The sequence below is a fragment of the Hyphomicrobium sp. genome (assembly GCF_041659645.1).
Lineage (GTDB): Bacteria > Pseudomonadota > Alphaproteobacteria > Rhizobiales > Hyphomicrobiaceae > Hyphomicrobium_B.
In genome coordinates this window covers 690665-806007 of the sequence record NZ_JBAZXX010000002.1, presented here as the reverse complement: position 1 = coordinate 806007, position 115343 = coordinate 690665, and the positions used below count along the sequence as shown (strand labels likewise).

Below are 115343 nucleotides of genomic sequence, written 5' to 3'. Positions count from 1 at the left end.
TCTACGAAAAGTTGCGCTCGCAGTCGAAAGGCCGCGTGAAGTTCACGCTGCACGACGGGCCGCCCTATGCCAATGGCAACATCCACATCGGTCACGCGCTCAATAAGATCCTGAAGGATCTGGTCGTCAAATCCCACCAGATGCTCGGTAACGATTCCAATTACGTTCCGGGCTGGGACTGCCACGGCCTGCCGATCGAATGGAAAATCGAGGAGCAATATCGCGCCAAGGGTAAGGAAAAGCCGAACTTCTCCGATCCCATCGCGATCAACGCTTTCCGTGACGAATGCCGGAAGTTCGCGGAGCATTGGCTCGGAATCCAGCGCGAAGAGTTCAAACGGCTCGGCGTCATCGGCGATTGGGAACGCCCCTATTTGACGATGGACTATCGCGCCGAAAGCATCATCGCCCGCGAGCTGATGAAGTTCGCCGCGACCGGCCAGCTTTATCGCGGCTCAAAGCCCGTGATGTGGTCGGTCGTCGAGAAAACGGCGCTTGCCGAAGCCGAGGTCGAATACCAGGACCACCAGTCGGACATGATCTGGGTGAAATTCCCGGTGAAGCCGCTGCCGGTGAACGAGGAACCGGCCGAGCAGGATATCCCGCCGGAGATCCATCCCGAGCTGACACCCGAAAATCTGCTCGGCGCCTCGGTCGTCATCTGGACGACGACGCCGTGGACGATCCCAGGCAACCGGGCGATCAGCTACTCATCGCGCATCGTATATGGCCTTTACGAGGTCACAGCGGCACCCGATGGCAATTGGGCGAAGACCGGCGATCGCTACATCCTGGCCGATAAGCTCGCCACCGACGTGATGAAGGCCGGAAAGGTCGAGGCTTACGAGCGGCGCGAGACCGTCAGCGCCTTCGAACTTCGCCATCTGGTGTGCGAACATCCGCTCCGCGATCTTGGTTACGCGTTCGATGTGCCGCTGCTCGACGGCGATCACGTCACCGACGATACCGGTACGGGCTTCGTCCATACCGCGCCCGGCCACGGTGCCGACGACTACATCATCTGGACCAAGAACCAGAAAGCGTTGCGCGATCGCGATATCGACACGACGGTTCCCTTCACCGTCGATGCCGATGGCGCGTTGACGACTGCCGCGCCGGGCTTTGAAGGCAAGCGGGTGCTGAAGGAAAACGGCGACAAGGGTGACGCCAACGACGCCGTCATCAAGGCGCTGGCCGAAGCCGGCAATATCATCGCGCGCGGCCGCTTGAAGCATCAGTACCCGCACTCCTGGCGTTCGAAGAAACCGGTCATCTTCCGCAACACGCCGCAGTGGTTCATTGCGATGGACAAACCCCTGTCCGCGCTCGGCGGGCTCCCCGAAGCGGAGTCGCCGAGCACGAACAAAAGAGGCAGCAACGCTCCAACTCTTCGCCAACTTGCGCTCGACGAGATCAAGCGCGTCGCCTGGGTGCCGAGCGCGGGCGAAAACCGCATCACCGGCATGATCGACAATCGCCCCGATTGGGTCGTCTCGCGCCAGCGCGCCTGGGGCGTGCCGATCACCGTGTTCCGCAATGTCGAAACCGACGAAGTCATCCCGGGCCCAACTTTTGATAAATCGGACGAACTGATCGCCCGCATCGAGAAGGCGTTCGCCGAGAAGGGCGCCGACGTCTGGTTTGAGGAGGGCGCCAAGGATCGCTTCCTTAAGGGCTTCGTGTCGCCGAAGGACAAGAACAAGTGGGAGCAGGTGAAGGACGTGCTCGACGTCTGGTTCGATTCAGGCTCGACGCACGCCTTCACGCTCGAAGATCCGACGGCCTTCCCGGGCTTCAAGGGATTGAAGCGCAAGCGTGAAGGCGGCCAAGACCGCGTCATGTACCTTGAAGGCTCCGATCAGCATCGCGGCTGGTTCCATTCCTCGCTTCTCGAAAGCTGCGGTACGCGCGGCGACGCACCCTACGACATCGTGCTGACCCACGGCTTCGTCCTCGACGAGAAGGGACAGAAGATGTCGAAGTCCGTCGGCAACGTCGTCGCCCCGCAAGACGTGATGGCGAAGTCCGGCGCGGATATTCTCCGCCTCTGGGTTTCCGCGTCCGATCATTCCGACGATCTGCGCATCGGACCTGAAATCCTGAAGACGTTCTCGGAAACCTATCGCAAGCTGCGCAATACGATGCGTTGGATGCTTGGCGCGCTCGCCCACTTCAAGCCGGAAGACGCTGTGCCGGTGAAAGCGATGAAGCCGTTCGAGCTTGAGCGTCTCATGCTGCACCGTCTCGCGGAACTCGATCACGAGATCCGCAAAGCCTACGAGCATTACGATTATCGCAAGATCGTCGGCTTGCTCGCGCAGTTCATGAACACCGAGCTGTCGGCCTTCTATTTCGATATCCGCAAAGACACACTCTATTGCGAAGCCCCGTCCAGCTTGAAGCGCAAGGCGGCGCTGACGGTCATCGACAAGATTTGCGACGCGCTGATCCGCTGGCTCGCGCCGATCATCTCGTTCACCGCGGAGGAGGCGTGGTTGCTCTATCGGCCGGATGAAGCCGAAAGTGTGCACCTTTTGCCATTCCCGAAAATTCCGCGTGAATGGCGCGACGACAATCTCGCCGCCAAGTGGGACCGGGTGAAGGAAGTCCGCAGCGTCGTCACGGGCGCGCTCGAAATCGCGCGAGCCGAAAAGAAGATCGGTTCTTCGCTCGAAGCAGCGCCGGATGTCTACGTCGCCGATGCCGATCTGATGTCGGGTCTCGAAGGTCTCGACATGGCGGAGGTGTGCATCACGTCGGATATTTCAATCTCGTCCGAGCCGCCGCCGAGCGGAGCTTTCACGCTTCCGAACGAACCGGGTGTCGGCGTCGTCGTCAAACGCGCCGAAGGCCAGAAGTGCGCGCGCTCGTGGCGCATCACCAAGGATGTCGGCTCCGATCCAGCCTATCCGGACCTGTCGGCACGAGATGCCGCCGCCATGAGCGAGATCGATGCCGCCGGAGCGGTCGTGGCATGACGGACCTCGCACCATCACGGAGCGTCCTCTGGGGCCGATCGGCGCCGCTCGCTCTCGCCGTCGTGCTCGCGACGATGATCATCGACCAATTGCACAAATGGTGGATGCTGTCGGTCTTCGATATCGAAACCAAGGGCCGCGTCGTGGTCGCGCCGTTCCTGGATCTCGTCTACGTGAAGAACATCGGCATCAGCTATTCGCTCTTCAATCAGGAGAGCATGAGCGGCCAATATCTTCTCGTCGCTTTCGCCGTCGTCGCCAGCCTGGGTCTTTGGCTCTGGCTCAACTGGAGCCGGGGCAGCCGCCTGATGGCGCTGAGCCTTGGGTTGATCATCGGCGGCGCTCTGGGCAACGCCATCGACCGGCTGCGCTTGGGCGGCGTTGCGGACTTCTTCTCGTTTCACGCCTATGGCTTCCATTGGTATGTCTTCAACATCGCAGATGTGGCCATCGTTGCCGGTGTTCTTGGCCTGTTGTATGAGTCCTTCAGGGGCGAGTCGCATTAGCGCCGCAAAGGCGGCTTAACTGGACTCCGGGGGCGTGTCTGGTCGGGACACTGGCAAAGCGCATGTCGTTGAAAAACGGTCGAAAATTTGGTCTTTCCGCGGTGGCGCTGGGCTTGCTCTTAGGCGGTTGCGGCTACGACGGCGTGCAGTTGAACGGCAAGGTTTTTGACGCCGTCGGCTTGAACGGCCCGTCGACGCCCAAAGGCGATCCGAAAATGGCGGTCCGTCAGCCCCTGACCCTGCCGCCCGGCACGGAAGCGCTCCCTCCTCCGGGAAGCGGTAAGGCCGAGCAACCGACGCTCGCCGACATTCAGGATCCGGATAAAAAGAAGGTTGTTGATCAGGCCGCGCTTGAAAAGCAGCAGGCGGACTATTGCGAAAAGAACTACACGGAGGCGATGCAACGGGGTGATTCTTCCGCCGACTCCGCAGCGGGTCCGCTGGGTCCCTGCCATCCTTCGATCTTTAGCGCGGTCCAAAAATGGACGACGGGCTCGACCAACAAAGACGATTCGGACGACGATTCGTCGACGCAGTAATCGCTACCACGCGCGCGATAAAAGACATGCTCCGGCCGTATTTTATCCGGTCCGAGATGAACGCCTTGTCATTTGACTTTCATTGCCCATCTGCCGCTCACTGACGCGGCTTCCCGCATGCTGGCGTCCGAGCCTTCTCGTGAAAGTAATCCCCGGAACTTCGGCCCGGGGTAGGATTAAAAACGCCAGGGAGCAAACCTACTGTATTCGGTTCAAAGGATCGCCATAATGCGTCTTGCGACGTGCTCCCGTATTAGCCTCTTAACCGTAATGGCCACCCTGATGCTTGCAGTTGCCCCACATGCCCACGCCGCGGACGACGCCACCCGCGCCTCCGAATTCAAGCTGTCGAACGGCATGGACGTCGTCGTCATCCCCGATCACCGGTCGCCGGTCGTGACGCACATGGTTTGGTACCGCGTCGGCGCCGCCGACGAAGTGCTCGGCAAATCCGGCATCGCGCATTTTCTCGAACATCTGATGTTCAAGTCGACCGACAAGATTCCCGTTGGCGAATTCTCGAAGATCGTCGGCCGCCTCGGTGGCCAGGACAACGCCTTCACCGGCAATGACGCCACCGCTTATTTCCAGCGCGTCGCCAAGGACCGTCTCGGCAAGATGATGGAGATGGAAGCGGACCGCATGGTCAACCTCCGTCTCGACGAGAAGGAAGTTCTGACCGAGCGCGACGTCATTCTCGAAGAGCGTCGCTCGCGCATCGATAACAACCCTTCGGCGCTGCTCGATGAGCAGATGAACGCCACGCTTTATCTGAACCATCCCTACCACAAGCCGGTGATCGGCTGGTATCGCGAGATGGCGCAGCTGTCGCGTCAGGACGCGCTTGATTTCTACAAGCACTATTACGCGCCGAACAACGCCATCCTCGTCGTCTCCGGTGACGTGACCGACGAAGAGGTGAAGAAGCTCGCCGAAGCGACTTACGGCAAGATTCCCGCCAACCCGAATGTTCCCGCGGCCCGTCATCGTCCGGGTGAGCCGCCGCCGCTCGTCGCACGCCGCTTGACGCTGAAGGATCCGCGCGCCGGCAATTATATGATGCAGCGCTACTATCAGGCGCCGAGCTACGTCACGGCGAAGCCCGGCGAAGCCGAAGCGCTGGACCTTCTGATGAAGATCGCGGGTTCCGGCTCCACCAGCCGCATCTACAAGAAGCTCGTCGTCGAGCAGAAGATCGCGTCGAGCGCTGGCGGTGACTACTCGGGCTATGGCCTCGATGGCGGAACGATCTCGCTCTATGGCATCGCCGCCGATGGCGTGCCGCTCGAAAAGGTCGAGTCGGCGATCGACGACGTTCTGGCCGACATCGTGAAGAACGGTGTCACCGAGGCGGAATTGACCCGCGCCAAGAGCGGCTATCTCGCCGACTACGTCTACGACAGCGACAATCAGGCGACGCTTGCGCGCCGCTACGGCTGGAATCTCGCTGTTGGCCGGACGGTCGCCGACGTCGAAGCGTGGCCCGCGAATATCTCCAAGGTCACGACCGGCGACGTCAAGAAGGCAGCTGCCGAATACCTCGACATGAAGGATTCTGTAACGGGCTATCTCGTTCCCGATCAGTCGGGTGTCGCGCAGGCCGTCGATGATCTTCCGCCCCCGTCCACATCCGGCGTATTGAGGTGATATCGATGACAGGATTTTCCCGTGCGGCTGCTCTCGCCGTTCGCCGAGCAGCCCGTCTCGGCATCGCCTCGGCAGTCCCCGCTTTGGCCATGTTGTTCACCGCATCCGTCAGTCATCCAGCAGCCGCAATGAACATCCAGAAAATCAAATCACCCGGTGGAATTGAAGCTTGGCTCGTCGAGGAGCACAGCGTTCCGCTCATTTCGCTCCGCTATGCCTTCGACGGTGGCAACAGCCAGGACCCGCCGGGCAAGGACGGCCTCGCCAACTTCATCACCGCGATGATGGATGAGGGCGCGGGCGACATCAAATCCGAAGACTATCAAGAGCGCATGGAAGATATCGCCATGCGTATGAGCTACGACGACAGCAAGGATTCGCTTTACGGTTCATTCGAGACGCTGTCGAAGAACCGCGACAAGGCGGTTGAACTGTTAAAGCTCTCAGTGCAGAAGCCGCGCTTCGACCAGGACGCCGTCGATCGAATTCGCCAGCAGCTCTTGGCCAACCTCGCCTACGCCGACAAAGATCCGGACAAAGTCGCGAGCCGTGAGTGGTACGCGCAGGCGTTCCCCAATCACCCTTATGGTCGCCCGTCCAACGGCACTGCAGAGACGGTTTCCAAGATCACGCGCGACGATCTCGTCGATTTTCATAAGCGTACATTCGCACGCGATAACCTGAAGGTCGTCGTTGTCGGCGATATCACCGCCACCGATCTCGGCAAGGTCCTCGACGACGTCTTCGGCAGCTTACCGGCCAAGGCCGATCTGATTCCGGTGACCAATACCGAGCCCCCGCAAGGAGGAAGCCAAAAGATCGTCGAGATGAACGTGCCGCAGTCGGTTGCCGTGTTCGGCGTCGGCGCCATGCCGCGCAAAGACCCCGATTTCATCGCTGGCTTTGTCGTCAATCATATCCTCGGCGGCGGCGGCTTTTCCGCCAAGCTGATGGAAGAAGTTCGCGAGAAGCGCGGCCTTGCCTATTCCGTTTACACCTACCTGCAGCCCTATCAGCACGCGTCCATCCTGGTCGGCAGCGTCGCGACCAAGAACGCATCGATGGCCGAAAGCCTCGGCATCATTCGGGGCGAAATGAAGAAGATGGCAGAGAACGGTCCGACCGCTGACGACCTTCAGGCCGCCAAAGACTACCTGACGGGCTCCTACGCGCTGCGCTTCGATACCAACTCGAAAATCGCGTCGCAGCTCTTGGGGCTGATGCAGGAGGGCTTCGGTCCCGACTACGTCGAGACCCGCAACGCGATGATCAATGCGGTTACGCCTGCAGATGCCAAGCGTGTCGCCGCCCGTCTGCTGAAGCCGGATAATCTCGTTGTCACAATCGTCGGTAAGCCGGTTGGCATGAATTCCGCGGCAACGCCGCCGGTGCTTCAACCGGCCCTCGCAGTGCCGGGACGCGGCTGAAGGCTCTGCCTTATAAGGCAATGTCATCCTCGGGCTCGTCCCGAGGATCCGTTCAGCAGCGATTACGTCATGGCCGCGTAGGCGGCTATCCACATCGGTTCACGCGTGTATCCCGGCCTCCGCCCGAATGAAATCCAGTCCGAAAGGTAACGGTGTATCCGTCGGATAACGCCCTATCGGAGAAGCGCACTTGGCCGCACATCCGAAATCGGCTAGGCCGGAACGGATTTTAGCAGGGAGCGTTGAAACGGCCATGCAAGACGGGCACCGCCACGATGGAAATATGTTTCAGCAAAGCATTGACGGCTGCCTGGAGAGCGCAATCGGCCAGCAGGGTCTGACGCCTTCGACCTACGCGTCCTGGCTCGACAGCATCGGGCCGCATGTTGAAACCCTGAAAGACGATTATCGCAAAAGCAGGCTGGCGCTCCTGCGCATCGCCGACGACGAGCAGGACATCGCCGACGCTGAAGCGGCGCTCGCAAAGTTGAGCGAAGGCGCCAAGACCCTCGTGTTTTTCGGCACCGGCGGATCGAGCCTCGGCGGCGAAACCTTCGCGCAGTTGGCAGGCTGGAACATCGCGGGTGTTTCGCTACCTGGGCAACGCAACCGGCCGCGCACGCGGTTTTATGCCAACCTGGACGGCGGCACGCTGCAAGCCGTTCTAGACTCGCTCGATCTCGCGACGACCCGCTTCATCGTCACGTCGAAGTCGGGCGGTACGGCGGAAACATTGGCACAAGCCATCGCCGCGCTGACGGCCGTCAAGGCCGCCGGCCTCGAAGTCCAAATTCCGAAAATGTTCCTCGGTATCACCGAGCCCGACAAACCCGGCAAGGCCAACGGCCTCCGCACGCTGTTCTCGACTTTCTCCATCCCCCTGCTTGAACATCACACTGGCATCGGCGGCCGTTTTTCGTGTCTGACGAACGTCGGCCTGATACCCGCCATCGCCCGTGGCTTCGATGCTCGCGCCATTCGCGCCGGCGCCAAGAGCGTGATCAACGCGCTTCTGGCGGCGAAATCCGCGGCGGACTTTGCGCCCGCAGTCGGCGCCGCAACGGCCGTCGCGCTGTCGAAGGAAAAGGGCATCCGCACTCTCGTCATGATGCCTTACGCCGATAGGCTCGGACGCTTCTCCGCGTGGTTCGTGCAGCTTTGGGCCGAAAGCCTCGGCAAAGGCGGCGAGGGGACGACGCCCATCGGTGCACTCGGCCCCCTCGACCAGCATAGCCAGTTGCAATTGTTCATGGACGGCCCGCACGACCATTACCTCACGATCCTCCGCGTCGCGAGCGAAGGCGTCGGCCCGCGAATCGATCCCGAACTCGCCCGAATCGCAGGAGCCGATATGATCGGCGGCCGCACCATCGGCGATATCGTCTCCGCCCAGTCGCATGCTCTTCCTGAGGCTTTGGGCCGTGCCGGGCGTCCGGTGCGAACAATCGACGTTGCAAAACTCGACGAAAAAACCATCGGTGCGCTGCTGATGCACTTTATGATCGAAACGATTCTCGCAGGCTATCTGCTGGGTCTCGATCCGTTCGATCAGCCGGGTGTCGAGCTTGCGAAAGTCCTGACAAAAGAGCGCCTCGCGAAAGGCGCTTAGGCGCTTTTGAACGGGGGACGTTGAGGGTGGCGATCCGCCAGTTATCGCCGGAGACGGTCAACCGCATCGCCGCGGGCGAGGTGATCGAGCGCCCGGCGAGCGTCGTCAAGGAACTCGTCGAGAACGCCATCGACGCCGGCGCGGCCCATATTGAGGTCGTCGTCTCGGGCGGCGGGCTATCGCTTATCCGCGTGACGGACGACGGCTCGGGCATGAGCCCCGACGATCTTGCGCTCGCGGTCGAACGTCACGCTACGTCGAAGCTCGACGAGGAAGACCTGTTCGATATTCGCTCGCTCGGGTTTCGCGGCGAGGCGTTGCCCTCCATCGGCTCCATCGCCCGATTGGAAATTCGTTCTCGCGGGGCCGATGCTACGCAAGGTTCCGCCGTTGTCGTCACACGCGGGTCCAAAGCTCCGGTCGCGCCCGCCGCCGTTAATCGCGGCACGATCGTCGAAGTCCGCGATCTCTTTTCCGCGACGCCCGCCCGTCTCAAGTTTTTGAAATCCGAACGCGCCGAGGCGATGGCCGTATCCGATGTCGTCCGCCGCTTGGCGATGGGGCACCCTGACATCGGCTTTACGCTTCAGACCGGCGAAAAGCGGCCGTCCGTTTTTGCGCAGGGGGACCGGTCGTCGGCGGCGTGGCTCGAACGCATCGGCGCCATCATGGGCCGCGAGTTCATGATCGACGCGCTGGAAGTTTCCGGCGCGGCGAGCGGCGCTTCCGCACCAATGCGCGTCTTCGGCTTCGCGGGCCTGCCGACGCTGCACCGGCCCGACAGCACGCAGCAGTTCTTGTTCGTCAACGGCCGCACCGTGAAGGACAAGCTCCTGATCGGTGCCGTGCGGGCAGCCTACGGCGATCTTATCCCGCGCGGCCGCTCACCGCTTCTGGCGTTGTTCCTCGACGTCGCGCCATCCGACGTTGACGTCAATGTTCATCCTGCGAAAGCCGAAGTCCGCTTTCGTGACGCGGGGCGCGTGCGCGCGATGCTTGTTCGCGCACTGGCTGAAGCTTTGGCGACGGCCGGCCATCGATCTTCCGCTCAAGGCGGCGTGCTGACGGTCGAAAGCTTCGAAGCGGGAATTTTGCCGAACGCATCTATGTCGTCTTCGCCTGCGCAAGATCGCGCGGATTACGGCTGGACGTCGCCGTCTGGCCGCTATCCATCTTTTGCCGAAGCCATTCCATCGCCGTTCGCTGTGTTCGATGCTCCGAGCGCCGACGCCCCCATTGTGAATGCCATCGCCGCCGAGCAGACAATCGATAAGCCGCTCGGTGCCGTCCGTGCTCAGGTGCATGAGAATTACATCGTGGCGCAGACGCGCGACGGCCTCGTCATCGTTGATCAGCACGCTGCGCACGAGCGTCTCGTCTACGAGAAATTGAAAACAGCGCTGGCGAACGGCGGCGTCGCCACCCAGGGACTTCTCATTCCGGCGATTGTCGAACTGGATGATGACGGCGCCGAACTTCTCGCCGCGCGTTCGGAAGAACTCAGCGAACTCGGCCTCGTTCTCGAAAGCTTCGGCGAAGGCGCCGTTGCCGTGCGCGAAACCCCGGCGCTCCTCGGAGAGACGGACGTCGAAGGGTTGGTAAAAGATCTCGCCGCCGAGCTTCGCGCCGATGGCACCGCTCGTGCGTTGAAGGACAAGCTTGATTCCGTCGCTTCGCGCATGGCCTGCCACGGCAGCGTACGCTCCGGACGGAGGCTGACCGTCGATGAGATGAACGCGCTTCTACGTCAGATGGAAGCGACGCCTTATTCCGGCCAATGCAACCACGGTCGCCCGACGTACGTCGCGCTCAAGCTCACCGACATCGAGCGCCTGTTCGGACGGCGGTAAGGCTTCGTCATCCTCGGCCGGACGCGCGTGGATGGCCGGGGATCCGGCGAAAAACGCGCCGAAGGCACGGCAATAATGGCTCTTCGACGATTCTAACGCTGGATCCCCAGGCGGCATCGCAGGCTCAGCCGCTTGAGGATGACGAAGTAATCGATCAGTGATCGTCGGAGTCGTTGGCGCTCTCGGCGTTGAGCTGGCCGTAATTCTCGACGCCGATTTTGCTCAGAAGATCGAGCTGCGTTTCGAGGAAATCGATGTGGCCTTCCTCGTCCTTGAGAAGGTCCTCGAACAGCAGCATCGTCACGTAGTCGCCGACGTCGCGGCAGATCTCGCGCGACTTCTTGTAATGATCGCGGGCGATGTTCTCACCCTTGAGATCGCACTCGAGCACCTCTTTCAGGTTCTCGCCGATCATCAACGGTGCGACGTGCTGCAGGTTGGGATGGCCATCGAGGAAGATGATGCGGTCGATCAGGCGATCCGCGTGTTCCATTTCCTCGATCGATTCCTTGCGCTCTTTCTTGGCGAGCTTCTTGAATCCCCAGTTGTCAAGAAGACGGTAGTGCAACCAGTACTGGTTGATGGCGCCCAGTTCGAGCTTCAATGCCTCGTTGAGACGGGTGATGACGTCTTTGTTGCCCTTCATGGCGCCGCTCCAAACCGAATGATTGTCTTTGAATGCATCCGGCCTGAAATCCAGAAGCATTCTAAAGTAGACAACTAGCGGATTAGAACGACTTTAACCAGAGGCTTGCGAGAAAACTCGCATCCTTTCATAGATTATAGTGGTTTCAATAAGTTAGGCTACAGCCTGACGTCTCTGGGCGCGGCGCTCGGCTATTTCCGCGTCGATCCTGCGCTGACGGCGCTCGCGACGTTCTTCGATGCGAACAAGGCGGGCGCGGGCGTCTGCCAGCGCGAACGGACACACCCGCGTGGTCTGCTCCAAGCGGTCCATGGCGGCATAAATCGCCGAGACTGCGACTGGGGAGCAGCGGCAGCAGTTCATTCGCTTATTGAGATGACGGAAAACCACGCCCGGCGTCGGCAGGATGCCAGGACCCGTGCTCATGATTTCTGAAACCGCAACGTCAATGTCGCGATCGGTGATGACGGCACACGAGCAAACGATCAATTCCGGCTCCAATCAAACGGGGTTCAAGGCCCCGGCATCGGATACCCAAACGGGTTATCGAGCATTAGTTTTCCGAAAAAGTATACTTTCGTCAAGTCTCCTTTTTCGTCCAATCGACATAGTACGAGAACGTGGAAAAATCAAAAGCTTCAAAGCCCAAATACGTGCATTTCAGACACATTATGTGGTGCGGCGACGCGTCGCTTCTCCTAGTATCGGGGGAGCCGAGTCGGGGAAATTCTGAACGCGAACTTGGCCTTACCGGCGTTTTCCTGTGAACGTCGTCGTCCCCGAAAATGGGGCTCACATGGGGCGGACGATTTGAGCAACGCGCCGACGACATCCGCCGACCGGGGAACCCAGATCCTTACCATCGGCGTGCTGTTCTTCATTTTTGGCTTCGTGACGTGGTTGAACGGCCCGCTGATCACCTTCGTGAAGCTCGCCTTCAACCTTGATGACGTGAATGCCTTCCTCGTGCCGATGGCGTTTTATCTCTCGTATTTCTTCCTGGCTCTGCCAGCGTCGGCCATTCTGCGGCGCACGGGCATGAAGCAGGGCATGGCCATAGGCCTGCTCGTAATGGCGATCGGCTCGGTTCTGTTTGGCCAGTTCACTACGATGCGCGAATATTCCGGCACCCTCGCCGGATTGTTCGTGACCGGCGCGGGACTGTCGCTGCTGCAGACGGCATCCAATCCTTACGTCTGCATTCTAGGCCCTCATGAAAGCGCCGCGCGGCGCATCGCCGTCATGGGCATCTGTCACAAGTTCGCTGGCGTCCTCGCGCCGTTCGTCTTCGCGGCGCTCGTGCTGAAGGGCGTTGATATGTTCGACGCCGACGTCGCCAGCGCGCCGACGCATGAAGCGCGCGAGGCCCTGCTCGACGCCTTCGCCGCGCGCGTACATTGGCCTTACATGCTGATGGCGTTGCTGCTTGCGTTGCTCGGGCTATGGATCGCCCGTTCCAACTTGCCCGACATTCGCGCCGAGCCGATCGCCGCCGATAACGCGACGCTTGCTGAGGAAACGCCGAGCATCTTCGCGTTTCCGCATCTATGGCTTGGAGTCGTGTGCCTCTTCCTCTACGTCGGCGTCGAAGTGATGGCGGGCGACGCCATCGGCCTTTACGGCGCGGGCTTCGGTTTACCGGTCTCCGCGACGAGACTTTTCACGTCCTACACCCTCGCTGCGATGCTCGTTGGCTATGTGGTGGGCTTGCTCGCTATTCCGCGTCTCGTATCGCAGCAGAGTTACCTCGCGCTCTCCGCCGCCCTGGGGATTGTTCTTGCTGTCGGCGCGTACCTCTCGACCGGATATGCTTCGGTCGCCTTCATCGCCAGCCTCGGCTTCGCCAACGCGATGATGTGGCCCGCGATCTTCCCGCTCGCGATCCGTGACCTCGGACGCCAAACCGAAATCGGTTCGGCGTTGTTGATCATGGCGATCTGCGGCGGCGCGCTGATGCCGTATGCGTTCGGAATTCTGAAACAGCACATCGATTTTCAGCTCGCCTACTTGCTCCTCGCTGTGCCGAGCTACCTCTACATCCTGTTCTATGGAGTGGCCGGATGGAAAACCCAATCGAATGCCCGGTTCGTTCGACCCGTATAATTTTATCCGGGTATATTGACGGCGGATTTAATCCGGGTAATATCCGTCTCGGTTGAGACCGAGGTAATCGAAAATGACCGACTCTTTTAGCGCCTTCGATGGCAGCCGCCGCTTCGCTTCTGGCGCTCGCGCGTGTGTCGTCAAAGCCATCAAAAAACACCTCGACCGGCAACCGGATGCGTCGCTGCTGATCTTCGAGGATGCCACCGGCAGCCAGATCGATTTCGATCTGCGCGAGATCGCTGATGAGGCTGCAGCGTCTCTCTCGACGCCGCCACCGGAAAATGCAGACGCCGCACGCGGCCCAGGGCGGCCGAAACTCGGCGTCGTTCCTCGCGAAGTGACGTTGCTTCCGCGTCATTGGGATTGGCTGGCGAAGCAGCCGGGTGGTGCATCTGTCACGCTCCGCAAACTGGTCGATGACGCACGCCGTAACACGGCAGGTGTGGAAAGTGCGCGTGTGGCACGGGAGCGGGCCTATCGGTTCATGTCGGCGATCGCCGGAAACCTCTCGGGCTTCGAAGAAGCCAGTCGTGCGCTTTTTGCTGGCGATTCTGCCAGGTTCGGAGGGTTCATCGGAGATTGGCCGGACGACATCCGCGACTATGCGCGGCTCCTGGCCGAAGGAGCCTTCGAGCAACCGGCGGACAGTGCGCTCGCTTAAGCGCTCACGGCCGAAACTTCAGAAAACGCACGTCCGTGTCGCCGTATGTCCGCGTGTCGAGCAATTCGAACGCTGCTGGAATGTCGACTGCCGTTCCGGCGCGTTCCTCGAACAAGCAAATCGCGCCGGGCGTCAGCCATTTGCCTTCCGCCAGCACCGAAAGCGCCTTCACTCCGAGGCCCTTGCCATAGGGCGGATCAAGAAACGCCAACCCGTATGGCCCCATGTTTCCGGCGGGGCCGAGGTCGGTGGCATCGCGGCGGAAGATGCGCGTTTCGCCGGTAAGACCCAACGTTTCGACGTTCTTTCGGATCAGGGCGCGCGCTTCCGGTGCCTCTTCGACAAACAGGCAATACGCCGCCCCGCGCGAAACCGCTTCGATGCCGAGCGCGCCGGTCCCGGCGAACAGATCAATCACACGCGTGCCGTCGAGCGAAAAATCCTCGATGCCGTGCGCCAGAATGTTGAACACGCTTTCGCGCACGCGATCAGACGTCGGGCGAATACTCATATCGTCCGGCGCCTGCAAAGCTCGGCCGCGAAATCGTCCGGCGACGACCCTCATTCGTCGTCGTCTCGATTGCTCGCCGCGTTACCGCGTGCATGCCGCTCTTTGCGTTGCACCTGGCTTTCCGAAAGCCCGAGCGCTTCCGAAGCACGCGGACCGAGCTGCGCCACAAGCACCTTCCGCCGCACGGCCTCAACCGCACCCGGTACGAGGTCCAGAAGCTGAAACGGCCCGAACGAAACGCGGATCAGGCGATTGACCGTCAGCCCAAGGTGCGAAAGCACATTACGAACTTCGCGGTTTTTTCCTTCGCGGATCGCGATCGTCAGCCACGTATTTGCGCCCTGCACGGTATCGACGGCGGCTTCGATAGGGCCGTAGTTCACGCCATCGATGGTGATGCCGTCCTTGAGCGTTGCAAGTTCGTCGGGCGATACGCGGCCCTTGGCGCGGACACGATAGCGCCGCGCCCAGCCGTTGATCGGCAATTCCATATGCCGGGCGAGCTCTCCGTCGTTGGTTAAGAGCAGCAGGCCTTCGGTGTTGAAATCGAGCCGGCCGATTGAAATCACGCGCGGCATCTCGGGCGGCAGCTTGTCGAACACCGTCGGGCGGCCTTCAGGATCGGAATGCGTCGTGACGATGCCCTTCGGCTTGTGGTAACGCCAGAGCTGCGGAGGCTCGGCCGACGGTAGTGGTTTGCCGTCGACGATCACCTTATCGCTGGGCTTGACCTCGACGGCGGGTGTTTTCAGCAGCTTGCCGTTGACGCTGACGCGGCCATCGGCGATCCAGCGTTCGGCTTCGCGGCGCGAGCAGAGCCCGGCGCGAGCCATCGCTTTCGCGATGCGCATGGGGCCGTCGCGGCTCGCGGGCGGTGTCGCGGTCGTCTCAGGCGTCTTGGAGCGGCGCGGCCCAGACTTCTGTGACGTCGACCTCTGTGCGGCCGACCGCGGTGTGTTGGATCGTTGTGGCTTTTGCATCGTTGGGTTCGTGCTGTGAGGAGTGAAGCGCGCTTATGACATCGACGGACGCCATAAGCCATATGGCACGCGCGCTTTCCGAAGCGAAAGCCGCTGGCGCCCGGGGCGAGGTGCCGGTCGGAGCGGTTATCGTATCGGCGGACGGCCGCCTTCTGGCGAGCGCAGGCAATCGCACCCGCGAGCTGAACGATCCGACCGCCCACGCCGAAATGCTGGCCATTCGCGCCGCCTGTACCGAGCTGGCGGACGAGCGCCTCGTCGGCTGCAGCCTCTATGTCACGCTCGAACCGTGCCCGATGTGCGCGACGGCGATCTCTTTCGCCCGCCTGAAGCGGCTGTACTATGCCGCCAGCGACCCGAAAGGCGGCGGCATCGAGCAGGGCGCCCGCATCTTCAGCCAGCCGACCTGTCATCATGTTCCCGAGATCTATCCGGGGATTGCCGAGGAAGAGGCGAGAGCGCTTTTAAAAGACTTCTTTTCCGAGCGACGCGAAGCTTGAAAAGGTTTCTTTATCGACCCTTTCTCCACATACCCGTGACGACGGGGCCGTCGCCTGGCGCCTGAAAAGAGGCGATAGGCACGAATCCAACCGATTCATATTTGTCATTGTTGCCCGGATTGCTTGATTCCAAATACGCCGGCATGTGCTCGGCATCAATGCGAGCGAGGTTCTCCTTGAGGAGCGCCATGCCGAGTCCGCGCCCTCGATGCGCCGCGCACGTGCCCAGGAGGCTGAGGTAGTAGTGAGGTTCGTCACTCGGATGCGCTTGCTCAAAACGGTGCAGGAGTTCCATGACCTCCGTTGCCCGAGCTTCCGCGAGATCCGTTAGCTTCCCAGGAATGCCCTGTGCGCCCTCGTTTGAAAATTCAGCGCACGACGGTGGGATCCACACAGATGCGGTCTCGAAGCCTTCGCTTCGAAACGTCCAAGGGTAGCGAAGCGCTTCAGTGATGCAGAATGTCCACCACTGACGTCGGGCTGCAGGATCGGGAAATGCCCAAGACCAAGTTGGATCGCCGAGAAACGCTTCGGCGATGAGATCAATAAGGGCAGGCGCGTCGTTTGCGTTCGCCGTGATGACGCCTATCCGCCGGGGGCTATCCGGTGCAACAGTCGCCATGATTTTCGCGGCTCCGGGTGAGGCCAGGAATTTCGCAGGGATTGTCTGCTCCGTCTACCGCTCATTGAGCGACCTCGGAAGCAACCGGCGCTTCTTTCGCTTCGGCGCCGCGATGACAGGTTGCGCTTTCGGCTCTTCGATCACCGGCAGCGTTTCGACTGACAAAATACGCAAAAGCTGCTGCTTCAAACGATCTTTCGCGGGTTCGGCAGCGGCCAGGATGTCATCGTACTTCAAGAAATCGAGCACCTGAAACTGGCTCGTCCCTGAATAGATCAGGATATCCGGTTGCCGGGCCTTGAGCTTTTCCTTGATGATCGTCCGCTCAAAGAGAAACGCGCTCGAAAACAGTGCCGAGAATGCCGTCGGGCCAACGCGCTTCGGATCAGGCACCGGCGCGCCCGAGACGTCGACAGCGACGACAATATCCGTTTCGGGCAGCAGCAGGTCGAACGGCAGCGGATTCGTCAGGCCGCCATCGATCAGCGCGTGGCCTTCGAAGATCACGGGCTGAAAGATCACTGGCAGTGCCATGCTGGCGGCGACGGCGGGCCGTAGCAGACCTTCAGTGAAAACCTTTGGCTCCTGATCGTAAAAATCCGAAGCCACGATCTTCAGCGGAATTTCGCAGTCAGCGAATGTTTCCTTCGTATTTGCAGGCAAAATCATGTCGAGCATGGCAAGCGGATCGAGAAGCGCATTGCGCGCGCCGAAGAGGCCGAACAGCCGCGAAAACGGCTGCGCGGTCTTGGCAAAGAGATCGCGGATCAATCCGAGCCGCTGCGAAAGAATATAGCGCGTATGCTCGCGCAGATCGCGCCCCGAGATCCCCGAAGCGTAAGCGGCGCCGAAAATCGCGCCAATTGACGTTCCCGCGATGACGTTCGGTTTGATGCCAAGCTCATCGAACGCTTCGAGCATCGCGATATGAGCGAGGCCGCGCGCGCCGCCGCCCCCAAGCGCCAAACCGATCGTCGGCTTTCGTGCCGGGAGTTTACCGTTCGCCGAAGGGATTTCGGGTCTCTGTTCCGCCATGCGCTCCGCTGTCCGATGACCCTGCCTAACTTTCGGCGCGCTCGAGCGCGCGCCAGCCGATGTCTTTCCGGTAAAATCCGCCGGGCCAGTCGATCTTGGCGATGGCCGTATAGGCCGCGTCCCGCGCCTCGCGCACTGTTCTACCGCGTCCCGTGACGTTCAACACTCGGCCACCATCGGAAATGATGCGATCCCCCTCGCGCCGCGTCCCGGCATGGAAAATCTCGACATTCGGGACCGCCTTTGCAAGGTCGAGACCTTTGATTTCGGTGCCCTTCTCCGGCGTTCCGGGATAGCCGTTCGCCGCCATGACGACCGTCAGCGCGGCATCCTCCCTCCAGCGTATGTCGAAGTTGGCAAGCACACCGTCCGTCGTCGCGAGCAACGCCGCGAGCAAATCCGACTTGAGGCGCATCATCAGCACCTGCGTTTCCGGATCGCCAAAGCGCACATTGTACTCAATCAGCTTCGGCCCCGTCGCGGTGATCATCAGCCCCGCAAACAGCACACCCTTGAACGGCGTGCCGCGCGCCGCCATTTCCTTGACCGTCGGAAGAATGATTTCCGTCATGACGCGCTCCGTCATCTCGGCGGTCATGATCGGGGCAGGTGAATAGGCACCCATGCCGCCGGTGTTCGGTCCGGTGTCGCCATCGCCGACGCGCTTGTGGTCCTGCGCGGACGCGAGCGCCAGCGCCGTGACGCCATCGCAGAGCGCGAAGAAACTTGCTTCTTCGCCGACGAGAAATTCCTCGATGACGATTTCGGCTCCAGCCGATCCGAAGGCGCCCGAGAGACACGCTTCGACCGCCGCGTCGGCATCCGCCCGCGTCTCCGCGATGATGACGCCTTTGCCCGCAGCCAGTCCATCCGCCTTGACGACGATGGGGACGCTCTGCGACGCGAGATACGTTTTCGCGGCGGCGAGATCCATGAAACGGCCATAAGCCGCTGTCGGTATGTTGGCCGTCCGGCAAAGATCTTTGGTGAAGCCCTTTGAACCTTCAAGCTTCGCCGCATTTTTTGTCGGGCCGAAAGCGCGGATGCCCGAGTCTTCAAGCGCGTCGCTCAGTCCAGCGACGAGGGGCGCTTCCGGTCCGATCACGACAAGCGCGATGCGCTCGTCGCGGCAGAATTGGATGATGCTATCGTGATCAGCAAGATCGAGAGGAATGCATTGAGCAACCTCGGCAATACCTGCGTTGCCCGGTGCGCAGAAAAGCCTCGTCAACAGAGGGCTCGCGCTCAAAGCCCAGGCGAGCGCATGCTCGCGGCCGCCGGAGCCGAGGAGTAAGACATTCATAAGGTCGCCTGTTGCAATCCGGTTCTCAGTGTAGCATCCCCGTGTAGCATCGACCGCCAAACAAGCAAGACCACGCACGAGAACAGTAAACTCTTGAATTCCATTCCAAACACCCGCGACGACCGTCCCGGCGCAAATGCCCCGGAATTCTCGGTGTCCGAGCTTTCGGGCGCCATCAAGCGCGCGCTTGAGGAGGGTTTCGGTTACGTCCGCCTGAAGGGCGAGATATCCGGCTATCGTGGTCCGCACGCCTCCGGCCATTGCTATTTCGCCCTGAAAGACGACAAGGCGAAGATCGAGGCGGTGGTCTGGAAGGGCACGTTCGGCCGGCTGCGCTTCAAGCCCGAAGAGGGCATGGAAGTGATCGCTCAGGGAAAAATTACGACCTTTCCCGGCTCATCGAAATACCAGATCGTTATCGAAGCCCTGGAGCCCGCCGGCGCGGGCGCGTTGATGGCGCTGCTCGAAGAACGCAAACGCAAGTTCGCGGCCGAGGGCTTGTTCGACGACGAACGAAAGAAGCCGCGCCCGTTCCTGCCGAAAGTCGTCGGCATTATCACGTCGCCGACCGGCGCCGTTATCCGCGACATGCTCCACGGCTTCAACGAACGCTATCCGACGCGCGTCCTGCTTTGGCCGGTGCGTGTGCAAGGCGAGGGAAGCGCCGCCGAAGTCGCGGCTGCGATCCGTGGTTTCAACGCGCTCGAAGCTGGCGGCAAAATTCCGCGCCCTGACATTCTCATCGTCGCCCGTGGCGGCGGCAGCCTTGAAGACCTCTGGGGTTTCAACGAGGAGATCGTGGTCCGCGCCGCCGCTGAGAGCGCCATTCCGTTGATCTCCGCCGTCGGCCATGAAACCGATTGGACGTTGATCGATCTCGTCGCCGACGCCCGCGCTCCCACACCGACAAAAGCCGCCGAATGGGCGGTCCCGAAATATTCCGAGCTGATCGAGTCCGTTGAAAAGCTAATGCTGCGCAAGCGAACGGCCGTTCGTCGTGCGCTCGAAAGCGCCCGCACGCATCTCAAGGCCTCGGCGCGCGGATTGCCGAAGCTGCAGGATCTCGTTGCCCTGCCTCGCCAGCGTTTCGATGCGGCCGACCGCCGCCTGTCGCGTGCGCTTCTTGCCAATACGCGCGTCCATGCAACCCGTCTCGCGCGCGTCAGCGGACGCCTCACTCCGGCTCCTATACTTCAGAAGCATTCCAGATCCGCCGAGCGGCTTCAGGTCCTGGAGCGCCGCGCCGGCCGCGCGTTGCTCAATCGTATCGCTGTCAGCCGCCGCGTTCTCGACGGCAAGGCCGACTTGCTCAAGTCATTGGGTTATCAAAGCGTTCTTTCGCGCGGTTTTGCTTTGGTCCGTGGCGAAACCGGGCAAACGATCCGCCATGCGGCTTCTGTTGTCGCGGGCGACGTGATGAACATCGAATTCTCGGACGGCAGGATCGCGGCGACTGCGAATGGCCCCGATAGCTCAGGCGGCAAGTCGGATGTGCCAAAACCGGAACAACGCGCGGATAAGACGCCGCGACAAAAGTCTCGTGGGCGAGGCGGACAAGGCTCACTATTTTAAACAGCTTGAGGTAGATTATAAGTTCGCGTCCGGCCGTATCGTCAGATCACCGATGATCAGGGTTGGTAAAAGTGTAGAGTTCGGCTCGGAAACTGATGAATCGCATCGAGAAATTTTTTGGCCTGCGCAACGAAGCCCGAATTCGCTATCTGGACGGCGAATTCGAAGTCCTGTCGCCCGGCGATTTTGTCCGTTGCGCCGTTACTGGCCAGCCGATCACGCTGCCGGATCTGCGTTACTGGAGCGTCGACGCGCAAGAAGCCTATTCGTCGGCGGAAATTTCAGCACAGCGCTACCTTGAGCTGAAAGCCAAGGAACAGAACGAAGCCCAACGGAGCTAGTTCTCTGTTGCGGAAGCACTAACGCGAAAGCACGCGACGGAGCGCCGATCGCAGCGCGTCGAGGCCGTCACCTTCGATTATCGTCTCGATCGCCAGCGTTTCCGAACGCTTTTTGAGATCGGCGCAAAAGCCGGATCGTCCCGAAAGCCGCGCGATGTCCTTTTCCGTCGTCACCAGCGTCGCGCCCAATCGATTCGCCCGTTCCAAAAGCTCACGTGCTTCCGCCTCGCTGAACGGGTGATGGTCCGCGAACGCTTCACACCGAAGGATGTTCGCGCCAGCCTCCGCAAGCGTCGCAAAAAACCGATCCGGATTGGCGATCCCGGCAAAAGCCAACACCCTCTTGCCCCGAAAGCGCGATCCGTCCATCGCCCGTGTACTGGCCAATACGACGGGAGCATCCGTCAGCTGACGGATCGTCTTGGCCGCGAGCGTCTCACGTAGCTGTTGCCGGTTGGTAATGACGATTAATTGCGCGAGCCTCATCTGCACCTCGATCGGTGCCCGCAACGGCCCAGCAGGAATGACATGCCCGTTGCCCAATCCACGCATCGCATCGACGACCGCGATAGAAAGATCTTTCGCAAGCGCTGGATTTTGCAGCCCGTCGTCCATGATGATGACGGCGCTCTTCGGCGCCCAGGCTTCGATCGCTTCGGCCCCCTTGCGCCGATCGCGTGCGATGACGGTCGGAAAGGCGCGCGCAAGCAGCAAGGGTTCGTCGCCGACATCGCTTGCTTCGTGGCGGGCGAGATCGACGCGCGCCGGCCCTTCGAGCTTGCCGCCATAGCCGCGCGAAAGAAACCACGGTTCCCGCCCATCTTCGGCGACGAGCTTTCCGAGCAGCAGCGCCAGCGGCGTTTTCCCCGAGCCGCCCGCCGTGAAATTACCGACGCAGATCACCGGCAACGTCGAGCGATAAGGCTTGGCATTCAAAATGCGCCGGCTCGCAATCACCCCGAACAGCGCCGCGACGGGCGAAAGAAGTACCGCTTGCCAAGCCCCCCTCCGCCCATACCACCAACTGGGTTCGGATACGGGCACGGCTCAAGCTCGCTGCTTTTCGAGAAGCGGCAGGATGGCCCCGAGGGTCGTCTGGAGAGCGCCGCCGAGTGATTGCAACGCCGTATCGGCGCCCTGACGCATGTGCTCCGCCGCTTGCCGATCTTGAAGCAGTCGCGTCACCTGCCGGGCAATGTCGTCCGACGAACGGACTTCGATCGCGCCGCCTTCGCGGAAAAGCGCGCCGTAGGCGTCGCGAAAATTGTGGATGAACGGACCGGTCAGAACGCAGGAACCGAGCCGCACCGCTTCGATTGGATTTTGCCCGCCATGCTCGACCAGAGATCCGCCGATGAGAGCGACCGGCGCGAGAGAATAGAAAGTGCCAAGTTCCCCAATCGTATCGGCGACGTAGATTTCGGTATCGGTTTCGGGCGCCGACGATTTGGTCCGGAGCTGCGTTTTCAATCCCAGTCCGCCGAGCGTCGCCGCGAGCCCGCTGCCGCGTTCGGGATGCCGTGGCACAATGATCGTCAGTAGGCCCTCGACTTCGCGCCGCATAAGCGAATGCGCCGCCGCGATAACCGTATCTTCGCCCGGATGCGTGCTCGCCGCGAGGAATACCGGGCGCTGGCCAACGGCGGTCCGCAGCAACGCCAGAGTATCCGCATCAACGGGCGGCGGAGGTGCATCGATCTTGAGATTCCCTGCCGTGATGACATTCGGCGCGCCGAGCCATTTGATCGCGCGCGCGATCTGCTGATTCTGCGCCAGCACGGCGGCGAATCGGGAAAACAGCGGCCGCCCTATGCCCGCGTATTTCCGCCAGCGGCGGATGCTACGTGGCGACATGCGCGCGTTGACGAGCACGAGCGGAATGCGCCGCTCCGCCGTCCCGAGAATGAGATTGGGCCAGATATCGGATTCGGTGAAGATCGCGAGCGAAGGCTGCCAATGGTCGAGAAAACGCTTCACATACTGCGGGACATCGAGCGGCACGTACTGATGCACCGCTTGCGGCGGCAGCCGTTGAGCCGCGATCTCCGCCGATGTTTTCGTGCCCGTTGTCAGAAGAATATGCACATAGGGGTTCGCTCTGAGGATACTTCCGATCAGAGGCAGGATGGCATTGGTTTCGCCGACGCTGGCGGCGTGCATCCAAACGACCTGGCCCTCCGGTCGTGGCCTGCCCGCGAAACCGAGGCGCTCACCGCGACGGCTCGGATCTTCCTTGCCCTGATGTCCACGCATATTGAGCAGCACCGGCACCGCCGGTCGGAGAGCGGCGGTGGCAAGGCGATAGGTCTTGAGGGCAAACCCCGGCGCTGGGGGCGTCTCTGCTGCAAGGACGTCGAGCGGCGTTGCTCGTGACATATCGGCCCCGGCGAGTTCGTAGGCTCGGATGGTTGCGGCGTTGAGCACAGTCTCAAGTTCAAGCCGCTTGGATTCCAACACGTCCTCGCTCGCCTCGCGCGGAACGAAGATGGGGTCGCCGGCGACGGCCGCGAACCGCGAATACGGCAAGTTGATCGTCAGCCTGCTCCACGTATCGAAGGATACGAAGCGGCTCGTCGCGAGTGCGACGGGCACAATCGGCCGCCCCGACATGCGTGCGATCGCGATGATGCCGGAGCCCGCGACGCGCGCCGGTCCGGGCGGCACGTCGGCGGTCATCACCAGCGACGATCCCTTGGCGAGGGCCTGCAGCGACGATCTGAGCGCCGATGCGCCGCCTCGGTCGCGCTTGCGCCAACCGGCTCCGGCCCCGCGGATCAGTTCGACGTCGATCGCCCGCATGGTTTCGCTGATCAGTTCCGCGTCGTCGTGCTTTGCGACCATTGCGGCAATTTTGGCGTTTTCCGGCCGCAGCGTGGCGACCATCATGAACTGGCCGTGCCAGCAAGCCGCGATGCAGGGGTGGGCGTCGCGCAGCCGGTCCATAAGGTCCGGCGGCTCATGGATCACTTTCGAGGAATCAGCTACCAGCCGGATGATACGCGCGGCGGTTTGTCCGCTCACACGCATAAGCTTGTTCTTGAATGTGGCCATGCGAACGGAAGATGCCTTAAACTGTGAGTATGCAGAAGGCCGAACGCCCGTGCGCTTCGACCCCCTTGCGGCACTTTGCTATAGCGAATAACTAGCAAGTTCAATCACGACGCGGCGCGGTGCTTTATGAACGAACATGAACGCCAAAGCCGCTATCAATGAGGCCGTTAGCAGAAGGGCTACCCGCTATTCGGGAGCATCGAGACAACTCCTGATGGCAAGCCTCCTCAAGCAGGCAAAACGCGGACTGCGGCGCACGAGCGGCGCACTTTTGCACAACGCAGTGCATGCGTCTCCGCCCTGGATGCGTTCGCGATTCGCGCCGGGCCTCTGTTACGCCGAGATGCTGTTCATCGATTACGGCATCGTCCGCACCGTTTATAACAACCGCCACCGCGTTTCCAAGGACGTCTGGCGCTCCGCTCAACCGGCGCCCCACCAGATCACCTGGGCAGCGAAGCACGGCATCAGAACGGTCGTGAACCTGCGCGGCGCCGAGCAGACGTTCGGAACGCGCTGGCTTGAGCAGCAGGCCTGCGACCGGCATGGAATTGTCCTCGCAGACCTCAGGTTACGGTCGCGCGCCGCGCCGACCCGTGCCGAATTTCAGTCGATCAAAGACCTTCTTGAAAAGGTCGAATTCCCCATTCTCGTCCACTGCAAGTCGGGCGCCGATCGTGCCGGTCTGATGAGCGTCATGGTCCGCCATCTGCATGACGGAGTGCCGATCCGCGAGGCGATCGATCAGCTGTCGCTTCGTTATGGGCATGTCCGGAGCGCCGATACCGGAGTGATTGATGCGGTCTTCGATCGTTACCTCGAAGCCGAAGCGCAGACGGGCATCGGCTTCTGGGAATGGGTCCAGACCGTCTACGATCCGCGCGAAGTGAGCAAAACCTTCAAGGCCCGCGGCTGGGCCAACCGGCTGGTCAACGGCATCCTCCACAGAGAATAGAAAAGTCCGGGACGTCGCGCCCTCAGTTGATGACCGTCGCCTGCGGTCCGTGCGCTGACCGGCTGAGCCGAGCATAAGAGCCGTTGCGCGTAATCAGATCCGAATGGCTGCCGCGCTCGACGATGCGCCCGCTCTCCATCACGCAAATGATGTCGGCGTTTTGTACCGTCGAAAGCCGGTGCGCGATGACGAGCGTCGTCCGCGTCTGCGTGAACTTCGCCAGCGCCTCCTGAACGAGCTGCTCGCTTTCATTGTCGAGAGCGCTGGTGGCTTCGTCGAGCAACAGGATCGGCGCATTCTTCAGGATGGCCCGTGCGAGTGCGACGCGCTGACGTTGCCCTCCCGAAAGCCGGCTGCCGCGATCTCCGATGACGGTCTTGTAGCCGTCGGGAAGGGCCAGGATGAAGTCGTGCGCGGCCGCGGCCTTCGCCGCTTCGATGATATCGGCATCGCTGGCGCCGAGCCGGCCGAGCGCGATGTTGCCTTCGATGCTGTCGTCGAAAAGCGTGATGTCCTGACTGACAATCGCAATCTGATCGCGTAGCGACTTGAGACTGACGTCCCTGATGTCCTGGCCGTCGATCAGGATTTGCCCCTCGGTCGCATCGAATAGCCTCGGCACGAGATTGATGATCGTCGATTTTCCGGCGCCCGAACGTCCGACGAGCGCGACGGTCGATCCGCCCGGAACGTCGAGCGTGAATTCATGCACCGCGCGCTCTTCCGACGTCTTGTCGTAGGCGAACGATACGCTGCGAAACGTGATTTTCCCGTCTGAAATCGTGAGTTTCTCCGCGCCCGGCTTGTCGGTGATCGCCGGCAGTTCGTCGATCAGACCGTAGAAGCTTTCCGCCGCCGCGAGCCCTTCCTGCAGCCGGCCCGCGAGATTTCCGAGCGCGCGAATGGGCTGCGACGCCATCAGCAGCGCGGTCACAAACCCCATGAAGTCGCCGACCGTCGAAATGCCATGCGAAATGCGCAGATACGCGAACCCGACGACGCCTGCGATGGCAATTCCGCCGAGCACTTCCAGGATCGGGTCCATCCGCGCGCGCGTCGTGACCGACTTCATCCGTAGCGTGTAAATTTGCTCGAAGCTCTTATCGAGGCGGTCGGCAGCGTAGTTCTCGAGCTGAAACGATTTGATCAGCCGGGCTCCCGAAAGCTTCTCCGCGAGCAGCGAGGTCATGTCGCCGAGACCGCTTTGCGTCTGCTTAGCGACGCGGCGAAGGCGTTGGCTGATCGATGCGACGGGAATGGCCGCAAGCGGATAGACGCCGAGAACGATGAGCGTCATCGCCCAGTCGAGATAGAGCATCGCAATCACGAGCGCGATGACCGAGAACGTATCGCGGAAGATCGAGTTGAGCGCCGCCGTCATGGCCGCTTGCACGAAGCCGATATCGTTCGTGAGCCGCGACATCAGCCGCCCGGGCGTCTCGCGCGAAAGCCGCGCAAAGTCAGCGTTGATGAGGTGCCGGAAAGCAACCTTCTGCATGTCCGACGTCATGCGGAGAATGAAGCGGTTCGTGGCGACGGCTTGCAGAAAGAGCAGCACGGCGCGCGCTAGAGTGATCCCGATGATCGCCATGAGGACATATGGCAGCGCTCCAGGCTTTCCGCCCATGAGCAGGTCGAACGATTTCTTGATGACGCCGGGATAGCCGCCCGTTACGGCCGCGAGACATGTCGTGAGAAAAAGGGTCCAGCCTAGCTGCGTTCGCCGCGGCAACACCCAATCGCGGAAGAACCGGACCAGCATCGCCCGCGAGGCAGCATCAAGCCGGAGCCGTGGCTTCTTGTCTTTCTTCGGAAGATCCGTCACGTCGCGGATGTTGTCTGCGCAGGTTTGAGGGCGCCGGGTTCGAGCAGCCTGTGCAAATGCACTACGAAATAGCGCACCATGGCGTTGTCGACGGAGCGCTGGGCGGCGTTTTTCCAGGCGGCGTACGCGGACTGATAGTCCGGGAAGATGCCCACGATATCCAGGCTGTCGGAATCTCGGAATTCGTGGCTGTCGAGCGATTTCAGTTCGCCACCAAACACGAGATGCAGGAGCTGAGGTGCGGACTCAGGCGAAGATGCGGACTTGGACATGGACGGTTGTCGGCTCCCGAAAGGTGGCTACGCGCGATACCCCAAAAGACCGCCTCGGCCGGTAGCCGTCAACGGCTCAAACCGTCCTCTCGGCACCGATGATGCCATGCGGTCAAGATAAGCATTTGTTTACGCTATTTTTTAAGCCGATCGGAAGAAAATTCTGTCACCATCACAATCAAAGCCCGTCCAAAAAGGCCCGAAAAGTCAACAGTGAGACCGAATAGCGCGGCGCGAGATGTCCCTCTCGCGCCGTTCTATTGTCCGGGATGGCTCAGCTTAGTCCCGCGAACCACGACAGTGCCATATCCGCGACCAGTCCCGCAAGAAGTGCGAGTCCTACGTCGCGGTTCGATTTGAAGCGCCAGAGGCAATTCGCCGAGTCTTTCGTGTCGAGCGTCGAGACCTGCCAGGACATCTGCAGGAAGACCAGCACCACCGCCAGGAAATAGACGAGGTGCGCGCCCGCGAGCGCCCCTGCGATCAGCCACATGACACCGGCGAGGCCGTACATCCCGCCGACGAAGGAAACCGTGTCATCGCCGAATTTCAGGGCCGTCGAACCGAGCCCGAGCAGGGCGTCGTCTTCCTTGTCCTGGTGCGCGTAAATCGTGTCGTAGCCGACCGTCCAGAAGACGCAGCCCGCGTAGAGCGCGAGCGCCGGTAGGCCGATCGATCCCTGGATCGCCGCCCATCCGACGAGGGCGCCCCAATTGAATGCCAGTCCGAGAACTACCTGCGGGTAGGAGGTCACGCGTTTCGCGAACGGATAAATGGCGACAATCAAAAGTGATGCAATCGCCAGCCAGATCGTGAAGCTGTTGAAATTGAGAAGAACGGCAAGGCCGACGAGCGCCATTGCCACGACGAACCCGATGGCGGCCCGCGGCGAAATTTGTCCCGACGGCAGCGGCCGGCCCGCCGTGCGCTGAACGCGCGCGTCGATATCCCGGTCGACGTAATCGTTATAGGCGCAGCCCGAAGCCCGCATGGCCAATGCGCCGATAGCGAAGAGCGCCATGGTGAAGAGGTCGGGATAGTGATCGCCGGTGTTTACCTGCGCGAGCGCCTGCGACCACCAGCACGGGAAAAGCAACAGCCACGTGCCGATAGGACGATCGAAGCGGCCGAGCCTGAGATACGGCTGCCACGACGCCGGTGCCCACCGGTCGACCCAATTCGACGGCGATGCATCGACAACAGTTGCTAAGGGCTTGGGCGAAATCTCGGCACCCATCGACAAAGTACGTTTCTCCATGCGCTGCCACAAAGACCTATCCGGGCCGCCTGTTCGACGCAACCAGGGCGTCCCAATGGGATGAATTTGGGGGATGAATTCTAGTGATGAATTTGACTGTCGGCGCGGCTTCGATAAGACCGGACGATGGCCATTCGAGATTTGACCTCTGAGCGACTGTTTATCGACGACCAGCTCGATGCCGGGCGGCGCGTCCAGCTGACGCCGCCGCAGGCCCACTACTTGACCGCCGTTCTGCGGCTGAAGCCCGGAGCCGGGCTTCTGGTCTTCAACGGCCGCGATGGCGAATGGGTTGCGACGCTGGCCGAGACGCATAAGCGCGGCGCCGCCCTGACGATCGACTCCCAAGCGCGGCCCCAGGCAACGGGCCCCGACCTCGACTATCTGTTCGCCCCCCTGAAGCGGTCGCGGCTCGACTACATGGTCCAGAAGGCGACCGAAATGGGCGTCGCCCGGCTGCGTCCCGTCATCACCGAGCGGACAATTGCCGAGAGGGTTAACAGCGAGCGTATGCGCGCCAATGTCATCGAGGCAGCCGAGCAGTGCGGCGTTCTCCGCGTGCCCGCCGTCGAGCCGCCCGTCAAACTTGATGACGCCCTGGACCGCTGGGACCCGCTGCGCCGCATCATCTATTGTGACGAAGAGGATCAGGGAACCGATCCCATTGCCGTGTTGGAAAAGCTTTCTCCAGGGCCGCTGGCGGTCCTCGTTGGACCGGAAGGTGGCTTTTCGCCACGCGAGCGCGGGCGTCTCGTCGGCAAGACATTCGTGGTCCCCCTGTCGCTCGGCCCCAGAATCATGCGCGCCGACACCGCGGCGGTCGCCGTTCTGGCCCTTGTCAACGCGACGCTCGGCGATTGGCGCCGCAACTGATGCCGCCGCGCGCGGGCCTATTGCCGTTCCCGTCGCGCCTCGCCATAAGGCTGAGGCCGCGGGCACTGTCTCGCGCCGGGAATATGGAAGGCTAGGCGCTCGGGCATGTCGACACGGGAACAAGGTGCTGCAAGCGCGACCATCGAGACGCGCGAGGATCTCGTGCGCTGGATCGCGGCGGGCGAGAAGCCGAAAGCCGATTGGCGCATCGGCACTGAGCACGAGAAATTCGTCTTCCGCACCGTAACTCTGGAGCCCGTGCCCTATGGCGGCACGGACGGCATCCGCGCCCTGATGGAAGAATTGATTCGCCGCTATGGTTGGGTCGCCATCACGGAAGGCGATAACGTCATCGCCCTGAAACGTCCCGAGGGCGAGAAGGGTGGCAACATCAGCCTCGAGCCCGGTGGCCAGTTCGAGCTTTCGGGCGAGCCGCTCGAAACCCTCCATGAAACGGCCGCCGAAACGGACGAGCATCTCCGCGAAGTTCTCGACGTCGGCGAAGATCTCGCGATCGGCTTTCTCGGAGTCGGGTTCTCGCCGAAATGGCGTCTCGACCAGATCCCGCAGATGCCGAAGAAACGCTATCAGGTGATGACACACTACATGCCGACGGTCGGTAGCCACGGCCTCGACATGATGTACCGCACCGCGACGATCCAGGTGAATCTCGACTTCTCCTCCGAAGCCGACATGGTCAAGAAGCTTCGCGTATCGCTGGCCCTTCAGCCTATCGCCACCGCGTTGTTTGCATCGTCCCCCTTTACCGAAGGCAAGCCAAACGGCTTTCAATCGATGCGCAGCGCCGTCTGGCTCGATACCGACAAGCGCCGCACTGGGATGCTCCCCTTCGCCTTCGAGGATGGCATGGGATATGAGCGCTACGTCGATTATGCGCTCGATGTGCCGATGTACTTCGTCTATCGCGACGGCAACTACATCGACGTCGCCGGATCGTCGTTCCGCGATTTCATGATGGGCCGGCTTAAGGGTTTCGAAGGACAGCTCCCGACGATCGATGACTGGGCCGATCATCTCACCACCCTTTTTCCGGAAGTCCGCCTCAAGCGCTTTCTGGAAATGCGTGGCGCCGACGGCGGGCGCTGGGGCACGATCACCGCTCTACCCGCCTTCTGGACTGGCATTCTTTACGACGAAGATGCGCTCGATCAGGCCTGGAATTTGGTCCGCGACTGGACCGAGGAAGAACGCGAGGGCCTGCGCGCCGTCGTCCCGAAGTCCGCGCTCGCAACGCCGTTTCGTTCCGAGACCGTAAGGACGCTCGCTCGTCGGGTGCTGCGCATTTCGCGCCAGGGCCTCAAGAACCGGCACCGCATCAACGCGAAGAATCAGGACGAAACGATATATCTCGCCTCGCTCGAGAAAATCGCCGGCAATGGCCGGACGATTTCCGACGAATTGCTCCGGCATTATTTGGGGGGGTGGCAAAGCAATATTGATCATATTTTCGAGGAGTTTGCGTTCTGACGGCCACCCCGTTCCGGACGCGCTTTCGCCCTTGGTTCAGCCCATGTTCATGGTCTCATCACTAGCCTCCCCCGTTTGCTTAGGCTCAACCGCCCAGCACGAAGTCCGGGAATGAGGAGGCGGTACGTGTCTCAGGCCGCATTGGCATCGATGAAGTCGGGATGGGTGGTCGTCCTGGCCGCGCTGATCCTCTTCGCCTCTCCGACCGGCCCGGCCAAAGCCGATCCCTGCGCCGACGCCTGCCGTGGCCAGCACAACGCCTGTCGCATGGCCGCCAAACTCTTGTATCCCGCACGCTGCGACGCCCAATTGCAGGGCTGCATCAGCCAGTGTTTTGCTGCCGCCCGGTTTAATCGGGGTGCGCGGGAAGACCGCGAGCCGCGCGAGTTCCGTGACCGCGACCATCGCGGCCCTCCTTTGGAAGGGCGTGGTCCACCCGACATGCGCGGGCCGCCTGAGCGAGGCCCCCCACGCGATTTCCGCGATTTCCGCAACCAGGGAGGTCCGCGTTGGCTCGGCGGCCCTCCGCGTTGGCGGCGCTACTGAAGAAAAAGCACCCTGCGGTCTCGATCGCGCGCTCATATTGCCCGGCGCGGTCGCGCGTGCGAGGATGCTTAACGCCATCGAGCGGCAGCGTATCGACTTCGGACAAGATCGTCGCTTACGCCTAGGACTCCGGAATCGAAACAGCCGACATGATTTTTGGTTTGGAGACAAAAGACGATGCCGCATATCGAGCTGCCTGAGCCCGATGCCGGCGTCATCCGGCGGCTACCGATCTTGATTGAAGGCCTGAAGGCCCGCGTCGGCAAGGATCTCCTAATTCTCGACGAGGAGGGCCGGCGCGCCTACGAAACCGATGCCTTCACGTCATACCGGCGCGTGCCGATGCTCGTCGTGCTGCCCCGCACGACGGACGAAGTTTCGAAGATCCTGAAATTCTGCCACGAGAACGACGTCAAGGTCATCCCGCGCGGCGCCGGCACCTCACTTTGCGGCGGCTCGCTGCCGACCGAAGACTCGATTGTTCTCTGCGTCTCGAAGATGAATCGCGTCATCGAGATCGACTACACAAACCGAATTGCGCGGGTCGAAGCTGGTATCACAAACCTGCAGATTACGGCCCAGGTATCGAAGGCAGGTTTCTTCTACGCGCCCGATCCCTCGTCCCAGCTCGCGTGCTCGCTCGCGGGCAATATCGCGATGAATTCGGGCGGCGCTCATTGTCTCAAATACGGCGTCACGACGCACAACGTGCTTGGCGTCAAAATGGTTCTGATTGACGGCACCATCACCGAAATCGGCGGTTCCTCGCTGGAGCGCAACGGCTACGATCTGTTAAGTTATGTCATAGGCTCGGAAGGCCAGCTCGGCGTCATCACCGAAGCGACGGTGAAGCTCGTGCCGTCGCCGGAAGGCGCGCGCCCGATGATGATCGGCTTCCGCTCGCCCGAAGCGGCGGGGAGCTGTGTTTCCGCGATCATAGCAGCGGGCATCATTCCCGTCGCCATCGAGTACATGGACCACGCGGCCATCGAGGTCTGCGAGGCCTTCGCCGGTGCGGGCTATCCGCTCGATGTCGAGGCCCTGCTCATCGTCGAGGTCGAAGGCTCCGAGAGCGAAATCGGCATTCTGCTCGGCCGCGTTGCCGAAATCGCCGCCCGCTTCGATCCGAAAACGGTGAAGATCAGCGCCGACCCCGATCAGAGCGCGCGCATCTGGGCCGGTCGCAAAGCTGCGTTCGGCGCCATCGGCCGTATTTCCGATTACCTCTGCATGGACGGCACGATCCCGTTGGCGCAGCTTCCGCACGCCCTGACGAGAATCAGCCAGCTCTGCGCCGAGCATGATCTGAAGGTCGCGAATATCTTCCACGCAGGCGACGGCAATCTCCATCCCTTGATCTTGTACGACGCCAACAGCCCCGAAGAGGCCGAACGTGCCGAGATTGTCGGCGAAGCGATCCTTCGGCTTTGCGTCGAACTCGGCGGCTGTCTAACGGGCGAGCACGGCGTCGGCATCGAAAAGCGCGAGTTGATGTCGACGCAATTCTCCGACACCGATCTGATGGTCCAGATGCGCATCAAATCCGTCTTCGATCCGACGTGGCGCCTCAATCAGGCGAAGGTCTTCCCGCTCGCCATCACGCACGTCATGCGCGCCGGAAACGCCGCGAGCACGCCCGAGGCCGCCTAGGAGATATCAGCCCGTGAGCGAACTTTGGCGTCCCGCCGCCGAGTGGGAATTGCAGTCGATGATCGCCAAGCTCGTGCGCGAGAAGCGCGGCATCGAGGTCGTGGGCCACGGCGCCTTGCGCAACACCGGACGCGTCGCGAAATCCGACGTCGTACTGACGACGTCCGGCCTCAAGGGCATCACGCTCTATGAGCCGACGGAGCTGGTGATGTCGGCGCGTGCGGGCACGCCGCTTTACGAAATCGAAGCCGTCCTCGCCGCACGCGGGCAGATGCTGGCATTCGAGCCGGTCGATCTCGGACCCGCGACAGGCGCGCCCGGCGGCGCACTGTCCATCGGCGGCGTCTTCGCGACGAACTTTTCCGGTTCCCGCCGCATCTCGGCCGGTAGCGCGCGCGACAATCTCCTCGGTGTTCGCGCCATCAACGGCCGCGCCGAGCTTTTCAAGTCCGGCGGCCGCGTGATGAAGAACGTCACCGGCATCGATGTCGCGCGTGGCCTGACCGGAAGCTGGGGCACGCTCGCGATCATGACGGAGGTGACGTTCAAGGTCGCGCCGATTCCGCAAACCACGCAAACGCTAGCCTTCACCGGCCTGCCAGACGATCTCGCCATCGAAGCACTCAACGTCGCGATGAATACGCCGCTGGAAGTTTCGGGCGCGGTCCATGTACCGCGCAATTGCGCCGTCCGCTTGCGAACACCGAAATTCAAAGGCATCGATCAGTCGCTGACGCTTCTGCGGCTCGAAACCTTCTCGGCCGCCATAGATGAGCGCAAGGCGAAGCTGAAAGCGGCGCTGAAGGTCTATGGCAAGCCGATCGAACTCGATTCCGAAGAGAGTTTCGGCCTCTGGAGCGAGTTCCGCTCGCTGTCTATCATGCCGTTCTCGACCGATACGAGCCTGTGGCGCATCTCGACCTTGCCCACAAAAGCCGCCGAGATTGTTTTGGCCATCCAGAAATTCATGCCATCCGTCGCCTTCTACGATTGGTCGGGCGGCATGATATGGCTCGAAGTTCCCGCTGCCGCGGATGCTGGCGCCGCCGACGTGCGCCGCGCGGTCGCCGTTCGCGGCGGTCACGCGACATTGATCCGGGCCGAACCCGAAGTGCGGAGCAACGTCGACGTGTTTGAACCTTTGAAGCCCGAGATCGAACGATTGACACGCGGCATCAAGTCAGCGTTCGATCCCTCCGGGCTTTTCAATCGTGGGCGCATGTACGCCAATTTCTAGACACGCGAGCCCGGCAGTCAGGCGCAATGCAAACCAATTTCACGGCAGAACAGCTCAACGATCCGGACGTGAAGGAAGCCGAGCGCATCCTTCGCCGCTGCGTCCACTGCGGCTTCTGCACCGCGACCTGTCCGACCTACGTCGTTCTGGGCGATGAGCGCGACAGCCCGCGTGGGCGCATCTACGCGATCAAGGACATGCTTGAGAAAGGCCTCGATGCGAAGCCCGAGGTCTCGACCCACATCGATCGTTGTCTTTCGTGTTTTTCGTGCATGACGACATGCCCGTCGGGCGTCGACTACATGCATCTCGTCGAGATCGCGAGAAAGCACATCGAGAAGACCGGTCATCGCAGCCTGAAGGATCGCCTCATCCGCCGGGCACTCACGCAAATCGTGCCGTATCCCCGCCGCTTCCGGTTGGCGTTGAAAGCCGCCCCCCTCGGCCGCCGCATGGCGCCGACGTTGCGCGCGCTGAATTTTCCCGAACTCGCCGCGATGCTCGAACTCGCGCCACGACAGAAGCCGAACAGCGGCCGCTTCAAAGGTCCCGGCACGGCGTCCCCCACCGGTGTCCGCACCGGACGCGTGATCATGCTCGCAGGCTGCGCTCAGCAGGTGTTGCGGCCGGAAATCAACGACGCGACGATCCGTATTTTCGCGCGCGGCGGCATCGATGTGATCGTCTCGGCGGGGGCCGCGTGCTGCGGCGCCCTGAGCCAGCATATCGGGCATGAGGCGCAGGCGATCGCGGCCGCTAAGGTCAACGTCGATGCTTGGAGCAAGGAAATCGACAAAGGTGGCGTCGATGCCATCATCATCAACACGTCCGGGTGCGGCACGACCGTCAAGGATTACGGCCATCTCCTGAAGCACGAACCCGACTACGCCAAGCGCGCGAAAGACATTTCCGCGATGGCGAAGGACGTCACCGAATTCCTCGACCAGTACGACATTGGTGCCCCGAAGCGCTGGTCGAGCCTCAAAGTCGCCTATCACTCCGCCTGCTCGCTGCAGCACGGCCAGCGCGTAACGTCGCAACCAAAATCGCTTTTGAAAAAGGCCGGATTTACCGTACTCGACGTACCCGAAGCGCATCTTTGTTGCGGTTCGGCCGGCATCTACAATATTGTGCAGCCCGAGATCGCGGGCGCCCTGAGAGATCGCAAGGCCGGTCACATCAAGTCGCTCAAGCCCGACGTTGTTGCCGCCGGCAATATCGGTTGCATCACGCAGCTCGGAACCGCGCTTGAAGTCCCGGTGGTGCACACGATCGAACTTCTCGATTGGGCGCACGGTGGCCCGGTTCCGCCGGGCCTCGAAACGCTCGAACAGTATTCCACCGACGTCCCGCAGCCGAAGAACAGTGTTGAGGATTATATCGGCGCATGATCACCGTACCCGAAGTGACCAAATCCCGCGCGTTGCTGAGCGATCAGCTCAAAGCACGTATCCGCGGCAAGGCGAAGCCCATCGGATCGCTCGGGCGGCTTGAGGATCTGGCCGTCCAGATCGGCTTGATCGCCGGATCCACCAATCCCGATCTCGGGCAGGCAAAAATCGTCGTCTTTACCGGCGATCACGGCATCACGGCCGAAGGCGTGACGGCCTACCCGTCCGTCGTGTCGCGCGAGATCGCGAAGTTTGTTCTGGCGGGTTCCGCAGGCGTCAACGTCCTCGCACGCGCGGCCGGCGTCGGCGTCGAGCTTGTCGATGCCGGACTGCTCGAACCGTTGCCGCCGCATGAAGCGCTGACCGAGCGCCGCATCGGCAACGGCACCAAAAACGCGCGCCGCGAGCCTGCGATGTCGGCGGAAGAATGCGCTGCAGCGCTCGACGCGGGCCGCATCCTCGATGCTCGCCTCGGCTCCGAGAACATCGGTATCGTCGGCTACGGCGAAATCGGCATCGGCAACACAAGTTCGGCATCATTGATTGCGCACGCGCTGACGGGCCTCGACCTCAAAACGCTCGTCGGTCCCGGTGCCGGAGCGCCTGCCCTCGGCCTCGATCATAAATACGAGGTGCTGAAGGAAACGCTGGCCCGCGCCGCCATCGCGCCTTCGACCGAAGCCGGACGCACGTTCGAAGTTCTCCGCCAGTTCGGCGGCTTCGAAATTGTGATGATGGCAGGTGCGATGACGGCCGCCGCCGCCGCAGGCCGCGTGATTCTGGTCGACGGCTTCATCTCGACGGCTGGCGCGATTGCCGCTGAAGCCCTCTATCCCGGCACGCTCGATAACTGCGTCTTCGCCCATTGCTCGGCCGAGCCGGGCCACGCCGCCCTGCTGCACCACTTGCGCGTGAAGCCGCTGCTCGAACTTGAGATGCGATTGGGCGAGGGAACGGGCGCCGCGCTCGCAGTCCCCATTGTCCGCGCCGCCGAGTTGATGCTGCGCGAGATGGCGGATCTCCCGGGTGAACATCCCGTATGATCGCGCATGAGGTGCGATACTTCCTCATCGCACTGCAATTCCTGACGCGTGTCGGGATCAAGCCGATCGATCCTTTCCCCGACGATTGGCTACCGCGTTCGGCGAAATACATGCCGCTCGTCGGCGCGCTGATCGGTGCGGCGGTCGGCTTTGTCTTACTCATCTCGTCGGCAGTCTTTCCGGCGCCCGTGGCGATCGTCATTAGCCTGACCGTGTCGATCCTGCTCACTGGCGCGCTGCATGAGGACGGCCTGGCCGATACCGCCGATGCGTTCGGCGGCGGCGCGAGCCCCGAGCGCCGTCTCGAAATCATGAAGGACAGCCGTATCGGCACCTATGGTGCGCTGGCGCTCATCGCTGTCCTCGCGCTGAAGGCAACCTCACTCGCCGCGATCGGGCCCGTGTCCGTCGTCGGAGTGTTGATCGCAGCCTATGCTGGAGCCCGCCTCGCGGCCGTCTTGACTCTCGCGTTTCTCCCATATGCGGGTGGCGACAACGTCAAAGTCAGCCGCGCGCCGTCGCGCATGACGATGGTTGAACTCACCGTCGCCATTGCCACGAGTTTGGTCGTCGGATTTTGCGTTATGGACACCGCCGTCTTCATTGCCGCGACCATCGTCGCCGTCGTTGCGGCCGCCATCGTCGCACTGATCGCGCGGAGAAAGATCGGCGGCTATACCGGCGACGTGCTGGGTGCCATCGAGCAGGTCTACGAGGCGGCCTTTCTCGCATTCGCCGCCGCGATGATCGCCGGAGCAGGCTGAAATTAGCGCCAGCCAGACGCAGAACTGCCGAGCAAAATCAGCACGATGCAATCCGGCCTCATCAGTTTAAATGAATGTCGTTCAGAGCGGCGCAATCTCGCCGCGATGCAGGCAGACAGTTTGTTTGCAACGCCAAGAGTGTATCGTGTATGGCGACGGCGGAAACGGGGACCGGTGCTCATTTGGGCGCCGAAGAGAAAAAAGCGCGGACGGCACCGTCTCGCGGCACCCGCTTCATTACCGAAATCTTCGACGGCGCCGATGAAGCGTTGGCGGCACTCGACGTCATTCAAAAAGACGTCGTCTCGACCGGCTTCCAGACACCCGATTGGCTGACCGTCCTTTACGAGGAATTGGCCTCCTCACATAACGCTTTTCCGCGCCTCGTCGTCGTGACGGACGGCGAAAGCGGCGAGGTCGTCCTGGCGCTTCCGCTTGCCGTCACGAAAGAGGGCTCGCTGCGGATCGCAAGCTTCGCCGATTGCGGCGTCTCCGATTACGGGGCGCCTGTCCTCGGACGCGAGCCGATGACGGACAATCGGCGCATTCGCGGCGTCTGGCGATCCGTGCGAACCGCAATGCGCGACATCGATCTGATCCGTTTCGAGCGTATGCCCGTCGAGATCGGCGGCCGACCAAATCCTCTGTTGCACCTTTTTGGCAGCACACCGTCTCGCGCAACCGGCCATCGGCTGACGTTGCCCGGCAGCTTTGAAGAGTATTTGCAGAGCCTCGGCAAGAAATACCGCAAGGACCTCGAACGCTGCCACCGGCTCTGGGAAAAGGAGGAAAATCCGCGCCTCTACCGTGCCACGACGATGGACGAGATCGCCCACGTTTTTGCAACTTTGGAAGAGCAGCAGGCCGTTTGGCACGCATCCCGCGGAACCAAGGACATCCTCGCGCATCCGCCCAGCCGCGCATTTTATGAGCGGATGGCGATTGACGGCGCGGACGCCGGATTGACCGAGCTATTCGCGCTTGAAGCCAGCGGGGAGATCGTCGCCGCGCTTTTCGGCCTCGTCCACGACGGCACGTTTACGCTGCTGCGCATCTCGACCGGCGGCGAGAAATGGAGCAACCTTTCTCCAGGGCGTCTCGCCGTGATCGAGGTTATGAAACACCTTGCTACGCGGGGAATCCGCTGCTTCGATATGGGCGTTAACTTCAATCCGCTGAAGCACGGATTTGGAACGGAAGAGATCCCTCTCTACGATCTCGTGGCCTCCCGTGATATCGCGGCGCTGCCCGCCATTCTGGTTCACGAACTCGTCGCTCAACTTCGTGCCAGCCGCCGCCTCCGCTCGGTCTTCAAAAAGGCGATGCCCGGTCTCGGCTGAACCGGGCGGCTGATTTTGGCGGGTTTTCGCCCGCCTTTCCTCATGCCGGGCGATCCGATATAAGGCGGGCTCGCGCGCCGGACGCCCGAAAGGTGTCTCGGCAACTTTTTTATTTACGCCCTGGTTCTCCGATCACCCGCATGTCCAAAGCAAACACCAATTCGCGCCCCGAAGCGCGCCTCGCGAAGGGCTTTCGCGACATCGAGGCGCCCGAGCTGAAGGCGCTCAACGACATGACCGGGAAGATCCGGGAAGTTTACGAGCGATACGGCTTCGAGGCGCTCGAAACGCCTGCGATCGAATATACGGATGCGCTCGGCAAATTCCTGCCGGACCAGGACCGGCCCAACGAAGGCGTCTTCTCGTTCCAGGATGAGGACGAGCAATGGATGAGCCTGCGCTACGATCTCACTGCGCCGCTCGCCCGCTACGTCGCGCAAAATTTCCAAAACCTGCCGAAGCCGTTCCGCCGCTACGCGTTCGGCAACGTCTACCGCAACGAGAAGCCCGGACCCGGCCGCTTCCGTCAGTTCATGCAGTTCGACGCCGATACCGTCGGCGCGGAAGGCATCACGGCCGACGCCGAGATGTGCATGCTCGCCGCCGACACGCTCGAAGCGCTCGGCGTGAAGCGCGGCGATTACCGGATTAAGGTCAGCAGTCGCAAGCTTCTTGATGGGCTTCTGAGCGCCGTCGGCCTCGACGGCGAAGACAATGCCGGCCGCCGTCTCACCATTCTTCGCGCAGTCGACAAGCTTGACCGCTTGGGGATTGAAGGCGTCGCGGCTTTGCTCGGCAAGGGGCGCAAGGACGAGAGCGGCGATTTCACCAAAGGCGCCGATTTGACCCCTGCGCAGACGATGGAAGTCATCGGTTTTCTCGAAAAGCCCATGGCGCAGAATGCCGACAATCCTGGCTTCAAATCCGGTGTCGATGATCTCCTGCTGCTCCAGAAAATCTGCGCCGCGGCCGGTTACGAGGAAGACCGCATCCGCCTCGACCAGACCGTCGTGCGCGGCCTCGAATACTACACCGGCCCGGTTTTCGAAGCCGAGCTGACGTTCGAAGTCAAAGGCGACGACGGCAAGCCCGTGCGCTTCGGGTCCGTCGGCGGCGGCGGACGATATGATGATCTCGTCGCCCGCTTCACCGGCGAGAAGGTGCCCGCGACCGGCTTCTCCATCGGCGTCTCGCGCCTGCAGGCCGCGCTCTCGCTGATCGGCGAAAAGAAAAGCCACGCTCTCGGCCCGGTCGTCGTTCTCGTCATGGATAAGTCCGAGATCGCCACCTATCAGAAAATGACGCAAGCGCTTCGCAACGCCGGCATCCGCGCCGAAATGTATCTCGGCTCGTCCGGCATGAAGGCGCAGATGAAATACGCCGACAAGCGCAACAGCCCCTGCGTCATCATCCAGGGTTCCGACGAGCGCGCGAAGGGCGAAGTCACGATCAAGGACCTGATCGAAGGCGCGAAAGCCGCCGCCGCAATCAAGGACAACAGGGAATGGAAGGAGGCGCGCCCGGCGCAGTTTGCCGTTTCGGAAGCGCACCTTATTCAAGAAGTTCACAACCTCATCAAGCGGCATCAGGAATAGCCATGACCGCTGAAACGACGCGGAGTCTCGAAGCGCTGGCGTCTCAGGCGCAGACGGTGATGTCGGTTTTCACCAAAGCCGGCTACGACGCCGTCGCGCCTGCGATCATCCAGCCCGCCGACGTCTTCCTCGACGTCATCGGCGAGAGTCTGCGCGCTCGAACCTATGTCTTCACCGATCAGGACGGCGCCGAGCTTTGCCTCCGTCCCGACATCACCGTGCCGACCTGCCGCCTGCACCTCGAACGCCACGCCGATCCGATGACACCCGCTCGCTATTGCTACAATGGACCGGCCTTTCGCTTTCAGCCGCAGGGCGCCGACGCCAGACATCCGCGCGAATTCCGCCAGACCGGCATCGAGCGTTTCGGCGACAAGTCGCGCGAAGTCGCCGAGGCAGAGACGGTCGCGATCATCATCAAGGCCATTGAAAAAACGGGCTTTAGAAGTTGGACGCTGCGTCTTGGCGACCTCGGCCTGTTTTCGAGTGTTCTCGATGCCGCGGGCATTTCGCCGAATTGGAAGAAGCGCCTCGACGATGCGTTCCTCCGTCCGCTTTCGTTTCGCGACGCCTTGAAAGGCTTCGCGACCGGCGTGCGTCCGGCGTCTTCGAACATTCCCGCAGAGGTTTTGTCGTCCGTCCGGCGCGATGACATGGAGGCGAGCGAAGCCGCCGTCGCGGTTTATCTCGAAGAGGAAGCCATCGAACTCATCGGCACCCGCACTCTTGCCGATATCACCGGGCACCTCATTGATATCGCCGAGGATCGCAACGAGGAGCCGCTCGACGGCCGCGCCATCGAACTGATCGAACGCTATATCAGCGTCTCGGGTCCGGCGATCACGGCAGGCGAGAAAATTTCGGCCCTCATCAAAAGCGCGCCGAACGGTTCCGGCTACGCTCTCGAAACCTACGATCGTCGGTTAGCGCTGCTCGCCAACGCCGGCATCGATCTCGACCGCGTGACGTTCTCCGCCGAGTTTGGCCGCACGCTCGCCTATTACACCGGGCTCGTGTTTGAAGTGAACGCGGCGGCGCTCGGCATGAAAAGTCCGATTGCAGGCGGCGGCCGTTACGACGGCTTGATGCGTGCCGCCGGGTCGGAGATGGACATTCCTGCCGTCGGCGCCGCCATTCACTCTGAACGTCTTCTCGCGGCATTGGCAGGCAAAGCGCCATGAGCAAGCTCACCCTCGCCATTCCCTCGAAGGGCCGTCTGATGGAACAGACGACGGACATGTTCGCGCGCGCGGGCCTTGTGGTCCGAAAAGTCGGGCACGTCCGCGGCTATCGCGGCGAGATCGACGGCTTACCCGGCGTCGACGTCGCGTATGTTTCGTCGAGCGAAATCGCAGAAGCCTTGAAGTCCGGCAGCGTCCACCTTGGGATTACCGGCGAAGATCTGATCCGCGAAAACATTTCCGACGCCGCCACGCGCATTCGTTTTCTGCAGAAGCTTGGCTTTGGATTTGCTGACGTCGTCGTCGCTGTGCCGACATGCTGGATCGACGTCTCTACCATTGCGGACCTCGAAGAGATCGCCCTTCCGTTTCGCCGCATTCACGGCCGTTGGCCGCGCGTCGCGACGAAATACGTCAATCAGACCCGGCGCTTCTTCGGAGAGAAAGGCTTCGGCGATTATCGCATCATCGAGAGCGCCGGCGCGACCGAAGGCGCTCCGTCATCCGGCATGGCCGAGTTGATCGTCGACATCACGACGACGGGAGAAACGCTGCGCGCCAACGGCTTGAAGATTCTCGACGACGGCGTGATCCTGAAATCGCAGGCCAACCTGTTCGCGACCAACGCCGCAACCTGGACGCCGGAGCACGAAGCGCTCTGCGCCCAACTCGCCAGCAAGTTGTCGAACTCTCTGCCGGCGAAAGCGTCGGCGCGATAGAATTTATCAGAGACTATCCGCAAGCTGGCATTTCAGGATGCCGTAATCGTAGCGCCCTTCGAGCGCCGCGAATGCCGGTCCGAGCTTTCCCGTGTCGCGCGTCTCGCACCGCTCGAACGCAGCTTCGATCTCGTCACGCTCCGTAGCGTCGAGCTTTAAGGCGTCGTCCGCTGTGATGAGCCCCGCTTCGATGGCGTCCGCGAGGTGACCATAAACCGTCGAAACCTCGATCCCGCGTTCCGCCGCGATCGCCTCAGCGTCTAGCCCGCGCAGGTGCGCCGCGAGAGTCACATTGACGGTTGCGGAAAGTCGATTGCTCAGCGCCGGATGCTTCTTGAACTGCGAGATGACATCGATGAACGCGGCGCCGTAACGCGCGATCTTGCTGGCGCCGAGACCCATGATGTCATGCAGTGCGCTTTCGGTCGTCGGCCGCTTTTCGGAAAGCTCGATAAGCGTCTTATCCTGCGCGACGACGTAGGGCGGCAGCTTCGCGCTCGCTGCGAGCTTCTGGCGCATCGCGCGCAGCGCATCGAACAGCGGCTGATTTTCTCGCGCAACCTTAGGAGCCGTCGACGCTGAGCGCTTCGACGCCTTCGCTGTCTGCCGCGTGACGCGCAGCAGGAAGCGATCTTCGCCGCGCAGCAGCGGCCGCGCCCGCTCAGTGAGCACGAGCGACCCCATACCTTCGTCGTCGATGGAAAGATAGCCGAGCGCGGTCAGTTGCCGGAATAGCCCCTTCCACGTCGTTTGCGGCACATCCTTGCCGATGCCGTACACCGACAGACGGTCATGCCCGTTGCGAATGATCCGCTCGTCGACGCCGCCGGTCAGCACGTCGGTCAGATACGTGACGCCGAAGCGCTGGTCGGTACGATAGACGGCCGACAGCGCCTTCTGGGCGAGGACGGTGCCGTCTTCGGTGTGAGGCGGATTGAGACAGTTATCGCAGTTGCCGCACGGTTCGGGGCGCGTCTCGCCGAAGTACGCGAGCAGCGCCTGGCGCCGGCAACCCGGCATCTCCGCAAGTCCGATCAGGGCATCGAGCTTCTGGCGCTGCACCTTCTTGAAAGCGTCCGAGCCGTCGGATTGATTGATCCATTGCCGAAGCTGCACGATGTCCTGGAAGCCATAGGCCATCCAGGCATTCGCGGGTTCGCCGTCGCGCCCGGCGCGGCCGGTCTCTTGATAGTAGGACTCGATCGACTTCGGCAGATTGAGATGCGCGACGAACCGCACGTCCGGCTTGTCGATGCCCATGCCGAACGCAATCGTCGCGACGATGATGAGGCCGTCTTCGCTCAGGAACTTCGATTGCGCCGCCGCCCGCAATGGCGCGTCGAGCCCGGCATGATAGGCAAGAGCTTTGCGGCCTTTCGACGAAAGCCACGCCGCCGTCTCATCGACCGATTTTCGCGACAGGCAATAAACGATCCCCGCGTCGGTGGGATGCTCGGTCTCGATGAATTGCCAAAGCCGTTCGCGCGAACTGACGCTGCCAAGCTCGGCGATGGTATAGCGGATGTTCGGCCGGTCGAAGCTCGCGATGTAGGTCGCTGCGTTTTCGAGCGACAATTCCGAGATGATATCCTGGCGCGTGCGCTCATCTGCCGTTGCCGTCAGCGCCACGCGCGGAACGTTCGGAAAGCGTTGCGCCAGAATCTTGAGCTGCCGGTATTCCGGCCGGAAGTCGTGGCCCCACTGCGAAACGCAATGCGCTTCGTCGATGGCGAAAATCGCGATGTCGCTGCGCGCGATCAGGTTGAGGGTGCGCTCCTGCACGAGGCGCTCGGGCGCGACGTACAGCAAGTCGAGGGCACCAGCCGCGAATTCTCGCTCGATCTTGTCTTGCGTCGCCCGGTCCTGCGTTGAATTCAGGAACTCCGCCTTGACGCCGAGATCGCGCAAAGCGTCGACCTGATCTTGCATCAATGCGATGAGCGGCGACACCACGATGCCCGTGCCGTGACGGACCAGCGCCGGGATTTGATAGCAAAGCGACTTGCCGCCGCCAGTCGGCATCAGCGCCAGGCAGTCGCCACCGCCGAGCAGAGTCCGAATGATGTCGCTCTGAAGAGATCGAAAGCCCTTGTAGCCGAAGACGTTTTCAAGCGTCGCGCGCGCGGCCTCCATCTGGCTGTCCGCGGCAGGCGCAAGTGGAAGAAGGAGCGGCGCGGCGCGGGCCGGCATTGCGGGGACCTATACACTGACGATCAAAGACGGGACGCTAATCTGATTCGATGGTCCGGTCCCCGATCAAGGCCGTGCAACTCGAAAAAGCCGTTGATTTCATTGAGAGCTTCGACAAAAGCCCTAATGTTGCGACTTTTTAACATCACGTTCAGAATGAGTTCATCTTTTCCCCAGTAGTGTGCATCTCAAGCTGGTGATGACACCTCCCCCCGTGCGCACCAGATGCTGCTGAGCCCGACCAAGCCCCAAGACATCCCCCCGTCTTCCCCGCTTGGTCGGGCCGCGGCTCCTCTACAAAAAGCCGATTGATTTACACCGTCGTCGCTAAGCCGACGGCGCTGCTGTCGTATCAGCTTTGCCGAGGGCGACTTCGATGATCGTGAGTGCGGCCGCGACTGTTTCTTCGCGTCCGAGCGGCGGTCCGGAAAGATCTGCCGGAATATGGACGAACCCAACCGCGCATCGCCCGTCCGCGCTCGCAAGCGACTTATAGAGCACGGCGTTGCAAAGGTAGCCGCCCGCATCGTTCGAGATCGAGCAGGGCCAGCCACCGGCCTCCAAAGCTTCCGCAAGCGCTGAAATATCGAGGGTCACGTGGCGTTTGGCCGGGCCGTCTGGGCAAAGCGACGCCTCCGTCGGCAGCATCCCCGCGGCGTCAGGCGACGCCCGGCAGACATTCTCCGCTTGCGTCTCAAGCCGGATGCTTCGCGTCTCCGATGCGACGCCGAAATGCAGCGCGAGTACCGGCCGATAGCGCTCATGCAGCGCCGCGACGAGGCGTGGCGCTCGCCGCCACTCCGTCGGCAGCACCGCCGCAACGAAGCGAAGCTCGGGAAATGTACGCCGGGCACGACGGACGACACGTCTGACGACCTCGGCCGAAGCATTCGCAGGCACGCCCGGAAACGGGCCAAAGCCAGTCAGCAACACCGTCGGACGCGTATCGGTCTTCTTCAGCATCATCCGAATATAGAGCGCGGACGCAATTCGTCGAATGCCTGGGATCGCTCCCACGTCGCTATCGGACGCTCAGGAAGCCTTAGGCGGCTCGTCATCGAACACGAGGCGGCCTTCCTCGGCCTTGTTGAAGTACTGGCTGGCGACGAGCCACCCCTTCAGCGGCCTGATCGGAGGAATGCAAGTGAGAAGGATGATCGGCAAGCTTGTGACCAGGTGCACCCAGAATGGCGGCGAATGCGCCACTTCGAGCCAGACGGCGAAAGCGGCGCTCGGAATGCAGGCAAAGCACATGACGAAGAACGCCGGTCCGTCCGCAGGATCGGCAAACGACAAATCAAGGCCGCAAACCGGACACGCTTTCTTGAGCTTCAGGAAGCCGTCGAAAATCTTTCCCTTCCCGCAGCGCGGGCAAAGACCCCACAGCCCGGTCTTATAGGGAGGAAGTTCCGGCCATTGATGTTCCGCACACATGAGAGATGTCCTTGTTCTCGTCGTTTTCGCTCGTGCCACCAACGATGTACGCTAAATGTATGGCAACAGATGCATACAATAGCAGCATTGTATGGGTGACGCGTCATTTGGTCATAAATGCCATCAAGCCATTGAGATTTTCCAGTAAATCGGTACTTTGATCCGGTTTTAGAGTCAACGGAAACAAGCCGAAATGAATTGCGCTTCCATGCACGATGCATACATGATATATAAGTGTATGGCTATTGTATTTAAGGATGGCGGCGGATGTCTTCGTGGAAGCCTTGGTTGGTCGAAAGTAGCCACCTCAAATATCGCGGCATCGTCGAAGCCATCGAGGCGGACCTGAAGGAGGGTCGCATACAACCGGGAGATCGGCTGCCGCCTCAGCGGACGATTGCCGAGGTCCTGGGCGTCGATCTGACGACGGTGACGCGGGCGTTCAACGAGGCGCGGCGGCGGGGCTTGGTCGAGGCCAGCGCCGGACGTGGCACCTTCATTCGCCGCCGCATCGACGACGGTCGTATCTTGGGTCTTGGCGCGCCGCCCGCCGTCGACCTCAGCATGAATATTCCTCCGCAGCCGGCGAGCGCCAACCTCAAGCGCTTGATTCCCGAGACCATCGCCAACCTCCTCTCCGAGGAGCACGGCATGCTGCACCTTCATTATCAGGAAAGCACCGGCAGCGACGCCGACCGCGCAGCAGCCGCAGCCTGGCTTGCGCGGCGCATCGATCAGGTCAGGCCGTCGTCGATCGTTCTTGCCAGCGGCGCCCAGAGTGCGCTTTACGCAATTTGCTCCTGCCTTCTCACGAAGGGCGATGCGATCGCCGCGGGCTGCGTAACCTATCCCGGTCTGAAAGCCGTCGCGCAGCAACAGGGGTTGGCGTTGCGTCCGCTGGCGATGGACGACAAAGGCATTATTCCGCAGGCGTTCGAAGCCTGCTGCGCAAAAGCGCTGCCCAAGGCGCTCTATGTTATTCCGGCAATCGACAATCCGACGACCGCGACGCTTTCGGATGAGCGCCGTCGCGAGATCGTGGCGATCGCCCGCCGCTATGGTGTCGCGATCATTGAGGACGATCCGTATTCGGTCCTGCAATTCGATGCGCTGACGCCTCTCGCGGCTTTGGCACCGGATCTGACTTGGCACATTGCGACGCTGTCGAAGTGCGCGACGCCCGCGCTACGTATCGCCTATGTCGTCGCTCCCGGCGCGGCACAGGCGATGAGGCTCGCAGGCGCAATTCGGGCCATCAACCTCATGGTGCCGCCGATCAACGCGGCGGTGGCCTCGCGTTGGATTTCGACAGGCATCGTCGACGACCTGACCGCCGCCATTCGCGATGAAAACATCGCCCGCCAAAGGCTCGCGAAGACGGTTCTCGGCGACACGAACATCGCGGCCGACCGCTGCGGCCATCATATCTGGCTCAAGATGCCGGCACATTGGCGAGCGGCCGATTTCGTCGATCATGCCGGCCGGTCCGGGATCTCCGTCGTCCCGAGTTCCGCGTTTGCGATCGGTGCCGAGGAGCCCGATGCCCTGCGTCTTTCGCTTGGCGTCGCGCCGGATCGCGAGGCTCTGGTCGACGCGCTCAAGCAAGTCGCCAACCTGCTTATTCGGCCGTCAGTCGCCGTAAAGGCCATCGTATAGAAGCGGAATTCCGACATGGATAAGCCAGTCGTCAGGGCCGCCGTGATTCAAGCGGCCCCGGTTCTATTCGATACCGTCGCGACTCTGTCAAAGCTCGAAGATCTCGTGCGTGAAGCCGCCGACCAGAAAGCGGACATTGCAGTATTTCCCGAGGCGTTCGTCGGCGGCTATCCGAAAGGGCTAGATTTTGGCGCTCGGCTCGGAACGCGCAGCGCCGAAGGCCGCGACGCATTCCGCCGGTATTTTCAAAGCGCGATTGCCGTGCCGGGTCCCGAATGCGCCCGGATCGGCGAGATCGCAAGAAATTTCGGCATCCATCTCGTGGTCGGAATCATCGAGCGCGACGGCGCGACGCTTTACTGCACGGCGCTGATGTACGGCCCCGACGGCCGCCTTCTCGGAAAGCATCGAAAGCTCGTGCCGACAGCCCTCGAGCGCATCGTCTGGGGACAAGGCGACGGCTCGACGCTCGCAGTCGTGGACAGCGATATCGGAAAAATCGGCAGTGTCATTTGCTGGGAAAACTACATGCCGCTCCTGCGCATGGCGATGTATGCTCAGGGAATTGAAATCTATTGCGCGCCCACGGTCGATGATCGCGATACTTGGTTGCCGACAATGCGCACGATAGCGCTCGAAGGACGCTGCTTCGTCGTCTCAGCCAGTCAATATCTGACGCGCGAGGATTGTCCGCCTGAATACAGCGAACTGCTCCAGAGCGAACCTCCGGCGGTCCTGATTCGCGGCGGATCCTGCATTGTCGATCCGCTCGGCAACGTCTTGCTGGCGCCGGAGTTCGGCGCTTCCTCGGTGCGCGTCGCCGAATTGGACCGGCGGAAGATCACACGGGGAAAATACGACCTCGACATCGTCGGTCATTACGCGCGACCGGCCGTTTTGACCTTGAACGTCAATACGTCGGCGCAAGCTTCGGTAACATTCTCGCCTATTCCGGCGATTTGAAAGCAAGGTTCGGGGTGTGCCGCGATCGGATGCGCGCTACGTTACCCGGATCATGGCACCCCCAACCACAATGTCCCGCAAACCAAGAAACGACGATAAGCGATCGTCGGGCGCCGCGTTGGACGCGCAGCGCTGGGACGCCGTCGTCGCACGCGATAAATCCGCCGACGGCGCGTTCTTTTTCTCCGTCAGTTCGACCGGGGTCTATTGCCGCCCCTCGTGCCCGTCACGCCGGGCGAAACGCGAGAACGTTGCCTTCCACGCGACGTCTACAGAAGCCGAAGCGGCGGGCTTTCGTCCATGCCGACGCTGTCGCCCGGACGAGATCCCGCTTGAAGCGCGTCGCGCTCAAATCGTCGCCGGCGCCTGCCGCAGATTGGAAAATGAAGGCGACGTCCCGAACCTCGACGAGCTGGCCAAGGCGAGCGGTCTTAGCCGCTTCCACTTCCACCGGATATTCAAGGATATCGTCGGCGTGACGCCGAAAGATTACGCCCTGGCGCACCGTCGAAAGAACGTCCGCCGTGAATTACAAAGGAGCGCTTCCGTGACCGACGCGATCTATGACGCGGGCTTCAACTCAAGCTCGCGCTTTTATGCCAGCGCCTCGGAGTTCCTTGGCATGACGCCGAAAAAGTTTCGCGACGGAGGCAAGCACGAAGTGCTGATGTTCGCATTCGGTCAATGCATGCTGGGCGATATCCTCGTGGCCGCGAGCGCCAAGGGGATCGCCGCAATCCTGATCGGCGACGATCGCGATCGGCTCATAGCTGACCTCAGGAAGATCTTTCCGAACGCTGAACTCGCCACTGGCGATCGCCAGTTCGAAAAGACCGTCGCGCGCGTCGTCGGACTTGTCGATCGCCCGGAAAGACCCGCTGATTTACCGCTCGACATTCGCGGCACGGCCTTTCAACAGCGCGTTTGGAAAGCCCTTCAGGAGATCCCTCTCGGCACGACCGAAACGTACACTGATGTTGCCAATCGCCTCGGCAATCCGAAGGCGGTGAGGGCGGTCGCGCGGGCCTGCGCCACGAACCCCTTGGCTATCGTTGTTCCCTGCCACCGCGTTGTGCGGGTCGACGGGAGCATGGCGGGTTTTCGGTGGGGCATAGAGCGCAAGCGCATGCTGATAGAGCGCGAGGCTGCCAACGGTAAAAAGCCCGCACGGCGCGGCTGAGGCGATACGCGTTTCCGCTTCCGTGAAAGCGGACGCGGGGCGCCAGTCGTCGCTAAAGTGTCAACTTTACGAAAGTTTTTTCCGCTTCCAAACGACCGGTTGCAAACGCCGACGGCCTAGATATCCTTGCGACTATATCGCCATTAACTAGCAAGGTGGGTCCGTAATGCTCGCGGCATCAATTCTTTCCCGTCTGTCTCTGCGTATAGCTCTGGCCGGTCTGATGCTGGTCTCGGCGCTTCAACTCGAAGCCCAGGCGCAGAAGACTGATACGACAACGATCACGATTTTCGCGGCAGCCAGCCTCAAGAACGCGCTCGATAGCGCCGCCGCCGCTTATGACAAGAGCACCGGCGATAAGGTGGTGATCTCGTATGCCGGATCGTCGGCGCTCGCGAAGCAGATCGAGCAGGCCGCCCCCGCCGACATCTTCATTTCGGCCGATCTCGACTGGATGGATTACGTCGATAAGAAAAAACTCATCAAGGACGACACCCGCTTCAACCTGCTAGGTAACCGCCTTGTCCTGATCGCGCCGAATGCAAGCACCCTGTCGCTGAAGATCGGCAAGGATTTTCCGCTCGCCGCCGCGCTCGGCGACAACCACATCGCGATGGCGAACGTCAAGTCGGTCCCGGCCGGAAAATACGGTCTGGCGGCACTGACAAAACTCGGCGTATGGAGCGCCGTAGAGCCCAAAGTCGCGCAGGCCGACAACGTCCGCGCCGCCCTGGCACTGGTTGCCCAAGGCGAGGCGCCACTCGGCATCGTTTACGAAACCGACGCCGCCGCCGAGCCCAAGGTCAAGATCGTCGACGTATTCCCCGCCGACACCCATCCCCCCATCATTTATCCAATCGCCATTCTGGCCGAGACGAAGAACGGCGATGCGGCGAAAGCCTTCATCACCTACCTGAAAACGCCGGATGCACAGGCGTTCTTCACGAAGCAGGGCTTCACCATCCTCAAATAGCAATCCGGAGGGCGGCGGATCGGCGAACGGAAAGGCACGAGCGTGTTTGGATTTTCTCCCGACGAATGGACAGCGATTATGCTTAGTCTCCGCGTCGCGACCGTCGGGACGCTCGTCGGCCTTCCCGTGGCTCTTTTCCTTGCTTATGTCTTGGCGCGGTGGCGGTTCCCCGGAAAGGTCATCCTCGACGGGCTCCTCCACCTGCCGCTCGTCCTGCCGCCCGTCGTGACCGGATACATCCTGCTGCTGACGTTCGGCCGTCAGGGCGCCATCGGCAAAGCGCTCTACGAATTGTTGGGCATCACGTTCTCTTTCCGGTGGACGGGCGCCGCGCTGGCGTGCGGCATCATGGGATTCCCGCTGATGCTGCGCGCCATAAGGCTGTCCTTCGAAGCGATTGACCGGCGGCTTGAAACGGCCGCATCGACGCTCGGCGCCAATGCCTGGTGGACGTTCCTGCTCGTGACGCTACCGCTCGCGCTCCCCGGAATTCTCGTCGGCGCCATTCTGTGCTTTGCAAAGGCCCTCGGCGAATTCGGCGCGACGATCACGTTCGTCTCGAATATCCCCGGCGAAACGGAGACGATCCCAACCGCGATCTATACCTACACGCAGGTTCCTGGCGGAGATTATCAGGCCTTCCGGCTGGCATGCGTTTCGGTCGCCATCGCGATGATTGCGCTGGTGGTGTCCGAGATTCTGAACCGCCGCATCCAGAAGCGGATCGCCGTATTCGAATGACGAGCGTGGAACCGGCGCTGAGCGTCTCGGCATTTCAAAAGCGAAACGGCTTTACCCTCGATATCGCCTTCGACAGCGACAGTCCGCTGACGGCGCTCTTCGGATCGTCCGGCTCCGGAAAGACAACTGTTTTGAACATGATCGCCGGCGTTATTCGCCCCGACAAGGGCCGCATCGTCGTCGCCGGCAACGTCCTGACCGACACAGAGGCGCGGATTTTCGTGCTGCCGCATCGCCGCCGCGTCGGCTTCGTCTTTCAGGATGCCCAGCTCTTCCCGCATCTGACAGTCGACCAGAACATCAAATTCGGACAGTGGTTCACGCGCGGTGAAAAGAACGCATTGCCCCTGGACGTCATTGTCGGCGTCCTCGGCATCGGCGATCTATTGAAACGCCGTCCGGCAACGCTGTCGGGCGGCGAGAAGCATCGCGTCGCATTGGCGCGCGCCCTGCTGTCCTCGCCGCGTATTCTCTTGATGGACGAACCGCTTGCGGGGCTCGACGATCCGCGCCGTATGGAGATCATGAGTTTGATCGAGCGTGTTCGCGACGAGTTCTCGGTTCCGATCGTGTTCGTTACGCACAATCTCGAAGAGGTGAGGCGCCTTGCGACGCGCGTCATCCGGATCGAGGCAGGCCGCGTGATTGCCGTTGGCCCGCCTGCCGAAGTGTTGAAGCCGTAGCAGTCCTTCAGGTCCGCGCCGACTGCCCGGCCTTCTTCGCGGGCTTCGGATTGACCGCTTCCTTCGGCGCGAGGTGCTTCTCGACCGCGGCCAGCGGCTTTGCGAAAACACTGAGGGCCTTGGCCTCCATGTCTCGGTACTGACGAACGAGATCGGCCCCGAATGGCGTCAGCTTCGCCGCTCCGCCACCCTTCCCGCCATGCTGGCGCTCGATCAGAGGATCGGCAAACATCGAATTGAATTCATCCATCAGGTACCAGGCGCGCTTGTACGACATGTCCATGGCTTTCGCCGCCTTCGCGATAGAGCCGTGCTGGCCGATCAGTTCGAGCAGCTGGATGCGGCCGTGGCCGATGTAGCGGTCGCCGTCGAAGTCGATGCGGATTTTTATGACTGCCATTTCATACCGCGCTGCATTTCAAGAACGTTCTCAAAACCGAAGCCTCGTCTGCCATCCAACAAACAGGATCGGCCTCCATCCACCGGCGTTGGTAAATCTTACGCGATAACCAATCGCGACCACAGGCCCAATTGGCAATAGCCTGCGAAATTAGCCGGCAATCCCGCGCCGGAACGGGCCGCCGAAAGATTTTGCACTCCGCCATTCGTTTGCGCTTCCAACCCACGCCCCGTGAGCGAATAGCATCACGCCTCTCTGGCGTGTCCGAAATTCCTGAATTAACATCGCGGCGGTAGACCCCGTGGGCGAGGTTCGGGTGGATGACTCGACGCCCACCGCCCTCGTCGCGGCGCGCAATCGAAGGAGTAAGCATACATGACGCCCACTCGAAAGACACTTGTAGCATCGGCAGCAATTCTTGTGATGGGCAGCTTCTCCGCGTGGGGCGAGCCGCCGCAATCGGTTGGGGCGGGAGAAGGCGAGGTCGATATCGTCGCCTGGCCCGGATACATCGAGCGCGGCGAATCCGATAAGAATTATGACTGGGTGACGAGCTTCGAAAAGGAGACGAGCTGCAAGGTCAACGTCAAGACCGCGGCAACCTCCGACGAAATGGTGACCCTGATGAACCAGGGCGGCTTCGATCTCGTGACCGCGTCCGGCGACGCTTCGCTTCGCCTGATTGCCGGCAAGAAAGTCCAGCCGGTCAACATTGACCTGATCCCGAGCTGGAAGACGATCGACCCGCGCCTGCAGGACGCGCCGTGGCACACGGTCGATGGCGTTCACTACGGCGTCCCCTATCAGTGGGGTCCGAACGTGCTCGCCTACAACACGACGGTCTTCAAGGAGCCGCCAAAGAGTTGGTCGGTCGTATTCGAAGAACAGACTCTGCCCGACGGCAAGAGCAACAAAGGCCGCGTGCAGGCCTATGACGGCCCGATCTATATTGCCGACGCCGCGCTTTATCTCAGCAAGAAGAAGCCCGAACTTGGCATCAAAAACCCGTATGAACTCAATAAAGAGCAGTACGCCGCCGTCGTCGCGCTGCTGCAGTCGCAGCGCGCGCTGATCGGCCGCTATTGGCACGACGCGACCGTTCAGGTCGATGACTTCAAGAACGAAGGCGTCGTTGCGTCGTCGTCATGGCCCTATCAGGTAAACCTGCTGGAAGCCGACAAGAAGCCTATCGCCTCGACCATTCCGGAAGAGGGTGCGACAGGCTGGGCCGACACCACGATGATGCATGTGAACGCCAAGCATCCCAACTGCGCCTACAAGTGGATGGAGCATTCGCTGAACTCGAAACTCCAGGGCGATCTCGCCTCCTGGTTCGGTTCGGTCCCGACAGTGCCCGCTGCCTGTAAAGGCAACGCGTTGCTGACGGACGCGGGCTGCGCGACGAACGGATCGGAGAATTTCGAAAAGATCTGGTTCTGGCGCACGCCGACGGCAAAGTGCGAGAAGGAAAGCTCTTGCGTTCCCTATTCGCAGTGGGCGAAAGACTTCATCGCCATTCTCGGTAAGTAAAGCTTAAATGTCTTGCGGTCGGCCGCTTCGCCGGCCGCGAGACCCAAAAGAAGTTTCATGTCACCAGCAGTCCGCTTTCAGAATGTATCGCGTCGTTTCGGCTCGGTGCGCGCCGTTGACGGCGTGTCGCTTGATATCGAGCCGGGCGAATTCTTCGCGCTTCTCGGTCCGTCCGGTTCCGGCAAGACGACATGCCTTCGCCTGATCGCCGGTTTCGAGCAGCCCGACGAGGGCCACATCGAAATTTTCGGCGAAACCGCTGAGGGACTTCCGCCTTACCGGCGCAACGTCAACACCGTCTTCCAGGACTACGCCCTCTTTCCCCATATGACCGTCGGCGAGAATGTCGCCTATGGTTTGATGATCAAGGGCGTCGCCAAATCCGAGCGTGAGGCGAAAGCCAAAGACGCCCTCGCGATGGTCAAGCTCGGCGGCTACGAGACGCGGCGCACGGCCCAGCTTTCGGGCGGCCAGCGCCAGCGCGTCGCGCTTGCCCGCGCGCTCGTGAACGGTCCCAAGGTCCTCCTTCTCGATGAACCGCTCGGCGCACTCGATCTGAAGCTGCGCGAGCAGATGCAGGAAGAATTGCGATCGCTGCAGACCAGCCTCGGCATCACCTTCGTGTTCGTGACGCACGACCAGAGCGAAGCGCTCTCGATGGCGAACCGCGTCGCGATTTTCAACGACGGCAAGATCGTCCAGATCGGCACGCCTTCCGACGTCTACGAGCGTCCGAAGTCGCGCTTTGTCGCTGATTTTGTCGGCTCGTCGAACGTGCTGCCGCCGGAATTTGCCGCCTCTCATGGCGGGATGGCGGCGTGGACAAGTCTGCGCCCGGAACGCATCAGGATCGTGCCTGAAACCGCTATCGTTCCGTCCGATTATGGCCATGCCAAAGGCGTCGTGACAGCCGTTAGCTATCAAGGCGCCGCGACGCGGATTACCGTCGCGACCGACAAATTGCCTGTCGTCGCCACGATCCCGGCTGGCACATCTCTCAACAAAGACGATCGCGTCGTGCTCATGTGGCCGAAATCCGCGATGGTCGCGATGGGAGACGGCGCGTGACGGCGGCCATTCACGAAACGCGGCGGGGGATTGCGGGCACGATCTCCGACGTCTTCTTTACGCGTCCGCAACTCCTGACGGTCCTGCTATTGACGCCGCCGCTTCTCTGGATCGGCATCGTCTATGTCGGTTCCCTGTTCGCGCTGCTGATGCAGAGCTTCTATTCTCTCGACGACTTTTCGGGTGTCGTCGTCCACGAATTCACACTCTCGACCTACGCGCAGCTGTTCGAGGGTTCGAACGTCCAAATCATTCTGCGCACCGTCACCATGGCGGCGCTGGTCACGGTTGCGAGCGCAATCATCGCATTTCCAATCGCCTATTACGCGGCTCGCTATGCGCGCGGCTGGACCAAGGCTCTCTTCTACCTCGCGGTGATGATGCCGCTGTGGTCGAGCTATCTTGTCAAAGTGTATGCGTGGAAATTGATCCTCGCGAAGGAAGGTGTCCTCACCTGGTTCGCCAATTTCCTGCATCTTGGATGGCTGCTTGACGGCATCTTGGCGTTGCCGGTCGTCGGCGGACCGTCGCTGTCGTTCAGCTATGTCGGAACGTTCCTGGTCTTCGTGTATATCTGGCTGCCCTACATGATCCTGCCGACCCAGGCGGCGCTGGAGCGCGTTCCCGCGAACTTCATCGAGGCATCGGCCGATCTCGGCGCCGAACCCGGTCAAACCTTCAGGACGGTAATTTTCCCGCTGGCGCTGCCGGGCATCGTCGCGGGCTCGATCTTCACGTTCTCGTTGACACTTGGCGATTACATCATTCCCCAGATCGTCGGCAATTCGCGTCTGATGATTGGTCAGGCCGTATACACGCTGCAGGGCACGGCCGGAAACATTCCGCTGGCGGCGGCCTTCACCGTCGTCCCGATGGTCATCATGGCCGCATACCTCTGGATGGCGAAACGCATGGGGGCTTTCGATGTCCTCTAACGGAAAAAATTCGTCCCCGCTTGGCCTGCGTATTTCGGCGGTCGCGGGGCTGCTGTTCCTGCATCTACCGCTGGCCTTCATTTTCCTCTACGCGTTTACTACCGAGGAGAAGAGCTTCGAGTTCCCGCCGCCGGGTCTGACCACGAAGTGGTTCGGCGTCGCCTGGAATTCGCGCCCGGACATTTGGCCGCCGCTCTATTTATCGCTTCAGGTCGCAGCCATCGCGACGATTCTCGCGTTGATCTTCGGCACGCTCGCGGCGGCGGCGCTGTCGCGGACGAAGTTCTTTGGCCGCGAAACGATTTCGCTGCTGTTCGTGCTGCCAATTGCGTTGCCCGGCATCATCACGGGCATCGCGCTCCGCTCCGCCTTCGACATCATGAGCATCCCGTTCTCGGTCTGGACGATCATCCTCGGCCACGCGACATTCTGCATCGTCGTCGTGTACAATAACGCGGTGGCCCGGTTCCGGCGGCTTCCGGGAAATCTTGTCGAAGCGTCGATGGATCTCGGCGCCGACTCGTTCCAGACCTTCCGCCACATTATCCTGCCGCAAATCGGCACGGCTCTGTTGGCGGGCGGCATGCTGTCGTTTGCGCTGTCGTTCGACGAAGTGATCGTCACGACGTTCACGGCCGGACAACAGACAACCTTGCCGATCTGGATGCTGTCCGAATTGATCCGCCCTCGGCAGCGACCGGTGACGAACGTCGTTGCCGTCTTCGTTTTCATCGTGACGCTTTTACCCATTCTCGCGGCCTACTATCTGACGCGAGAAGGCGAACATACCGGCGGCTCCTCGAAATAGCGAAGAGCCCGAGCGACCATTGGAGGAAAACATGCTCGAAACCAACATGCTGATCGGTTCGGACTTCGTCGCCGGAACCGACGCGCCCGAACCTATCGTCAACCCGAAGACGGAAGACGTCATCACCAATCTGCCCGACGCGTCCGTCGCTCAGGTCGATGCCGCCGTCAACGCCGCTGAAAAAGCCTTCAAGACATGGTCGCAGACGACCCCCGCCGAACGCTCGACGCTGCTCCTGAAACTTGCCGACGCGATCGAGAAGGACGCAGAAGCTTTCGCGGCGCTTGAAGCGCTGAACACCGGTAAGCCGCGCATCCGCGTGCTGCAAGACGAGATGCCGGCGATCGTCGATTGCTTCCGCTACTTCGCTGCCGCCGTGCGCAACATGCACGGTCCCGTCGCGGGCGAATACCTCGCCGGTCACACCTCGATGATCCGCCGTGATCCGGTCGGCGTCATCGGCTCGATCGCACCGTGGAACTATCCGCTCATGATGGCGGCCTGGAAGCTCGGTCCGGCGCTTGCGGGCGGCAACACCATCGTCCTGAAGCCGTCGGAGCAAACACCGCTGACGCTTCTCAAACTCGGCAAGATCATCGCCGATATCTTCCCCGAAGGCGTCGTCAACATCGTCGTCGGCAAGGGTGCGACCACGGGTTCCGCGCTGATCAATCATCCGAAGGTCGCGATGGTCTCGCTGACGGGCAGCATCGGCACCGGCCAGAAGGTGCTTCAGGCTGCGGTCTCGACGATCAAGCGCACGCACCTTGAACTCGGCGGCAAGGCCCCGGTCATCGTTTTCGACGATGCCGACATCGCGTCCGTCGTCGAAGGCGTGAAAGTTTTCGGCTTCTACAACGCTGGGCAAGATTGCACCGCCGCTTGCCGTATCTACGCCGGCAAGAAGGTCTACGACAATCTCGTTGCCGATCTCTCGAGCGCCGTTAAGAGCCTGAAGTTCAATCAGCCCAACGACGACGACAACGACCTCGGACCGCTGATCTCATCCGCCCAGAAAGGCCGCGTTGCGGGCTTCGTCGATCGCGCAAGGCAGCTGAACCACATCAATGTCGCCGCCGGCGGCAAGGCCAGTGAGGGCAAGGGCTTCTTCTTCGAACCGACGCTCATCGCCGGCGCGACGCAGGAAGACGAGATCGTGCGCAAGGAAGTGTTCGGCCCGGTCGTCTCGGTCACGCCGTTCGATGACGCCGAGGAGGCGATCGCCTGGGCGAACGACAGCGAGTATGGCCTCGCGTCGTCGGTTTGGACGTCCGACATCGGCAAGGGCATGAAGGTCGCGTCGCGCCTGCAGTACGGCTGCACATGGGTCAACACACACTTCATGCTTTGCAGCGAGATGCCCCACGGTGGCTACAAGATGTCGGGCTACGGCAAGGACCTTTCGATGTACGCGCTCGAAGATTACACTGTGGCGCGTCACGTGATGGTGAAGCTCTAAGTCGCACATATTGCAGGGCAGCACGCCGTGCTTGCTGCCCTGTCAACTGCGGTAGCAGCGAGGTCAAGTTCGCCTCGTCGCCCCTTCTTAGGGTAGCGTGAACAAAAGAGGCGACCGCAGTGTCGTCTCGCGCGGGCGCAGACACGGGATCTCAAGGCGCTGATGACGGGCACCGACGAACTCAGCCATGAAGAACTGCTACGACGCCTGCAGGCTTTGGCCGAGCGCGCGATAAAGCGCTTCGGTCTGCCCGATGGCGCACCCGTCAAGCTCATCAACGTTTCCGAGAACGCGACGTATAAGGTCGAGGATGGCACCGGCCGCAAATGGGCTCTCCGCGTCCATCGCGAAGGCTACCACTCGCGAACGGCCATCGCCTCCGAGCTTGCGTGGCTCGCAGCTTTGCGTGAAAGCGGCGGCGTCGCGACGCCGACGGCCGTCCGGGGCCTCGACGGCGAATACATCCAGGCGGTGGCGGGCGAAGGCCTTCCAAATCCGCGCAACGTCGTCCTTTTCGATTGGGAAGACGGCGCCGAGCCGGAGCAAACCAACGTCGCAGGTTTTGAACTTCTTGGCGAAACCGCCGCGCACATGCACGCCCATGTTCGCAAGTGGCAACGGCCGGTCTGGTTTGAACGCCATTCGTGGGACTTCGAAACGAGCCTCGGCAATCGCCCGCATTGGGGCTACTGGAAGGACGGCATGGGCATGACGGCGGAGGCCCTTGAGGCGTTCTCCGAAACCGTCGCCCTCATCGCGCAGCGCCTCGAAGCCTTCGGCAAATCGCCCGATCGCTTCAACCTGGTGCACGGCGATATGCGCCTTGCCAATCTCCTCATGGACGGCAGCACGGTCAAAGTCATCGACTTCGACGACAGCGGCTTCTCCTGGCTCCTCTATGATTGCGCGACGACGGTCTCGTTTTTCGAGCATACGCCCGAAGTGCCCGAGCTTCTGAACGCCTGGGTCCGCGGTTACCGCCGCATCGGCACGCTGAGCCCGGAAGAAGAGAACGAAATCGCGACGTTCGTGATGCTGCGCCGCCTCCTCTTGGTCGCGTGGATCGGATCGCACTCGGAAACCGAACTCGCCCAATCGATGGGCGTTTCCTACACGCAGGGCTCGATCCCGCTCTGCGAAACCTACCTTTCCCGGTATGGCCGCCCAACCAGCTCCTCGATCGCCGTATCCTCACCGAAAAAGGGCATTTTGAGCCGACTGTTCGGCTGAATATTGCAGCGCAATTGTGCAAATGCGGCAAGTGAATGCCGAATAATTAATCGTGCTTGATAGTTGACCCGCCGGGCGCTTCTGCTAGCCTTTTTCTTTGGAATATTGGCTCCTGCCTAGCAGGAAACGATGGGTGTTGGCATCGGCGAGACCCTGACGATAAGCGCCGGCAACTCGACCGGCAGAGACGCCGATCCTTCGGTCATGGCTTCCGCTGCCACCGGCGTCGTCAAATTTATCGAGCGCCAGAGGGGCGACGTCGATCGCATTTTCGGCAACGCCGGAATGTCGCCGGAAATGGCCGGCTTACCCACACTGCAACTTAGCCTCAGTTCCTATTGTCGGCTCTTCGAAGAAAGCGCCCGCATCACGCGTAACGACAACTTCGGCTTGTGGTTCGGAAATTCATTCGATACGCGCGATCTTGGTCTCGTGGGCTACGCGGCGCTGTCGGCTTCAACGCTCGGCGATGCGCTCAACACGCTGATCGACCTGTTCCCGCTTCATCAGCAATCGTCCTCGATCTCCCTCGTCAAATCGCCCGATGGTCTCGTTCGGCTGGAATACAGGATCGTCGCGCCCCAGATCATAGAGCGGCGCCAGGATGCCGAGCTTTCCCTCGGCATGCGCCTCAACCTCATTCGCGAGGCGATGGGTCCGAGTTGGGCGCCGGAGGAAGTGCATTTCGAACATCCCAAGCCCGAAGCTTGGCGCGAGCACGAGCGCGCATTCGGATCGCCTGTGTTTTTCTCGCAACCCGCGAACGCCATTATTTTTCGCCAGCAAATCCTGAAGCAAATGATGCCGGCGGCCGACTCGCGGTTGATGTCGGCGATGAAGCTTTGCCTCGAACGGCTATCCGAGCGGCGGGACGTTCGCTCCAGCATCACCGATCGCATCCGCAGCGCCGTAAGAGCCAGACTCCCCGAAGGCTTCCCCGCCATCGAAGGGATCGCCGCCGAACTGCGCCTCCCGCTCAGCACTGTCCAGCGCGAGCTTCACTATGATGGCCTGAACTACAGCACGCTCGTCGAGAATACGCGCCGCGATCTGGCGCTCTCCTACGTGCGCCAGCGCCAGCTATCCTTCTCGGAAATCGCGTTTTTAGTAGGCTATTCGGAGCTTTCGGCCTTCAGCCGCGCCGTGCGCCGATGGACCGGTCTCTCTCCGCGAGCGCTTCGTGCCGAGGTTTTGCGTAGCCAAGGCTGATTGAATCTCTCTCAAACGAAGCGCTCGCCGCTTTTTTTGTCTAAGCTTGCGCCAGCGCGTCCATGCTCTCCGGCAAAATCTGGCCGCCATCGACGATGATCGTTTGCCCGGTGATGTAGCCGGCTTCTTTCGACGCCAGGAACAACGCCGCATAGCCGATGTCGTCCACCGTTCCGAGCTTATTCAGCGGGATCGACGCCGCCATCGACTTCTCATACTCCGGACCGAGCGCAGCCAAGCCTTCCGTCGCGATATTTCCCGGCAGGACGGCATTGACCGTGATGCCGTACTTCGCGAATTCGATGCAGGCTGTGCGCATGAATCCAAGTTGCCCGGCCTTCGTCGCGCCGTAGTGCGCCCAACCCGGGAAGCCCGTGACGGGACCTGTGATCGACGACGTAATGACGATGCGCCCCTGGTCCGATTTTTTCAGATAGGGCAGGCAGGCCTTGATCGGCAGGAACGTGCCCTTGAGGTTCGTCGCCGAGATGAAATCCCAATCTTCGGGTGACAGGTCCTCGATCTTGGTCTGAGGAAAGATGCCGGCATTGGCGCAAAGAATGTCGACGCCGCCATAAGCGCTGGCCGTCGCATCCGCGAGAACCTGCATGTCGCCCATGCTGGTAATATCGGCAGCGATGCCTTTCGCCGTACCGCCATCCCTGCGGAATTCTTCGGCCGTCGCTTCGGCTTCGTCGAGATGACGCGACACGACCATGACCTTGCCGCCATTCTTGGCGAACACCCGTGCGATCCCCTTGCCGATGCCTTTGCTTCCACCTGTCACGATGACGGACCGGCCTGCGATAGACGTGAGCATTGCGTTGCCCCCTTGTTCGTGCGGTTTCCCTATGAAAAGGCGGACGCCTGCTTAGGCGCCCGCCCCATTGTTTTGGCCGATGCGAGACGGATGTCTAGTCGTTCAAGACCATCCGGCCGATGCGAGCGTGCGCGGCAGGCGCAATCACCCGCAACGCCAAGCCCCAGGCGAGACCGATGCCGAGGATGACGAACGCGATCAGCGGGATGCGGCCGCCGAAGCCACCGGTTCCGCCGAACGTTTCGAGATTCTCGACCAGGAGATAGACGAGGTAGACCTGCGAAACGAAGGCGATGACCGGGGCGATCAGCCCGGCGAAGATGTTGACCTCGCCCGGATGATTGGCGCGGAAGTAGACGATAATCGCGATAGAAACGACGGCCTGCAGAATGAGCAGGAGCATCGTGCCGAGAACGGCGAGCATCGTGTACACACCGAGATACGCTTGGGCGTTGGGATCGTTCGTACCGAAGAAGTAGGCGAACAGGCAGATCCAGAGCGCGGCAAACAACGTCTGGACGACCGAAGCCACATGCGGGCTCTTATGGGTCGGATGCGTTTTGCCCAGGGCGCCAGGGAGAACACCTTCACGACCCAGCGAGTACATGTAGCGAGCAGCCACGTTGTGAAAGGCCATGCTGCAGGCAAAAGAACTCGTCAGAATGAGCACGGCCATCGCTTCGTTTGCCCACTGTCCTACGAACTGGGTCAATGGAGAGAGGAAGAAGTTGCCCGAGTCGCCGACAGCCTTCGCCAGCATGTCGCTTTCCGACGGATAGGCGGCAATCGCGCACCAGCTCGTGATGATATAGAAGATGCCGAGGCCTATGACGGAATAATACAGCGAGCGCGGGATGATATGCTTCGGATCAACGGATTCCTCGGCATAGTTCGGAGCCATCTCGAAGCCGACCCACGACCAGAAGGCCATGAACACGCCAACTGCCGCCGCACCGGCCGCGATGTCGGTCGTTCCGACCTTTTGCGCGGCCACCGGAGTCATGACGTGCAGGACGTTCAGCGATTCAAGGCTGAAGGCACCGGGACCCTTTGCGAGAAACACGCCGGCGTCGAAGATCAGAAGCATGATCACTTCCAGTACCAGCGCAACGCCGAGAACCTTCACCGAAAGCTTCACGTCCTGATAGGAGAGGATCGAGCTCAGTACGACAACGAAGAGAGCGAGATAGATCCACGGAACATTGATTCCGAAATGCGATTGAAGCCACGAGTTGCCGAAAAACGCGAACAAACCGGTGAGCGAGGCTTCGAACACGCTGTAGGACGCCAGCGAAGCGATGCCGGCCGCCATGCCGACATCGCGGCCGAGACCAAGACTGATGAAGGAGTAGAAGCCTCCGACCGAGGAGACCTTGCTCGCCATCGCAGCATAGCCGACGGAAAAGATCGTCAACACGATCGTGGCGAGTAGAAAGGCAGCCGGTACATAGGTGCCGTTGCCGAAACCAGCGGCGAACGGCACGTTGCCGAGCATCGCCGATTCCGGCGCTGCTCCTGTAACCGTCAGAAACAACACGCCGATCAAGCCGATTGCCTTGGCATGCAACTTATCGACTGAAGCGTCCTTACTTATGTCGAAGCTCTCTTGGGCTTCGAGCGCACTGGCATTTGGTGAGGTCACGTTGGCTACTCCCCCTGGGTTGCAGTCATCCGAACATCCAGGATCTGTTCGGCGCCATATGTAAACGTACACATACTATCTTGTGGTGATCTGCGGCTCATCGCCTTACGGCTTAGCTCGCCGGACGGATTTGTACTGTTCGGAGCGTATATGTGCGGCGCGAAGCAAGGTTTGACATTGCGCTGTCAAAACTTGACCTAACTCAGCCAAGCGCCATGATCTGCCGGAGTTCTGTGCTCGACATGACGTGGCAGTAGATCATGTTCATGACCTCAAGCTCCTTATGGTGAAGCTCGTCCGAGCCGGCCGCGCAGCAGTCCTCGACCACCACAACGGCAAAACTTTCGTCGGCCAGGCTCCGGACCGTCGATGCGACACACTGGTCGGTAAAGATCCCGCAGCAGACGACGGTTTTGATCCCGAGGTTGGTCAGGATCAGCCGCAGGTTCGTTCCCGTCAGCGCGCTATCCGTTGTCTTCGTGACGACGATTTCGTCTCCGACCGGCGCCAGCTCCGGAACGATCTGCGACGGCAGTTCGTCTTTGGGCAGCAGCAGGTTGTTCCAGCCCGGCATCTTCTGCGATAGCGACCGGTCGCGGCCGTCCTTGGTATGGCAGGCGATGCGCGCGAAAAGGCATTCGATGCCGTTATTGCGGAAGGTTTCGAGCAGGTCCTTGGTTCGTGGCAAAACCGTTTGATGCATGCGGTCGTGGAACGGGGTCCAGGCGTCGTACCGGCGCTGGTCCTCGGCCGAAAGCGAGGCGCGATCCGGCCGTTCGAGGTAGGTATTCTGCACGTCGATGACGAGGAGGGCGGTATGAGCTTTGGAAAGATCCGGGTCCGCCGGTTCCGGGGCGCCGTCGTAGTAAAAGGATCGATAGGCAGTCTTCCAGCTCATACGTGACCTTTCAATATCGCTTCTTGTAGAGAGAACGACGTTCGTAAACGTCGGCGGCTTCCTCGATGAAAACGGCGACCCCGGTGGCACCGTAAACGTCGCGAAGCTCCGTGGCTGCCGCGAGCAACTCTTTCTTCGAACCGGCCCGACCCGGGCGCAAAAGCTCGTAGACCCGCATAATGACGTCTTGCGGCACATCGACGAGTTCGGCGCCCCGCCCGAAGTTGGCCCCGAGCGTCGGCCGTCCAGCCGCCTGCGCGATTTCGGCCTGCTGGCGCAGCGCTCGGCCGGTAATGCGAAGATCTTCGAGGCCGACACGATCCGACAGAACGGCATCCAGCGTGATGTCGTCGAGCGTTTTTCCGGCCTTGGTTTCGACGACGTCCGGGCGCTTCTCCGCGAGCGGGTAGTCGGCAACCGATAGAGGCTTCTCGGTCATGCGGCCGCTCCGAGGAATTTGATATCGATCTCTTCCGGCTCGGCGCCTTCCGAGGTCATTTCGGTTTCGATGGCATAGATCATGGAAACGCGGGCATGGTAGCGCGACCCCATGGCTTCGCCGCGCGTCGGCACGATCACCGGTTCGGGCATTTCGCCGAGCGCATAGGCCGCGGCGTTGAGGCCCATCCGCTTGTAATGTTCGAGCTTCGTGATCGGCGAGTTCGAGAAGAGTTCAAGGTTGTTGTGCGGCAGCCGGTCCTTCTGGTGGATGACGGCCGTGCCTTTGGCCTGAATGCCGATCCCGACGCCCGAACCCGCAAGCCGCGCCGCGCTGAGACCCAGAAAAGATGTGTCGGCGGTATGGAGCATGCGCACGACCCGCGCCGTGCAGCCGCCTTCGGTGATCCCGGCGATGAGCACGCGCAGGATGGCCGACAGCGGATGGCCTGCGACGGTCTGGAACAGCTTCACCCCGAATGCCGGACTGATGCCGATGACGACTTCGCGCGGATTATGCGTGGCCGCCGCCGGTCCGGCCGGGCGGTAGGAGATGCGCGTGATCTCGGCCGGTCGGAAGGTGGCTTCGCCGCGCAGCACTTCCTGGCGTGTCAGCACGTCCCGGATCGCCACGATCTCTTCGCGCCGCTCTGCGCTGAGGCGGTAACCCGTACCAGGCCCCGTATATTCATTGGGATTGTTGACGGCGCTGACGATCTTTCCGTCGCGGACGACCGCGGATGTTTGCAGATAGTCGCCCGAGACGCGCAGCCGGACGAGCTTTAAAAGGTTTTCCGCCTCATCGCCGAAGCCCCGCGCCGCCAGCGCCTTGATGACGTCAATGACCGTGATAGAGCGCGCGAAGATCCCTTCGCTGATCTGACCGACTTCTCTGCCGGAGAAAGTACGGGTCTCATCCGAGCCCGACGCCGCGATCACGCTCTGCTTCATGTCGGCGGTCGGCTTCGCGAGCCCAAGTTCTTCGAGTACGGCGCTGATGGCATCTACGGCCCGCGCGCGAAGCTCCATGATGCGGCTTTCGCCGACTGGCGTCAGCCCGCCGTCAGCCTCGAAATCGCGCTGTAGAACCAGGTAATCCTCAAGCTCCTCGCCGTTGAGCAGCGAAGGATTGAAGGAGTTGTCGTACTTCAGGATCGAGCCGAAGCCCGAGCAGATGAGGTCCGATCCGGCAATGAGGTAAGGCAGGATTTTCGCACCGACGCGGATTTCGGATTCGGTCGCGCGCGCGTCATTGCCGGACGCGCATTCGAGATCGAGCCAGACCGCGATCAGGTTCTCCGCCATCAACTCGCGCATACCGCCCGGAACGGTGCAGGTGACGGGCGCACCATCGACGCCGCCGTTCTGCGTGCCCTGCACGCCCATCGCGCGTTGCAGGCAGAGGCATCGCGCTTCGAGGTAAAGCAGCGATTTCTTCTCGTGAAATCCCATCAGCAACTCGGACCCGGCGCCCGACGTGCAGCGCATCTTGATACCGCGCGAAGCGTAGGCGGCGGCCAGAAACGCCTTCGACCATGGTGTGTCGTCGCCGTCGATGAAGCTCTTTTCCGTGCCGTAGACCGAAAGCGTTTCGGCGTAGGATGTGAACCCAGCCATGCCGATCTTCAGCTCCTCCGCTTCTTCGCTCGAACATTGAAACAACGTGCCCCACCGGCCGACCGAAGCCCCGACCGCGCAGGCAACCGCGTTCGACCACGAATTGCGCGCGACCCGCATCGTCGTCTCGATCTCGTCGAAGCCGAAAGCAACCGCTGTCGCCGCATCGGCCGCCATCTGCAGCGGATCATCCTTGGCGTTCGTGACGTGCGCCTGATTGCCCGGCGTCTGCCGTGCCCGCATCTTGCTATAGGCAAAGGCGATTTCCAGCGACGATAGGTGCGCGACGACATCGGCAAGCTTGGCGGGAGTCATGCCGTGTGCCAGGCGAACGAGTGTCGTGCGCGGCACGTTCATGTCGACGAGCATGCGCGCCACTTCGATCGATGGCATCGCCATCGCTTCCGGCGCGATCTTCGGGTCCAGATGATATTTCGCTATGAAAATATCGATCATGTCGAAGTCGCGAACGGCGATGCCGTCCATCGACTCGACGACTCCAGTCCCCATCGACAGGCCGGGTTTCGGATCATAGGGGCTGTTAAAAGCCGCGAAGCCGCTCGATGCATCCTCGATGGCAAACTTGTCGAGGCGAAGCGGTCGCTCGTCCCAGTCGGAAAACCGCTTCCAGCGATTGGCGCGTACGTGCGACTCTTCCGTCATGGTATGTGTTCTCGGTAAAGAAGCGTCCGATTGAAGCGGGCACACGATAGCCCTTGGCGCGCGTCGCGATTTGACCTGAGCCCCCTCGAAGTTGACGGGCCCAATTCAAGTATGGCTCAAGGCTAGTGCAACGCCAGTGATCGAACTGAACAGACGCCGCGAGGGTCGGTCAAGCTGCAACATCCGTCACAGCCTATATTGAGCCGAAAAGACGTGCGGAAGGGTACCGCCTCGAACAGGGAAATCACCCGAGGGCCGAATGGAAGCACCACGAAAGATACTTGAGCTGAACGCCTTCGATATGAACGCGGCCGAGGGGCTTTCCCCCGACACGGCGAGCCTCGTCAAGCGCCGGAAAGCGACCTTCGGTCCGACCTCCATGCTCTTTTACGAGCGACCGCTCAACCTCGTTCGGGGCGAAGGCGCGTGGCTTCATGATGCCGACGGCACGCGATATTTGGATGCTTACAACAATGTGCCCTCCGTCGGACATTGCCACCCGCGCGTGGTCGAAGCCGTATCGCGCCAGATCGGGACGCTCAATACGCATACCCGCTACCTTTACTCGAACATCTACACCTATGCCGAACGGCTGCTGGGCACGATGCCGGATCCGGTGTCGAATATCGTCTTCACCTGTACAGGCAGTGAAAGCGCCGACTTCGCCCTTCGCGTCGCACGCGCGGTAACGGGGGGCACGGGGTTCATCGTCACGGACAATGCCTATCACGGCAACACGTCCGCCGTGACCGAAATCTCGCCGTCGTCCGCGAGCGCCGAACCGCGGCCGCCTTACGTGTTTCTTGTTCCCGCTCCGGACACGTATCGCGAAGCCCACGCAAACGTTGGAACGCGACTTGCGAACGATGTGAAGTCCGCCATCGCGAGGATGGAAGCCTCGGGAATTCGCTTCGCCGGATTCATCGCCGACAGCATCTTCTCGAGCGACGGCGTATTTCCAGGCGAGCCAGGATTCCTCACTGCTGCCGTCGCCGCGGTTCGCGAAGCAGGCGGCGTCTATATCGCTGACGAGGTACAGCCGGGTTTCGGGCGCACCGGCGAAAAGATGTGGGGCTTCGATCGCCACGAACTCGTGCCCGATATGGTCGTCATGGGAAAGCCGATGGGCAATGGTTTTCCGATAGGCGGCGTCGCCATTAAACCCGCGCTACTCGAAGCCTTCGGCACCAAGTCCGGTTACTTCAACACCTTCGGCGGCAACCCTGTCGCTGCCGCGGCGGGGCTCGCGGTGTTGGACGTGCTGGAGACTGAAGGATTACAGCAGAACAGCTTCGAGACCGGCGCCTATCTGCGTTCCGAGCTTCGTATTGCGGGCTCGGACACCGGTTACGTCGGCGACGTTCGCGGTTCCGGCCTTTATATCGGTGTCGACATCGTCAAGGACCGGCAGTCGCGCGAACCCGACAGCGAAGCCGCCGAGAAAATCGTCAACGGCATGCGCGACAGGAACATTCTTATCGGCATAGCCGGTCGACATGGCAACGTCTTGAAAATCCGGCCACCGCTCTGCTTTACTCGCGAGCATGCCGATATCTTCCTCGACGGGTTCAAGGCTGCCGTGGTCGCGGCATCCTGAGAATCAAAACGCACATCTTTCAGCAGGAACGACGATGGAATCGAAGCTGTTCATAGACGGCAAATGGTGCGCCCCCCACGACGGCGGAACGCTTGAGGTCATCAATCCGGCCGATGAGCGCGTATTCCATCGGTGTGCCGCCGGAACCGCCGAAGATATCGACGCAGCGGTCGCTGCCGCCAAGGCCGCGCTTGCCGGACCTTGGTCGCGCACATCTGGACACGACCGCGCCAAATACCTGCGCGCGATTGCCGCTAAAATCGAAGAGCAAAAGCAGGCGCTCGCCGAGATCGAGGTGCGGGACAACGGCAAACCGCTGCCGGAAGCCCTGTGGGACGTCGGCGACACCGCCTACTGCTTCAACCTTTACGCGACTTACGCTGAGGAACTCGACGGCCGCCAAGGCGAGACGATCAGCCTGCCGGACGATCGTTTCCAGACGCACATGAAATACATGCCGGCTGGCGTGGCGGGCCTGATCGTGCCGTGGAACTACCCGCTTTTGATGGCTGCCTGGAAAGTAGCGCCAGCCCTCGCTGCGGGCTGCGCGGTTGTTTTGAAGCCGTCGGAATTTACGCCGCTGTCGGCACTTGAACTGGCGCGCATCGCGGCCGAGGTCGGCTTGCCGGGTGGAGTCCTGAATGTCGTGACCGGTTACGGCGCGACAGCGGGCGCACGCCTCGCGGCGCATCCCGACGTCCGCAAGCTCGCTTTTACGGGCTCCGTCCCGACTGGCATCGCCGTTGCCTCCGCCGCCGCGCGCGATGTTAAGAGCGTCAGCCTGGAACTTGGCGGCAAATCTCCGATCGTGGTCTTTAATGATGCAGACATCGAACAGACCGTCGAATGGGTCATGTTCGGCATCTTCTGGAACCAGGGCCAGGTCTGCAGCGCCACGTCTCGCATGATCGTAGAGAAGGGGATCGCTCCAAAGCTCATCGATCGGCTCTCGGAGGAAGCGAAAAAGATCACGATCGGTGACGGTATGGCGCCGGGTATTCTGCTCGGGCCGCTCGTCAGCAAAAACCAGTATGAGAAAGTCCTGGGCTACATCGACGTCGGCAAAAGCGAAGCGACGTTGGTGACTGGCGGTGCGAGACCGTCGCATCTCAATGAAGGCTATTTCCTGGAGCCGACGATCTTTGCCGATGTCTCGCCCAATGCGCGGATATGGAAAGAAGAAATTTTTGGCCCCGTGCTCGCAGTTTCGACATTCCAAACGGAGGCTGAAGCGGTCGCGCTAGCCAATGACAGCGAATTCGGCTTGGCGGCCGCCGTCATGTCAGGCGACCCGGCGCGTGCTGCGCGTGTCGCCGACGCGTTCGAAGCCGGCGTCGTCTGGATCAACTGTTCGCAGCCGACCTTCCTCGAAGCACCCTGGGGTGGCATCAAGAAGAGCGGCATCGGGCGCGAGCTTGGAAAGTGGGGCCTCAACAATTTCCTCGAACCCAAGCAGATCACGAAATATGCGAGCAGCGATCCTTGGGGCTGGTACTTAAAGGGATGATCGCTGGCGTCACGTCTTCAGCCGATATCCCGTCTTGAATATCCACCAGACGATGCTCATGAAAATCGCGAGAAATACGAAAATCATGAGCAGGCTGATGCCGACGTTCACATCCGAAATCTCGTAGAAGCTCCAGCGAAAGCCGCTGATGAGATAGACGACAGGATTGAAGAGTGTCACCGTCTGCCACGCGGGGGGTAACATCTTTAAAGAATAGAACGTGCCGCCGAGGAACGTCAGCGGCGTGATGATGAGAAGCGGCACCACTTGCAGCTTCTCGAAGCCATCGGCCCACACGCCGATCACAAACCCGAGCATGCTGAACGTCACCGCCGTCAGCACCAGAAATGCCAGCATCCAGAACGGATGCAGGATGTGGATCGGCACGAACAAGCTAGCTGTGCCGAGAATGATGAGGCCCAGGAGCACCGACTTCGTCGTTGCCGCCCCGACGTAGCCGAGCACGATTTCGAATGGCGAGATGGGTGCCGACAAGTGTTCGTAGATTGTTCCTGTAAATCGCGGGAAATAGATGCCGAACGAGGCGTTCGACGTGCTCTCCGTCAACAAGGAAAGCATGATCAACCCGGGCACGATGAACGCGCCGTAGCTGACGCCTTCGATGTCTGAAATGCGTGAACCGATCGCGGCGCCAAAAACAATGAAATAGAGGGATGTCGATAGCACCGGGGATACGATGCTCTGCATGAGCGTGCGGCCCCACCGCGACATCTCGAAAGTATAGATGGCCCGGACGGCTTCGATGTTCATCGCTTTTCCCTTACGAGGTCGACGAAAATATCTTCGAGCGAACTTTGCGTCGTCGAGAGATCCTTGAACGATATCCCGGCGGCGCGCATGTCGTTCAGAAGTGCCGTGATGCCCGTTCGCTCGGCCCGCGTATCGTAGGTGTAAATCAACTCGTTCTGATCGGCACCGTACTGCAAGCCGTATTGGGCCAGCGCCTCTGGGACGGCGTCGAGCGGCGCGGAGAGCTGCAAGAGAAGTTGCTTCTTTCCGAGCTTGCGCATCAGCTCGTCTTTTTCCTCGACGAGAATGATCCGGCCTTTAGCGATGACGCCGACACGGTCGGCCATCTCCTCCGCTTCCTCGATGTAATGCGTCGTCAGGATGATGGTGACGCCTTTTGCGCGCATCTCTCGCACGACATTCCACATCTCACGGCGAAGCTCGACATCGACTCCCGCTGTCGGCTCATCGAGAAACAGGATGCGCGGTTCGTGCGCCAAAGCCTTCGCGATCAGGAGTCGACGCTTCATGCCGCCCGATAGCGTCATGATGCGGTCGTCTTTTTTCTCCCACAGCGAAAGATCGCGCAGCACCTTCTCGACAAGCGCCGGATTGCGCGGCTTGCCGAACAGCCCACGGCTGAAATTAACCGTCGCCCATGGCGTCTCGAACATGTCGGTCGAAAGCTCTTGCGGCACGAGGCCGATCATCGCGCGCACCGAGCGATATTCTGCGGCGATATCCTTTCCGTCGACGGTAATCGTGCCTGTCGTCGGATTGGCGATGCCGCAAATGGTGCTGATCAGCGTCGTCTTGCCCGCACCGTTGGGCCCGAGCAGGGCGAAGATCTCGCCCTGCTTGATCTCAAGGTTGATATCTTGGAGAGCCGTAAAACCCGAAGCATAGGTTTTCGACAGATTGGCGACGCGAATGATCGTGGTCATCTTCGGACTCTTACGCGATGGCGAATTGCCGACAGGGCATCGCAGCCCCGCCGCACAGTTGTCAATGGTATCCGCCAGCAACTCGGAGAGTTTCGCCGGAGACCCAACCAGATTCATCAGAAGCAAGGAAATCAGCGGCTTTCGCGACGTCACCTTTGACGGCGATCGATTTGCCGCCTTTGCCGATGATGTCGGCGACAACGCGATCTGCGCCGTCCTTGCTCGACGCGTAGTCGACCGCGACCGAGGCTCCTGCTTCCGCGAATGCTCTCGAAATTTCAGCGCCGATGCCCTTCGACGCGCCGGTCACGATGGCGACCTTGCCCTTTAAGCTACTCATGCTCTTTTCCTTTTGTTGAATTGTCTTTAGCGAGCGGCGAGCAACATCGCCGCTTTCACGGTTACTCTGCAGGCGCGGGCGCCGCGTGGCCGTGCGCTGCGTGTGAAGCGGCAACCGGTACCGTGGCCTCTCCCGTGTGCTTCAGCGGTTTGTTGCCGCTGAGTTTACGCAGGATCACGTAGAAAACCGGGGTCAGGAAAATGCCGAACATCGTGACGCCGATCATTCCCGAGAAAACCGCTACCCCCATCGCATGCCGCATCTCCGCGCCCGCCCCGACCGACGTGACAAGCGGCACGACGCCCATGATGAACGCCATCGACGTCATCAGGATCGGCCGCAGCCGCAGGCGGGTAGCTTCGATTGCGGCCTGCACCGGATTTCGTCCCGCCAATTCCAGCTCGCGCGCGAACTCGACGATGAGAATGGCGTTCTTCGCCGACAAGCCGACGAGAACGATCAGGCCGATCTGCGTAAAGACGTTGTTGTCGCCGTGTGAGAGGTAGACGCCGGTGATCGCGGCGAGGAGACCCATCGGCACGATCAGGATGATCGACAAGGGTAAGACGAGGCTTTCGTATTGCGCGGCGAGCACCAGGAAGACGAGGAACACGGAAAGCGGAAATACCCAGATTCCCGAATTACCCGCGATGATCTCCTGATAGGTGAGATCGGTCCATTCGAAGCCGATGCCTTTGGGAAGGGTCTGTTCGGCAATACGTTCGACCGCCGCCTTTGCTTGGCCCGACGAATACCCCGGCGCCGCGCCGCCGTTGACGTCGGCCGTCAGGAAGCCGTTGTACCGCATCGCGCGCTCCGGCCCCGCGATCTGCTTGACGTCAAGCAGAGCCGAAAGCTGGATCATCGCGCCGGTGTTGGAGCGGACCTTCAACAAGCCGATGTCTTCCGGTCGCGCGCGAAACTTGGCGTCCGCCTGCACGCGCACCGAATAGGTCCGGCCGAATTTGTTGAAGTCGTTGACGTAGAGCGATCCGAGATAGACCTGCATCGTGTCGAAGACGTCTTGCACGGCGACGCCGAGCTGACGCGCCTTCGTCCGGTCGATGGCCGCGTAAAGTTGCGGCACGTTCACCTGATACGATGTAAAGACGCCCGCGAGTTCCGGCGCTTTATACATGGCCCCGGTGAATGCGGTCATCGCCTCCGTCAGCGCGTCGTAGCCAAGGCCCGCTCGATCTTCGACCTGCAGCTTGAAGCCGCCGATCGTCCCGAGCCCCTGCACTGGCGGCGGCGGGAACATGACGATGAACGCGTCCTTGATGACCGAGTATTCCTGGTTGAGCTTGCCCGCGATCGCTTGACCGCTGAGGTCAGGCGACCGCCGCTCGTCAAAAGGCTTCAGCGTCGCGAACACGATGCCCGAGTTCGAGCTGTTCGTGAAACCATTGATCGACAGGCCCGGAAACGCGACGGCGCTCTCGACGCCCGGCGTCTTCAGCGTGATGTCGCTCATGCGCCGGATAACGTCTTCCGTGCGGTCGAGCGTCGCGCCATCGGGAAGCTGGGCGAAACCGACGAGATACTGTTTGTCCTGCCCCGGCACGAAACCTCCCGGAACCGCCTTGAACAACCCGACGGTCACGCCGATGAGGATCAGATAGATCAGGAACGCGATGGCTTTGTGCCCGAGGATGCGCTTGACGCCGCCGCTATAGGCGTCGGAGCCCCATGTAAAAGCCCGGTTGAAGCGCCGGAAGAACCAGCCGAGCGAAAAGTCCATCGCCCGCGTCAACCGATCCTTCGGCTGGTCATGGCCTTTGAGCAAAATGGCCGCGAGGGCAGGGGAGAGCGTCAGCGAATTCACGGCCGAAATCACGGTCGAGATCGCGATCGTCAATGCGAACTGCTTATAGAATTGCCCAGTCAAGCCGGTGATGAGCGCGAGCGGCACGAACACCGCGACGAGAACAAGCGCGATGGCGATGATCGGGCCTGAAACTTCTCGCATGGCCTGGATCGTCGCCTCGCGAGCAGGCAAGCCGTTCTCGATGTTCCGCTCGACGTTCTCGACGACGACGATCGCGTCGTCAACCACGATGCCGATTGCGAGCACGAGGCCGAACAGCGTCAGTGCGTTGATCGAAAATCCGAAGACATGCATCACCGCAAACGTGCCGATGATCGATACCGGCACCGCAATCAGCGGAATGATCGAAGCGCGCCACGTCTGCAGGAATATAATGACGACCAGCACGACGAGCGCGACGGCTTCGAGCAGCGTATGAATGACGGCCTCGATGGACGCGCGCACAAATTGCGTCGGGTCGTAGACGATACGATAATCGACGCCTTCCGGCATATATTGCTTCAGCTCCGCCATCGTTTTGCGGACGTTGTCAGAGATCTCGATGGCGTTCGAGCCTGGCGACTGGAAAATCGGAATGGCGACGGCTTGCTTGTTGTCCAGTAGAGAGCGCAGCGAATAGTCGGCCGCGCCAAGCTCGATGCGCGCCACGTCGCGAAGTCTCGTCACCTGATTGTTCGCGCCCGCCTTGACGACGATGTCGCCGAATTCCTCTTCCGACGCGAGGCGGCCTTGCGCATTCACCGAAAGCTGGAAATCGAGGTTGGGCAAGGACGGCGACGAGCCGATGACGCCGACGGCCGCCTGCACGTTCTCGGCGCGCACCGCGTTGGCGATGTCCATGGCGGAAAGCCCGAGCTCGGCGGCCTTTGCGGGATCGACCCAGACGCGCATCGAATAGTCGCCGGAACCGAAAAGCTGCACGTCGCCGACGCCGTCGATGCGCGCCAACCGGTCCTTGACGTTGATAACCGCGTAATTACGCAGGTACGTCATGTCGTAACGATTGTTCGGCGACAGCAAATGCACGACCATCGTCAGGTCGGGCGAGCTTTTGATCGTCGTGATGCCAAGGGCGCGCACATCTTCGGGCAGGCGCGGCTCGGCTTGCGAAACACGGTTCTGGACAAGCTGCTGCGCCTTGTCTGGGTCGGTGCCGAGACGGAACGTGACCGTCAGCGTCATCAAGCCATCGGTCGTCGCCTGGCTGCTCATATAGAGCATGCCTTCTACGCCGTTGATTTGCTCCTCGATCGGCGTCGCAACGGTTTCCGCGATGACTTTCGGATTGGCGCCCGGATAGTTGGCCCGAACGACGACCTGCGGCGGCACGACTTCCGGATATTCCGAGATCGGCATCGCGGGCAGAGAGATCAATCCGCCAAGGAAGATAAGTGTCGACAGCACGCCCGCGAAGATTGGACGGTCGATAAAGAACTTTGAGATATTCATGACGGGCGTGCCTGATTGGTTGGTCGCGAAGTTGCTATTGCTGCGGCCAATTACTGTGGAATGTCTGCGGAGGCGTGTTCTTCCGAAAGCGGTCGCCCGTTCATCGCCACCGGTTCGGGAGCCACTTCCTCTCCCGGCTTCACGTGCTGCAGACCGGCAACGATGACGCGATCGCCGGCAGCGAGACCCTGCGTGATGATGCGGAGATCATCCGTCATCGCCCCGAGCTTCACTTCGCGATAGGATGTCTTGTTATCCTTGCTGACGACCATGACGTACTTCTTGTCTTGATCCGTGCCGATCGCGCGCTCCGTGATCGCAACAACGGGAGCCGTCTGCGGCTGTGCCAAGCGAACACGTACGAATTGTCCCGAGATGAGGCGGCCGTCGGCGTTATCGAATGTCGCGCGAAGACGAACCGTGCCGCTAGCGACGTCGACCTTGTTGTCGACGAACTGCATCACGCCGCGCCGCCAGACGCCTTCGTTCGGCGCCGTCGACATCTCGACGGGAATCTTTTCGACATGTGCCGTCGCGTTGGCTTCGGGAGACAGCGTCGCAAGCGCCTTGCCGACGATATTCTCATCAGCATTAAAGCTCGCAAAAATCGGATTAACCGAGACGAGCGTCGTCAGCAGCGGCGCATTAGAACCGCCCTCAACCAGGTTGCCGACCGTAATCTCGCGGCGTCCGGCGCGTCCCGAGACTGGTGCGCGCACTTCGGTCCATTCGAGATTGAGCTTCGCCGTTCGGAGAGCAGCCTGCGCGCTTTTGAGGTTCGCGACGGCGGCATCATAGGCGTTTGCTCGCGTATCGAGTTCTCGCTCCGAAAGCGCGTCGCCAATGATTTGACGCGCGCGGGCGACGTCAGCTTTGGTGAACACGACTTGCGCTTGCGCCGCCGCAACCGCACCGTTCAACCGCTCGACGTCCGCCGCATAAGGTTCGGGATCGATCGTCACGAGCGAGTCGCCGGCTTTCACAAGCGCGCCTTCACGGAAATGAATGGCGACGATCTGCCCGGCGACCCGCGGGCGGAGGTCAACGCGTTCGATCGCTTCGAGACGGCCCGAGAATTCGTCCCAGGTGCTCGCCTCACGGAGCTCGACCGTCGCAACCGAGACGGCGACCGGCGCATGCCCGTCTTGTGCGAAAGGTGCGTCGAGCGAAACGGTCATGAACGCTACGGCGGCAGCCGACGCCATCAGCGCATTCGAAAATCTGGATCTCGTTTTCATACTCATAGTCATTCCTCGACGGTTTTGCCGGCCGCGTGTCTCAAGCTGGGGTATCTTGATTTCGCCTGGCGCACGGCTAGCCCGAAGCTCCGAAGCGCGCCGGGGCTTGCCGCTGCGGAGGCAAGTTCAGGAAAAATTGTCGACGCTTAGCCCGGGGTGCCAACGGTCGTGGCGTTCCCCGAATTCTGCCGCGTCTTGGTCCTCCGGCACGCGATACCCGCAAGCGGAGACGACGAACGGAATGTGATCCACGTCAGAAGAAGCGTCATCGGCGCGGCCGGAAAACCATCCTGCAAATCCACGCAGGGCCACTGCAGTCGTGTACGTAAGAGAGCTTTTCATGACAGGCTCCTTCCCCTATATATGTACTGAGCGGTACGGATATAGGGCAGCTTAAGGGGCTGTCAACTACTATTTGTACTGATGAGTACGGAAATGTATAGTGCTTCGACAAGAAAATGAAATCCGGGAGAGAAGCCGTGCAAAAAGAGGCGGTGCATAAGGGGCGCCCACGAGAGTTCGACGCCGATAAAGCGCTCGACAAAGCGCTGCACGTCTTCTGGCAACGCGGATACGAAGGAACTTCGCTATCCGACCTGACAGAGGCGATGGGCATCAGTCGGCCAAGCCTTTATGCAGCCTTCGGAAACAAGGAAGAGCTCTTTCGCCGCACCCTCGATCGTTACACCGAAAAAGGCCCTGGCTCCGTCCATGCTGAGGCGCTCGCCGAATCCACCGCCAGGAAGGTGGTCGAGCATCTCCTGCGCTCGGTGGCGATGTCTCTCACCGATCCCTGCAATCCGGTGGGATGCCTCGCGGTCCAGGGCGCTCTGACGTGCAGCGATGCGGCAGAATCGATCAAACAAGAGCTTTGTAAACGCCGCTACGAGGGCGAGCAAAACCTTCGACAGCGCTTCGAGAGGGCCAAGACCGAAGGCGATCTCGGAGCCGATGTCGATCCTGAGGGCCTCGCGCGGTATGTCATCACGGTGACGCAAGGCATGTCCGTGCAGGCCTCCGGCGGCGCGTCGCGCCGCGATCTTCTCGCTGTCGCCGAGATGGCCCTGAAGGCGTGGCCCGGCTAGGCCGCGGACCCGTCTTGTCGGCGGTTGTCAAGTCTTGTAGCTCGCGCGGTTGACGGCCACGTCTTCGCTGTGGCTGGGATAAATTCGCGGAGAGCGTACGTATGACCCAAGACGTCAAACTCGGTGTCGTCAGAAATACTTTGCGCGCGCCTGTCCGCTACGCCAGCGCTGTTCTCCTGGCAATCCTGTCATTGTCTCTGGTGGCGGTCGCGGATCGCGCGTCCGCCGATGAAGCGCCCTGCCCAAATGGAAACGCCGGATTGACCCTGCCGAAGGGTTTCTGCGCAACCGTCTTCGCCGATGACTTGGGCGCGCCGCGCCATCTCGCCGTGGCACCTGACGGCACTCTGTACGCCAACAATCGGCGTCGCGGCGGCGGGCCGTCGTTGCTCGCGCTGAAGGACACCAAGGGCGAAGGCCGCGCTGATGTCATGGAGACGTTCGGGCCGCCCGGAGGCGGGGGCACCGGCATTGGAATCTATAAGAATTGGCTATTCGTCGAGATCGGCGACGAAATCGTCCGCTATGAACTGAAGCCGGGTGACGTGACGCCGAAGGGACAGCCGCAAGCGGTGGTGTCGAAGCTACCAATCGACGGCGATCACAGTTCACGCCCATTTGCGATCAATGCCAAAGGCGATCTCTTCGTCGATCTGGGCTCCGCAACGAACTCCTGCCAGCAGGACAATCGCGCCAAGGAATCGCCCGGGATCAATCCGTGCGTTGAACTCGAAACCCGCGCCGGCATCTGGCGCTTCGACGCCAATAAAACGGGGCAGGTTTTCTCGGCCGCCGAGCGTTTCGCCACCGGCCTCCGCAATGCCGAAGGCATCGACTTCGATGTCGAAGGACGTGTTTTTGCGACTCAGCATGGCCGCGATCAGCTCTATGAAAATTGGACGAAGCTATATTCGTCGGAGCAGGGCTCGGAATTACCTGCGGAAGTCCTGGTCGAAGCCCGCGAGGGTGGCGATTACGGCTGGCCCTACTGCTATTATGACGGTTTTCAACAGAAGCTTGTTTTGGCCCCCGAATACGGCGGAGATGGCGGCAAGACTGTCGGTCGCTGCGCCGATAAACTGCCCCCCGTCGCGGCGTTTCCCGGGCACTGGGCGCCGAATGATCTCAAGATCTATAACGCTAAGCAATTTCCGGAAACCTATCAGGGCGGCGCTTTTATAGCCTTTCATGGTTCCTGGAATCGTTCGTCCGGAGGGCAGCAAGGCTATAACGTGGTGTTCCAGCCACTAAAGGACGGTAAAGCCTCCGGCCCATATATCGTTTTCGCCGATGGCTTCCGGAACGGAGACGGAACGAGCGCTGAGCATCGTCCGACGGGGCTTGCGGTCGGACCCGATGGTGCGCTTTACGTTGCCGACGACGCCGCCGGTCGCATCTGGCGGATCGTCTATAAGGGGTGACGTTTCAAATCTCGGACGCGAACGGGGCGCGGCGACTTGGCAGCAAAAGACATCGCGTTCCTAACCGGCGCTTCGGGTTTTGTCGGCTCGGCCGTCGCACGGAAGCTTCTCGACGAGGGATTTTCCGTCCGCGCTCTGGTCCGCAAAAACAGCAATCGTACCAATCTTGGGGGCATAGACGTCGACGTCGTCGAAGGCGACATTCGCGACGCGAGCCTTGTTGAAAATGCCATGCTAGGCGCGCGCTACGCGTTTCACGTCGCCGCCGACTATCGGTTGTGGGCGCCCGATCCCCGCGAGATCATCGCGACCAACACCGACGGCACACGCGCCGTTATGCGCGCGGCTCTGAAGGCGGGTGTTGAACGGGTCGTGTATACCTCGAGCGTCGCCACGCTTCGCTTGAGCGACGACGGCACGCCCTCCGACGAAACGATGCCGCTCACCGAAGAAAACGCCATCGGCGCCTACAAGAAAAGCAAGGTTCTGGCCGAGCGGTTGGTCGAACGCATGATCGCCGACGAAAAGCTCCCCGCCGTCATCGTTAATCCGTCGACGCCGATCGGCCCTCGCGATGTCCGTCCCACGCCAACCGGGCGCATCGTGGTCGAGGCTGCGTCGGGCCGAATGCCAGCCTACGTCGAGACGGGTCTGAACCTCGTGCACGTCGACGATGTCGCGGACGGCCACGTTGTCGCCTTGAAGAGCGGGCGAATTGGCGAGCGATATATTCTGGGGGGCCAGGACATGACACTCGGGCAAATGCTCTCCGAGATCGCGCGTCTTGCCGGGAGGCGGCCGCTGACGATCAAATTGCCGCGTTCGCTGATTTATCCGATTGCCTATGGCGCCGAAGCTGCCGCGCGCATCACCGGCCGCGAACCATTCGCGACTGTCGACGGCCTGCGTATGGCGAAATACAAAATGTTCTTTTCGTCCGCCAAGGCCGAACGCGAGTTCGGATACCGTGCGCGTCCCGCAAGCGAAGCGTTGGCTGAGGCGTTTCGCTGGTTCCGGGATGCGGGGTATCTCAAGTGACCGTGCTCGATCTGGTCGCTGGGATCGGCCTCGTCGCGTGGCTTTATCTTCTGCTCTTCAACGGCGGATTTTGGTTGAGCAGCGAGCGCGAGGAATCCGAGCAGAATAAATACGCCGCGCCGAAAACCTGGCCACGCGTGACGGCGGTCATTCCTGCGCGCAACGAAGCCGATATGCTCCCGGGCTCGCTATCCTCGCTCGTGCGGCAGAACTATCCCGGAGAGTTTTCGATTCTGCTCGTCGACGACCAGAGCACGGACGGCACCGCCGACGTCGCCCGCGCGATTGCCGCCAGTTCAAATCGAGATGTCTCGATCGTGAGCGGCGAACCCCTTCCGCCTCGCTGGACGGGAAAGGTCTGGGCGATGCATCAGGGCATCGCTGCCGCATCGTCATTGCAAACGCCACCAGAATATCTGCTGCTCACCGATGCCGACATCGGTTACAGCCCGGATGTTCTCACATCGCTGGTCGCCAGCGCGACGGCGAACGGTCGCGCGATGACGTCTGTCATGGCCAAGCTGAGATGCGAAAGCCTCGCGGAGCGATGGCTGGTTCCGGCCTTCATCTTCTTTTTCGAAATGCTCTACCCGTTCGCCAAGGTCAATCGCCCGACGGATCGCACGGCCGCGGCGGCCGGTGGCTGTATGCTGGTCGAGCGCGCCTCGCTTGAGCGTGCTGGCGGCATCGCCGCGATCAGGGGCGCTCTCATCGATGATTGCGCGCTCGGAAAGCTGTTGAAAACGCAGGGTCCCATTTGGCTTGGGCTTTCGGATCGGGTGACCAGCCTCCGCGCCTACGAGACGTTCGAGGATATTCGCCGGATGGTTGCGCGATCCGCATACGCCCAATTGCGCTATTCGCCGATTTTGCTGGCCGGAACGGTGATCGCGATGCTCATCATCTATGTTGCGCCGCCCGCTCTGGCTGTACTCTCGGGTTATCCGGCCAATGTGCTCGCACTTGCAGCATACCTATTGATGTCACTCGCATATCAGCCGACGTTGCGCTTTTACAACCGTTCGCCACTTTGGGGCTTTGCGCTACCACTTATCGCGATCGCTTACGTGGGTTTCACGCTAGATTCAGCGTATCAGCATGGACGCGGTCGGGGCGGTCTTTGGAAAGGCCGCGTTCAGGCCGAAGTAGGACGGCAATGACGCTCGATACGACATACAAATCCGGCAAGTCGGAGGGTGACGAGAACTTTCCCGTCGCCTCGCGTATCGTCTCCTCGCGCCATCGCGCGCCCATCCTGGCGTTCTATCGCTTCGCGCGCGCTGCGGACGATGCTGCTGACCATCCGACGCTCGACGCCCATTCGAAGCTCGCGACCCTCGCGGCTCTGGAGGAAACGCTTCTCGGCCGCTCGGACGCGGCAGCCGATGCTATCCCGCTCCGCGAGCAACTGAAGCTCCGCGATTTAAGCGCACAGCACGCGCTCGATCTGCTGAAGGCGTTCCGTCAGGACGTGACGAAGCACCGTTATGAAACCTGGGAAGAGCTTCTCGACTACTGCCGCTATTCGGCGATGCCGGTCGGCCGCTTCGTGCTCGACGTCCATGGCGAGGCCAAATCGACCTGGGCGCATTCCGATGCACTCTGCGCGGCTCTGCAGATCATCAATCACCTGCAAGATTGCGCGAAAGACTATCGCGACATCGATCGCGTCTATATTCCGCTGAACGATCTCTCGGCGCATGGTCTCGGCGTCGAAGTTTTAGCCGAACGGAAAGCTTCTCCAGCGCTCCTCGCGTGCTTGCATGCGCTGGCTGCGCGAACCGGTGGACTCATGCCGGAAGCAGCGCTATTGCCACCGAGCGTTGCTGATCTGCGGCTCGCGGCCGAGACATCGGTGATCATCGAACTCGCGCGCAAGCTGATAGATCTATTGACGGCTCGCGACCCGCTGTCGGAACGTGTTCATCTGACGAAACTACAAGCAGGGATGCACGCTGCACGCGCAGCCGCCGCTACTGTCGCGGGCCGGGCATTCGCGCGTTTCGCGTTTACGAAGTCGACGAGGATGATGCCGCATGAGCGCTGATGTCGAGACCTTAAGTGCCGAAGACGTCCCGGCCGCGGCAAGCAGCTCGTTCTACGCCGCGATGCGGGTTCTGCCGCGTTCGCAGCGCGATGCGATGTATCACGTCTATGCCTTTTGCCGTGCCGTAGACGATGTCGCCGACGGCGGCGGATCGCGCGAGGTTCGTCACGCGGACCTCGAACGCTACCGCACCGATATCGAGCAGCTCTATTCTACCGGCCGCGTGACGTCGCGGACGCGCGATCTCGTCGGCCCCGTGAATCAGTACGGCCTCCTGCAAGACGACTTCATTGCCGTCATCGACGGTATGGAAATGGATATCGTCCGCGATCTCCGTGCGCCCGAGTGGAAAGTGCTCGATCTTTATTGCGATCGCGCTGCATCGGCCGTTGGGCGCTTGTCGGTTCGCATCTTCGGGATGGAAGAGGAGGCGGGCATCGAGCTTTCCTACAACCTCGGCCGTGCCCTGCAATTGACGAATATCCTTCGCGATATCGACGAAGACGCGGCGATGGGCCGTCTCTATCTTCCCAAGGAAGCTCTGCGCGATGCCGGCATCACCGAGACATCGGTAGATGCCATTCTCGCCAATCCGGCTCTTGATCGCGTCTGCCGCGGCATCGCCGGGACAACCAGGAAATACTACGATCGCTCCGAGGCGATCATGGCGCGTACTTCGCGCCGTACCGTCAGATCGCCGCGCATGATGGCGACGGTCTATCGCGGCATTCTCGAAAAGCTTATCGCTCGCGGCTGGAACGCGCCGCGTGTCGATGTGCGCCGCTCAAAGCGCACCGTCATCTGGGCCCTTCTGCGTGACGGCATCTTCTAAATGTCCGGTGGCACCGTTCACATCGTTGGGGCCGGCCTCGCCGGTCTTTCGGCGGCGGTGGCTATGGTCGGGCGGGGACGGAAAGTCGTCGTCCATGAACTCGCACGCCATGCCGGCGGACGCTGCCGATCATATTTCGAGCCCGCGCTCGAACTGACCATCGACAACGGCAACCACTTGCTTCTTTCAGGCAACGCGAGCGCGCTCGCGTTTCTCGAAAAGATCGGCGGCAGGCATCTGCTCGACGAGCCCCAACATGCCGAGTTCAACTTCTTCGATTTGGAATCGAGAGAGCGCTGGATCTTGAGGCCGAACGACGGTCCCGTGCCGTGGTGGATCTTTGCGAAGGATCGCCGCGTGCCTGGAACACGTGCCTTCGATTACGTTCGTCTCGGGAGCCTCTTGAACGCCGCGCCTTGCGAGACTGTAACCGAAAAAATCGACCCAACGACGACGCTCTACAAACGTTTGATGGAGCCGGTGCTTCTCGCGGCGCTGAATTGCGATCCGAAGGAAGGTTCAGCGCAACTCGCGGCCGCCGTTGTACGCGAGACATTAGGGCGCGGTGGCAAGGCTTGCCGGCCGCTTTTCGCGCGGAATGGCCTCGGCCCGGCGCTCGTCGATCCAGCCCTGTCGTTGATTACCGAGAAAGGCGGCGAGCTGCGCTTCGACCATTCCCTCCGCGCGATCGAATGGTCGGATGCGCGCGCGTGGGCATTGCAATTTGCTGACGGCACGATCGAACTCGGTCGCGATGATCAAGTCGTTATTGCCGCGCCTGCCTGGGTGGCGCGAACGCTCATCCCCGAGTTGCGCGCGCCGACAGAATACCGATCGATCTTCAACGCCCACTTCGCGTTTCCCTCGCCGCAATCCCTTCCGAAGATCACGGGCGTCGTCAACGCGACGACCGAATGGCTGTTTGCGTTCAACAACCGGCTGTCCGTGACGGTTAGCGCCGCCGATCGTTTCAATGAAGCCGACCGTGAACCGCTCGCGCGCCGGATTTGGTCCGAGGTTTCGGCAATAGCGGGCATCGACGCCGAGCTTCCGCGCTGGCAGATTGTCAAGGAGCGGCGTGCGACATTTGCTGCAACCCCCGCTCAAAATGCGCTGCGGCCTCGCGCCGAGACGCGCTGGAAAAATCTCTTTCTCGCCGGAGATTGGACCGCTACGGGCCTCCCGGCCACAATCGAAGGCGCGATAAGGTCCGGAGAAACCGCCGCCAAACTGGCTCTGGCCGCTTAACTCTGGTACGACGCTCGGACCCCTGGAGAGCCGACATGAATTTCGAATCTGCAACGCAATCCGCTCGTTCGGAGTCAGAGAACCCAACCCGCGACACCGCCCTCACCGATATCGAAGGCGCAATATCGGCCGCGAAAAACGCTCTCCTGGCGCTTCAGCGCGACGACGGCCACTTCGTCTTCGAGCTTGAAGCCGACTCCACGATCCCGGCCGAATACGTTCTCATGCGTCATTACCTGGCTGAACCCGTCGACGCTGCGCTCGAAGGCAAGATCGCGAACTATCTGCGCCGCATCCAATCGGAAGATGGCGGTTGGCCGCTCGTGCATGAAGGCACGTCGAACATCAGCGCCAGCGTGAAAGCGTACTTCGCTCTGAAGATGATCGGCGTTGGCATCGATGAGCCGTACATGAAGAAAGCGCGGGGCTGGATACTCTCGCAGGGCGGTGCCTCGCACGCCAACGTCTTCACGCGCAACCTGCTCGCGCTTTACAGCGCCATTCCATGGACCGGCGTCCCCGTGATGCCCGTCGAGATCATGGTACTGCCGCGGTGGTTCCCCTTTCACCTCGACAAGATCTCCTATTGGGCGCGCACCGTCGTCGTCCCGCTGACCGTTCTCAATGCCTTGAAGCCGAAAGCGCGCAATCCGAAGGGCGTCGGCATTCCGGAATTGTTCACGATCCCTCCGGACAAGGTGAAAATCTGGCCGAAGGGACCGCACCAGAAATCGCCGTGGTCGGAAATCTTCGGCGGCATCGATCGAGTCCTGCGCTTCACTGAGCCTTACTTTCCGAAATCAGTCCGCAAAAAGTCGATAGACAAGGCCGTCGCGTTCGTCGACGAACGCTTGAATGGCGAAGATGGCTTGGGCGCGATCTTCCCTGCCATGGTCAATGCGTTGTTGGTCTACGACGCGCTCGGTTATTCGAGGGATCATCCAAACTATCAAACGGCGCGCGGCTCGATCGAAAAACTCCTCGCCGTCAAGGATGACGAAGCCTACTGCCAGCCGTGTCTCTCGCCGGTCTGGGATACCGCGCTTTCCGCGCATGCTCTGATGGAAGTGGGCGGCACGCAGGCCGAGGCCAGCTCCGACCGCGCGCTCGAATGGCTGAAGCCTTTGCAGGTCCTCGACACCGTCGGCGATTGGGCCGCGACGAGACCGAACATCCGGCCCGGCGGCTGGGCGTTCCAATACGCAAACGCCCATTATCCCGACACCGACGATACCGCCGTCGTCGTCATGGCGATGGACCGTGCGCTTGGACGCGCCCAGCAGCCTGATAATTCTTATCGCGAAGCCATTGCGCGCGGACGCGAGTGGGTCGTTGGCATGCAAAGCAAGAACGGCGGCTGGGGTGCCTTCGACGCCGACAACACGTACGAGTATCTCAACCAAATCCCGTTTTCCGATCACGGTGCTTTGCTCGATCCGCCGACTGCCGACGTCACGGCCCGCTGCATTTCCATGCTTGCACAACTCGGCGAACGTCGCGGACAAAGCTACGAACTCGACAAGGCCGTCGACTATCTCGAACGCACGCAGGAGAAAGACGGCAGCTGGTATGGCCGCTGGGGCATGAACTACGTCTACGGTACGTGGTCGGTGCTGTGCGCCCTCAACACCGCCGGCGTGGACCCGTCGTCGAGCGTCGTTCGAAAGGCCGTGAATTGGTTGCTGACCATTCAGAACAGCGACGGCGGCTGGGGTGAGGATAGCGAAAGCTACGCGCCCGATTACGCGGGCTATAAACCCGCGCCGAGCACCGCCTCGCAAACGGCGTGGGCGCTCATGGGCCTGATGGCCGCCGGCGAGATCGACAATCCCGCCGTGAAGAAGGGCATCGCCTACCTGACGGCGACCCAGGCCGCGGACGGCTTCTGGAACGAGAAGCGCTTCACGGCGACCGGCTTCCCGCGCGTCTTTTATCTTCGTTACCACGGCTACGCGAAGTTCTTCCCGATGTGGGCTCTCGCGCGTTACCGCAACCTGACGGCGTCGAACACCAAGGCCGTGCTTGTCGGGATGTAATGTGACTTCAGGCTTCATCATCGCCGCAACTGGCCTCAAGGCCGAGGCGCGCATCGCCGAACGATCGCAGGGCGTGAAAGCCGTCATCGGCGGCGGCCGCGAAGATCGCCTGACGGCGCTTCTCCATCAGTCGATGGCAGACGGCGTCCGCGGCCTCATCAGTTTCGGAATAGCGGGAGGACTTCGGCCCGGATTAAAACCCGGAACGATCATCATCGGCACGTCCGTGCTTCACAGCAGCGGCAGGGTGTATCCATCCGATGCACGCTGGAGCGACAGGTTGTTCGAAGCCTTGCCGAATGCCGAAAGCGGTCCCGTCGCCGGATCAAGCACCATCATCGCAAATCGCGACGAAAAGCGCGCGATCTACCTTTCGTCCGGCGCGTTCGTGGCGGATATGGAAAGCCATGTAGCGGCGCAGATCGCGGCGGAGTATCGCCTGCCGTTCGCCATTTTGCGCGTCATCGCTGATCCATCGACGCTGACCTTGCCACCCGCTGCGGTGAACGGCCTCAATCCCGATGGTTCGCCGAACATTCCGGCGGTATTGAAATCATTGGCGACGCAACCGAGCCAGCTATGGGACATCATCCGCATAGCCGGCGCGACGCGGCGCGCGATGAAAAGTTTATTCCGCTGCCACCGGCTTCTGGGCCCGGGCCTCGGATGCGCTGATCTCGGCTAGCTTGTTCTCGACATGCCGTGAGAATACGAATTCGGCCGGACGCTGCTTGTCCAGCGCGATTTCGGGCGCCATCGGCCCGTCCGTCCTCACGCCGCGAAGGGCAACGGCTGCGATCTTCCAAGGCTTCTTGACGGCATCCATGACGGCGGTCGCTTCGAAACCACAGTGCACCATGCAATCCGCGCACTTCTCGTAATTGCCCGTGCCGTACTTGTCCCAGTCCGTGCCTTCCATCAGCTCTTTGAAGGTCTTGGTGTAGCCTTCGCCGAGGAGATAGCAGGGCTTCTGCCAGCCAAACACGGTACGCGTCGGGTTGCCCCACGGCGTGCACTGATACGTCTGATTGCCGGCGAGGAAGTCGAGGAACAGGGCCGACTGGAAGAACGGCCACGCCTTGCCACCCTTGCCGAGCTTGAAGATGTCGCGGAAGAGCTGCTTCGTCTTCGTCCGATTGAGGAAGTGCTGCTGGTCCGGCGCGCGTTCGTAAGCGTAGCCTGGAGAAATCGTGACTCCGCCGATGTCGAGCTTCTTCATCTCGTCGAGGAACTTCGCGACCTGCTCCGCCTTCGCGTCGCTGAATAGCGTCGTGTTGATGTTGACGCGGAAGCCCTTCGACTTCGCGACCTTGATCGCTTCGATGGCACGATCGTAGACGCCCTTCTGGCAGACGGACCTGTCGTGCATCTCCTTGTCGCCATCGAGATGGATCGACCAGTTGAAGTTTTTGTGCGGCTTATAAAGATGGATCTTCTTTTCAAGCAGCAGCGCGTTCGTGCACACGGTCACGAACTTGCCCTTCTTGAGGGCGCCCTCGACGATCTCCGGCAGCTCCTTGTGAAGCAGCGGCTCGCCGCCCGCCAGCACGACCACGGGCGCGCCGCATTCGTCCATCGAATGCAAGGCATCGGCGACCGAGATGCGTTGGTTTAAAATCTTGTCGGGGTAATCGATCTTACCGCAGCCCGCGCACGCGAGGTTGCAGCGAAAGAGCGGCTCGAGCATGAGCACGAGCGGATAGCGTTTGTTCCCCCTGAGGTGCTGTCCGATGACGTAGGCACCCACAGACAAAGCTTGGTTTAATGGAATTCCCACCCGAGAGGGCTCCTTCTAGCGGCGCTCGAACCAGCACTATTCCCGATCATGATGCCTCGAGCAATTCAGGCGGCAGGCGGAAGGTTATCTTTTCTTCGACGCCATCAAGCGTCTCGATTTCGATTGGCCCCGAGTTACCTATCGCAGCTAATACGTCCTGGACAAGGACGTCGGGCGCCGAAGCACCCGCTGTTACGCCGATTGTCGTTATCCCGGCAAGCCATGACGGATCGACTTCGCGTCCGTCCGCGACGAGATAACTTGGTATTCCGCATTCCGCCCCGATTTCCCTGAGGCGGTTCGAGTTCGAGCTGTTGCTCGCCCCGACCACAAGCAGCAGCTCGACGTGCCGGCAAAGGTCCCGGACGGCCGTCTGGCGGTTTTGCGTAGCATAGCAGATGTCGCGCGTTTCGGGCCCGATGACATCGGTGAAACGGGCTTTGACAGCTTCGATCGTCGATCGTGTATCGTCGACGCTGAGGGTGGTCTGGGTGATGTAGGCGACCGGAGTATCGTCTTGGATATCGAGCTTCGCGACGTCGTCGCGGTTCTCGACAAGGTATACCGGACCCGAAATCCGTCCGAGCGTGCCTTCAATCTCGACATGCCCAGCATGGCCGATCAGGATGATCGTTCGCCCGAGCGACGAATACCGCTGACCCTGCTTATGAACCTTCGAGACAAGCGGGCAGGTCGCATCGACCACGTTCAAGCGGCGTTGGCGCGCTTCGTCCTCGACGGCATGCGAAACGCCATGAGCGCTGAAAATCGTAACGGCGCCGTTCGGCACCTCCGTCAGATCCTCGACAAAGCGGGCGCCTTTGGCCTTGAGATCTTCGACGACATGACGGTTGTGAACGATTTCGTGGCGCACATAGACAGGCCCATTGCGATGGCCAAGCGCGCGCTCGACGACGTCGATCGCGCGAACGACACCTGCACAAAATCCCCGGGGCTGTGCCAAGATAACCTTCATGCAGAAACCCCCGTTTTCTGCCAATCCGCTTGGCTCCCTCGAGAGCCAAGGTCCGGATTGTTTCACGTCAGAGGTCCATTGACGCCAGACGTATCCCACCATCAAATAAGTCTGACCTTACGCGCGAACATTGTGCCAAGCAGCAGAGGCAGTGTCGCTCCCATCATGCTGTCGGTATGAAGTGTCTCAAAAGCAACACGAACAGCATGCTCCTCCATTCTGCGGCTCGACATGACTGTCGTCCAGAGTGCAGTGGTTTGAGGAATGACATTGATCGCGGATACCATGAGTCCGGCGCAGAATGGCTAAGCAAGATCCGACCAATGAACGCCACGCGAGCTTGACGGCAGCCGGAGCATGATCGAGCGCGTGGTTGCAGGAACCGTTGCGGTCGCGGTGCGGCTGTCATGGCTCACGATTTTGCTGGGCTTCGCCGTTACGGCGGGCGCGATCCACTACGTTATCAACAACTTCGCGATCACGACCGACACCAGTCAGTTGATCTCGCCGGATCTCGATTGGCGTCAGCGCGAACGTCAGTTCGACGCGGCCTTTCCTCAGCATACCGACACGATCGATATCGTCATTGACGGCAAAACTCCGGAGTTGACCGAGAGCGCCGCCGCTGCGCTCACGGTTGCGCTCAGCAAGTCGAAACCCGATCCATTCGAGATTGTCCGCCGCCGCGACGGTGGACCTTTCTTCGATCAAAATGGGCTGCTCTATCTCTCGCTGCCCGAGGTCAAGGACATCACGGAAGGCCTCATCAAGGCGCAGCCCGTGCTTGGCACGCTCTCGGCCGATCCGACCCTCAATGGTCTTGGGAAGGCGCTGTCCCTCGTTCCTCTCGGCATCAAGGAAGATCGGGCCAAATGGATCGATTTCGAGAAGCCGCTCGGCGTGCTCGGAAACGCAATCGACGATCGCCTCGCGGGGAAGAACACGCATTTCTCCTGGGCCGAGCTTCTGACGGGCGGAACTCCGAGCCCATCGGACCTCCGACGCTTCCTCGAAGTAAAGCCGGTCCTGAATTATTCCGATCTTGAGCCCGGCGCCGAGGCGACGGACCTCATTCGCCAGACCGCGCAACGTTTGGGCCTGACGCCCGAAAATGGCGTCCGCGTCCGTCTTACGGGTTCGGTGCCGATGGCGGACGAGGAGTTCGGGACCGTCGCGGAGGGCGCGGCCCTCAATACCAGTGTGACAGTCGCCGCTGTCCTTTTCATTCTTTGGCTGGCGCTGAGATCGGGCAAGATCATTATCGCCGTCCTCGTCAGCCTTTTTTCAGGGCTTGCGATAACAGCGGCGCTGGGACTCTACCTCGTCGGAGCCTTGAACCTCATCTCGGTCGCATTCGCAGTTCTGTTCGTCGGCATAGGCGTGGATTTCGGCATTCAATATGCCGTCCGCTACCGTCACGAACGATACGGCCGCCAAGGCCTTCGAGAGTCGCTCGTCGCGGCCGGACGAAATGCCGGCAAGCCCCTGGCGCTCGCGGCCGCCGCCACGACTGCGGGCTTCTATGCTTTCCTGCCGACCGATTACAGCGGCGTTTCGGAACTCGGTCTGATCGCAGGCAGCGGCATGGTTATCGCCTTTCTGTCGAGCATCACGCTCCTCCCCGCATTGCTCGAAATTCTGAACCCGCCGGGTGAACTGCACGACGTCGGCTATCGCCATCTTCAGCCCGTCGACCGCTTCATGGCGCGGCATCGCCGCATCATCCTGGCGCTGACAGCGCTCGGCGTCGCCTCAGGATTGCCGCTGCTCGCGCGACTTGAGTTCGACTTCAATCCCATCAACCTGCGCAGCACTAAGGTTGAATCGGTTTCGACCTTCAACGACCTCATGCGCGATCCCAACACCGCGCCGAACACCATCGAAATCCTGGCGCCGAACCTCGCCGCCGCCAAGACGCTCGCCGCGAAGATCGACAAGCTCCCCGAGGTCGATCGCACGGTTACGCTCGCGAGCTTCGTGCCGGATCGACAGACCGAAAAGCTGGCTCTTATCCGTGATTGCTATGACTTGATCGGTCCGACCATCGAGCCCGACGAATTGGCGCCCGCGCCCTCCGACGCCGATACCAAGGAAACCTTGCTCAGTACCGCGAAGGACTTCGAGGAGGTCAGCCGTTTGCCCGGCGCATCGCCACTTGCCGCCCATATGGCAATCACGCTTCGCAAACTCGCCGATGCAACGCCCGAGCTTCGCGCCAAGATCGGCGCGGCGCTGCTCGACGGCATGAAATTACGGCTGACACAAATTCGCGCCGCCCTGAAAGCCGAACCGGTCACGCTCGAAAACCTGCCGCCTGAAATTGTCGCCGATTGGATAACAGCAGACGGGCGCGCACGAATCGAGGTTGGCCCCAAGGGCGATGGCAACGACAACGCCAATTTACGTCGCTTCGCATCAGCGGTTCTCGCGGTCGACCCCGAAGCAACTGGCGTTCCGATCCTCATTCAGGAATCGGCAAAGACGGTCGTGCGGGCCTTCATCGAGGCCGGCGTGCTGGCCTTCGTCTCGATTACGATCATCCTGTTCGTCGCGCTGCGCCGGGTGACGGACGTTCTGCTGACGCTGGTGCCGCTGCTGCTCGCGGGTGTCGTGACGCTTGAGCTTTGCGTGCTGCTGAAACTGCCGCTCAATTTCGCGAACATTATCGCCCTGCCTGTGCTGCTCGGCGTTGGCGTCGCGTTCAAAATTTATTATGTGCTCGCTTGGCGTGAAGGTCAGACAAGCCTGCTGGCCTCACCGCTGACGCGTGCCGTCATGTTCAGCGCCATGACGACGGCGGTCGCCTTCGGAAGCTTGTTCTTCTCAAGCCATCCCGGAACATCGAGCATGGGCGAACTGCTGGCGCTCTCGCTGTTGACGACGCTCGCGGCGGCCGTCCTCTTCCAGCCCATCCTGATGGGCCCGCCGCGGCATACTGCAGACGCGCAGCAAGAAGTTCCAACGATAGCGTCTTAGAGCCTTTCAGGTTTACGTCGAAGCATATGGGAATCTGGTTGATGTTCCCCTCCCCCTTGCGGGGAGGGGTTAGGGGTGGGGGGCCTGCGAAAAATCGCTCTTATTTTCCCCACCCGGCGCTTTGCGCCACCCTCCCCGCGAGGGGGAGGGGTGAAGGTGCATTTCGATCGCAACGTGAATTGGGAAGCTCAGTGTTGAGATGCCCTAGGCAGCGGCGCTGCGGCGATCGCGCAGGAACTGGAAGAACTCGACGCCCTCTCTGAGGCGACGTTTCATCATGTCCGGCTGTGTCACCATCTCGCCCACGATCGAGGCGATCTTCGGCACCCGGAAGTAGAACTTGCGGTAAAAGTCCTCGACTGAAGAGAAGATTTCGGTGTGCGACAGACCCGGATAGTGCAGCGGCGCGATCTGGATGCCGTTAGCGTTGATGAGTTCGGCATTGTCGACATCGAGCCAGCCGTTTTCGGTCGCTTGCTTGTAGAGGAACGTGCCCGGATATGGCGCGGCGAGCGAAACCTGGATCGTGTGCGGGTTGATGCGCATCGCGAACTTGATGGTCTCCTGGATCGTCTCCTTCGACTCGCCAGGAAGGCCGAGAATAAAGGTACCGTGGATCTTGATGCCGAGTTCGTGGCAGTCCTTGGTGAACTTCTCAGCGACTTCGACCCGCATGCCCTTCTTAATGTTGTGTAGGATCTGCTGGTTGCCGCTCTCGTAGCCGACGAGCAGCAAGCGCAAGCCGTTGTCCTTGAGCACCTTCAGTGTGTCGCGCGGCACGTTGGCCTTGGCGTTGCAGGACCAGGTGACGCCGAGCTTGCCGAGTTCCTTCGCAATCGCTTCTGCGCGCGGCAGGTCGTCGGTGAAGGTATCATCGTCGAACATCAGCTCTTTCATCTGCGGGAACGCCTTGAGGATGTAACGCACCTCCTCGATGACGTGCCCAACGGAGCGTGTCCGATAGCGATGGCCGCCGACGGTCTGTGGCCACAGGCAGAACGTGCAGCGGCTCTTGCAGCCGCGCCCCGTGTAGAATGAGATGTACGGGTGCTTCAGGTAACCGATGAAGTAATTCTCCATCACGAGGTCGCGCTTGTAGACCGGCGTAACGAACGGCAGCGTGTCCATGTCGTGCATCACAGCGCGATCCTCGTTGTGCACGATGACGCCCTGCGCGTTGCGATAGGATAGGCCCTTGATGTTGCTCCACGCTACGCCGTCGGCGACATCCTTGATCGTGAAGTCGAACTCGTTGCGAGCGACGAAGTCGACGATCGGCGCATCAGTCAAGCTCTCGTTGGACTGCACCGCGACCTTAGCGCCGATCAGCCCGACCTTGAGGTTCGGGTTGGTCGCCTTCATCGCCTCGATGACCTTCACGTCCGAATCGAATGACGGCGTCGAGGTGTGCAGCACCGCGAGGTCGTAATCGCGCACTTGGGCGAGCACATCCTGCAGGCTGGTGCGGTGTGGCGGCGCGTCGATCAGCTTGGAATTTTCGACCAGAGCGGCGGGCTGCGCCAGCCAGGTAGGATACCAGAACGACTGGATCTCGCGGCGCGCCTGATAGCGAGAACCGGCGCCGCCATCGAAGCCATCGAACGAAGGGGCCTGCAGGAAGAGCGTGCGCATATTGGCGCCTTTCATATCGGCGTAACGGTTCCATCGGAGCTGACGCTATAGCGGCGGCCTCTCCAGTTGACGGCTCCAGGTAAGAAGCTCGCGACGAACACTGCGAAGCTCAATAAGTCTCGTAGCGGACTGAGCCACAGCGAACTCTTGCCCCCACCCGGCAGCCTTTCAACTTGTATCGGAACGAAAAGGCGGCATGCAAGGGCTCCAAGCACGATCGTCCCCCCTATGGTGCTGAAGCCACTCAATACGAGCGCCGCCAATGCAAACGGAAGTGCATGAGTGACGATCGATCCCGCATAGCCCACGGGATCGACGAGGCGAATCGTTCTTGCCCAACGAAGTTCATGCGCCCAGAGTTCGGCGAACGACGTCTCGGAAAACGTATGCCCGACAGTGAACGGCGCGATTTCAACCTTGAGACCGAGTCGGCGTACGGCATCACCCATCGCGTAGTCATCGGCGAGAGTATTAGCGAAGGCCTCGAAACCTCCGATTCGCGCCAGCGTGCCGCGCTGAAGGGCGATGGTCGAGCCGAAGCACGGCTTGGCGAGGCCGAGCGAGACCCCGACCAGCACGCTCGGCAAAAAATGTTGATCGACTGCCGCAGCCGCCATCCGCGACCAAAAGCCTGTGAGTGCGCAGCCGCGATAGAGACAGGTGACCAGCCCAACTCCGGGTTGCCGCAAGACCTCCGTTGTCCGCCGAACATAATCGGGCGCCACCCGCATGTCGCTGTCGCTGAGAATGATCAGGTCGTATTTAGCGGCGGGAAACATATTGAGAATATTCGCAATTTTCGGATTTCCGCCGGCCTTTCGAGGCGAAACGACAAGTTCCACATCCCGCGTCGGATGTTGCTCCTTGAGGTTGCGGACGATCCCAATTGCCGGATCCGCCGGGTCCTGAACGCCGCAAAGCATCTGCACGTCTGACGCGTAGTTTTGAGCGCAGAACGTGGCGAGGCTGGCCTCAAGCCCGCATTCGGCGCCGTGGAGTGGCTTCAACAGTGTGACATTCTCTGCCACTGCGAAATTGAAAATGGGCTTGGGCTCACGGGCAAATCGTGCGACCAAAAAGGACGCTAACAACGCGTAGCCGCAACCAATTATGGCGCAGAGGGTGCATGCAAGCCACAGACAGAACGTCATTCGGACGCTACTTTCTGATTTGAGTTGGGAGCAAGTCTGTCGGCAGCGGCAGTGAGGCTAGCGCCTCGTTCGCAACTGCGATAGATCTGAGGTTGCTCGGCTGGGGGCCAAGCAAGGGGGAATATCGAGACGTGAAAGTCAGCGCCATCCTAAATTGGGTCGGCTGCGTCTTCGTTGCTGTGAGCTTAACCGCTTGCGCCAGCGCGTCTCTGCCTGCGCTGTCGCCACAGCATCTGGCCGCTACGGAAGATGATCCGACTCCGAAGCCGGTTTCCGATCCGAACGAAGCGTTCAATCGGAAAATGTTCGAGAACAGCCAGGACTTTAATCACAACGTCCTCTATCCGGTCGCGGAATCCTATAACAACAACGTTCCCGAGAGCGTGCGTGATCGCATCGATGCCTTCACGACGAACCTCGCCGAGCCGATGATTTTCGCCAACAACATCCTTCAGCTTCGGCCGGAAGCGGCTGCGACGACGCTCGGCCGGTTTGCCCTGAATTCGACCCTCGGCATCGGCGGCCTCTTTGACCTCGCCGCGAGCGAGGGCATGGCCCATCAAACCGGCGACTTTGGCCAGACGATGTACGTCTGGGGCTACCGCGACAGCGCTTTCGTGATGCTGCCGGTCTTCGGTCCGACGAACGTTCGCGATGCGATCGGTAGTGGTGTCGAGTTCGCTGCCACATTGCCTGCTGCCGCATTGGTTCCGACGAAGTTCGCGAGCGTCGCGAGCCAGATCGACCTAGCCGGAACCGTGACGAGCCCTCTTTCAAACCTCAGCAAGGCTGAGGATCTGAAGACGCTGGAAGATAGCTCGATTGATTTCTATTCCATGCTCCGCAGCGTCAGCCAGCAGAAGCGTCAGGCTGAACTCGACGAAGCGCTGAACACCAGCGCGCTGACTGGCACGCGGCCCGTTCGCGATCCCAATGCGATCGAACCGGTAACAGAGCTCGTCTCGTCTCCGACGATGCTTGAAAAGCGGCAGTTCACCGATGTGCCGAAGACAACGCGCACCGCCGAAAGCGGTTCGTTGGTCGTCGTCGGACCGCCGAAGTCGCTACAGCTATCGCCCGCCGAAGAACAGGCGTCTCCCGCAGAAGAACAGCCGTCGCCGGCTCAAGAGCAGAAATCACCCGCAGAAGAGTGATCGCGACCGTGCGAGCATTTTCGCGGCGCCCGGATGGGCGACATCGCGACGACTGAAATGTCGTCGGACAACTTGCTCGGGCGTCAGCTCGCCTTGTTCGTTATTCCGGATACCCTCGCTTCTTCCGCCGGCCATATCGGCATCGGCAAATAAAAAGGCGCCGGCCAAATCAAGCCGACGCCTCATGTCTTAGGCGGAATGAAACCGTCCCTCAGCTCCCCGAGAGAAGCTTGTCCCCCTGCTTCTTGAGCGACGCGATGAGCGCATCGGGTCCGCCCGATTTCAAAATTGTGGAAAACTCCGCGCGACGGCTCGCGAGTTCGCTGATCGTGCCATCGAGATAAATGTCGACGATCTTCCAATCCGGTCCCGATTTCCGCATCAAATAGTTGATCGCGACGGGCTTGCCGTTGCTCTGAATGATCTGAGTCTTGACCATCTTGTCTGCAGTTCCGCGGTTGGAAATCTCGACAATTTGGAAAGATTCGCCGGAAAATCCGTCGAAGCGCTTTGCGTAAGTCGCAATCATCATGCGCCGGAACGAAGTGATGATCTCCTCCTGCTGCGCGGGCGGCAGCGAACTCCAACCCTGGCCGACGGCGAGACGCGCCATCAAAGCGGTGTCGTAGGTCTTAGCCAATACCGGCGAGAGCGCCTGATACCGTCCCTGCACACCCAATGACTGAGCCTGCTTCATCGTGCCGAGAAGTGCTGCATTAAGGCTGCCGATTGTTGCTTCCGGCGTATCGGCGGCCTGCGCAACAGCAAGCGACGTCGTCGAGACTGATGCCATGAGAAAAACTGCGAACGATGCCCCAAGCGTGTGCAATTTCCTGATCGGGACCATTGCCCCTCCCTTAAACTGTTCGAAAATGAAAACTTGCCCCGCCGATATTAGCGTTTCGGCTATAAGGCCTTAGGCAGACACGATGGCGGTATTTAGCCGACCGAGACTCCTATTTGTGAGGCTTGGATGCAACACGTCCCCGCAGAGTCTGACCCGCGCGGTATGTTCCATTTTTTGCGCCGTGTCATGAGTTCATAGTCTACTATCGAGCCAGGACTCGAGCAGTACTTGGGGGAGTTCGGACAATGGATGCAAGGGTTGCTCGCCTGTCCAAAACACCGCTTTTGGATCAGGTCGTTACACCGGACGATCTAAAGCAACTGTCCGAAAGCGAACTTCCGCAACTCGCGGCGGAACTTCGCACTGAACTGATCGACGCCGTTTCGCAGACGGGCGGCCACCTGGGCGCCGGGCTCGGCGTCGTCGAACTGACGGTCGCTTTGCACTATCTCTTCGACACGCCGCGCGATCGGCTGATCTGGGACGTCAGTCACCAGACCTATCCGCATAAGATTTTGACGGGCCGCCGCGATCGCATCCGCACGCTCCGTCAGCCGGGAGGCCTTTCCGGTTTCACCAAGCGCACCGAAAGCGAATACGATCCTTTCGGCGCCGCGCATTCCTCGACGTCCATCTCCGCCGGCCTCGGCATGGCGGTGGCCCGCGAAATGTCGGGCGGCTCGAACAACGTCATTGCCGTGATCGGCGACGGCGCGATGAGCGCGGGCATGGCCTATGAGGCGATGAACAATGCCGGCGCTCGCAGCGAGCGGTTGATCGTCATTCTCAATGATAATGATATGTCGATCGCGCCGCCGACGGGTGCGTTGTCGTCCTATCTCGCCCGGGCGACATCGAGCGATTCCTATCTCTACGTCCGCGACCTCGCTAAGCAGCTTGCGAAGCGCCTGCCGAAAAGCTGGGAGCAACGCGCGGCGCGCGTCGAGGAATACACCCGCAATCTTTGGCACGGCGGTGCTTGGTTCGAAGAACTGGGCTTCTATTACATCGGCCCGATCGATGGACACGATCTCAGCCAACTCGTTCCGGTCTTGAGGAATGTTCGCGACGCCGAGCAGGGACCAATTCTCGTTCACGTCGTGACGCAGAAGGGTAAGGGCTACGCGCCCGCCGAAGCATCGCCCGACAAGTATCATGGTGTCGCGAAGTTCAACGTCGTGACAGGCGTGCAGGCCAAGACCCCGGCGTCGGCGCCGTCATACACGCGCGTGTTTGCCGACAGTCTCATCGCCGAAGCCAAGAAGGACGACAAGATCGTCGCTATTACGGCTGCAATGCCCGACGGTACGGGCCTCGACGTCTTCGGCCGCGCATTCCCGGATCGCACGTTCGATGTCGGCATCGCCGAGCAACACGCCGTGACCTTCGCGGCCGGACTCGCGACGGAAGGCATGAAGCCGTTCTGCGCGCTCTATTCCACGTTCCTGCAGCGAGGCTACGATCAGGTCGTCCACGACGTCGCCCTTCAAAGCCTGCCGGTACGTTTCGCAATCGACCGCGCCGGGTTCGTCGGTGCCGACGGCGCGACGCACGCCGGGTCGTTCGACCTCGCGTACCTCGGTTGCCTGCCCAATATGGTCATCATGGCCCCGGCGGACGAAGCTGAACTGAAGCACATGGTCGCGACCGCTGCGGCGATCGACGACCGTCCGAGCGCCTTCCGTTATCCGCGCGGCGAGGGCACGGGCGTCGAGATGCCCGAAGTCGGCGTGCCTCTCGAAATCGGCAAAGGCCGTATTCTGCGCGAAGGATCGACAATCGCGCTGCTATCGCTCGGCACACGGCTGCAGGAAACGCTGAAAGCCGCCGATCAGTTGGCGGCGCTGGGCCTGTCGGCAACGGTGGCCGATGCCCGCTTCATGAAGCCGCTCGATACCGATCTCATCCGCAATCTGGCCGAAAACCACGATGTCCTCGTCACCATCGAAGAGGGCTCGGTTGGCGGCTTCGGCAGCCACGTACTCCACTACCTCGCGGAAAACGGCCTGCTCGACCGCGGCCTCAAGGTCCGTTCAAAGGTCATGCCGGACGTGTTCGTCGATCAGGACAAGCCCGAAGTCATGAACCAGCGCGCTGGCCTTTCGGCCCAGGGCATCGTCGATACTGTCCGCGATGCGCTTCAACTTGATGGGGCGAGAGCTGCGCGCGGCCGCGCCTGACAAATGCGCTGCTGTCGTCGTGACGTTCGTCACAAGATCGGCAGCGCTTCCGACTATTTTTTCGGAGACTTGCTCTTCTGGTCGTCATCGTCTCCCGCAATCACTTTGCGACATTCGGGGCTGAGACGACTGATATTCTTATTCAGACATGCGACGATCTTGTCCTCACTGGGAATGTCCCAAAAACAGAGGCTCAGAACGTCAGATGTGCATGCCGACTGTTCGTCCGCCGTTCCGCTATGAGCAAACGACGCGCGTGATCCAGCGATCAAGATCGCTCCAGTCGTGAGGCAGACGGCCACCGCCGCTCCAATTCGAAATTTTCGTCGCACAGTTCGAACCTCGCGGGATCGGTTTTTGAGAAGCATCGACTTCAGCTCTTTTCGCGCGATTTCGATTTCGGCGAATCCCCCTTCATCACCGCCCGGCACGCCGGGCTGAGCTTCGCCATGTTCTTGTTCAAGCAGGCGACAATACGGTCTTCGCTTGGGATCTGGGCGGAGCACAGCCGGAAGACGTCCGGCGTGCAGGCCTGCTGCTCATCGGCTGTTCCGCTGTGCGCGAAACACGCCTGCGCGTCGGCAAACATGAGAACCGCGAACAGCGTCCCCGTCGATGCCGCGCGCAAAATCGAAGTCGTTCCGGTTTTCACATTCGCTCGCTGTGTAAATGGGTGAAACGATAATCTATCTTTTGGGGATATGGCCATTCCCGATGGTGAGACTAAGGCATGCCCGCCATCATCCACCGGCTCGCCGTTCTCGATGGGCGACTCGCGCCGGTCCCATTTAAGTTAACGCGTCGCGCGCTAGCCAAAAGAAATTGCCGCAGTCCCATCCGGCCTGCGGCGATTTTCGTGGGTTCAGGCGCGGTGACCCGGCGTGACGACGGGAAAATCGATATCCGTCCTGACCGCCTCATTGAGAAAGTTCGTCCAGAAATTCAGCGCCACATGTTGGATGATCTCGATAATCTGCCCATCGTCGTATCCGGCTGCTTTCACGGCTGCAAAATCCGCGTCATTGATGTGACCGCGCTCTTGCACCACTTTTGTGGCGAAGCGGACAGCCGCGTCGGCCTTCGGATCGTTCGAAGCGCCATTGCGATTGGCCGTGATTTCAGCGTCGTCCAGCTTCGCGAGATTTCGCGCGAGGTAGGTATGCGCCGACAGGCAATAGCTGCACCCATTGACCTCCGCGACAGCCAGAGCAATGCGCTCACGCGTCTGGGGCGGCAGTTTCCCCTTGGAAAGAGCGCCTGAAAGACTGAGGTACCCCTCAAGGGCCGCCGGGCTATTGGAGATCAAACGAAACATATTGGGAACGACGCCGAGTTGCTTGTTGACGGCTTCCAGGAGCGGCTGCGACGCGGCTGGGGCGTCTGCGATTGTGGCGGGCGTTGCGATGCGTGACATCGGTCAATTCCTCTCTAGTCAGGCCAGGATCGGCCAGCGCCGTTGAACTAAGCCCTTTCATTTTTGCGAAATAGACGCGATTATCGGCAGGCGCCCTACCGGAATTTGAGAGATAAATGGACCGCTTCGACTCCATGTCCGTTCTTCTCGCGGCTGTCGATGCGGGTAGCTTGTCCGCCGGCGCCCGCCGGCTCGGCATGCCGCTCGCGACCGTGAGCCGGAAAGTTTCGGAACTCGAAGCCCACCTTCACACGCGTCTGTTGAATAGGGGCAGCCGCCGATTAGAGCTGACCGACGCCGGACAGTCGTACGTCGCCTCGTGCCGCAAAATCCTCGAAGACGTGGTCGAAGCCGAACGCGCCGCCTCCGGAGAATATCGCGCGCCGAGAGGCGAACTGGTGGTCACCGCGCCGATCGTTTTCGGCCGGCTGCATGTGCTGCCGATCGTCGGCGCCTTTCTGAAAGCTTACCCGGAAATCGACGTCCGCATCACGCTGGCCGACCGCGTCGTGAACATCCTCGAAGAGCACGTCGACGTCGCGCTTCGGATTGGCGATCTACCGGATAGCAGCCTCGTCGCAGCGCGTCTCGGATCGATCCGTCGAGTCGTCTGCGCCAGCCCCGGCTATCTTGAAGCACGCGGAACACCTGTGACTCCCAATGATCTCGGATCGCACGACTGCATCACATTCGAAGGGCTGATGTCGCCGCGCGCATGGACGTTCTGGAGCAATGGAGCGCCGCAATCGGTCGCCATTCACTCGCGGCTCGTCGTCAATACCGCCGAAGCGGCTATCGATATGGCTGTTGCGGGCGTTGGGATTACGCGGGTGCTATCCTACCAGGTCGCCGCGCCGCTCGCTGACGGCAAACTCGAGATCGTGCTGGAGTCATTTGAGCCGTTACCGGTTCCGGTAAGCCTCGTCCATGCGGGCAACGGCCTTCTGCCGCTGAAGCTCAGGGCCTTTCTGGACTTCGCGACGCCTCGAATAAAGGCGGCGCTGACTAAGACCAGTCAGCCCGCCGACCGCGCTTAGAAAGTCACGGATTGGTTGCAGGCGGGCTGGGCGGTGCCGCCTCAGGCAACGGCGCGGAGGGTGTCGGCTCGGCTGGAGGCGCCTCTGCTGTCGGCGCTGGCGCTGCTGGCGGAGCCGCGCTCTCCTCGGTTGCCGACGAACGAACCTCACACAGCGTCGAAGAATCGAGCGAAGCCTTGTTCATGAACGCCCAATTGGCGAACGCGACATAGCAGACCGCAACCGTTTCCTGCTTCTGCAGCGTGACGACGACATTGTCCGTTTTGACCTTCTCCGTGACTCTCTTGGCAACCTCGAGAGGAATGAGCGTTACGGATTTGACCTCGAAACCTTTGCCAACCAGCGCGGTGAACGAAGATTGCAGCCGATCGTCCGCCGATGCCGGCGCCGAAATCAAAGCCGCCGCGGCAGCGAACACGAGTCCAAGGCTAATGCTGCGCATCCGGTCCTCTCTCTGGTTATCGAAGCCCAAACTAATCGTCGAAAACGTCACTACTACGGCGCTGGTGGGCTCTCAACCCGGCAACGCGCCGTGCGGCCCAAGACCTGGGGACAAGACATCTTTTCCGGCGCAGCAGGCCGATTTGCCTATGTTTTATTGGGATAAAAGATCGCAACAGGCGCTGCGTAATCGGGCGGCGAGAGGCCCGCCGCAATCTCTTCCCCGGACTTCAGAAATTCCGGCAAAAAATGCGTACGCGCGCCGGCGGGCGACAGCTCGCCGGGGAGAGGGATTTTCGTGAACACTTCAATCCGCGCCGCCGCGCTTTCGACGACGCGGTGCGGGCCGACGTCAACCAGTTTGCTTTGAATGAGCGGCATGGCTTGCGACCAGTGGCGGCCGTCATTGTCGGAGAGCATCGAGACGAGGACCTCGTCCCCGGTGCGGACGCAAAAGCGGGTGTACTGGCGGCCGATTCCCATGTCGAACAATTGCTCGTTGCGCTGGGCCTCGTCGATCGCGGCAGTGTCGGGGCCAAGCGATCGCAGTCCGGCGGCCGACGCTAGCCCCGCGCGGCCACGCGGGAGGCCTAGCACGATCGGGCCGCCGTCATTAAACGCAAAGGCTCGAACCTTCTCCGTTAGGAAAAGGCGCAATGAAGCATCGCTTCGCCGCGCTGTAAGCACGCCACCATCGATGTCGACGCGAATGGTTTGCTCGCTTCGCGAGGGAAATTCCGCGATTGCGCCCGGCGCACCCACAACCCAGGTGCCGCTGCCGGCTTCTATACCCTCCGCGACCCAATCGACGAGCTCGTCTCGGATCATTGGCAGCAAACGAACGCGGACCGAAAGAGCCGCGAGCCGCTCAGGGAGCTTTTCCCAAAGGGCATCTCGTTGGCTCTCGCTCATCGCGATCCAGTCGCCGATTTCGGGGCCAGTGCGGCCGCATCCCAGACAAAAGCCGGTGGCCTCATCGAGCTTGCAAATGCCGATGCAGGGAGAATGTCGCGCCACGTCTAGATGAACCTTCCGTCGACGGCCGATGCCAGACCACCAATGGCGGTCCGGCAAAGGAGGTTCGACGCTAATGCGCTTCTTTCGTGCGCGCTCTCTCAAGAGAGGCACCGAAGATCAGCGCGATTGCTGTCCAAAGAATGCCCTGAATTCCGAACGAAACGATACGGAAATTCCAAAGCAGATCGGCAGGGAAGCCTCCCGGAACCTCGTTGATCGGCGGCAGCATGTATCCCGCGATCGACGCCAAGACGATGTAGACGGCGGCCCCGATCAACGTCGCGTTCAACGTTCCGAACTTGGCAACGAACTGCCGTCCTGCGCTGATCGCGATTGCCAAAGCCGCAAGTGAAAACGCGATCATCCCGAAGTAGAGCTGGGTTCGAAGACCTATCGTTTCCGGCGAACCCACCGAGGGAGGGTTAGCGGGATACTTGAGATTTGGAACGACGTAGATGGCCATGAACCCGAGCGCCGCCACGATCAAGGTGGCGGTGCGCGGTGGCAATTGGACAAGCCGGCCATTTACGAAAGCAAAGGCGAGTGCAAAGAGGCCGCCCATTGCGGCTCCAACAACAGTAACGCCCGTGAACAAGCCAATACTTGCTTGAACCGCACGACTGACGATTTCTGGCTCTTCAGGCTCGCCCTTGGCTTTCGCCATCTGCTCTTCGAATCCGATAGCACGGTCGACCTGCGGTTCACCGAAGACCTTGGCGAAGCCGAATGCCAAAAAGCCAGCGAGAAGCCCGGCAAGCATGCCGCGCAGCAATAAATTTCCCATCGATGCAAATCTCCGCTGAGCTTAATGGCAAGGAAAGCCGAGGAGATGGCGGCCGTCATGCACGAATTCATGCACGTACATGCCGTTGAACATCGCCATTGCTCCTTCTTCGACGCCGATGAAATACATGGCGATAAGGCACAATAATCCGGCGAAGACTGCCCAGGGTAGAATTTCGCGAACAGGGATAGGCGCGGTGAAACCGCCTTGCGCAGTAGAAGAGTAAGTCATGGAAAGTGCCTCCGTGGGATTACGCGTCCCGTTTCAAGCTGTGCTCTGATCACAAGGAGGGTCTGACTTTCGATGGACGCTTAAAGCGACCCGCGATTACAGTGGCGCGACCGTTCCGGATTTTCACCGGCTTCCTGCCCGCGATGATGCACAACTCACCATAGGGCGGCCCCGAAGTTTGTCAACGCGAGCAATTAAGCGAATATGCCGCCACGCCTAACATTGGTTGCCAACGCATCGACCCCGGCGGTGAGGGCCGCGGCCTTCCCCTTGGACGAGGGGCTTGACGACTACGGACGAAGGGATGCGGCAGCGATGGCCGCCGAATTCCGAAACTCGGTGGTCGTCCTCTCAAGCCCGGCGAAACGTGCGCTCGAGACGGCAGCTGCCTTGGGGCTCGATCCAGAAATCGATGCTTCTCTCCGCGATCTCGATCTCGGCAGCTGGGCGGGCCGCACGTTGAATAGCGTCGCAGAGTCCGACCCGGACGCTTTGTCGAGTTGGCTTTCCGATCCAGAGTCTGCGCCCCATGGCGGCGAAACCGTCGAGGGACTTTTCGCGCGAATTTCCATCTGGCTGCAGACCATGTCGGCGCGCGAAGAACGCATCGTTGCCGTCACGCATCCGGCAGTCATTCGCGTTGCAATATTGGCTGCGATTCACGCCGGTCCGGCCTCGTTCTGGAATATCGACATCGCGCCGCTCTCGGTCGTCGAACTGACATCGAATGGCCGGCGCTGGGCGCTCAAATCTATAAGGAATTGAAAACTTGGCGGCGTCCCTGCCGCGTGCCGGACAATTCCCATACATTTAATTTCGAATTATCCGGCGGCGAAGTGTCTCGGAATGCATAAGAGAACAATAGCTTCGATACTTTGGAAAATATGACCCTATTGCCGGGAAAAATTGGCAGGCGCACTATAAGTGCTGTAAAGGTGCGGTTCGTTCCCCCCTAGCCGACATCGGCGGCCGGCCCGAACTTCCAGTAAGCGAGGACAACATGGTCAGTAAAAGAAGCAGCCACGCGCACGCGGCGGCTCTTGCGGCATTGCTCGCGTTTTCGGCATCCGCCGCCGTCAGCGCCCAAGAAATCGAGCACAAATCGAAAGAGGCCGTTCAGGGCGCGCCAGCGCCGACAGTCACGCAAGAAGAACTGACGAACGCCGGGAAGGACATCAAGCAGTTCCTTCATACCAACGGCAATTACGACCAGACGCGCTATTATCTCGGCAAGCAGATCAATACCGGCAACGTGACCAAGCTTCGCCCGGCCTGGATCTTCCAGATGGATGTGAAAGAGTCCCTCGAGACGACGCCGATCATCGTCGGCAACGTCATGTACGTCACGACCTCGTTCGATCACGTCTACGCGCTCAACGCCAAGACGGGCGAGCAATATTGGCACTACAAACACAAGATGGGTCCGATCACGACCTATTGCTGCGGCCCGAACAATCGCGGCGCTGCAGTCTACGACGACAAGGTCTATATCGCGACGCTCGACGCCAAGCTCGTCGCCCTCGACGCCAAAACCGGCAGTTTGGTCTGGGAGACGGAAATCGCCGACCCCGAAGACGGCTATAGCGAAACGATGGCGCCGACTGCCGTCAACGGCAAGATCATCATCGGCACGAACGGCGGTGAATACGGTATTCGCGGTTTCATTCGCGCCTACGACGCAAAAACCGGCAAACAAATTTGGAATTTCGACACGACGCCGGAAAACTCGGTCGGCGTGTGGGCAACCAAAGATGCCACCGGCAAGGATTTGCACCGTGATATCGAGGCTGAAAAAGCCCAGCTCGCCAAGACGGGCGATCCCTACAAGACGCTTGGCGGCGGCGTTTGGCAGAACCCCGCAGTCGATCTGAAGCTCAATCGCATCTTCTTCGTGGTCGGCAACCCATCGCCCGACCTCGACGGCTCGCTCCGCCCCGGCGACAACCTCTACACCGACTCCCTTGTGTCGCTCGATCTCGACACCGGCAAATACGTTTGCCATCTCCAGTACATCCCGCATGACGTGTGGGATTTCGATTCCGTGAGCCCGCCGATCCTCGTCGACGTCAAGGATAAGGACGGCAAGGTCATTCCCGGCGTCATCCACGGCGGCAAGACCGGCTTCGTCTACGTCCACGACCGCAAGGACTGCAGCCTGATCCGCTTCTCCGAACCGATGGTCGCGCAGGAAAACATGTGGACCCTGCCGACAGCCGAGGGTGCTCGCATGCTTCCGGGGGCAAACGGCGGCGTCGAGTGGTCGCCGATGGCGGTCAACCCGAAGCTCGCGCTGACGTATGCCGTCAACCTGCATCAGCCGATGACCTATCAGGTGCAGTCGAGCCCCTATCCCGATGGCAAGCTGTGGCTCGGCGGCGCTTTCAAGGTGATCCCGACCGAAGCGTCCTTCGGCAACGTCACGGCGGTTAACTACGACACCGGCAAGATCAAATGGCAGGTGAAGACTCCGGAGCCGATGATGGGTGGCCCGCTGACGACGGCTGGCGACCTTGTCTTCGCCGGCGAAGCCAATGGCTGGTTCCGCGCCTACAACGCTGAGAGCGGCAAGGTTCTTTGGTCGTTCCAATGCGGCGCCGGAGTCAACGCGCCGCCGGCAGCCTACGCACTCGACGGCAAAGAGTATGTGGTCGTCGGCGCTGGCGGAAACACGCAAATCGACTTCAAGCGCGGCAACAATATCATTGCCTTTACGCTGAACTGATAGCGTAATCGAAAGACAAATTGGAAGGAGCGCTCTGTGCTCCTTTCTCATTTTCCATCGCAGATCGACGACCGGGAGTTTCGACATGCGGCACGCAGGAATTTTGGTTGGGTTGCTCGCAGCCGCAATCTCACTCGCCGGAAATCCGGCATCCGCCGACACCATCGACGACAAGGTCCAGATTTGCGCCGGATGCCACGGCGAGAATGGCATTCCGCAGGAAAAGACCACGCCGATCATCTGGGGCCAGAACCAGGGCTATCTCTATATCGAGCTCCGCGACTTTAAGGGCGGCGCCCGCAAGAACGATCAGATGTCGGCGATCGCCGCCGATCTGAGCAAAGACGACATGAAAGCGCTGGCCGCGCATTTCGCCGGTTTGAAATGGCCGAACCTGGCGCAGCCATCGCCATCGAAAGACATCACCAAGCACGCCCTCACGGTGATCGGTTCGATCGGCTGCACGTCGTGCCATCTCGATCAGTATCAGGGCGATAGCTCAACACCGCGACTCGCAGGCCAGCAGAGCGGCTATCTCCTGAAAACGATGACTGATTTTCGTGACCATTCGCGCGCCAACAATCCCGGCATGTCGGATCTCATGAACGCGGCGCAGCCCGCCGATCTCGATCCGATTGCGCAGTGCCTCGCAAGTCTGACGGTTATCGGCGGCGACGGTCAGTAGAAACTTCGCGCAGCGTCAGCCGACCGCGAGCTTTTTTCGCAATTCGTCATTGGCCGCCAAGTCGGCCGCCGTTTTTCCGGACTTGTCTCGCAAGCTTCGATCGGCGCCCTGTGCAAGCAGCACATCGACAGCCTTCTCGTGCCCGAGCGAAGCTGCGATCATCAGCGCCGAGCGCCCGCGGTTGTCTTGATCGTTGAGACGCGCGCCGCGCTTGATCAGGAGAGTCACGACATCGCCGACGTCGCTCGAACCGGCGCCATCCTCATGCCCCGCAGCCCACATCAACGCAGTCAGGTCATTGCCGTAGCGCTGGTTGACGTCGATGGCGTGATCGAGAAGAACACCGGCGACCTTCGCAAATCCGCGCGCGACCGCATAGCAGAGCGGACCCTTGCCGGTCGCGTCCGTGCGCTTGGGATCGGCGCCCTTATCGAGAAGCAGCCGCACGAGCGTTTCATTGCCCATGTATGCCGCAGCCTCGATCGGCGTGAGGCCGCTTCGCCCCGGCAGGTTGATATCGGCGCCGTGCGCGACAAGGGCTTGGACGGTCTGTTGATTGTCCTGTTCGGTGGCCACGTACAGCGCCGTCGAGCCGTCGAGATCACGCGCATTGATGGCAGCGCCACGCGCGATGAACAGTTCGACGATGTCATTATTTCCAGCCCTTGCCGCGTGGGTGAGCGGCATCGCGCCTTGGCGGTCTCTTGAGCCGAGCGAAGCCCCGTCGTCGAGAAGGCGGCGAGCGAGGGTCATGCATCCCTTGTCCGCAGCGGCGGAGAGCGCGGCGTTGCTCTCCAACGGACCGGCACTCGCTTTGATCTGGTCGTAATGCTGATCCTGTTCTTGGCAGACACGCACCTTGGCGACAGCCGCGTTCGTCGCCGCGAAGATGCAGAATGCCGAGCCGAGCACGGCGGCGGCCTGAGAGCGAAGAATGCCGGTCAAGTGTGGGCTCCTTTGTCGGGACCTATGTTTAACCCGACAAACGGCCGGATTTCCACATCTATGGAAATCCACTCGCGTAATGGCAGCCGGTTAAAATGGCCGCGTATCGTGGAAAGACGCGAAGAAGAAGACGGTTCCAAGCACGAATACGGCAGCGGAACTTACGATGCTTGCGCTGCGCGCGACGAAGTTACCCCACCGGCTTTCCGCGCCGGCGAGCGCGATCGCGAGGTTGCGCGACCCGACCGAAATGGCGGCGAGGGCGGATACTGTCAATGCCGTTCCGAACGCCATCGCAAACGTCGCCAGAATTCCGGCCCAGATCAATCCCTGCGTGGCGGCGAAGATAATGACGAGCAACGCTCCGGTGCATGGCCGGATGCCGATCGAAAACGATATCGCGAGCGCCCGGCTCCACGTCAGCTTGCTTGTAAGTTCTTCCGGTCCCGGTAAGTGCGCGTGCCCGCAGTGCTCGTCATGAACGTGGCCCGAACCATGATCGTGGTCGTGATCATGGGAATGATCGTGCCCGTCTGATGCAGATGCGATGTGCGCATCGTGGTCATGATCGTGGTTGTGCGCATGATCATGAAGATCGTGCGCTTTTGTTGCCGCGCCGCGCCGCGCGAACATCGGCCAAAGCTGCTTGAACATCAGCCAAGCCCCGACGACGGCTACCGCGCCCCAGCTGAGTGTTTCAAGCCAGCCTTCGGCCCACTTCGTCTGCAGCCCGGTGGCCAGCGCCGCGGCGTAAAGTCCGCCAATCAGCACAATTGCCGACAGCGCTTGGATAAGCGACGATAGAAACGCGAGGAATATTCCGCGCCGAAGCGTCTCCTTGTCCGCCAGCATGTAGGATGAGATCACCGCCTTGCCATGCCCCGGACCGACGGCGTGAAGGATGCCGTAGATGAAGCTTGCGACAACAAGTCCGCCCGTCGCCGCGGCAACGTTGGTGGTCGATTTGAGATTGCGCACCGCGCCCGTCATATTCTGCGTGAGGCGATGCTGCTCGAACATGAGAATGGACCAGGCGCTATCGATGACGCGCGTCACGATGGAGGTATCGCGAGCTGGCGGGGCTTGCATTGCGCCCGTCAATCCGAACGGAGATTTTATGCCGGCAGGGGCTTCCGTGGCGGCTTGTGCGACAACACCGAACGACATCATCAAAACGGCAAACCCGGCGGCGCAGGCCACCATCAATCCGGACCATCGGCCGCGCCGACGATCGACCGTTTGGCCTCGGTTTAAATGTCCCATGGAAGTCCCCGGAAAGCGCTGCGCGATGCAACTCTGGCTGCTTGAATCGTATGTTATATTATTGAATATACGCGGTACGATTATGACCGCAGGGAGGCGGCTGATATGCTTCCCGGATTGGTCGTGGTCGCATGCACCGGAGAATGGACGATCGCCGATATGAAATTTTCGAAACGACTCGCGCGCCTCTGCCTCATCGCACCAATCCTTGCCCTGGCCGGAGTTTCAGATAGCGGCCCGACCGCGGAGGAATATATCGGCTATACGAATGGAAGCGCCCGTCTGGTGCCGGTCGGCCAGCTCAAGCTGAAAGACTATCGTATCCAGTGCGGAGCGCGTCCGACTGTGATCGATGACAAGCTCGACGACTACGGCGCCGCCTATCCCGGCTTCATCATTCTCAACACGCGGCTTCTCGACAAGCTGCCACGGGCGGTCGAGCTTTGGATCTACTCGCATGAGTGCGGGCATCAGTTCCGTGGCCCGGATGAGCAAACCGCCGACTGCTTCGGCGTCCAGAGAGGCCGCCGCGAAGGCTGGCTCAACGAAGATGGATTGAACCAAGTCTGCGATTTCATCGGCGCGGCCAAGGGTGACAATATGCACTTCGCAGGTCCGCACCGTTGTGAAGCGATGCGCGCCTGCTACAGCGATCCTGACGTCCATTAAGAGGTCAAACGCAATCGCGGCGAGCCCCGTGAGACTCGCCGCGAAATTACTTAGTGAAATGCGCCGCGCGGATCAGGTTCCGGCGAATGCTTTCGAGATCTGCTCGACATTGTAGTGGAACATCTTGGTGTAGGTCGGCGCCGGGCCGTCAGCCTTCGACAACGATTCCACGTAAAGCTCGCCACCCGGCTGCGCGCCGGTTGCTTTCGCGATTTGCTCGACGAGCCGCGAGTCGTTGGAGTTTTCGAAGAAGTACGTTTTGACCTTCTCCGTCTTGATTTGATCGATCAACTTCGCGACGTCGGCGGCCGATGCTTCGGTTTCCGTCGAAAGCCCGACAGGCGAAAGAAACTGCACGCCATATTCTCTGCCGAAGTAACCGAAGGCGTCGTGGCTCGTCAGGATCTTGCGCCTGTCCTTCGGAACGGTTTCGAGGACCGACTTCGCATAGGTGTTGAGATCGTCGAGTTCCTTGGAATACTTGGTGGCGTTCGCCTTGAAGTCGGCGGCATCCGCCGGATCCGCGGCGGCGAGCGCCTTCTCGATGTTGGCGACCCAGATCTTGACGTTGACCGGGCTGTTCCAGACATGCGGATCGGTAACAGTCTTGCCATCTTCTTCCATCTTCCTCGTCTTGATGCCCTTAGAAACGACGTAAGGCGTGCCGCCATAACCGGACGCAGTAACCAGCTTTTCGAACCAGGTCTCCAGTCCCTCGCCGCTGAGGAACGTGATGTCGGCTTCTTTCAGCGACTTCGCATCGTTCGGCGACGGCTCGAATTCGTGTGGGTCGCCGTCTGGCGGGACGAGGCTTTTCACGTTGATATGATCTCCGCCGACTTGCTTCACGACGTCGGCCAGCACGGTGAAGCTCGCCACGGCATTGAGCGTCTTGGCGGAAGCGGCCCCGGCGAATCCCACGCCAGCGGCTGTCGATGCCAAAAATCCCAAGAGCAAGTTCGTAACTCTCATGATCGATCTCCTGTTTATGCTTTAAAGTGACGACGTGGATAGAAACGCTGCGCCAAGCCTGAGGGGCTCAGAAGCAATGACGCGACGTAGATGCAGCTTGCCGTCAGGATGATCGTCGGGCCTGACGCCAACGCGAAATGGAACGACGCGACGAGGCCGAGATATCCCGAGATAGCCGCGGTAACGGCGGCGACCGCGAACATCGCTGGCAATGTCGTCGCCCAGAGCCGTGCAACTGCGGCGGGCAGCATCATCAGGCCGACGGCCATGAGCGTTCCGAGCGCTTCGAAGCTTGCGACGAGATTGAGAACGACGAGCAAAAGAAAGAGGAAGTGGAAGAGCGAGCCATGTCCGCCGACGGCCCGTAGAAATCCGGGATCGAAGCATTCCGCGACGAGGGGCCGATAGACGACCGCCAGAATGACGATCGTGAGAGATGCAATTCCGCCTACGAGATAAAGCGCCTTCGCATCGATGGCGAGGATGGTTCCAAACAAGACGTGCAGCAGATCGATGTTCGAACCGCGCAGCGAAACGATCAGCACCCCGAGAGCGAGAGACGTCAAATAAAAGCTTGCGAAGCTTGCGTCCTCGCGAAGTGCCGTCGTCCGGCTGATGACGCCCGAAAGCAGCGCGATGCTGAGGCCCGCCACCAGTCCGCCGAGGCCCATCGCCGGAAGCGAGAGGCCGCCCGCGATCAGGAATCCTACCGCTGCGCCAGGGAGAATGGCGTGGCTCATGGCATCGCCCATGAGGCTCATCCGTCGCAGCATCAAGAGCACGCCGACCGGAGCCGAGCCGAGCGCGAGGCCGAAACATGCGACAAGCGCCCGGCGCATGAATCCGTAGTCGACGAACGGCGAGATGAAGATGGCGTGCAGAGTCATGCGACGGCCGCATCCGGAACGCAAACCTCGGCGCCTTCGTCCCAGCTTTCCGCCATGGTGCGAGCGCGCAGCAAATTCCGCGAGGACATCGCGACTTCGGTCGGACCCCAACCGATTGCCTCGCGCGCGAGAAGCAGCGTCTCTGGGAAATGCGCCCTGACCTGATCGAAATCGTGGAGAACCGCGATGATCGTCCGCCCTTCCTTGTGCCAACGGCAAACGATATCCAGAAGATCTCGCGTGGTGCGTGCGTCGATCGCGGTAAATGGTTCGTCGAGAACGATGATCTTCGCGTCTTGCAGCAGAAGGCGCGCAAAAAGCACGCGCTGGAATTGCCCGGCGGAGAGTGAGCCGATCGTGCGGCCGCCGAATCCGCTCAGTCCGACAGCCGCCAAAGCATCTCGTGCTTTCGTCGACGTCGCGATGTCGACGCAACCGAACGCGCCGCTCCGGCGCCAGGCGCCGAGCATCACAGTATCGGCGACACTCATCGGAAATTGACGATCGATTTCGGCGGCCTGCGGCAGATAACCGAAATCGGATGCCGACAATCCGCCGCGAACGATGGTGCCTTCCGCCAGCGGAAGTTCGCCCATGATCGCCTTCAACAGGGTCGACTTGCCGGCGCCGTTCGGACCAGCGATCGCGGTCATGCTACCTTCGTCGAAGGTTCCGGATAAGTGATGCACGGCAGGATGGCGCGCGTAGGCGACAGTTACGTCGTCAAGCTTGATCACGGGCTGCCTCATGCGAGCGCCACCGCCCAATGGATTGCGATCCAGAGCGCCACGAGAATGAGGCAAACACCCAGAAGCCGCATGTAGGCTGGCTGTGACATCAGGGAGCGCTGAAACGGGTCGTGGTTCGTCATGATAAGAAGCCATATGCGAATTGAATAAAACGTATAATATAACATTTTATGCGAGATGACTATGGCCGAATTGCGTGCCTCGCGTCGCAGCGGTTAAGCCAACGCAGGAAAGTAGGCTGATGGCGGGACGGCGTTTGAATCCGACGCGCGCGTTTTCGCAAATTTAGAACGGTTCGATTTCGAGCATAAAAGTCGAGCGCGGCGCGTCGCCAGCTTGTTAAGAAAATCAAAAGCCTAACGACGCCTGGGCGGCGGCTACCGACGAAAGGCGAACATTGCCAAAAATTGATTTTGATCAAGAACAGTTGCGACATATGGAAACTTGATTACAGAAGTCAAGTTTCCTATCTCCGTCATCATCACTCTCAGAAATCAAGCGAGGGGAAGAGAGCGTGCTCGCCCCATTTTTGATCATGCTTCGCGAAGGCATCGAAGCAGCGCTCATCACCGGAATTGTCGCGACCTATCTCGCTCAGACGGGACGAGCCGAATGGATGCCGGCTGTTTGGGTGGGCGTGTTGCTCGCCGTGGCCGTTTCGCTTTTCGCGGGCGCTGGCCTTCTCTTTGTGAGCGCCGAGTTTCCGCAGAAAGCCCAGGAATTATTCGAGGCGCTCGTCGGATTTATCGCCGTCGCTGTGCTCATCTCGATGGTTTTCTGGATGCGAAAGGCCGCCCGGTCGATTAAGTCCGAGCTCCAGCACTCGGTCGAAGAAGCGCTCGCCTCGTCGCATGGCGGGACGTGGGGCCTGATTTGCTTGGTGTTCTTCGCGGTCGCGCGCGAGGGGCTCGAGTCGGTCTTCTTCCTGCTTGCGATCTTTCAGCAGAGCGATGGCATCGCCGCACCTTTAGGCGCGCTCGCAGGGATCGCAATGGCGGTGGCGGTCGGCCTGATCATTTATGTCGGCGGCGTCCGGCTCGATCTGCGTCGGTTCTTTCAGTGGACCGGCATATTCATCATTTTCGTTGCCGCCGGCATTCTCGCGGCTTCGGTCGGAGCGCTGCACGAAGCCGGCATTTGGAATGGTCTGCAGCAGCCCGCCTACGACATGAGCGCGGTCCTGCCAATCTCAAGCGTGCTTGGAACCATTCTATCTGGTGTCTTCAGCTACCAGGAAAATCCGACGATCGGCGAAGTCATTGTCTACATCGCATTCCTTGTGGTCGTTCTCTATCTCTACCTCCGGCCTGTCCGCTCGGACGGCGCATCCGTGAAAGCCTACCAGGAAAATAAAAATGTCCGCGCCTGATGCCGGCAAAGGGAAGCCCTCGGCCCCTTCGTCTCGCTTGATGTATCTTGGTGTCGCCGGAGCCGCGGGGCTCGTGCTCGTCGCCGGAGTAGCCTTCTACGTCGCTACTTTGAAGAACCACCACGAAAAGGCGGTTGCCGCGATTCCCGTGACCGTCACCTCGAAAGCCTGCGAACCGAACACGTTCTCCGTTCCCGCCGGCGAGAGAACATTTGAGATTTCCAACAAGTCGGAACGCCCCGTTGAATGGGAGATTCTCGAAGGCGTGATGGTTGTGGCGGAGCGCGAGAATATCGCGCCGGGCTTTAAGCAGACATTGAAGGTGCGCTTGGCGCCGGGCGATTATGAAGTCACCTGCGGTCTTCTTTCCAATCCGCGCGGAACCCTGCATGTCACGCCGTCGGAAGAGGCGCGCGCGCAGTCGGCGCACACAACAATGCGCAATTTCCTCGGACCGCTCTCGGAGTACAAATTCTATCTCGGGCGTCAGAGCGCTGCCGCTATACGCACCGCGAAAGAACTCGACGATGCGATCAAGGCCGGCGACCTTGCCAAGGCCCAGGCGCTCTATATTGCCGCCCGGCAGCCCTACAAGCGCATCGAGCCGGTCGTTTATCGTTTTTCCGATTTGCAGAACACGATTGATCCGGTTGCCGACTATTTCGAGAAGCGCGAGAACGATCCGGCGTTTCTCGGTTATCACCGCATCGAGCGCGGACTCTTTGCGACCAAGAGCGTCGATGGACTAGCGCCCGTCGCCGATCGGCTCGTCGCCGATTTGACGACCCTCGACGAGCGTCTCAAAGCCATGAAGATGACGCCCGATGTTCTCATCGACAGCTCCGGCAATTTCGCGACGCAGCTTTCGCGCGACCGCCTTCCTGTCGGGGAGAACCGTTTCGTCGAGACCGACCTTTCCGATCTCGAGGCTAATCTCGAAGGCATAGGCAAGATCGTCGGACTCCTGCAGCCGGTCGTAAAGCCGGTCAATCCGGAACTCGCGCAAAAAATCGATACGGCTTTCCGCTCCGCGGAAAATGAAGTCGCCAAGCAAAAGAGCGACTCGGGAGCAGCAACCCAAACGTCAAACGGCGTGGACCAGCGCAAAGAGCTGGCGGCGGCCTTCGCAAATCTCGCGGACGCACTCAACGGATTGCCGTCCGCTATAGGGATTGATTCCAATGGCACATGATCGAAAGTCCACGCCGGACGAACGAGTCGCTTTAAGCGCGGACCGCCGCAAGCTTCTGCTCGGTCTCGGCGTCGCCGCTGGTAGCGCGTGGGCGTCGAGCTTGGTCGCCGAGAACGCCGTCGCAGATGCCAAGCAGGTCACCGACGCGCCCGCAAGCCACCGCGCCGACGTTGAGCAAAGCGTCCCGTTCTATGGCGTGCATCAGGCGGGCATCGTGACGGCGCGTCCCGCCAACGGCATGCTTGTGGCCTTCGACGTCATTGCCGATACGCCGGCTGATTTCGACGGGATGCTGCGCAAGCTGACCGAGCGCATCGTATTCCTGACGCAAGGCGGCAAGCCGGCGGCGCTTGAT

The 115343-nt window shown here is 60.9% G+C and carries 103 protein-coding genes, 1 pseudogene and 1 riboswitch (2 of these 105 running past the window's edge); of the genes and pseudogenes, 60 read left to right on the top strand and 44 right to left on the bottom strand.

Features of this window, described 5'->3' with window-relative positions:
• The 7 genes from ileS to mutL form a co-directional block, all read left to right on the top strand.
• A protein-coding gene (gene ileS, locus WC811_RS08820; protein WP_372643182.1) for an isoleucine--tRNA ligase crosses the window boundary here: on the top strand, nucleotides 1–2978 show its 3' portion. It extends 175 nt beyond the left edge of the window; the window shows 2978 of its 3153 coding nt (coding positions 176–3153); the start codon falls outside the window, past its left edge; its stop codon occupies nucleotides 2976–2978.
• A complete protein-coding gene (lspA, locus tag WC811_RS08815; RefSeq protein ID WP_372643179.1) occupies nucleotides 2975–3484 on the top strand; it encodes a signal peptidase II in 510 nt (169 codons plus the stop codon). Before ileS ends, lspA begins: the two co-directional genes overlap by 4 nt.
• A gap of 62 nt (nucleotides 3485–3546) precedes the next feature.
• Entirely contained in the window at nucleotides 3547–4023 is a 477-nt protein-coding gene (locus WC811_RS08810; RefSeq protein ID WP_372643176.1) for a hypothetical protein, read from the top strand.
• 228 nt (nucleotides 4024–4251) lie between these two features.
• Complete coding sequence (locus tag WC811_RS08805; RefSeq protein ID WP_372643174.1) at nucleotides 4252–5670, top strand: M16 family metallopeptidase; 1419 nt, start codon at nucleotides 4252–4254, stop codon at nucleotides 5668–5670.
• A gap of 5 nt (nucleotides 5671–5675) precedes the next feature.
• A complete protein-coding gene (locus tag WC811_RS08800; RefSeq protein ID WP_372643172.1) occupies nucleotides 5676–7097 on the top strand; it encodes a M16 family metallopeptidase in 1422 nt (473 codons plus the stop codon).
• A 283-nt stretch (nucleotides 7098–7380) separates the two neighbouring features.
• Entirely contained in the window at nucleotides 7381–8706 is a 1326-nt protein-coding gene (locus tag WC811_RS08795; RefSeq protein ID WP_372643170.1) for a glucose-6-phosphate isomerase, read from the top strand.
• A 26-nt stretch (nucleotides 8707–8732) separates the two neighbouring features.
• The gene (mutL, locus tag WC811_RS08790) at nucleotides 8733–10556 is read left to right on the top strand and encodes a DNA mismatch repair endonuclease MutL (RefSeq protein ID WP_372643168.1); all 1824 of its coding nucleotides are present in this window, start codon (nucleotides 8733–8735) and stop codon (nucleotides 10554–10556) included.
• Between the two features lie 154 nt (nucleotides 10557–10710).
• Here mutL and bfr read toward each other — a convergent pair whose 3' ends face one another.
• Together bfr and WC811_RS08780 are read right to left on the bottom strand one after the other, a co-directional pair.
• Nucleotides 10711–11202: a bacterioferritin gene (gene bfr, locus WC811_RS08785; protein ID WP_372643166.1), complete on the bottom strand. Its 492-nt coding sequence runs from the start codon at nucleotides 11200–11202 to the stop codon at nucleotides 10711–10713.
• Nucleotides 11203–11355: 153 nt separating this feature from the next.
• On the bottom strand, nucleotides 11356–11691 hold the full coding sequence (locus WC811_RS08780) for a hypothetical protein (RefSeq protein WP_372643164.1): 336 nt from the start codon (nucleotides 11689–11691) through the stop codon (nucleotides 11356–11358).
• Nucleotides 11692–12012: 321 nt separating this feature from the next.
• Here WC811_RS08780 and WC811_RS08775 point away from each other — a divergent pair, with 321 nt between their 5' ends.
• A complete protein-coding gene (locus WC811_RS08775; protein ID WP_372643162.1) occupies nucleotides 12013–13305 on the top strand; it encodes a sugar MFS transporter in 1293 nt (430 codons plus the stop codon).
• A gap of 73 nt (nucleotides 13306–13378) precedes the next feature.
• Nucleotides 13379–13969, top strand: coding sequence for a DUF2239 family protein (locus WC811_RS08770; protein ID WP_372643160.1), 591 nt, complete (start codon nucleotides 13379–13381; stop codon nucleotides 13967–13969).
• A gap of 4 nt (nucleotides 13970–13973) precedes the next feature.
• Here WC811_RS08770 and rsmD read toward each other — a convergent pair whose 3' ends face one another.
• Nucleotides 13974–14534 (bottom strand): 16S rRNA (guanine(966)-N(2))-methyltransferase RsmD, encoded by a 561-nt coding sequence (gene rsmD, locus WC811_RS08765; protein ID WP_372643158.1) that lies wholly within the window; start codon nucleotides 14532–14534, stop codon nucleotides 13974–13976.
• Nucleotides 14531–15331, bottom strand: coding sequence for a pseudouridine synthase (locus WC811_RS08760; protein ID WP_372643155.1), 801 nt, complete (start codon nucleotides 15329–15331; stop codon nucleotides 14531–14533). The genes rsmD and WC811_RS08760 overlap by 4 nt, the downstream gene beginning before the upstream one ends.
• A gap of 164 nt (nucleotides 15332–15495) precedes the next feature.
• Here WC811_RS08760 and WC811_RS08755 point away from each other — a divergent pair, with 164 nt between their 5' ends.
• Entirely contained in the window at nucleotides 15496–15960 is a 465-nt protein-coding gene (locus WC811_RS08755; protein WP_372643152.1) for a nucleoside deaminase, read from the top strand.
• 10 nt (nucleotides 15961–15970) lie between these two features.
• Here the strand turns inward: WC811_RS08755 and WC811_RS08750 are convergent, their stop codons facing one another.
• The 3 genes from WC811_RS08750 to purD are packed head-to-tail and all read right to left on the bottom strand — an operon-like array spanning nucleotide 15971 to nucleotide 18920.
• Nucleotides 15971–16582: a GNAT family N-acetyltransferase gene (locus tag WC811_RS08750; RefSeq protein WP_372643149.1), complete on the bottom strand. Its 612-nt coding sequence runs from the start codon at nucleotides 16580–16582 to the stop codon at nucleotides 15971–15973.
• Nucleotides 16583–16636: 54 nt separating this feature from the next.
• On the bottom strand, nucleotides 16637–17617 hold the full coding sequence (locus WC811_RS08745; RefSeq protein ID WP_372643147.1) for a patatin-like phospholipase family protein: 981 nt from the start codon (nucleotides 17615–17617) through the stop codon (nucleotides 16637–16639).
• Between the two features lie 25 nt (nucleotides 17618–17642).
• Complete coding sequence (purD, locus tag WC811_RS08740; protein WP_372643145.1) at nucleotides 17643–18920, bottom strand: phosphoribosylamine--glycine ligase; 1278 nt, start codon at nucleotides 18918–18920, stop codon at nucleotides 17643–17645.
• A gap of 93 nt (nucleotides 18921–19013) precedes the next feature.
• On the opposite strand from purD, the gene xseA reads away from it, so the two are divergent.
• Both xseA and WC811_RS08730 read left to right on the top strand, forming a co-directional pair.
• Nucleotides 19014–20492, top strand: coding sequence for an exodeoxyribonuclease VII large subunit (gene xseA, locus WC811_RS08735; protein ID WP_372643143.1), 1479 nt, complete (start codon nucleotides 19014–19016; stop codon nucleotides 20490–20492).
• 95 nt (nucleotides 20493–20587) lie between these two features.
• Complete coding sequence (locus WC811_RS08730) at nucleotides 20588–20833, top strand: DUF2093 domain-containing protein (protein ID WP_372643141.1); 246 nt, start codon at nucleotides 20588–20590, stop codon at nucleotides 20831–20833.
• Between the two features lie 18 nt (nucleotides 20834–20851).
• On the opposite strand, the gene lpxK is transcribed toward WC811_RS08730, so the two are convergent.
• Both lpxK and WC811_RS08720 read right to left on the bottom strand, forming a co-directional pair.
• Entirely contained in the window at nucleotides 20852–21877 is a 1026-nt protein-coding gene (lpxK, locus tag WC811_RS08725) for a tetraacyldisaccharide 4'-kinase (protein WP_372643138.1), read from the bottom strand.
• A 3-nt stretch (nucleotides 21878–21880) separates the two neighbouring features.
• On the bottom strand, nucleotides 21881–23884 hold the full coding sequence (locus tag WC811_RS08720) for a glycosyltransferase N-terminal domain-containing protein (protein WP_372643135.1): 2004 nt from the start codon (nucleotides 23882–23884) through the stop codon (nucleotides 21881–21883).
• Nucleotides 23885–24098: 214 nt separating this feature from the next.
• Here WC811_RS08720 and WC811_RS08715 point away from each other — a divergent pair, with 214 nt between their 5' ends.
• Nucleotides 24099–24839 carry a tyrosine-protein phosphatase gene (locus WC811_RS08715; RefSeq protein WP_372643132.1) on the top strand — a complete coding sequence of 247 codons (741 nt, stop codon included), beginning with the start codon at nucleotides 24099–24101 and terminating at the stop codon, nucleotides 24837–24839.
• 22 nt (nucleotides 24840–24861) lie between these two features.
• Here WC811_RS08715 and WC811_RS08710 read toward each other — a convergent pair whose 3' ends face one another.
• The 3 genes from WC811_RS08710 to ubiA form a co-directional block, all read right to left on the bottom strand.
• Nucleotides 24862–26664, bottom strand: coding sequence for an ABC transporter ATP-binding protein (locus WC811_RS08710; RefSeq protein ID WP_372643129.1), 1803 nt, complete (start codon nucleotides 26662–26664; stop codon nucleotides 24862–24864).
• Nucleotides 26661–26936, bottom strand: a complete 276-nt coding sequence (locus tag WC811_RS08705) for a DUF4170 domain-containing protein (protein WP_372643127.1) — start codon at nucleotides 26934–26936, stop codon at nucleotides 26661–26663. Before WC811_RS08705 ends, WC811_RS08710 begins: the two co-directional genes overlap by 4 nt.
• Nucleotides 26937–27210: 274 nt before the next feature.
• Nucleotides 27211–28173: a 4-hydroxybenzoate octaprenyltransferase gene (gene ubiA, locus WC811_RS08700; protein ID WP_372643723.1), complete on the bottom strand. Its 963-nt coding sequence runs from the start codon at nucleotides 28171–28173 to the stop codon at nucleotides 27211–27213.
• Between the two features lie 147 nt (nucleotides 28174–28320).
• Here ubiA and WC811_RS08695 point away from each other — a divergent pair, with 147 nt between their 5' ends.
• From WC811_RS08695 to hisG, 12 genes are all read left to right on the top strand, one after another.
• Nucleotides 28321–29067: a 16S rRNA (uracil(1498)-N(3))-methyltransferase gene (locus WC811_RS08695; protein WP_372643124.1), complete on the top strand. Its 747-nt coding sequence runs from the start codon at nucleotides 28321–28323 to the stop codon at nucleotides 29065–29067.
• 105 nt (nucleotides 29068–29172) lie between these two features.
• The gene (locus WC811_RS08690; RefSeq protein ID WP_372643122.1) at nucleotides 29173–30555 is read left to right on the top strand and encodes a glutamate--cysteine ligase; all 1383 of its coding nucleotides are present in this window, start codon (nucleotides 29173–29175) and stop codon (nucleotides 30553–30555) included.
• 126 nt (nucleotides 30556–30681) lie between these two features.
• Nucleotides 30682–31101, top strand: coding sequence for a hypothetical protein (locus WC811_RS08685; RefSeq protein WP_372643120.1), 420 nt, complete (start codon nucleotides 30682–30684; stop codon nucleotides 31099–31101).
• 177 nt (nucleotides 31102–31278) lie between these two features.
• Nucleotides 31279–32751 carry an FAD-binding oxidoreductase gene (locus tag WC811_RS08680; RefSeq protein WP_372643117.1) on the top strand — a complete coding sequence of 491 codons (1473 nt, stop codon included), beginning with the start codon at nucleotides 31279–31281 and terminating at the stop codon, nucleotides 32749–32751.
• A 13-nt stretch (nucleotides 32752–32764) separates the two neighbouring features.
• Nucleotides 32765–33988 (top strand): FAD-binding protein, encoded by a 1224-nt coding sequence (locus WC811_RS08675; RefSeq protein ID WP_372643115.1) that lies wholly within the window; start codon nucleotides 32765–32767, stop codon nucleotides 33986–33988.
• A 26-nt stretch (nucleotides 33989–34014) separates the two neighbouring features.
• Nucleotides 34015–35379: a glycolate oxidase subunit GlcF gene (gene glcF, locus WC811_RS08670; protein ID WP_372643113.1), complete on the top strand. Its 1365-nt coding sequence runs from the start codon at nucleotides 34015–34017 to the stop codon at nucleotides 35377–35379.
• Complete coding sequence (gene cobT / locus WC811_RS08665) at nucleotides 35376–36422, top strand: nicotinate-nucleotide--dimethylbenzimidazole phosphoribosyltransferase (RefSeq protein ID WP_372643111.1); 1047 nt, start codon at nucleotides 35376–35378, stop codon at nucleotides 36420–36422. Before glcF ends, cobT begins: the two co-directional genes overlap by 4 nt.
• Complete coding sequence (cobS, locus tag WC811_RS08660; protein WP_372643108.1) at nucleotides 36419–37186, top strand: adenosylcobinamide-GDP ribazoletransferase; 768 nt, start codon at nucleotides 36419–36421, stop codon at nucleotides 37184–37186. Before cobT ends, cobS begins: the two co-directional genes overlap by 4 nt.
• Before the next feature lie 149 nt (nucleotides 37187–37335).
• The gene (locus WC811_RS08655) at nucleotides 37336–38526 is read left to right on the top strand and encodes a GNAT family N-acetyltransferase (protein WP_372643106.1); all 1191 of its coding nucleotides are present in this window, start codon (nucleotides 37336–37338) and stop codon (nucleotides 38524–38526) included.
• 140 nt (nucleotides 38527–38666) lie between these two features.
• Nucleotides 38667–40121 (top strand): histidine--tRNA ligase, encoded by a 1455-nt coding sequence (hisS, locus tag WC811_RS08650; protein ID WP_372643103.1) that lies wholly within the window; start codon nucleotides 38667–38669, stop codon nucleotides 40119–40121.
• A 2-nt stretch (nucleotides 40122–40123) separates the two neighbouring features.
• Nucleotides 40124–41302: an ATP phosphoribosyltransferase regulatory subunit gene (locus tag WC811_RS08645; RefSeq protein ID WP_372643101.1), complete on the top strand. Its 1179-nt coding sequence runs from the start codon at nucleotides 40124–40126 to the stop codon at nucleotides 41300–41302.
• Nucleotides 41299–42021 carry an ATP phosphoribosyltransferase gene (gene hisG / locus WC811_RS08640; protein WP_372643099.1) on the top strand — a complete coding sequence of 241 codons (723 nt, stop codon included), beginning with the start codon at nucleotides 41299–41301 and terminating at the stop codon, nucleotides 42019–42021. Before WC811_RS08645 ends, hisG begins: the two co-directional genes overlap by 4 nt.
• 6 nt (nucleotides 42022–42027) lie before the next feature.
• Here hisG and recQ read toward each other — a convergent pair whose 3' ends face one another.
• The 3 genes from recQ to WC811_RS08625 form a co-directional block, all read right to left on the bottom strand.
• A complete protein-coding gene (gene recQ, locus WC811_RS08635; RefSeq protein WP_372643097.1) occupies nucleotides 42028–44211 on the bottom strand; it encodes a DNA helicase RecQ in 2184 nt (727 codons plus the stop codon).
• Between the two features lie 327 nt (nucleotides 44212–44538).
• Nucleotides 44539–45228, bottom strand: a complete 690-nt coding sequence (locus WC811_RS08630; protein ID WP_372643095.1) for a pyroglutamyl-peptidase I — start codon at nucleotides 45226–45228, stop codon at nucleotides 44539–44541.
• 15 nt (nucleotides 45229–45243) lie between these two features.
• Complete coding sequence (locus tag WC811_RS08625; protein ID WP_372643092.1) at nucleotides 45244–45645, bottom strand: DUF983 domain-containing protein; 402 nt, start codon at nucleotides 45643–45645, stop codon at nucleotides 45244–45246.
• A 267-nt stretch (nucleotides 45646–45912) separates the two neighbouring features.
• On the opposite strand from WC811_RS08625, the gene WC811_RS08620 reads away from it, so the two are divergent.
• From WC811_RS08620 to modC, 6 genes are all read left to right on the top strand, one after another.
• On the top strand, nucleotides 45913–47301 hold the full coding sequence (locus WC811_RS08620) for a PLP-dependent aminotransferase family protein (protein WP_372643089.1): 1389 nt from the start codon (nucleotides 45913–45915) through the stop codon (nucleotides 47299–47301).
• A gap of 15 nt (nucleotides 47302–47316) precedes the next feature.
• The gene (locus WC811_RS08615) at nucleotides 47317–48264 is read left to right on the top strand and encodes a carbon-nitrogen hydrolase family protein (protein ID WP_372643087.1); all 948 of its coding nucleotides are present in this window, start codon (nucleotides 47317–47319) and stop codon (nucleotides 48262–48264) included.
• Between the two features lie 70 nt (nucleotides 48265–48334).
• Complete coding sequence (ada, locus tag WC811_RS08610; RefSeq protein ID WP_372643085.1) at nucleotides 48335–49444, top strand: bifunctional DNA-binding transcriptional regulator/O6-methylguanine-DNA methyltransferase Ada; 1110 nt, start codon at nucleotides 48335–48337, stop codon at nucleotides 49442–49444.
• A gap of 166 nt (nucleotides 49445–49610) precedes the next feature.
• Nucleotides 49611–50417, top strand: coding sequence for a molybdate ABC transporter substrate-binding protein (modA, locus tag WC811_RS08605; protein WP_372643083.1), 807 nt, complete (start codon nucleotides 49611–49613; stop codon nucleotides 50415–50417).
• A 42-nt stretch (nucleotides 50418–50459) separates the two neighbouring features.
• Entirely contained in the window at nucleotides 50460–51158 is a 699-nt protein-coding gene (gene modB, locus WC811_RS08600) for a molybdate ABC transporter permease subunit (protein ID WP_372643081.1), read from the top strand.
• The gene (gene modC / locus WC811_RS08595) at nucleotides 51155–51841 is read left to right on the top strand and encodes a molybdenum ABC transporter ATP-binding protein (RefSeq protein WP_372643079.1); all 687 of its coding nucleotides are present in this window, start codon (nucleotides 51155–51157) and stop codon (nucleotides 51839–51841) included. The genes modB and modC overlap by 4 nt, the downstream gene beginning before the upstream one ends.
• Nucleotides 51842–51848: 7 nt before the next feature.
• On the opposite strand, the gene WC811_RS08590 is transcribed toward modC, so the two are convergent.
• Nucleotides 51849–52241: a winged helix-turn-helix domain-containing protein gene (locus tag WC811_RS08590; RefSeq protein WP_372643077.1), complete on the bottom strand. Its 393-nt coding sequence runs from the start codon at nucleotides 52239–52241 to the stop codon at nucleotides 51849–51851.
• A gap of 423 nt (nucleotides 52242–52664) precedes the next feature.
• Here WC811_RS08590 and WC811_RS08585 point away from each other — a divergent pair, with 423 nt between their 5' ends.
• The 7 genes from WC811_RS08585 to WC811_RS08555 all read left to right on the top strand — a co-directional run bounded on the left by WC811_RS08585 (nucleotide 52665) and on the right by WC811_RS08555 (nucleotide 60480).
• Nucleotides 52665–53771 carry an ABC transporter substrate-binding protein gene (locus WC811_RS08585; protein ID WP_372643721.1) on the top strand — a complete coding sequence of 369 codons (1107 nt, stop codon included), beginning with the start codon at nucleotides 52665–52667 and terminating at the stop codon, nucleotides 53769–53771.
• A gap of 57 nt (nucleotides 53772–53828) precedes the next feature.
• Nucleotides 53829–54839, top strand: a complete 1011-nt coding sequence (locus tag WC811_RS08580; protein WP_372643075.1) for an ABC transporter ATP-binding protein — start codon at nucleotides 53829–53831, stop codon at nucleotides 54837–54839.
• Complete coding sequence (locus WC811_RS08575) at nucleotides 54836–55774, top strand: ABC transporter permease (RefSeq protein WP_372643072.1); 939 nt, start codon at nucleotides 54836–54838, stop codon at nucleotides 55772–55774. Before WC811_RS08580 ends, WC811_RS08575 begins: the two co-directional genes overlap by 4 nt.
• Nucleotides 55764–56582: an ABC transporter permease gene (locus WC811_RS08570; protein WP_372643070.1), complete on the top strand. Its 819-nt coding sequence runs from the start codon at nucleotides 55764–55766 to the stop codon at nucleotides 56580–56582. Before WC811_RS08575 ends, WC811_RS08570 begins: the two co-directional genes overlap by 11 nt.
• Before the next feature lie 31 nt (nucleotides 56583–56613).
• Complete coding sequence (locus tag WC811_RS08565; protein ID WP_372643068.1) at nucleotides 56614–58041, top strand: gamma-aminobutyraldehyde dehydrogenase; 1428 nt, start codon at nucleotides 56614–56616, stop codon at nucleotides 58039–58041.
• A 162-nt stretch (nucleotides 58042–58203) separates the two neighbouring features.
• Nucleotides 58204–59271, top strand: coding sequence for a phosphotransferase enzyme family protein (locus WC811_RS08560; RefSeq protein ID WP_372643065.1), 1068 nt, complete (start codon nucleotides 58204–58206; stop codon nucleotides 59269–59271).
• Nucleotides 59272–59400: 129 nt separating this feature from the next.
• Nucleotides 59401–60480, top strand: coding sequence for an AraC family transcriptional regulator (locus WC811_RS08555; protein ID WP_372643062.1), 1080 nt, complete (start codon nucleotides 59401–59403; stop codon nucleotides 60478–60480).
• Nucleotides 60481–60520: 40 nt separating this feature from the next.
• Here the strand turns inward: WC811_RS08555 and fabG are convergent, their stop codons facing one another.
• The 5 genes from fabG to WC811_RS08530 all read right to left on the bottom strand — a co-directional run bounded on the left by fabG (nucleotide 60521) and on the right by WC811_RS08530 (nucleotide 66558).
• The gene (gene fabG / locus WC811_RS08550) at nucleotides 60521–61300 is read right to left on the bottom strand and encodes a 3-oxoacyl-ACP reductase FabG (protein ID WP_372643059.1); all 780 of its coding nucleotides are present in this window, start codon (nucleotides 61298–61300) and stop codon (nucleotides 60521–60523) included.
• A gap of 94 nt (nucleotides 61301–61394) precedes the next feature.
• The gene (locus WC811_RS08545) at nucleotides 61395–62942 is read right to left on the bottom strand and encodes an APC family permease (RefSeq protein ID WP_372643057.1); all 1548 of its coding nucleotides are present in this window, start codon (nucleotides 62940–62942) and stop codon (nucleotides 61395–61397) included.
• A 202-nt stretch (nucleotides 62943–63144) separates the two neighbouring features.
• Nucleotides 63145–63840, bottom strand: a complete 696-nt coding sequence (locus WC811_RS08540; protein ID WP_372643054.1) for a cysteine hydrolase family protein — start codon at nucleotides 63838–63840, stop codon at nucleotides 63145–63147.
• Nucleotides 63841–63850: 10 nt separating this feature from the next.
• Entirely contained in the window at nucleotides 63851–64279 is a 429-nt protein-coding gene (locus WC811_RS08535; protein ID WP_372643051.1) for a diol dehydratase small subunit, read from the bottom strand.
• Nucleotides 64276–66558: a propanediol/glycerol family dehydratase large subunit gene (locus WC811_RS08530; protein WP_372643049.1), complete on the bottom strand. Its 2283-nt coding sequence runs from the start codon at nucleotides 66556–66558 to the stop codon at nucleotides 64276–64278. The genes WC811_RS08535 and WC811_RS08530 overlap by 4 nt, the downstream gene beginning before the upstream one ends.
• A 259-nt stretch (nucleotides 66559–66817) precedes the next feature.
• Here WC811_RS08530 and WC811_RS08525 point away from each other — a divergent pair, with 259 nt between their 5' ends.
• Nucleotides 66818–68155 carry an aspartate aminotransferase family protein gene (locus WC811_RS08525; protein WP_372643045.1) on the top strand — a complete coding sequence of 446 codons (1338 nt, stop codon included), beginning with the start codon at nucleotides 66818–66820 and terminating at the stop codon, nucleotides 68153–68155.
• A gap of 34 nt (nucleotides 68156–68189) precedes the next feature.
• Entirely contained in the window at nucleotides 68190–69662 is a 1473-nt protein-coding gene (locus WC811_RS08520; RefSeq protein WP_372643042.1) for an aldehyde dehydrogenase family protein, read from the top strand.
• A 9-nt stretch (nucleotides 69663–69671) separates the two neighbouring features.
• Here the strand turns inward: WC811_RS08520 and WC811_RS08515 are convergent, their stop codons facing one another.
• The 6 genes and pseudogenes from WC811_RS08515 to WC811_RS08490 all read right to left on the bottom strand — a co-directional run bounded on the left by WC811_RS08515 (nucleotide 69672) and on the right by WC811_RS08490 (nucleotide 76553).
• Nucleotides 69672–70433 (bottom strand): ABC transporter permease, encoded by a 762-nt coding sequence (locus WC811_RS08515; RefSeq protein ID WP_372643040.1) that lies wholly within the window; start codon nucleotides 70431–70433, stop codon nucleotides 69672–69674.
• A complete protein-coding gene (locus tag WC811_RS08510) occupies nucleotides 70430–71356 on the bottom strand; it encodes an ABC transporter ATP-binding protein (RefSeq protein WP_372643038.1) in 927 nt (308 codons plus the stop codon). The genes WC811_RS08515 and WC811_RS08510 overlap by 4 nt, the downstream gene beginning before the upstream one ends.
• Before the next feature lie 130 nt (nucleotides 71357–71486).
• Nucleotides 71487–71696 (bottom strand): annotated as a pseudogene (locus tag WC811_RS08505) (SDR family NAD(P)-dependent oxidoreductase); the annotation flags it as partial.
• Between the two features lie 61 nt (nucleotides 71697–71757).
• Nucleotides 71758–74973 carry an efflux RND transporter permease subunit gene (locus WC811_RS08500; RefSeq protein ID WP_372643035.1) on the bottom strand — a complete coding sequence of 1072 codons (3216 nt, stop codon included), beginning with the start codon at nucleotides 74971–74973 and terminating at the stop codon, nucleotides 71758–71760.
• A gap of 50 nt (nucleotides 74974–75023) precedes the next feature.
• Entirely contained in the window at nucleotides 75024–76211 is a 1188-nt protein-coding gene (locus WC811_RS08495) for an efflux RND transporter periplasmic adaptor subunit (RefSeq protein ID WP_372643032.1), read from the bottom strand.
• A gap of 126 nt (nucleotides 76212–76337) precedes the next feature.
• Nucleotides 76338–76553: a hypothetical protein gene (locus WC811_RS08490; RefSeq protein WP_372643030.1), complete on the bottom strand. Its 216-nt coding sequence runs from the start codon at nucleotides 76551–76553 to the stop codon at nucleotides 76338–76340.
• A gap of 137 nt (nucleotides 76554–76690) precedes the next feature.
• On the opposite strand from WC811_RS08490, the gene WC811_RS08485 reads away from it, so the two are divergent.
• The 9 genes from WC811_RS08485 to WC811_RS08445 all read left to right on the top strand — a co-directional run bounded on the left by WC811_RS08485 (nucleotide 76691) and on the right by WC811_RS08445 (nucleotide 86603).
• Nucleotides 76691–77296, top strand: a complete 606-nt coding sequence (locus WC811_RS08485) for a TetR/AcrR family transcriptional regulator (RefSeq protein ID WP_372643027.1) — start codon at nucleotides 76691–76693, stop codon at nucleotides 77294–77296.
• Nucleotides 77297–77397: 101 nt separating this feature from the next.
• Nucleotides 77398–78717, top strand: coding sequence for a sorbosone dehydrogenase family protein (locus WC811_RS08480; protein ID WP_372643024.1), 1320 nt, complete (start codon nucleotides 77398–77400; stop codon nucleotides 78715–78717).
• A gap of 36 nt (nucleotides 78718–78753) precedes the next feature.
• Nucleotides 78754–79755: a hopanoid-associated sugar epimerase gene (gene hpnA, locus WC811_RS08475; protein WP_372643022.1), complete on the top strand. Its 1002-nt coding sequence runs from the start codon at nucleotides 78754–78756 to the stop codon at nucleotides 79753–79755.
• Entirely contained in the window at nucleotides 79752–80915 is a 1164-nt protein-coding gene (locus WC811_RS08470; RefSeq protein ID WP_372643020.1) for a glycosyltransferase, read from the top strand. Before hpnA ends, WC811_RS08470 begins: the two co-directional genes overlap by 4 nt.
• Complete coding sequence (gene hpnC, locus WC811_RS08465; RefSeq protein WP_372643018.1) at nucleotides 80912–81802, top strand: squalene synthase HpnC; 891 nt, start codon at nucleotides 80912–80914, stop codon at nucleotides 81800–81802. Before WC811_RS08470 ends, hpnC begins: the two co-directional genes overlap by 4 nt.
• Nucleotides 81792–82634: a presqualene diphosphate synthase HpnD gene (gene hpnD / locus WC811_RS08460; RefSeq protein WP_372643016.1), complete on the top strand. Its 843-nt coding sequence runs from the start codon at nucleotides 81792–81794 to the stop codon at nucleotides 82632–82634. Before hpnC ends, hpnD begins: the two co-directional genes overlap by 11 nt.
• Nucleotides 82635–83882 carry a hydroxysqualene dehydroxylase HpnE gene (gene hpnE / locus WC811_RS08455; RefSeq protein ID WP_372643013.1) on the top strand — a complete coding sequence of 416 codons (1248 nt, stop codon included), beginning with the start codon at nucleotides 82635–82637 and terminating at the stop codon, nucleotides 83880–83882. It begins immediately after the preceding gene.
• A 35-nt stretch (nucleotides 83883–83917) separates the two neighbouring features.
• Nucleotides 83918–85918, top strand: a complete 2001-nt coding sequence (gene shc, locus WC811_RS08450; RefSeq protein WP_372643011.1) for a squalene--hopene cyclase — start codon at nucleotides 83918–83920, stop codon at nucleotides 85916–85918.
• Nucleotide 85919: 1 nt separating this feature from the next.
• Nucleotides 85920–86603, top strand: coding sequence for a phosphorylase (locus WC811_RS08445; RefSeq protein ID WP_372643008.1), 684 nt, complete (start codon nucleotides 85920–85922; stop codon nucleotides 86601–86603).
• Here the strand turns inward: WC811_RS08445 and hpnH are convergent.
• Both hpnH and ispH read right to left on the bottom strand, forming a co-directional pair.
• Nucleotides 86547–87695, bottom strand: coding sequence for an adenosyl-hopene transferase HpnH (gene hpnH, locus WC811_RS08440; RefSeq protein ID WP_372643005.1), 1149 nt, complete (start codon nucleotides 87693–87695; stop codon nucleotides 86547–86549). The genes WC811_RS08445 and hpnH overlap by 57 nt on opposite strands.
• A gap of 46 nt (nucleotides 87696–87741) precedes the next feature.
• On the bottom strand, nucleotides 87742–88671 hold the full coding sequence (gene ispH, locus WC811_RS08435; protein ID WP_372643003.1) for a 4-hydroxy-3-methylbut-2-enyl diphosphate reductase: 930 nt from the start codon (nucleotides 88669–88671) through the stop codon (nucleotides 87742–87744).
• Between the two features lie 357 nt (nucleotides 88672–89028).
• On the opposite strand from ispH, the gene WC811_RS08430 reads away from it, so the two are divergent.
• Complete coding sequence (locus WC811_RS08430; RefSeq protein WP_372643001.1) at nucleotides 89029–91647, top strand: MMPL family transporter; 2619 nt, start codon at nucleotides 89029–89031, stop codon at nucleotides 91645–91647.
• 204 nt (nucleotides 91648–91851) lie between these two features.
• Here the strand turns inward: WC811_RS08430 and hpnJ are convergent, their stop codons facing one another.
• On the bottom strand, nucleotides 91852–93279 hold the full coding sequence (hpnJ, locus tag WC811_RS08425; RefSeq protein WP_372643718.1) for a hopanoid biosynthesis associated radical SAM protein HpnJ: 1428 nt from the start codon (nucleotides 93277–93279) through the stop codon (nucleotides 91852–91854).
• A gap of 11 nt (nucleotides 93280–93290) precedes the next feature.
• Nucleotides 93291–94430: a bacteriohopanetetrol glucosamine biosynthesis glycosyltransferase HpnI gene (hpnI, locus tag WC811_RS08420; RefSeq protein WP_372642999.1), complete on the bottom strand. Its 1140-nt coding sequence runs from the start codon at nucleotides 94428–94430 to the stop codon at nucleotides 93291–93293.
• Between the two features lie 131 nt (nucleotides 94431–94561).
• On the opposite strand from hpnI, the gene WC811_RS08415 reads away from it, so the two are divergent.
• Nucleotides 94562–95584 carry a VacJ family lipoprotein gene (locus tag WC811_RS08415; RefSeq protein ID WP_372642997.1) on the top strand — a complete coding sequence of 341 codons (1023 nt, stop codon included), beginning with the start codon at nucleotides 94562–94564 and terminating at the stop codon, nucleotides 95582–95584.
• Between the two features lie 211 nt (nucleotides 95585–95795).
• Here the strand turns inward: WC811_RS08415 and WC811_RS08410 are convergent, their stop codons facing one another.
• Nucleotides 95796–96431 carry an ABC transporter substrate-binding protein gene (locus WC811_RS08410; protein ID WP_372642995.1) on the bottom strand — a complete coding sequence of 212 codons (636 nt, stop codon included), beginning with the start codon at nucleotides 96429–96431 and terminating at the stop codon, nucleotides 95796–95798.
• A gap of 245 nt (nucleotides 96432–96676) precedes the next feature.
• Between WC811_RS08410 and dxs the strand changes: the two genes are divergently transcribed.
• On the top strand, nucleotides 96677–98611 hold the full coding sequence (dxs, locus tag WC811_RS08405; protein ID WP_372642993.1) for a 1-deoxy-D-xylulose-5-phosphate synthase: 1935 nt from the start codon (nucleotides 96677–96679) through the stop codon (nucleotides 98609–98611).
• Nucleotides 98612–98984: 373 nt separating this feature from the next.
• Here dxs and WC811_RS08400 read toward each other — a convergent pair whose 3' ends face one another.
• The gene (locus WC811_RS08400) at nucleotides 98985–99263 is read right to left on the bottom strand and encodes a hypothetical protein (RefSeq protein ID WP_372642990.1); all 279 of its coding nucleotides are present in this window, start codon (nucleotides 99261–99263) and stop codon (nucleotides 98985–98987) included.
• 210 nt (nucleotides 99264–99473) lie between these two features.
• Nucleotides 99474–100025, bottom strand: a complete 552-nt coding sequence (locus tag WC811_RS08395) for a carboxymuconolactone decarboxylase family protein (RefSeq protein WP_372642988.1) — start codon at nucleotides 100023–100025, stop codon at nucleotides 99474–99476.
• Between the two features lie 116 nt (nucleotides 100026–100141).
• On the opposite strand from WC811_RS08395, the gene WC811_RS08390 reads away from it, so the two are divergent.
• Nucleotides 100142–101062 (top strand): LysR family transcriptional regulator, encoded by a 921-nt coding sequence (locus WC811_RS08390; protein ID WP_372642985.1) that lies wholly within the window; start codon nucleotides 100142–100144, stop codon nucleotides 101060–101062.
• A gap of 4 nt (nucleotides 101063–101066) precedes the next feature.
• On the opposite strand, the gene WC811_RS08385 is transcribed toward WC811_RS08390, so the two are convergent.
• From WC811_RS08385 to WC811_RS08370, 4 genes are all read right to left on the bottom strand, one after another.
• Nucleotides 101067–101504 carry a hypothetical protein gene (locus WC811_RS08385; RefSeq protein ID WP_372642983.1) on the bottom strand — a complete coding sequence of 146 codons (438 nt, stop codon included), beginning with the start codon at nucleotides 101502–101504 and terminating at the stop codon, nucleotides 101067–101069.
• 146 nt (nucleotides 101505–101650) lie between these two features.
• Nucleotides 101651–102520, bottom strand: a complete 870-nt coding sequence (locus tag WC811_RS08380) for a DUF1289 domain-containing protein (protein ID WP_372642980.1) — start codon at nucleotides 102518–102520, stop codon at nucleotides 101651–101653.
• A 70-nt stretch (nucleotides 102521–102590) separates the two neighbouring features.
• A complete protein-coding gene (locus WC811_RS08375; protein ID WP_372642977.1) occupies nucleotides 102591–103304 on the bottom strand; it encodes a CbtA family protein in 714 nt (237 codons plus the stop codon).
• Nucleotides 103305–103325: 21 nt separating this feature from the next.
• Nucleotides 103326–103535 carry a CbtB-domain containing protein gene (locus tag WC811_RS08370; RefSeq protein WP_372642975.1) on the bottom strand — a complete coding sequence of 70 codons (210 nt, stop codon included), beginning with the start codon at nucleotides 103533–103535 and terminating at the stop codon, nucleotides 103326–103328.
• 37 nt (nucleotides 103536–103572) lie between these two features.
• A riboswitch (cobalamin riboswitch) is annotated at nucleotides 103573–103724 on the bottom strand.
• Nucleotides 103725–103739: 15 nt separating this feature from the next.
• Between WC811_RS08370 and WC811_RS08365 the strand changes: the two genes are divergently transcribed.
• The 3 genes from WC811_RS08365 (at nucleotide 103740) to WC811_RS08355 (ending at nucleotide 106942) form a co-directional block, all read left to right on the top strand.
• Nucleotides 103740–104300 (top strand): histidine phosphatase family protein, encoded by a 561-nt coding sequence (locus tag WC811_RS08365; RefSeq protein WP_372642972.1) that lies wholly within the window; start codon nucleotides 103740–103742, stop codon nucleotides 104298–104300.
• Between the two features lie 235 nt (nucleotides 104301–104535).
• On the top strand, nucleotides 104536–106257 hold the full coding sequence (locus WC811_RS08360) for a pyrroloquinoline quinone-dependent dehydrogenase (protein WP_372642970.1): 1722 nt from the start codon (nucleotides 104536–104538) through the stop codon (nucleotides 106255–106257).
• An 85-nt stretch (nucleotides 106258–106342) separates the two neighbouring features.
• Nucleotides 106343–106942 (top strand): cytochrome c, encoded by a 600-nt coding sequence (locus WC811_RS08355; RefSeq protein WP_372642966.1) that lies wholly within the window; start codon nucleotides 106343–106345, stop codon nucleotides 106940–106942.
• Between the two features lie 15 nt (nucleotides 106943–106957).
• Here WC811_RS08355 and WC811_RS08350 read toward each other — a convergent pair whose 3' ends face one another.
• Together WC811_RS08350 and WC811_RS08345 are read right to left on the bottom strand one after the other, a co-directional pair.
• Nucleotides 106958–107887, bottom strand: coding sequence for an ankyrin repeat domain-containing protein (locus tag WC811_RS08350; RefSeq protein WP_372642963.1), 930 nt, complete (start codon nucleotides 107885–107887; stop codon nucleotides 106958–106960).
• Nucleotides 107888–107977: 90 nt separating this feature from the next.
• Nucleotides 107978–109150: a nickel/cobalt transporter gene (locus WC811_RS08345; protein WP_372642959.1), complete on the bottom strand. Its 1173-nt coding sequence runs from the start codon at nucleotides 109148–109150 to the stop codon at nucleotides 107978–107980.
• 105 nt (nucleotides 109151–109255) lie between these two features.
• On the opposite strand from WC811_RS08345, the gene WC811_RS08340 reads away from it, so the two are divergent.
• A complete protein-coding gene (locus WC811_RS08340; protein ID WP_372642957.1) occupies nucleotides 109256–109819 on the top strand; it encodes a hypothetical protein in 564 nt (187 codons plus the stop codon).
• 72 nt (nucleotides 109820–109891) lie between these two features.
• Here WC811_RS08340 and WC811_RS08335 read toward each other — a convergent pair whose 3' ends face one another.
• Genes WC811_RS08335 through WC811_RS08320 form a run of 4 tightly spaced genes read right to left on the bottom strand, consistent with a single transcriptional unit; the run spans nucleotide 109892 to nucleotide 112549 of the window.
• Complete coding sequence (locus WC811_RS08335; protein WP_372642955.1) at nucleotides 109892–110791, bottom strand: metal ABC transporter solute-binding protein, Zn/Mn family; 900 nt, start codon at nucleotides 110789–110791, stop codon at nucleotides 109892–109894.
• A gap of 14 nt (nucleotides 110792–110805) precedes the next feature.
• A complete protein-coding gene (locus WC811_RS08330; protein ID WP_372642952.1) occupies nucleotides 110806–111678 on the bottom strand; it encodes a metal ABC transporter permease in 873 nt (290 codons plus the stop codon).
• Complete coding sequence (locus tag WC811_RS08325) at nucleotides 111675–112427, bottom strand: metal ABC transporter ATP-binding protein (protein ID WP_372642949.1); 753 nt, start codon at nucleotides 112425–112427, stop codon at nucleotides 111675–111677. Before WC811_RS08325 ends, WC811_RS08330 begins: the two co-directional genes overlap by 4 nt.
• Entirely contained in the window at nucleotides 112424–112549 is a 126-nt protein-coding gene (locus tag WC811_RS08320; RefSeq protein WP_372642946.1) for a hypothetical protein, read from the bottom strand. Before WC811_RS08320 ends, WC811_RS08325 begins: the two co-directional genes overlap by 4 nt.
• A gap of 392 nt (nucleotides 112550–112941) precedes the next feature.
• On the opposite strand from WC811_RS08320, the gene efeU reads away from it, so the two are divergent.
• The 3 genes in view from efeU to efeB are tightly spaced (each overlapping or abutting the next) and all read left to right on the top strand, a layout consistent with a single transcriptional unit that may run on beyond the window.
• Nucleotides 112942–113796: an iron uptake transporter permease EfeU gene (efeU, locus tag WC811_RS08315; protein ID WP_372642943.1), complete on the top strand. Its 855-nt coding sequence runs from the start codon at nucleotides 112942–112944 to the stop codon at nucleotides 113794–113796.
• Nucleotides 113783–114988, top strand: coding sequence for an iron uptake system protein EfeO (gene efeO / locus WC811_RS08310; RefSeq protein ID WP_372642940.1), 1206 nt, complete (start codon nucleotides 113783–113785; stop codon nucleotides 114986–114988). The genes efeU and efeO overlap by 14 nt, the downstream gene beginning before the upstream one ends.
• Nucleotides 114978–115343: the start of an iron uptake transporter deferrochelatase/peroxidase subunit gene (gene efeB, locus WC811_RS08305; protein WP_372642937.1), read on the top strand. The gene runs 966 nt beyond the window's last position; only the first 366 of its 1332 coding nucleotides appear in the window; it begins with the start codon at nucleotides 114978–114980; the stop codon falls past the right edge of the window. The genes efeO and efeB overlap by 11 nt, the downstream gene beginning before the upstream one ends.

Bases quoted from the DNA above. Each gene is read 5' to 3' on its own strand.
- lspA (WP_372643179.1), top strand. From the start codon at position 2,975: ATGACGGACCTCGCACCATCACGGAGCGTCCTCTGGGGCCGATCGGCG.
- WC811_RS08810 (WP_372643176.1), top strand. From the start codon at position 3,547: ATGTCGTTGAAAAACGGTCGAAAATTTGGTCTTTCCGCGGTGGCGCTG.
- WC811_RS08805 (WP_372643174.1), top strand. From the start codon at position 4,252: ATGCGTCTTGCGACGTGCTCCCGTATTAGCCTCTTAACCGTAATGGCC.
- WC811_RS08800 (WP_372643172.1), top strand. From the start codon at position 5,676: ATGACAGGATTTTCCCGTGCGGCTGCTCTCGCCGTTCGCCGAGCAGCC.
- WC811_RS08795 (WP_372643170.1), top strand. From the start codon at position 7,381: ATGTTTCAGCAAAGCATTGACGGCTGCCTGGAGAGCGCAATCGGCCAG.
- bfr (WP_372643166.1), bottom strand. From the start codon at position 11,202: ATGAAGGGCAACAAAGACGTCATCACCCGTCTCAACGAGGCATTGAAG.
- WC811_RS08770 (WP_372643160.1), top strand. From the start codon at position 13,379: ATGACCGACTCTTTTAGCGCCTTCGATGGCAGCCGCCGCTTCGCTTCT.
- rsmD (WP_372643158.1), bottom strand. From the start codon at position 14,534: ATGAGGGTCGTCGCCGGACGATTTCGCGGCCGAGCTTTGCAGGCGCCG.
- WC811_RS08760 (WP_372643155.1), bottom strand. From the start codon at position 15,331: ATGCGCATCGCGAAAGCGATGGCTCGCGCCGGGCTCTGCTCGCGCCGC.
- WC811_RS08755 (WP_372643152.1), top strand. From the start codon at position 15,496: ATGACATCGACGGACGCCATAAGCCATATGGCACGCGCGCTTTCCGAA.
- WC811_RS08750 (WP_372643149.1), bottom strand. From the start codon at position 16,582: ATGGCGACTGTTGCACCGGATAGCCCCCGGCGGATAGGCGTCATCACG.
- WC811_RS08745 (WP_372643147.1), bottom strand. From the start codon at position 17,617: ATGGCGGAACAGAGACCCGAAATCCCTTCGGCGAACGGTAAACTCCCG.
- purD (WP_372643145.1), bottom strand. From the start codon at position 18,920: ATGAATGTCTTACTCCTCGGCTCCGGCGGCCGCGAGCATGCGCTCGCC.
- WC811_RS08730 (WP_372643141.1), top strand. From the start codon at position 20,588: ATGAATCGCATCGAGAAATTTTTTGGCCTGCGCAACGAAGCCCGAATT.
- WC811_RS08720 (WP_372643135.1), bottom strand. From the start codon at position 23,884: ATGGCCACATTCAAGAACAAGCTTATGCGTGTGAGCGGACAAACCGCC.
- WC811_RS08715 (WP_372643132.1), top strand. From the start codon at position 24,099: ATGGCAAGCCTCCTCAAGCAGGCAAAACGCGGACTGCGGCGCACGAGC.
- WC811_RS08705 (WP_372643127.1), bottom strand. From the start codon at position 26,936: ATGTCCAAGTCCGCATCTTCGCCTGAGTCCGCACCTCAGCTCCTGCAT.
- ubiA (WP_372643723.1), bottom strand. From the start codon at position 28,173: ATGGGTGCCGAGATTTCGCCCAAGCCCTTAGCAACTGTTGTCGATGCA.
- WC811_RS08695 (WP_372643124.1), top strand. From the start codon at position 28,321: ATGGCCATTCGAGATTTGACCTCTGAGCGACTGTTTATCGACGACCAG.
- WC811_RS08690 (WP_372643122.1), top strand. From the start codon at position 29,173: ATGTCGACACGGGAACAAGGTGCTGCAAGCGCGACCATCGAGACGCGC.
- WC811_RS08680 (WP_372643117.1), top strand. From the start codon at position 31,279: ATGCCGCATATCGAGCTGCCTGAGCCCGATGCCGGCGTCATCCGGCGG.
- glcF (WP_372643113.1), top strand. From the start codon at position 34,015: ATGCAAACCAATTTCACGGCAGAACAGCTCAACGATCCGGACGTGAAG.
- cobT (WP_372643111.1), top strand. From the start codon at position 35,376: ATGATCACCGTACCCGAAGTGACCAAATCCCGCGCGTTGCTGAGCGAT.
- cobS (WP_372643108.1), top strand. From the start codon at position 36,419: ATGATCGCGCATGAGGTGCGATACTTCCTCATCGCACTGCAATTCCTG.
- WC811_RS08655 (WP_372643106.1), top strand. From the start codon at position 37,336: ATGGCGACGGCGGAAACGGGGACCGGTGCTCATTTGGGCGCCGAAGAG.
- hisS (WP_372643103.1), top strand. From the start codon at position 38,667: ATGTCCAAAGCAAACACCAATTCGCGCCCCGAAGCGCGCCTCGCGAAG.
- WC811_RS08645 (WP_372643101.1), top strand. From the start codon at position 40,124: ATGACCGCTGAAACGACGCGGAGTCTCGAAGCGCTGGCGTCTCAGGCG.
- hisG (WP_372643099.1), top strand. From the start codon at position 41,299: ATGAGCAAGCTCACCCTCGCCATTCCCTCGAAGGGCCGTCTGATGGAA.
- recQ (WP_372643097.1), bottom strand. From the start codon at position 44,211: ATGCCGGCCCGCGCCGCGCCGCTCCTTCTTCCACTTGCGCCTGCCGCG.
- WC811_RS08625 (WP_372643092.1), bottom strand. From the start codon at position 45,645: ATGTGTGCGGAACATCAATGGCCGGAACTTCCTCCCTATAAGACCGGG.
- WC811_RS08620 (WP_372643089.1), top strand. From the start codon at position 45,913: ATGTCTTCGTGGAAGCCTTGGTTGGTCGAAAGTAGCCACCTCAAATAT.
- WC811_RS08615 (WP_372643087.1), top strand. From the start codon at position 47,317: ATGGATAAGCCAGTCGTCAGGGCCGCCGTGATTCAAGCGGCCCCGGTT.
- ada (WP_372643085.1), top strand. From the start codon at position 48,335: ATGTCCCGCAAACCAAGAAACGACGATAAGCGATCGTCGGGCGCCGCG.
- modA (WP_372643083.1), top strand. From the start codon at position 49,611: ATGCTCGCGGCATCAATTCTTTCCCGTCTGTCTCTGCGTATAGCTCTG.
- modC (WP_372643079.1), top strand. From the start codon at position 51,155: ATGACGAGCGTGGAACCGGCGCTGAGCGTCTCGGCATTTCAAAAGCGA.
- WC811_RS08590 (WP_372643077.1), bottom strand. From the start codon at position 52,241: ATGGCAGTCATAAAAATCCGCATCGACTTCGACGGCGACCGCTACATC.
- WC811_RS08585 (WP_372643721.1), top strand. From the start codon at position 52,665: ATGGGCAGCTTCTCCGCGTGGGGCGAGCCGCCGCAATCGGTTGGGGCG.
- WC811_RS08580 (WP_372643075.1), top strand. From the start codon at position 53,829: ATGTCACCAGCAGTCCGCTTTCAGAATGTATCGCGTCGTTTCGGCTCG.
- WC811_RS08570 (WP_372643070.1), top strand. From the start codon at position 55,764: ATGTCCTCTAACGGAAAAAATTCGTCCCCGCTTGGCCTGCGTATTTCG.
- WC811_RS08565 (WP_372643068.1), top strand. From the start codon at position 56,614: ATGCTCGAAACCAACATGCTGATCGGTTCGGACTTCGTCGCCGGAACC.
- WC811_RS08560 (WP_372643065.1), top strand. From the start codon at position 58,204: ATGACGGGCACCGACGAACTCAGCCATGAAGAACTGCTACGACGCCTG.
- WC811_RS08555 (WP_372643062.1), top strand. From the start codon at position 59,401: ATGGGTGTTGGCATCGGCGAGACCCTGACGATAAGCGCCGGCAACTCG.
- fabG (WP_372643059.1), bottom strand. From the start codon at position 61,300: ATGCTCACGTCTATCGCAGGCCGGTCCGTCATCGTGACAGGTGGAAGC.
- WC811_RS08540 (WP_372643054.1), bottom strand. From the start codon at position 63,840: ATGAGCTGGAAGACTGCCTATCGATCCTTTTACTACGACGGCGCCCCG.
- WC811_RS08535 (WP_372643051.1), bottom strand. From the start codon at position 64,279: ATGACCGAGAAGCCTCTATCGGTTGCCGACTACCCGCTCGCGGAGAAG.
- WC811_RS08530 (WP_372643049.1), bottom strand. From the start codon at position 66,558: ATGACGGAAGAGTCGCACGTACGCGCCAATCGCTGGAAGCGGTTTTCC.
- WC811_RS08525 (WP_372643045.1), top strand. From the start codon at position 66,818: ATGGAAGCACCACGAAAGATACTTGAGCTGAACGCCTTCGATATGAAC.
- WC811_RS08520 (WP_372643042.1), top strand. From the start codon at position 68,190: ATGGAATCGAAGCTGTTCATAGACGGCAAATGGTGCGCCCCCCACGAC.
- WC811_RS08515 (WP_372643040.1), bottom strand. From the start codon at position 70,433: ATGAACATCGAAGCCGTCCGGGCCATCTATACTTTCGAGATGTCGCGG.
- WC811_RS08510 (WP_372643038.1), bottom strand. From the start codon at position 71,356: ATGACCACGATCATTCGCGTCGCCAATCTGTCGAAAACCTATGCTTCG.
- WC811_RS08500 (WP_372643035.1), bottom strand. From the start codon at position 74,973: ATGAATATCTCAAAGTTCTTTATCGACCGTCCAATCTTCGCGGGCGTG.
- WC811_RS08495 (WP_372643032.1), bottom strand. From the start codon at position 76,211: ATGAAAACGAGATCCAGATTTTCGAATGCGCTGATGGCGTCGGCTGCC.
- WC811_RS08490 (WP_372643030.1), bottom strand. From the start codon at position 76,553: ATGAAAAGCTCTCTTACGTACACGACTGCAGTGGCCCTGCGTGGATTT.
- WC811_RS08480 (WP_372643024.1), top strand. From the start codon at position 77,398: ATGACCCAAGACGTCAAACTCGGTGTCGTCAGAAATACTTTGCGCGCG.
- hpnC (WP_372643018.1), top strand. From the start codon at position 80,912: ATGACGCTCGATACGACATACAAATCCGGCAAGTCGGAGGGTGACGAG.
- hpnD (WP_372643016.1), top strand. From the start codon at position 81,792: ATGAGCGCTGATGTCGAGACCTTAAGTGCCGAAGACGTCCCGGCCGCG.
- hpnE (WP_372643013.1), top strand. From the start codon at position 82,635: ATGTCCGGTGGCACCGTTCACATCGTTGGGGCCGGCCTCGCCGGTCTT.
- shc (WP_372643011.1), top strand. From the start codon at position 83,918: ATGAATTTCGAATCTGCAACGCAATCCGCTCGTTCGGAGTCAGAGAAC.
- ispH (WP_372643003.1), bottom strand. From the start codon at position 88,671: ATGAAGGTTATCTTGGCACAGCCCCGGGGATTTTGTGCAGGTGTCGTT.
- WC811_RS08430 (WP_372643001.1), top strand. From the start codon at position 89,029: ATGATCGAGCGCGTGGTTGCAGGAACCGTTGCGGTCGCGGTGCGGCTG.
- hpnJ (WP_372643718.1), bottom strand. From the start codon at position 93,279: ATGCGCACGCTCTTCCTGCAGGCCCCTTCGTTCGATGGCTTCGATGGC.
- hpnI (WP_372642999.1), bottom strand. From the start codon at position 94,430: ATGACGTTCTGTCTGTGGCTTGCATGCACCCTCTGCGCCATAATTGGT.
- WC811_RS08410 (WP_372642995.1), bottom strand. From the start codon at position 96,431: ATGGTCCCGATCAGGAAATTGCACACGCTTGGGGCATCGTTCGCAGTT.
- dxs (WP_372642993.1), top strand. From the start codon at position 96,677: ATGGATGCAAGGGTTGCTCGCCTGTCCAAAACACCGCTTTTGGATCAG.
- WC811_RS08395 (WP_372642988.1), bottom strand. From the start codon at position 100,025: ATGTCACGCATCGCAACGCCCGCCACAATCGCAGACGCCCCAGCCGCG.
- WC811_RS08390 (WP_372642985.1), top strand. From the start codon at position 100,142: ATGGACCGCTTCGACTCCATGTCCGTTCTTCTCGCGGCTGTCGATGCG.
- WC811_RS08385 (WP_372642983.1), bottom strand. From the start codon at position 101,504: ATGCGCAGCATTAGCCTTGGACTCGTGTTCGCTGCCGCGGCGGCTTTG.
- WC811_RS08375 (WP_372642977.1), bottom strand. From the start codon at position 103,304: ATGGGAAATTTATTGCTGCGCGGCATGCTTGCCGGGCTTCTCGCTGGC.
- WC811_RS08370 (WP_372642975.1), bottom strand. From the start codon at position 103,535: ATGACTTACTCTTCTACTGCGCAAGGCGGTTTCACCGCGCCTATCCCT.
- WC811_RS08365 (WP_372642972.1), top strand. From the start codon at position 103,740: ATGCCGCCACGCCTAACATTGGTTGCCAACGCATCGACCCCGGCGGTG.
- WC811_RS08360 (WP_372642970.1), top strand. From the start codon at position 104,536: ATGGTCAGTAAAAGAAGCAGCCACGCGCACGCGGCGGCTCTTGCGGCA.
- WC811_RS08355 (WP_372642966.1), top strand. From the start codon at position 106,343: ATGCGGCACGCAGGAATTTTGGTTGGGTTGCTCGCAGCCGCAATCTCA.
- WC811_RS08345 (WP_372642959.1), bottom strand. From the start codon at position 109,150: ATGGGACATTTAAACCGAGGCCAAACGGTCGATCGTCGGCGCGGCCGA.
- WC811_RS08340 (WP_372642957.1), top strand. From the start codon at position 109,256: ATGCTTCCCGGATTGGTCGTGGTCGCATGCACCGGAGAATGGACGATC.
- WC811_RS08335 (WP_372642955.1), bottom strand. From the start codon at position 110,791: ATGAGAGTTACGAACTTGCTCTTGGGATTTTTGGCATCGACAGCCGCT.
- WC811_RS08330 (WP_372642952.1), bottom strand. From the start codon at position 111,678: ATGACTCTGCACGCCATCTTCATCTCGCCGTTCGTCGACTACGGATTC.
- WC811_RS08325 (WP_372642949.1), bottom strand. From the start codon at position 112,427: ATGAGGCAGCCCGTGATCAAGCTTGACGACGTAACTGTCGCCTACGCG.
- WC811_RS08320 (WP_372642946.1), bottom strand. From the start codon at position 112,549: ATGACGAACCACGACCCGTTTCAGCGCTCCCTGATGTCACAGCCAGCC.
- efeO (WP_372642940.1), top strand. From the start codon at position 113,783: ATGTCCGCGCCTGATGCCGGCAAAGGGAAGCCCTCGGCCCCTTCGTCT.